At 48.0% G+C, this 115,343-nt stretch carries 111 protein-coding genes and 1 pseudogene (2 of these 112 only partly in view); 89 read left to right on the forward strand and 23 right to left on the reverse strand.

Annotated elements, in window-relative coordinates; all coding sequences use genetic code 11:
- Both glnD and map read right to left on the reverse strand, forming a co-directional pair.
- Positions 1 to 2,252, reverse strand: partial view of a bifunctional uridylyltransferase/uridylyl-removing protein GlnD gene (gene glnD / locus HGP28_RS09635; protein WP_168836246.1) — the 5' portion only. It extends 382 nt beyond the left edge of the window; only the first 2,252 of its 2,634 coding nucleotides appear in the window; it begins with the start codon at positions 2,250 to 2,252; its stop codon lies off the left edge, out of view.
- A gap of 133 nt (positions 2,253 to 2,385) precedes the next feature.
- Entirely contained in the window at positions 2,386 to 3,264 is an 879-nt protein-coding gene (gene map, locus HGP28_RS09640) for a type I methionyl aminopeptidase (protein WP_168836247.1), read from the reverse strand.
- Between the two features lie 261 nt (positions 3,265 to 3,525).
- Here map and agaR point away from each other — a divergent pair, with 261 nt between their 5' ends.
- The 22 genes from agaR to HGP28_RS09750 all read left to right on the forward strand — a co-directional run bounded on the left by agaR (position 3,526) and on the right by HGP28_RS09750 (position 28,240).
- Complete coding sequence (gene agaR / locus HGP28_RS09645) at positions 3,526 to 4,299, forward strand: transcriptional repressor AgaR (RefSeq protein WP_168836248.1); 774 nt, start codon at positions 3,526 to 3,528, stop codon at positions 4,297 to 4,299.
- Positions 4,300 to 4,624: 325 nt separating this feature from the next.
- Positions 4,625 to 5,353 carry a 30S ribosomal protein S2 gene (gene rpsB, locus HGP28_RS09650; protein WP_168836249.1) on the forward strand — a complete coding sequence of 243 codons (729 nt, stop codon included), beginning with the start codon at positions 4,625 to 4,627 and terminating at the stop codon, positions 5,351 to 5,353.
- Positions 5,354 to 5,481: 128 nt separating this feature from the next.
- Positions 5,482 to 6,324: a translation elongation factor Ts gene (tsf, locus tag HGP28_RS09655; protein ID WP_168836250.1), complete on the forward strand. Its 843-nt coding sequence runs from the start codon at positions 5,482 to 5,484 to the stop codon at positions 6,322 to 6,324.
- Between the two features lie 307 nt (positions 6,325 to 6,631).
- Positions 6,632 to 7,360 carry a UMP kinase gene (pyrH, locus tag HGP28_RS09660; RefSeq protein ID WP_168836251.1) on the forward strand — a complete coding sequence of 243 codons (729 nt, stop codon included), beginning with the start codon at positions 6,632 to 6,634 and terminating at the stop codon, positions 7,358 to 7,360.
- Positions 7,361 to 7,590: 230 nt separating this feature from the next.
- Positions 7,591 to 8,148 (forward strand): ribosome recycling factor, encoded by a 558-nt coding sequence (gene frr / locus HGP28_RS09665; protein WP_168836252.1) that lies wholly within the window; start codon positions 7,591 to 7,593, stop codon positions 8,146 to 8,148.
- 96 nt (positions 8,149 to 8,244) lie between these two features.
- Positions 8,245 to 9,003, forward strand: a complete 759-nt coding sequence (gene uppS / locus HGP28_RS09670; RefSeq protein ID WP_168836253.1) for an undecaprenyl pyrophosphate synthase — start codon at positions 8,245 to 8,247, stop codon at positions 9,001 to 9,003.
- Between the two features lie 12 nt (positions 9,004 to 9,015).
- Complete coding sequence (locus tag HGP28_RS09675) at positions 9,016 to 9,858, forward strand: phosphatidate cytidylyltransferase (protein ID WP_168836254.1); 843 nt, start codon at positions 9,016 to 9,018, stop codon at positions 9,856 to 9,858.
- Positions 9,859 to 9,906: 48 nt separating this feature from the next.
- Positions 9,907 to 11,100 (forward strand): 1-deoxy-D-xylulose-5-phosphate reductoisomerase, encoded by a 1,194-nt coding sequence (gene ispC / locus HGP28_RS09680; RefSeq protein ID WP_168836255.1) that lies wholly within the window; start codon positions 9,907 to 9,909, stop codon positions 11,098 to 11,100.
- A gap of 21 nt (positions 11,101 to 11,121) precedes the next feature.
- A complete protein-coding gene (gene rseP / locus HGP28_RS09685) occupies positions 11,122 to 12,480 on the forward strand; it encodes a sigma E protease regulator RseP (protein WP_168836256.1) in 1,359 nt (452 codons plus the stop codon).
- A gap of 44 nt (positions 12,481 to 12,524) precedes the next feature.
- The gene (gene bamA, locus HGP28_RS09690) at positions 12,525 to 14,951 is read left to right on the forward strand and encodes an outer membrane protein assembly factor BamA (RefSeq protein ID WP_168836257.1); all 2,427 of its coding nucleotides are present in this window, start codon (positions 12,525 to 12,527) and stop codon (positions 14,949 to 14,951) included.
- 15 nt (positions 14,952 to 14,966) lie between these two features.
- A complete protein-coding gene (locus tag HGP28_RS09695) occupies positions 14,967 to 15,476 on the forward strand; it encodes an OmpH family outer membrane protein (protein ID WP_168836258.1) in 510 nt (169 codons plus the stop codon).
- A gap of 9 nt (positions 15,477 to 15,485) precedes the next feature.
- Positions 15,486 to 16,514, forward strand: a complete 1,029-nt coding sequence (gene lpxD, locus HGP28_RS09700; RefSeq protein WP_439333848.1) for a UDP-3-O-(3-hydroxymyristoyl)glucosamine N-acyltransferase — start codon at positions 15,486 to 15,488, stop codon at positions 16,512 to 16,514.
- A 239-nt stretch (positions 16,515 to 16,753) separates the two neighbouring features.
- On the forward strand, positions 16,754 to 17,206 hold the full coding sequence (gene fabZ, locus HGP28_RS09705; RefSeq protein WP_168836260.1) for a 3-hydroxyacyl-ACP dehydratase FabZ: 453 nt from the start codon (positions 16,754 to 16,756) through the stop codon (positions 17,204 to 17,206).
- Between the two features lies 1 nt (position 17,207).
- Positions 17,208 to 17,996: an acyl-ACP--UDP-N-acetylglucosamine O-acyltransferase gene (gene lpxA, locus HGP28_RS09710; protein ID WP_168836261.1), complete on the forward strand. Its 789-nt coding sequence runs from the start codon at positions 17,208 to 17,210 to the stop codon at positions 17,994 to 17,996.
- A 93-nt stretch (positions 17,997 to 18,089) separates the two neighbouring features.
- Positions 18,090 to 19,232: a lipid-A-disaccharide synthase gene (gene lpxB, locus HGP28_RS09715; protein WP_168836262.1), complete on the forward strand. Its 1,143-nt coding sequence runs from the start codon at positions 18,090 to 18,092 to the stop codon at positions 19,230 to 19,232.
- 10 nt (positions 19,233 to 19,242) lie between these two features.
- Entirely contained in the window at positions 19,243 to 19,866 is a 624-nt protein-coding gene (rnhB, locus tag HGP28_RS09720) for a ribonuclease HII (protein ID WP_168836263.1), read from the forward strand.
- Positions 19,867 to 19,944: 78 nt separating this feature from the next.
- Positions 19,945 to 23,424, forward strand: coding sequence for a DNA polymerase III subunit alpha (gene dnaE / locus HGP28_RS09725; protein WP_168836264.1), 3,480 nt, complete (start codon positions 19,945 to 19,947; stop codon positions 23,422 to 23,424).
- A gap of 224 nt (positions 23,425 to 23,648) precedes the next feature.
- Positions 23,649 to 24,608, forward strand: a complete 960-nt coding sequence (gene accA, locus HGP28_RS09730) for an acetyl-CoA carboxylase carboxyl transferase subunit alpha (RefSeq protein ID WP_168836265.1) — start codon at positions 23,649 to 23,651, stop codon at positions 24,606 to 24,608.
- Between the two features lie 475 nt (positions 24,609 to 25,083).
- Positions 25,084 to 26,472 carry a tRNA lysidine(34) synthetase TilS gene (gene tilS, locus HGP28_RS09735; protein ID WP_168836266.1) on the forward strand — a complete coding sequence of 463 codons (1,389 nt, stop codon included), beginning with the start codon at positions 25,084 to 25,086 and terminating at the stop codon, positions 26,470 to 26,472.
- Positions 26,473 to 26,558: 86 nt separating this feature from the next.
- Positions 26,559 to 26,855, forward strand: coding sequence for a c-type cytochrome (locus HGP28_RS09740; RefSeq protein WP_211091954.1), 297 nt, complete (start codon positions 26,559 to 26,561; stop codon positions 26,853 to 26,855).
- Positions 26,856 to 26,932: 77 nt separating this feature from the next.
- On the forward strand, positions 26,933 to 27,271 hold the full coding sequence (gene glnB, locus HGP28_RS09745; protein WP_168836267.1) for a nitrogen regulatory protein P-II: 339 nt from the start codon (positions 26,933 to 26,935) through the stop codon (positions 27,269 to 27,271).
- Positions 27,272 to 27,370: 99 nt separating this feature from the next.
- On the forward strand, positions 27,371 to 28,240 hold the full coding sequence (locus tag HGP28_RS09750) for an endonuclease/exonuclease/phosphatase family protein (protein ID WP_168836268.1): 870 nt from the start codon (positions 27,371 to 27,373) through the stop codon (positions 28,238 to 28,240).
- On the opposite strand, the gene HGP28_RS09755 is transcribed toward HGP28_RS09750, so the two are convergent.
- The 3 genes from HGP28_RS09755 to gloB all read right to left on the reverse strand — a co-directional run bounded on the left by HGP28_RS09755 (position 28,227) and on the right by gloB (position 31,325).
- Positions 28,227 to 28,913: a YIP1 family protein gene (locus HGP28_RS09755; protein ID WP_168836269.1), complete on the reverse strand. Its 687-nt coding sequence runs from the start codon at positions 28,911 to 28,913 to the stop codon at positions 28,227 to 28,229. The genes HGP28_RS09750 and HGP28_RS09755 overlap by 14 nt on opposite strands.
- Positions 28,910 to 30,496: a lytic transglycosylase gene (locus HGP28_RS09760; protein ID WP_168836270.1), complete on the reverse strand. Its 1,587-nt coding sequence runs from the start codon at positions 30,494 to 30,496 to the stop codon at positions 28,910 to 28,912. Before HGP28_RS09760 ends, HGP28_RS09755 begins: the two co-directional genes overlap by 4 nt.
- 70 nt (positions 30,497 to 30,566) lie before the next feature.
- Positions 30,567 to 31,325 carry a hydroxyacylglutathione hydrolase gene (gene gloB / locus HGP28_RS09765; protein WP_168836271.1) on the reverse strand — a complete coding sequence of 253 codons (759 nt, stop codon included), beginning with the start codon at positions 31,323 to 31,325 and terminating at the stop codon, positions 30,567 to 30,569.
- A gap of 35 nt (positions 31,326 to 31,360) precedes the next feature.
- On the opposite strand from gloB, the gene HGP28_RS09770 reads away from it, so the two are divergent.
- The gene (locus tag HGP28_RS09770) at positions 31,361 to 32,101 is read left to right on the forward strand and encodes a class I SAM-dependent methyltransferase (RefSeq protein ID WP_168836272.1); all 741 of its coding nucleotides are present in this window, start codon (positions 31,361 to 31,363) and stop codon (positions 32,099 to 32,101) included.
- On the opposite strand, the gene rnhA is transcribed toward HGP28_RS09770, so the two are convergent.
- A complete protein-coding gene (gene rnhA, locus HGP28_RS09775) occupies positions 32,098 to 32,559 on the reverse strand; it encodes a ribonuclease HI (protein WP_168836273.1) in 462 nt (153 codons plus the stop codon). The two genes, HGP28_RS09770 and rnhA, sit on opposite strands and share 4 nt — an antisense overlap.
- 86 nt (positions 32,560 to 32,645) lie before the next feature.
- Between rnhA and dnaQ the strand changes: the two genes are divergently transcribed.
- Together dnaQ and HGP28_RS09785 are read left to right on the forward strand one after the other, a co-directional pair.
- Positions 32,646 to 33,380 carry a DNA polymerase III subunit epsilon gene (dnaQ, locus tag HGP28_RS09780; RefSeq protein ID WP_168836274.1) on the forward strand — a complete coding sequence of 245 codons (735 nt, stop codon included), beginning with the start codon at positions 32,646 to 32,648 and terminating at the stop codon, positions 33,378 to 33,380.
- Between the two features lie 17 nt (positions 33,381 to 33,397).
- Positions 33,398 to 34,696 (forward strand): TIGR03503 family protein, encoded by a 1,299-nt coding sequence (locus HGP28_RS09785; protein WP_168836275.1) that lies wholly within the window; start codon positions 33,398 to 33,400, stop codon positions 34,694 to 34,696.
- A 228-nt stretch (positions 34,697 to 34,924) separates the two neighbouring features.
- Here the strand turns inward: HGP28_RS09785 and fadE are convergent, their stop codons facing one another.
- Positions 34,925 to 37,378 carry an acyl-CoA dehydrogenase FadE gene (gene fadE, locus HGP28_RS09790; protein ID WP_168836276.1) on the reverse strand — a complete coding sequence of 818 codons (2,454 nt, stop codon included), beginning with the start codon at positions 37,376 to 37,378 and terminating at the stop codon, positions 34,925 to 34,927.
- A gap of 345 nt (positions 37,379 to 37,723) precedes the next feature.
- Here fadE and lpcA point away from each other — a divergent pair, with 345 nt between their 5' ends.
- Positions 37,724 to 38,305 (forward strand): D-sedoheptulose 7-phosphate isomerase, encoded by a 582-nt coding sequence (gene lpcA, locus HGP28_RS09795; RefSeq protein WP_168836277.1) that lies wholly within the window; start codon positions 37,724 to 37,726, stop codon positions 38,303 to 38,305.
- A 143-nt stretch (positions 38,306 to 38,448) separates the two neighbouring features.
- Positions 38,449 to 39,288, forward strand: coding sequence for a class II glutamine amidotransferase (locus HGP28_RS09800; RefSeq protein ID WP_168836278.1), 840 nt, complete (start codon positions 38,449 to 38,451; stop codon positions 39,286 to 39,288).
- Positions 39,289 to 39,304: 16 nt separating this feature from the next.
- Here the strand turns inward: HGP28_RS09800 and purN are convergent, their stop codons facing one another.
- Together purN and purM are read right to left on the reverse strand one after the other, a co-directional pair.
- A complete protein-coding gene (gene purN, locus HGP28_RS09805) occupies positions 39,305 to 39,952 on the reverse strand; it encodes a phosphoribosylglycinamide formyltransferase (RefSeq protein ID WP_168836382.1) in 648 nt (215 codons plus the stop codon).
- A 162-nt stretch (positions 39,953 to 40,114) separates the two neighbouring features.
- Positions 40,115 to 41,155, reverse strand: a complete 1,041-nt coding sequence (gene purM / locus HGP28_RS09810) for a phosphoribosylformylglycinamidine cyclo-ligase (RefSeq protein WP_168836279.1) — start codon at positions 41,153 to 41,155, stop codon at positions 40,115 to 40,117.
- A 320-nt stretch (positions 41,156 to 41,475) separates the two neighbouring features.
- Here purM and upp point away from each other — a divergent pair, with 320 nt between their 5' ends.
- Complete coding sequence (gene upp, locus HGP28_RS09815; protein ID WP_168836383.1) at positions 41,476 to 42,102, forward strand: uracil phosphoribosyltransferase; 627 nt, start codon at positions 41,476 to 41,478, stop codon at positions 42,100 to 42,102.
- 135 nt (positions 42,103 to 42,237) lie between these two features.
- Here the strand turns inward: upp and HGP28_RS09820 are convergent, their stop codons facing one another.
- Positions 42,238 to 43,509 carry a uracil-xanthine permease family protein gene (locus HGP28_RS09820; protein WP_168836280.1) on the reverse strand — a complete coding sequence of 424 codons (1,272 nt, stop codon included), beginning with the start codon at positions 43,507 to 43,509 and terminating at the stop codon, positions 42,238 to 42,240.
- A 238-nt stretch (positions 43,510 to 43,747) separates the two neighbouring features.
- On the opposite strand from HGP28_RS09820, the gene HGP28_RS09825 reads away from it, so the two are divergent.
- Entirely contained in the window at positions 43,748 to 44,899 is a 1,152-nt protein-coding gene (locus HGP28_RS09825) for a DUF2066 domain-containing protein (protein ID WP_168836281.1), read from the forward strand.
- A 307-nt stretch (positions 44,900 to 45,206) separates the two neighbouring features.
- Here the strand turns inward: HGP28_RS09825 and HGP28_RS09830 are convergent, their stop codons facing one another.
- From HGP28_RS09830 to bepA, 4 genes are all read right to left on the reverse strand, one after another.
- Positions 45,207 to 45,647 (reverse strand): DUF2069 domain-containing protein, encoded by a 441-nt coding sequence (locus tag HGP28_RS09830; RefSeq protein WP_168836282.1) that lies wholly within the window; start codon positions 45,645 to 45,647, stop codon positions 45,207 to 45,209.
- Between the two features lie 16 nt (positions 45,648 to 45,663).
- A complete protein-coding gene (gene wrbA / locus HGP28_RS09835; RefSeq protein ID WP_168836283.1) occupies positions 45,664 to 46,251 on the reverse strand; it encodes an NAD(P)H:quinone oxidoreductase in 588 nt (195 codons plus the stop codon).
- Complete coding sequence (gene arsC, locus HGP28_RS09840) at positions 46,248 to 46,613, reverse strand: arsenate reductase (glutaredoxin) (RefSeq protein WP_168836284.1); 366 nt, start codon at positions 46,611 to 46,613, stop codon at positions 46,248 to 46,250. Before arsC ends, wrbA begins: the two co-directional genes overlap by 4 nt.
- 76 nt (positions 46,614 to 46,689) lie before the next feature.
- On the reverse strand, positions 46,690 to 48,144 hold the full coding sequence (gene bepA, locus HGP28_RS09845; protein ID WP_168836285.1) for a beta-barrel assembly-enhancing protease: 1,455 nt from the start codon (positions 48,142 to 48,144) through the stop codon (positions 46,690 to 46,692).
- Positions 48,145 to 48,384: 240 nt separating this feature from the next.
- Here bepA and HGP28_RS09850 point away from each other — a divergent pair, with 240 nt between their 5' ends.
- A complete protein-coding gene (locus HGP28_RS09850) occupies positions 48,385 to 48,672 on the forward strand; it encodes a sulfurtransferase TusA family protein (protein WP_168836286.1) in 288 nt (95 codons plus the stop codon).
- A gap of 62 nt (positions 48,673 to 48,734) precedes the next feature.
- Positions 48,735 to 49,814, forward strand: coding sequence for an AI-2E family transporter (locus HGP28_RS09855; protein ID WP_168836287.1), 1,080 nt, complete (start codon positions 48,735 to 48,737; stop codon positions 49,812 to 49,814).
- Between the two features lie 119 nt (positions 49,815 to 49,933).
- On the opposite strand, the gene HGP28_RS09860 is transcribed toward HGP28_RS09855, so the two are convergent.
- Entirely contained in the window at positions 49,934 to 50,365 is a 432-nt protein-coding gene (locus HGP28_RS09860; RefSeq protein ID WP_168836288.1) for a GNAT family N-acetyltransferase, read from the reverse strand.
- A gap of 485 nt (positions 50,366 to 50,850) precedes the next feature.
- Between HGP28_RS09860 and HGP28_RS09865 the strand changes: the two genes are divergently transcribed.
- The 3 genes from HGP28_RS09865 to HGP28_RS09875 all read left to right on the forward strand — a co-directional run bounded on the left by HGP28_RS09865 (position 50,851) and on the right by HGP28_RS09875 (position 54,635).
- Positions 50,851 to 51,216, forward strand: a complete 366-nt coding sequence (locus tag HGP28_RS09865) for a hypothetical protein (RefSeq protein ID WP_168836289.1) — start codon at positions 50,851 to 50,853, stop codon at positions 51,214 to 51,216.
- 117 nt (positions 51,217 to 51,333) lie between these two features.
- Positions 51,334 to 51,876, forward strand: a complete 543-nt coding sequence (locus HGP28_RS09870) for a hypothetical protein (RefSeq protein WP_168836290.1) — start codon at positions 51,334 to 51,336, stop codon at positions 51,874 to 51,876.
- A 356-nt stretch (positions 51,877 to 52,232) separates the two neighbouring features.
- The gene (locus tag HGP28_RS09875) at positions 52,233 to 54,635 is read left to right on the forward strand and encodes a hypothetical protein (protein ID WP_168836291.1); all 2,403 of its coding nucleotides are present in this window, start codon (positions 52,233 to 52,235) and stop codon (positions 54,633 to 54,635) included.
- Between the two features lie 79 nt (positions 54,636 to 54,714).
- Here HGP28_RS09875 and HGP28_RS09880 read toward each other — a convergent pair.
- The 3 genes and pseudogenes from HGP28_RS09880 to HGP28_RS09890 form a co-directional block, all read right to left on the reverse strand.
- Positions 54,715 to 54,861, reverse strand: a pseudogene (locus HGP28_RS09880) (IS110 family transposase); the annotation flags it as partial.
- 191 nt (positions 54,862 to 55,052) lie between these two features.
- Positions 55,053 to 55,517, reverse strand: a complete 465-nt coding sequence (gene bcp, locus HGP28_RS09885) for a thioredoxin-dependent thiol peroxidase (RefSeq protein WP_168836292.1) — start codon at positions 55,515 to 55,517, stop codon at positions 55,053 to 55,055.
- A 14-nt stretch (positions 55,518 to 55,531) separates the two neighbouring features.
- Complete coding sequence (locus tag HGP28_RS09890) at positions 55,532 to 56,074, reverse strand: glycine cleavage system transcriptional repressor (protein ID WP_168836293.1); 543 nt, start codon at positions 56,072 to 56,074, stop codon at positions 55,532 to 55,534.
- A gap of 441 nt (positions 56,075 to 56,515) precedes the next feature.
- Between HGP28_RS09890 and dapA the strand changes: the two genes are divergently transcribed.
- From dapA to HGP28_RS09925, 7 genes are all read left to right on the forward strand, one after another.
- Positions 56,516 to 57,394: a 4-hydroxy-tetrahydrodipicolinate synthase gene (dapA, locus tag HGP28_RS09895; RefSeq protein WP_168836294.1), complete on the forward strand. Its 879-nt coding sequence runs from the start codon at positions 56,516 to 56,518 to the stop codon at positions 57,392 to 57,394.
- 127 nt (positions 57,395 to 57,521) lie between these two features.
- On the forward strand, positions 57,522 to 58,538 hold the full coding sequence (gene bamC / locus HGP28_RS09900; RefSeq protein ID WP_168836295.1) for an NlpB/DapX family lipoprotein: 1,017 nt from the start codon (positions 57,522 to 57,524) through the stop codon (positions 58,536 to 58,538).
- A gap of 297 nt (positions 58,539 to 58,835) precedes the next feature.
- The gene (locus HGP28_RS09905) at positions 58,836 to 60,734 is read left to right on the forward strand and encodes a TonB-dependent receptor plug domain-containing protein (protein WP_168836296.1); all 1,899 of its coding nucleotides are present in this window, start codon (positions 58,836 to 58,838) and stop codon (positions 60,732 to 60,734) included.
- A 108-nt stretch (positions 60,735 to 60,842) separates the two neighbouring features.
- A complete protein-coding gene (locus tag HGP28_RS09910; RefSeq protein ID WP_211091947.1) occupies positions 60,843 to 61,814 on the forward strand; it encodes an ABC transporter permease in 972 nt (323 codons plus the stop codon).
- Between the two features lie 3 nt (positions 61,815 to 61,817).
- Positions 61,818 to 62,834 (forward strand): iron chelate uptake ABC transporter family permease subunit, encoded by a 1,017-nt coding sequence (locus HGP28_RS09915; protein ID WP_168836297.1) that lies wholly within the window; start codon positions 61,818 to 61,820, stop codon positions 62,832 to 62,834.
- Positions 62,834 to 63,589: an iron ABC transporter ATP-binding protein gene (locus HGP28_RS09920; protein WP_211091948.1), complete on the forward strand. Its 756-nt coding sequence runs from the start codon at positions 62,834 to 62,836 to the stop codon at positions 63,587 to 63,589. The genes HGP28_RS09915 and HGP28_RS09920 overlap by 1 nt, the downstream gene beginning before the upstream one ends.
- A 19-nt stretch (positions 63,590 to 63,608) precedes the next feature.
- A complete protein-coding gene (locus HGP28_RS09925) occupies positions 63,609 to 64,547 on the forward strand; it encodes an ABC transporter substrate-binding protein (protein ID WP_168836298.1) in 939 nt (312 codons plus the stop codon).
- A gap of 61 nt (positions 64,548 to 64,608) precedes the next feature.
- Here the strand turns inward: HGP28_RS09925 and HGP28_RS09930 are convergent, their stop codons facing one another.
- From HGP28_RS09930 to HGP28_RS09945, 4 genes are read right to left on the reverse strand one after another with little or no spacing between them, the layout of a single operon-like run.
- Entirely contained in the window at positions 64,609 to 64,812 is a 204-nt protein-coding gene (locus HGP28_RS09930; protein ID WP_168836299.1) for a DUF2897 family protein, read from the reverse strand.
- A complete protein-coding gene (locus HGP28_RS09935; protein WP_168836300.1) occupies positions 64,809 to 65,537 on the reverse strand; it encodes a M15 family metallopeptidase in 729 nt (242 codons plus the stop codon). Before HGP28_RS09935 ends, HGP28_RS09930 begins: the two co-directional genes overlap by 4 nt.
- Before the next feature lie 60 nt (positions 65,538 to 65,597).
- Complete coding sequence (gene dapE, locus HGP28_RS09940; protein ID WP_168836301.1) at positions 65,598 to 66,737, reverse strand: succinyl-diaminopimelate desuccinylase; 1,140 nt, start codon at positions 66,735 to 66,737, stop codon at positions 65,598 to 65,600.
- 13 nt (positions 66,738 to 66,750) lie between these two features.
- On the reverse strand, positions 66,751 to 67,095 hold the full coding sequence (locus tag HGP28_RS09945; protein ID WP_168836302.1) for an ArsC family reductase: 345 nt from the start codon (positions 67,093 to 67,095) through the stop codon (positions 66,751 to 66,753).
- Between the two features lie 232 nt (positions 67,096 to 67,327).
- Here HGP28_RS09945 and HGP28_RS09950 point away from each other — a divergent pair, with 232 nt between their 5' ends.
- Positions 67,328 to 67,615: a winged helix-turn-helix domain-containing protein gene (locus tag HGP28_RS09950; RefSeq protein ID WP_168836303.1), complete on the forward strand. Its 288-nt coding sequence runs from the start codon at positions 67,328 to 67,330 to the stop codon at positions 67,613 to 67,615.
- Positions 67,616 to 67,666: 51 nt separating this feature from the next.
- On the opposite strand, the gene HGP28_RS09955 is transcribed toward HGP28_RS09950, so the two are convergent.
- A complete protein-coding gene (locus tag HGP28_RS09955; RefSeq protein ID WP_168836304.1) occupies positions 67,667 to 68,011 on the reverse strand; it encodes a DUF2956 domain-containing protein in 345 nt (114 codons plus the stop codon).
- A 473-nt stretch (positions 68,012 to 68,484) separates the two neighbouring features.
- Between HGP28_RS09955 and HGP28_RS09960 the strand changes: the two genes are divergently transcribed.
- The 47 genes from HGP28_RS09960 to HGP28_RS10190 all read left to right on the forward strand — a co-directional run.
- On the forward strand, positions 68,485 to 68,961 hold the full coding sequence (locus HGP28_RS09960) for a DUF2919 family protein (protein WP_168836305.1): 477 nt from the start codon (positions 68,485 to 68,487) through the stop codon (positions 68,959 to 68,961).
- A gap of 59 nt (positions 68,962 to 69,020) precedes the next feature.
- Positions 69,021 to 69,929, forward strand: a complete 909-nt coding sequence (locus HGP28_RS09965; protein WP_168836306.1) for a Dyp-type peroxidase — start codon at positions 69,021 to 69,023, stop codon at positions 69,927 to 69,929.
- Positions 69,930 to 70,110: 181 nt separating this feature from the next.
- Positions 70,111 to 71,256 carry a flagellin gene (locus tag HGP28_RS09970; RefSeq protein WP_168836307.1) on the forward strand — a complete coding sequence of 382 codons (1,146 nt, stop codon included), beginning with the start codon at positions 70,111 to 70,113 and terminating at the stop codon, positions 71,254 to 71,256.
- A 240-nt stretch (positions 71,257 to 71,496) separates the two neighbouring features.
- Positions 71,497 to 72,639 (forward strand): flagellin, encoded by a 1,143-nt coding sequence (locus tag HGP28_RS09975; protein ID WP_168836308.1) that lies wholly within the window; start codon positions 71,497 to 71,499, stop codon positions 72,637 to 72,639.
- 252 nt (positions 72,640 to 72,891) lie between these two features.
- Positions 72,892 to 74,022 (forward strand): flagellin, encoded by a 1,131-nt coding sequence (locus tag HGP28_RS09980; RefSeq protein WP_168836309.1) that lies wholly within the window; start codon positions 72,892 to 72,894, stop codon positions 74,020 to 74,022.
- 89 nt (positions 74,023 to 74,111) lie between these two features.
- Entirely contained in the window at positions 74,112 to 74,546 is a 435-nt protein-coding gene (gene flaG, locus HGP28_RS09985; protein ID WP_168836310.1) for a flagellar protein FlaG, read from the forward strand.
- An 18-nt stretch (positions 74,547 to 74,564) separates the two neighbouring features.
- The gene (gene fliD, locus HGP28_RS09990) at positions 74,565 to 76,637 is read left to right on the forward strand and encodes a flagellar filament capping protein FliD (protein WP_168836311.1); all 2,073 of its coding nucleotides are present in this window, start codon (positions 74,565 to 74,567) and stop codon (positions 76,635 to 76,637) included.
- A 3-nt stretch (positions 76,638 to 76,640) separates the two neighbouring features.
- On the forward strand, positions 76,641 to 76,961 hold the full coding sequence (locus tag HGP28_RS09995) for a flagellar protein FliT (protein WP_168836312.1): 321 nt from the start codon (positions 76,641 to 76,643) through the stop codon (positions 76,959 to 76,961).
- 12 nt (positions 76,962 to 76,973) lie between these two features.
- Entirely contained in the window at positions 76,974 to 77,384 is a 411-nt protein-coding gene (gene fliS, locus HGP28_RS10000; RefSeq protein ID WP_168836313.1) for a flagellar export chaperone FliS, read from the forward strand.
- Between the two features lie 298 nt (positions 77,385 to 77,682).
- Complete coding sequence (locus tag HGP28_RS10005; RefSeq protein WP_168836314.1) at positions 77,683 to 79,149, forward strand: sigma-54 dependent transcriptional regulator; 1,467 nt, start codon at positions 77,683 to 77,685, stop codon at positions 79,147 to 79,149.
- A gap of 154 nt (positions 79,150 to 79,303) precedes the next feature.
- A complete protein-coding gene (locus tag HGP28_RS10010; RefSeq protein ID WP_168836315.1) occupies positions 79,304 to 80,362 on the forward strand; it encodes a sensor histidine kinase in 1,059 nt (352 codons plus the stop codon).
- On the forward strand, positions 80,363 to 81,865 hold the full coding sequence (locus HGP28_RS10015; RefSeq protein ID WP_168836316.1) for a sigma-54-dependent transcriptional regulator: 1,503 nt from the start codon (positions 80,363 to 80,365) through the stop codon (positions 81,863 to 81,865). It abuts the gene before it with no gap.
- Between the two features lie 104 nt (positions 81,866 to 81,969).
- Positions 81,970 to 82,281, forward strand: a complete 312-nt coding sequence (gene fliE, locus HGP28_RS10020; protein ID WP_168836317.1) for a flagellar hook-basal body complex protein FliE — start codon at positions 81,970 to 81,972, stop codon at positions 82,279 to 82,281.
- A gap of 120 nt (positions 82,282 to 82,401) precedes the next feature.
- A complete protein-coding gene (fliF, locus tag HGP28_RS10025) occupies positions 82,402 to 84,147 on the forward strand; it encodes a flagellar basal-body MS-ring/collar protein FliF (protein ID WP_168836318.1) in 1,746 nt (581 codons plus the stop codon).
- Positions 84,140 to 85,192 carry a flagellar motor switch protein FliG gene (gene fliG, locus HGP28_RS10030; RefSeq protein WP_168836319.1) on the forward strand — a complete coding sequence of 351 codons (1,053 nt, stop codon included), beginning with the start codon at positions 84,140 to 84,142 and terminating at the stop codon, positions 85,190 to 85,192. Before fliF ends, fliG begins: the two co-directional genes overlap by 8 nt.
- A gap of 56 nt (positions 85,193 to 85,248) precedes the next feature.
- On the forward strand, positions 85,249 to 86,052 hold the full coding sequence (gene fliH, locus HGP28_RS10035; protein ID WP_168836320.1) for a flagellar assembly protein FliH: 804 nt from the start codon (positions 85,249 to 85,251) through the stop codon (positions 86,050 to 86,052).
- Between the two features lie 24 nt (positions 86,053 to 86,076).
- On the forward strand, positions 86,077 to 87,396 hold the full coding sequence (fliI, locus tag HGP28_RS10040) for a flagellar protein export ATPase FliI (protein WP_168836321.1): 1,320 nt from the start codon (positions 86,077 to 86,079) through the stop codon (positions 87,394 to 87,396).
- Between the two features lie 86 nt (positions 87,397 to 87,482).
- Entirely contained in the window at positions 87,483 to 87,920 is a 438-nt protein-coding gene (gene fliJ, locus HGP28_RS10045) for a flagellar export protein FliJ (RefSeq protein WP_168836322.1), read from the forward strand.
- Between the two features lie 156 nt (positions 87,921 to 88,076).
- Positions 88,077 to 89,903, forward strand: a complete 1,827-nt coding sequence (locus tag HGP28_RS10050; protein WP_168836323.1) for a flagellar hook-length control protein FliK — start codon at positions 88,077 to 88,079, stop codon at positions 89,901 to 89,903.
- Between the two features lie 49 nt (positions 89,904 to 89,952).
- Complete coding sequence (fliL, locus tag HGP28_RS10055; protein ID WP_168836324.1) at positions 89,953 to 90,456, forward strand: flagellar basal body-associated protein FliL; 504 nt, start codon at positions 89,953 to 89,955, stop codon at positions 90,454 to 90,456.
- Positions 90,457 to 90,467: 11 nt separating this feature from the next.
- Positions 90,468 to 91,514, forward strand: coding sequence for a flagellar motor switch protein FliM (gene fliM, locus HGP28_RS10060; RefSeq protein ID WP_168836325.1), 1,047 nt, complete (start codon positions 90,468 to 90,470; stop codon positions 91,512 to 91,514).
- A 19-nt stretch (positions 91,515 to 91,533) separates the two neighbouring features.
- The gene (gene fliN, locus HGP28_RS10065; RefSeq protein ID WP_168836326.1) at positions 91,534 to 91,947 is read left to right on the forward strand and encodes a flagellar motor switch protein FliN; all 414 of its coding nucleotides are present in this window, start codon (positions 91,534 to 91,536) and stop codon (positions 91,945 to 91,947) included.
- Positions 91,947 to 92,387: a flagellar biosynthetic protein FliO gene (fliO, locus tag HGP28_RS10070; protein ID WP_439333849.1), complete on the forward strand. Its 441-nt coding sequence runs from the start codon at positions 91,947 to 91,949 to the stop codon at positions 92,385 to 92,387. The genes fliN and fliO overlap by 1 nt, the downstream gene beginning before the upstream one ends.
- A gap of 54 nt (positions 92,388 to 92,441) precedes the next feature.
- Positions 92,442 to 93,260 carry a flagellar type III secretion system pore protein FliP gene (gene fliP, locus HGP28_RS10075; protein WP_168836387.1) on the forward strand — a complete coding sequence of 273 codons (819 nt, stop codon included), beginning with the start codon at positions 92,442 to 92,444 and terminating at the stop codon, positions 93,258 to 93,260.
- 12 nt (positions 93,261 to 93,272) lie between these two features.
- A complete protein-coding gene (gene fliQ, locus HGP28_RS10080; protein ID WP_168836327.1) occupies positions 93,273 to 93,542 on the forward strand; it encodes a flagellar biosynthesis protein FliQ in 270 nt (89 codons plus the stop codon).
- A gap of 1 nt (position 93,543) precedes the next feature.
- A complete protein-coding gene (gene fliR / locus HGP28_RS10085) occupies positions 93,544 to 94,326 on the forward strand; it encodes a flagellar biosynthetic protein FliR (RefSeq protein ID WP_168836328.1) in 783 nt (260 codons plus the stop codon).
- Positions 94,327 to 94,348: 22 nt separating this feature from the next.
- The gene (gene flhB / locus HGP28_RS10090; protein WP_168836329.1) at positions 94,349 to 95,479 is read left to right on the forward strand and encodes a flagellar biosynthesis protein FlhB; all 1,131 of its coding nucleotides are present in this window, start codon (positions 94,349 to 94,351) and stop codon (positions 95,477 to 95,479) included.
- A 217-nt stretch (positions 95,480 to 95,696) separates the two neighbouring features.
- Positions 95,697 to 97,793 (forward strand): flagellar biosynthesis protein FlhA, encoded by a 2,097-nt coding sequence (flhA, locus tag HGP28_RS10095; RefSeq protein WP_168836330.1) that lies wholly within the window; start codon positions 95,697 to 95,699, stop codon positions 97,791 to 97,793.
- Positions 97,794 to 97,816: 23 nt separating this feature from the next.
- Complete coding sequence (gene flhF, locus HGP28_RS10100; protein WP_168836331.1) at positions 97,817 to 99,313, forward strand: flagellar biosynthesis GTPase FlhF; 1,497 nt, start codon at positions 97,817 to 97,819, stop codon at positions 99,311 to 99,313.
- A 13-nt stretch (positions 99,314 to 99,326) separates the two neighbouring features.
- Positions 99,327 to 100,214 (forward strand): MinD/ParA family protein, encoded by an 888-nt coding sequence (locus tag HGP28_RS10105; RefSeq protein ID WP_168836332.1) that lies wholly within the window; start codon positions 99,327 to 99,329, stop codon positions 100,212 to 100,214.
- Positions 100,207 to 100,941 carry an RNA polymerase sigma factor FliA gene (locus HGP28_RS10110; RefSeq protein WP_168836333.1) on the forward strand — a complete coding sequence of 245 codons (735 nt, stop codon included), beginning with the start codon at positions 100,207 to 100,209 and terminating at the stop codon, positions 100,939 to 100,941. Before HGP28_RS10105 ends, HGP28_RS10110 begins: the two co-directional genes overlap by 8 nt.
- A 44-nt stretch (positions 100,942 to 100,985) precedes the next feature.
- Positions 100,986 to 101,354 carry a chemotaxis response regulator CheY gene (cheY, locus tag HGP28_RS10115; protein ID WP_168836388.1) on the forward strand — a complete coding sequence of 123 codons (369 nt, stop codon included), beginning with the start codon at positions 100,986 to 100,988 and terminating at the stop codon, positions 101,352 to 101,354.
- 122 nt (positions 101,355 to 101,476) lie between these two features.
- On the forward strand, positions 101,477 to 102,208 hold the full coding sequence (locus HGP28_RS10120; RefSeq protein ID WP_168836334.1) for a protein phosphatase CheZ: 732 nt from the start codon (positions 101,477 to 101,479) through the stop codon (positions 102,206 to 102,208).
- Between the two features lie 9 nt (positions 102,209 to 102,217).
- Complete coding sequence (locus tag HGP28_RS10125) at positions 102,218 to 104,485, forward strand: chemotaxis protein CheA (protein WP_168836335.1); 2,268 nt, start codon at positions 102,218 to 102,220, stop codon at positions 104,483 to 104,485.
- Between the two features lie 29 nt (positions 104,486 to 104,514).
- A complete protein-coding gene (locus tag HGP28_RS10130) occupies positions 104,515 to 105,675 on the forward strand; it encodes a protein-glutamate methylesterase/protein-glutamine glutaminase (RefSeq protein ID WP_168836336.1) in 1,161 nt (386 codons plus the stop codon).
- 8 nt (positions 105,676 to 105,683) lie between these two features.
- Positions 105,684 to 106,463, forward strand: a complete 780-nt coding sequence (locus tag HGP28_RS10135) for a ParA family protein (protein WP_168836337.1) — start codon at positions 105,684 to 105,686, stop codon at positions 106,461 to 106,463.
- Positions 106,453 to 107,571, forward strand: coding sequence for a chemotaxis protein CheW (locus tag HGP28_RS10140; protein ID WP_168836338.1), 1,119 nt, complete (start codon positions 106,453 to 106,455; stop codon positions 107,569 to 107,571). The genes HGP28_RS10135 and HGP28_RS10140 overlap by 11 nt, the downstream gene beginning before the upstream one ends.
- A 35-nt stretch (positions 107,572 to 107,606) precedes the next feature.
- Positions 107,607 to 108,101 carry a chemotaxis protein CheW gene (locus HGP28_RS10145; RefSeq protein ID WP_168836339.1) on the forward strand — a complete coding sequence of 165 codons (495 nt, stop codon included), beginning with the start codon at positions 107,607 to 107,609 and terminating at the stop codon, positions 108,099 to 108,101.
- Positions 108,101 to 108,664, forward strand: coding sequence for a DUF2802 domain-containing protein (locus tag HGP28_RS10150; protein ID WP_168836340.1), 564 nt, complete (start codon positions 108,101 to 108,103; stop codon positions 108,662 to 108,664). The genes HGP28_RS10145 and HGP28_RS10150 overlap by 1 nt, the downstream gene beginning before the upstream one ends.
- 945 nt (positions 108,665 to 109,609) lie before the next feature.
- A complete protein-coding gene (gene ccmA / locus HGP28_RS10155) occupies positions 109,610 to 110,227 on the forward strand; it encodes a cytochrome c biogenesis heme-transporting ATPase CcmA (protein WP_168836341.1) in 618 nt (205 codons plus the stop codon).
- Positions 110,228 to 110,229: 2 nt separating this feature from the next.
- On the forward strand, positions 110,230 to 110,898 hold the full coding sequence (gene ccmB / locus HGP28_RS10160; RefSeq protein WP_168836342.1) for a heme exporter protein CcmB: 669 nt from the start codon (positions 110,230 to 110,232) through the stop codon (positions 110,896 to 110,898).
- 45 nt (positions 110,899 to 110,943) lie between these two features.
- Entirely contained in the window at positions 110,944 to 111,687 is a 744-nt protein-coding gene (locus HGP28_RS10165) for a heme ABC transporter permease (protein WP_168836343.1), read from the forward strand.
- 10 nt (positions 111,688 to 111,697) lie between these two features.
- Positions 111,698 to 111,904, forward strand: a complete 207-nt coding sequence (gene ccmD / locus HGP28_RS10170) for a heme exporter protein CcmD (protein ID WP_168836344.1) — start codon at positions 111,698 to 111,700, stop codon at positions 111,902 to 111,904.
- Positions 111,901 to 112,386, forward strand: coding sequence for a cytochrome c maturation protein CcmE (ccmE, locus tag HGP28_RS10175; RefSeq protein WP_168836345.1), 486 nt, complete (start codon positions 111,901 to 111,903; stop codon positions 112,384 to 112,386). Before ccmD ends, ccmE begins: the two co-directional genes overlap by 4 nt.
- Positions 112,383 to 114,350 carry a heme lyase CcmF/NrfE family subunit gene (locus HGP28_RS10180; protein ID WP_168836346.1) on the forward strand — a complete coding sequence of 656 codons (1,968 nt, stop codon included), beginning with the start codon at positions 112,383 to 112,385 and terminating at the stop codon, positions 114,348 to 114,350. Before ccmE ends, HGP28_RS10180 begins: the two co-directional genes overlap by 4 nt.
- Entirely contained in the window at positions 114,347 to 114,901 is a 555-nt protein-coding gene (locus tag HGP28_RS10185) for a DsbE family thiol:disulfide interchange protein (protein WP_168836347.1), read from the forward strand. Before HGP28_RS10180 ends, HGP28_RS10185 begins: the two co-directional genes overlap by 4 nt.
- Positions 114,898 to 115,343, forward strand: partial view of a cytochrome c-type biogenesis protein gene (locus tag HGP28_RS10190; protein WP_168836348.1) — the 5' portion only. The gene runs 37 nt beyond the window's last position; the window shows 446 of its 483 coding nt (coding positions 1-446); it begins with the start codon at positions 114,898 to 114,900; its stop codon lies off the right edge, out of view. Before HGP28_RS10185 ends, HGP28_RS10190 begins: the two co-directional genes overlap by 4 nt.

A 115,343-nucleotide genomic window follows, 5' to 3' on the forward strand; every position in this document is an offset into this window, starting at 1 on the left:
TGGCGTTCGGCTTCTATCACATGCCCTTGATGGTCAAGCACCATGAAGGTATCGAGCGCATAGCCGTCTTTACTCGTCATGATCTGCGCGTCGTGAACGTTAAAGTTGCGACGGTCTAACTCGGCGACCACGGTAGCAAAAAGGGCAGGTTGGTCTTTACAGTAGACAAACACTTCAGTGCCACCTCGAGTGGCATTTTTGCTCATTAGCACCAAAGGGGCTTGAGTGTCTGTTTGGCGCAAAATATGCTCACTGTGCCACGCAATCTGCTTGTGAGAGTGACGCAAAAAGTAGTTCGCTTTAAAACGTTGCCAAAGCTGCTCAATAGCGCGCGCACTGAAACCTTCTTTGCGCAGTAATGCTGAGGCCATCTGTTGGTTATGCCGTATTCGGTCACGCACATCGACCGGGTTTTCTAAGCCGCGGCGCAGAGCGCGTTGTGTCGAGTAGTAAAGTTCGGCCAGTAAAGTGCGTTTCCAACTGTTCCAAAGATCCGGATTGGTGGCACAAATGTCAGCGACCGTGAGACACACCAAGTATTCTAAATACTCCTCGTCGCGCACTTGTTTGGCAAATTCCGCTATCACATCGGGATCATAAATGTCACGGCGCTGCGCAGTCACCGACATTAGTAAATGGTTGCGAACCAGCCAAGAGACAAGATTGGCTTCAGGTTTAGAAAGGCCGTGCTCTAAACAGAACGTTAGGGCTTCTTCTGCGCCAATCACAGAGTGATCGCCTCCGCGTCCTTTGCCAATGTCGTGAAAAATGGCGGCTAAAATCAGTAGCTCTTTTTTCTGTAATCTTGGATACACTTCGCAGCAGATCGGGTGTTTATCGTGATTTTTTGCGTAACTGAAGGTGTTGATGTGTTTGAGCAGTCGCACGCTGTGTTCATCCACGGTATAAACGTGGAAAAGATCAAATTGCATTTGCCCGACGATTTGGCTCCATTGTGGCAAATAGGCGGCGAGCACACCAAGTTTGTGCATGAGGCTAAAGGCTTTATGCAATGCATTAGGGTGACGGCACAGGGCCATAAATTTTTCGCGCGCCGCAGGGATCGTATGCAAAAAGCGATTGAGTCGACGCCTTGCTGTGCGCAGCTGACGCAAAGTTGGAGGGCTTACGCCTTCAATGGTTGAGTCGTTGGCGATATGCAAAAACATATCAAGAATGGTTTCGGGACGCGCTTGGAACAGAGCGGGTTTACGCGCTTCAATCAATGCCCCCCGTCGCTGAAAATCCGCATCGAGAATTTGCGCAGGCTCGCTGGCGCCGCCTTGTAATATTGCTTGATCAAACAGTTTGAGCAGCATTTTATTGAGTTCTGCTACGCGGCGCAGCGTACGATAAAACTCTTTCATCATCATCTCTACGCCACGGTTACCTTCGCCGACATAGCCAAGGTGTTCCGCCACTTGAGCTTGATGGGCAAAGGTGAGGCGATTGTCGTAACGCTTTAGCTCAATGTGCAGCGCAAAGCGAACTCGCCAGAGGAAATCTTGGCACTCCACCAGTTCGCGATATTCGGCGTCAGTTAAAAAGCCAAATCGGCTCATTTCAAGTAAGGTGGTTGCGCCAAAATGTCTGCGCGCCACCCAGCTGAGGGTGTGAATATCACGCAAGCCGCCGGGCGTCGATTTAATGTCGGGCTCTAGGTTATACGTGGTGTCGTGATAACGAGCGTGGCGCGCTTTCTGCTCTTCTATTTTGGCTTTATAGAAGGTTTCGCTCGGCCAAAATGACTCTGACAAGACAACGTTTTTCAGCGCATCAAAGGCCTCTTCACTGCCGGCAAGTAAGCGAGCTTCTTGCAAATTGGTCGCGACGGTAAGGTCGCTTCGACCAATGTCGGCACATTCGTCCACAGTGCGTACTGCGTGGCCCACTTCAAGACGCAAATCCCACAACAGCGTAATAAACTCACTGATTTTGGCTTCCCATTCACTGCCGAGTTTTTGCTGCGATAAGATCAAAATATCGATGTCTGAGAGCGGATGAAGTTCACCGCGACCGTACCCTCCGACGGCGACTAAGGCCAGATCCGCTTGCGCCGCAAAACCAAAGTGCTGCCACAAACGCGTCAACATTCTGTCCATATACTGCGAGCGCTGGTGGACTAAGTCTGTTACAGAGTCATGGGCGAAAAACGCCGCTTTCTGTTGCTGCGTGAAATGCTCAAGTTGCTGCTTGAGCGAGGCTAATTGAAGTTGCTCGTGAGTGAGTTCAAGAGGGCACTGAAACGTCATAAAGGTCATCCGTGCTTTGGAATACCCAGAGTCATCGTGACTATGATTAACGGCTCAATACGACTTATGACCATCGATGACTGGGCTGAGTATTCGAGATAAAAAATGTCCCCGCAAAGCGAGGACAGCGTGATCACAGGTTGTTCATAAGACGAGGGATGGTATCGTCACTGCGCAGTGTTAGCACCTCACAGCCTGTTTTGGTGACTAAAATGGTGTGTTCCCATTGCGCGGAGTTTTTGCCGTCACCGGTGTAAACGGTCCAATCATCTTGCGCATCGACTGTACAGCCAAATTTACCCGCATTGATCATCGGCTCAATGGTAAAACACATCCCTTCTTTGAGGACGCGGCGGTCTGCGTTGCGGTAATGCACCACCTGAGGCTCTTCATGAAACTCATCACCAATGCCGTGACCACAGAAATCGCGCACAATAGAGAACTTATTACGCGGATTGTTCTTATTGTTTTCTTTAATGTACTTCTCAATCGCAGTCCCGATATCGCCAACGGTTGATCCCGGCTTGACGGTACGCATACCAATGTAAAGCGCCTCTTGAGCCACCATGCATAGACGTTTGTTCGCCGGCGATACATCACCCACTAAGAACATTTTTGACGTATCGCCATGGTAACCTGCTGGACGTTCGTTGAGATCGGCGTCGGCATCGTTTGGCACAATCACGGTGATATCAATATTGATGATATCGCCATTTTTCAGCACCGCCGGTTTCATTTGACCATTGGCCCCAGGTGCGTCTTGCTCTGCAGGAATGCCGTGACAAACAATGTGGTTGATTGAAGTGCAAATCGATTTAGGAAAACCGTGATAATTCAGTGGCGCAGAATAAGCTCCACGCTCAAGCGCATAATCGTGACAAATTTGGTTGAGCGTTTCTGTGGTGACACCTTCTTGAATATGCGGCTCGATCATTTCTAAGATGTCGGCGGCCAATTGGCCAGCAAGACGCATACGTTCGATTTCTTCAGCAGTTTTTATCTTGATAGACATTCGCTTTCTCTACACTGTTCGCGGCACGGGAATGTGCTAATCGCTGCATTTTAACAGGAAGTGACTCGAACCCCAAACTCTATTCCTTGAAGTCAAGAGGCTTATAACGAATAAAAAATGCTCATAATCAAGTCAAATCATCACTGATAAATTATTGTTTTTAATAGATAAGGAATGTGGAAAAATACACATCCAAATATTCCGTACTATTTCTGGTATGGACTCAGAGGCAGTTGAGCGCAAGTTTCGATAGGAGACAAAATGAAAACAGCAGTTGAAAGACGCATGGAAATCGTCGAAGTCGTCAACCAAGATGGCAAGGCCCGAGTTGAAGACTTAGCTTCTCGATTTAACGTCTCCGCTGTCACTATTCGAAGTGATTTAACCTTTTTGGAAAACAACGGTTATATCGTACGTTCGCATGGGGCAGCGATTCCTAATACGGGGCTTATCGCGGAACTTTCGGTACAAGAGAAACGACGCCATAACGCCAGCTTAAAAACCATGTTAGGACAAGCTGCCGCTAAGCTCATTGAGAATGGTGATACGGCAATTCTAGACTCAGGTACCACAACGTTAGAGATAGCGCATCATCTTAATGCGGTCGAAAACGTGGTGATCATGACCAATGGTCTGGACGTTGCTATGGAGTTATCTAGTAAGCCGGGTGTTGAAGTGTTAACCACCGGTGGAGTACTTCGTAAAAGCGCAATGTCATTCTCTGGCTCTCAAGCTGAAAATGGTTTGAAAAGCCACCGATTTGATAAAGTCTTTTTGGGTGTAGATGGTTTTGATTTGCGCTCAGGGATCACAACTTATAACGAAAGTGAAGCCTCACTGAACCGTTTAATGTGTGATATCTCAGAGCAGATTATCGCGGTTGTCGATTCAAGTAAATTTGGCAAACGCAGCTGCCATATGATTCGTGATTTTGGCGACATCAACACTCTGGTGACCGATTCAGGCATTCCTGACGACTACCTGCAAGGGTTACGCGGCATGGGTGTGGAAGTGATCATCGTTGAAAAAAAATAGGAAGATTTATACCAACCTAACCGTTTAAATCGTCAATCGCCTTGAATAAAACGTTCGGACGGGCATCATCTGTGCGAGTGAAGTGAGGTTGGCTTTTTACAAGATTTTTCTGGTCACAAGGTAGTGAAATATGGTATAAAGCGCGCCGGAATTGGCATTGTTCTCTTCTTCCTGCGCGGCAGAAAGGCGAAGCAGTGACGGTTTCATCACACTTTAATTTAAATCACACACATTCCGACACATGTTCCGGGGTGCTCGTTTGTTAAGTCAGACAGAGTCGGATTCATGGGGGATGTGGAGGCCTAACCCCATAGAGGATTTTAAAATGGCAACTGTATCAATGCGCGATATGCTGAAAGCGGGTGTTCACTTCGGTCACCAAACTCGTTACTGGAACCCAAAAATGAAGCCATTCATCTTTGGCGCTCGTAACCGCGTTCACATCATTAACCTAGAAAAAACTGTACCTATGTTCAACGAAGCTCTAGCTGAGCTACACAAAGTTGGCGAGAAAAAAGGTAAAGTTCTTTTCGTAGGTACTAAGCGCGCTGCATCTGAAGCTGTTAAAGAAGCTGCAATCGCAAGCAACCAGTACTATGTAAACAACCGCTGGTTGGGCGGCATGCTAACGAACTACAAAACTGTTCGTCAGTCTATCAAGCGTCTAAAAGAACTTGAAGTTCAGTCTCAAGACGGTACTTTCGAGAAAATCACTAAGAAAGAAGCTCTAATGCTTACTCGCGAAATGGAGAAGCTTGAGAAGTCTCTTGGTGGTATCAAAGATATGGGCGGTCTACCAGACGCTCTATTCGTAATCGACGCTGATCACGAGCACATCGCAATCAAAGAAGCGAACAACCTAGGTATTCCAGTATACGCTGTGGTAGATACTAACTCTAACCCAGACGGCGTTGACTACATCATCCCAGGTAACGACGATGCGATCCGCGCGGTACAACTGTACCTAAACGCGGCAGCTGCTGCAGTAACTGAAGGCCGTAACAAAGACGTTGCTGAAGTTGCTGAGAAAGACGGCTTCGTAGAAGCTGAATAATCGCGGCTCTGCAGACTTGGTCTATGTGAAACCAATTTGTCGCATAAACTAAGTTATAGTTAGCATCAGGGGCCGATAACGTAGGCCCCTGATTTTTACCTTATCCAGAATCAACTGAGGAATAGAGAATGGCTGTTACTGCTGCTCTAGTTAAAGAACTGCGCGAACGTACTGGCGCAGGCATGATGGAATGTAAGAAAGCGCTAGTTGAAACCAACGGCGACATCGAACTAGCAATCGAAAACATGCGCAAATCAGGCGCTGCAAAAGCTGCTAAAAAAGCGGGTAACGTTGCAGCTGAAGGCGCAATCATCATCAAAGAAGAAAACGGCGTTGCTGTTCTTCTTGAAGTTAACTGCCAAACTGACTTCGTTGCTAAAGATGGTAACTTCACTGCATTCGCAGAAAAAGTAGCTGCAGAAGCACTAGCGACTAAAGCAACTGTTGAAGAGCTAGTTGCTAAGTTTGAAGAAGAGCGCGTAGCGCTTGTGGCTAAAATCGGCGAAAACATCAACATCCGTCGCGTACAGTACGTTGAAGGTACTGCTATCGCTTCTTACCGTCACGGCGAGAAAATCGGTGTAGTTGTTGCTGGTGAAGGCGACGCAGAAACTCTAAAACACATCGCGATGCACGTTGCGGCATCTCGTCCTGAGTACGTTAACCCAGAAGACGTACCAGCAGACGTAGTAGCTAAAGAGCGTGAAGTTCAAGTTGAAATCGCGATGAACGAAGGCAAGCCTAAAGAAATCGCTGAGAAGATGGTTGAAGGTCGCATGAAGAAATTCACTGGCGAAGTTTCACTAACTGGTCAGCCTTTCGTTATGGAACCTAAGAAAACTGTTGCTGAGATCCTAAAAGAGCGCGGCGCATCAGTATCGACTTTCGTTCGCCTAGAAGTTGGCGAAGGCATTGAGAAGGCTGCAGGCCTAAGCTTTGCTGAAGAAGTTGCACTTGCTCAAAAAGGTTAATTTTTAGCACTGTGCGCTGAATATTTAGACCGTAGCCTAGGCTGCGGTCTTTTTACGATAACGCCTGTTAAGGTTAATCGTGATAAATAGCGTCTATACCCGTCGCACTTGACGCTGCAGCGTTGCTGGCTGGCTCTCACAAAGCTCATCACATAGTTTATCTATGTTGATGAAGTGTTCAGAGACTTTGTTCGCTTGCCGCCTATCCGCATCTTCAATTGGTATGGGTATAATGGCATAATCTGCTAAGCGTTTAGTTGCTATTTATGACTGTTAATCAACAACTCTTTACTGGAAGGTAAACTCCATGACTACGAATCCAAAACCAGCGTATCAACGTATTCTGCTCAAATTGAGTGGTGAGGCTCTACAAGGCTCTGAAGGTTTCGGCATTGATCCCACGGTATTGGATCGTATGGCGCAAGAAGTGAAAGAGTTGGTGGAATTGGGCGTGCAAGTTGGCGTTGTGATTGGTGGTGGCAACTTGTTCCGCGGTGCGGGTCTTGCGGAAGCGGGCATGAACCGTGTTGTTGGCGACCACATGGGTATGCTGGCGACCGTAATGAACGGTTTAGCGATGCGTGATGCACTGCATCGTGCTTATGTAAACGCGCGCGTGATGTCAGCCATTCCACTGAACGGTGTGTGTGATGACTACAACTGGGCGGATGCGATTCGTGAATTGCGCCAAGGCCGCGTCGTCATTTTCTCTGCAGGCACAGGTAACCCATTCTTTACCACCGATTCAGCGGCGTGTTTGCGTGGTATCGAAATTGAAGCTGACGTGGTTCTCAAAGCCACAAAAGTCGACGGCGTATTTAGCGCAGACCCTGTAGCCAACCCTGACGCGGAGCTGTATGATAAGCTCACTTACGCTGAGATTCTTGATAAAGAGCTAAAAGTGATGGACTTGGCCGCATTTACGCTAGCGCGCGATCATAAAATGCCAATTCGTGTGTTCAACATGAATAAGCCAGGCGCGCTACGCCGTGTTGTGATGGGCGAAGCGGAAGGCACGCTTATTACAACAGCTTAAGCGAAATATACCCAAACAACTTGAAGATGCAGGTAGGCGACCAGCGAACAAAGCCTTTGAGCACTTCGTGAACATAGATAAACTATGTGATGAGGTTTGTGAGTGCCCGTCAACACCGCTGCAACTTCAAGTAGGACGGGTATAAATGGCGCAGTGTATCGCGCCATTTCAGACAGCGGATTCGATTTTGCTTTCTTTTGAGAAAGCTCGACACTAGTTAAGGTGATACTGTGATTAACGAAATTAAAAAAGACGCTCAAGAGCGTATGGATAAAAGCGTTGAAGCGCTAAAAAACACGCTATCTAAAGTTCGCACCGGTCGTGCGCACCCAAGTTTGCTTTCGGGTATCTCGGTAGAATACTACGGCGCGCCAACGCCATTGAATCAAGTGGCTAACGTTGTTGCTGAAGACGCACGTACTCTGGCTATCACAGTATTTGACCGTGAGCTAACTCAGAAAGTAGAGAAAGCGATCATGATGTCAGATTTGGGTCTAAACCCAATGTCAGCAGGTACTATCATTCGCGTTCCACTGCCGCCATTGACAGAAGAGCGTCGTAAAGATCTTGTGAAGATTGTACGTGGTGAAGCAGAAGGCGCGCGTGTTGCAGTACGTAATATTCGTCGTGATGCGAACAGCGATCTGAAAGGTCTACTAAAAGACAAAGAAATTTCAGAAGACGAAGATCGTAAAGCGCAAGACGAAGTACAAAAGTTGACCGATGCGGCGGTTAAAAAAGTCGATGAAGTGCTTGCTGCGAAAGAAAAAGAGTTGATGGAAGTGTAAAACTTCAGCAAACCTCACTATCTCAAAACGCTGTACTGTCGGTACAGCGTTATTCTGTGATACTCTATCCAACTGATAGAAGTCTACCAAATCCTTATGCATAACTCCCAACTCTTTTCTGATTCTCTTCCTAAGCACATCGCAATCATTATGGACGGCAATGGTCGCTGGGCAAAAGCGCAAGGCAAACCGCGAGTTTTTGGTCACAAAGCGGGTGTTAAAGCGGTACGAAAAACCATCACCACCGCCGCGCGACTTCATATTCAAGCCATTACCTTATTTGCATTTAGTAGCGAGAATTGGCGTCGACCTGAGGAAGAGGTTGGCTTATTAATGGAGTTATTTGTGACCGTGTTAGCACGGGAAATCAAAAAACTGCATAAAAATAATCTACGTTTGCGCGTTATTGGCGATACTTCGCGTTTTAATGACAAGCTGCAGCAAAAAATCGCGGAAGCCGAGGCTCTCACTGCCGACAATACGGGCATGGTTATCAATATTGCCGCTAATTACGGCGGACGTTGGGACATTGCGCAAGCTGCTCGTCAATTGGCTAGCGCGGTAGCGGCAAACGAAATCACACCAGAGCAGATTGATGAGCAGGCGTTGGCCCCCTATCTAACGATGGCCGATTTGCCCGATGTTGATTTGCTGATCCGCACCAGTGGCGAATGCCGCATTAGTAATTTTATGCTTTGGCAACTTGCTTATGCCGAAATGTATTTTACGTCAGTATGTTGGCCTGACTTTAACGAGGATAGCCTTATCGAAGCCATTACTTGGTTTATTGATCGAGAGCGACGTTTTGGTTGCACTGGAGAACAAATCAAAGCCTTGATGAATGCGGAACAATAAGGACGAATAAGTTTGAAACAACGAATTATTACGGCGTTGCTGTTGGCACCACTTGTGGTGTGGGGAATATTTCAATTACCATTTTTCTTCTTTTTGGCCGCAGTAACGGGTGTAACTCTGCTCGGCTTTTGGGAATGGACGAAGTTTACCGGAGGCAATTCACGCCTTCTTGCGCTCATACCATCGCTGTTTTTAGTCGGATTAAGCTTTGCTTTTATGCCGGTATTGCCACAGACCCTCAGTGAGGCGCAAGGCCCGGTTCAATGGATGTTATTGGTGGGTGTTGTTTGGTGGGTTGTGGCGAGTCTCATGGCAATAACCTACCCCCACTCCAGTCAATTTTGGTCGGAACGTCCTCTTTTTAGCTATCTTTTTGGCGCTCTGACACTGATCCCTTTTCTTTGGAGCGTGGCACTGCTGCGTTCAATTCATCTTGATGTTGACCCTTACTATGGCGCTAAATTGGTGTTGTTTGTCAGCTGCTTAGTCTGGGCGGCGGACAGTGGTGCCTATTTTGCCGGCAAATCGCTGGGTAAGCATAAAATGGCGCCTCAAGTCAGTCCGAATAAAACCATAGAAGGCCTTGTTGGTGGTGTGATTGCTGCGTTGGTTGTCGGATGGTGGCTAAGCGGTCTGTTCAATATTGAATTCAATGGCACAGTGCATATGCTTGTAGTGTCTTTCTTTACCGTGGTTATTTCGGTACTGGGCGATCTTGTTGAAAGCATGTTCAAACGTGTTGCTTGCGTCAAAGACAGTGGCCGAATTATTCCAGGTCACGGTGGCGTATTGGACCGTATCGACAGTTTGACGGCTGCGTTTCCAGTATTCGCATTTCTCTATTTAGTATTCTAATTTTTAGGGGCTGATGAACAGCCCCAATGTCGTTGTTGGTCACACGTTATGCAAAAGCTTACGATCCTTGGCGCTACCGGTTCGATTGGTGCCAGTACCCTGAAAGTAGTGGCTCAAAACCCCGAACAATTTTCGGTAGTGGCGTTGGCAGCAGACTCAAATGTGGTCGCTATGACGCAGCTTTGTCAGAAATGGCAACCGCAGTATGCCGTCATGGCTAATCCCGATGCCGCAATGAAGCTGGCACAAGCGCTTCATCATATTGCGCCCAAAACACGCGTTTTGGGGGGAGTAGAAGCGCTATGCGATATCGCCGCGTTGAGTGAGGTGGATACGGTTATGGCGGCGATTGTCGGTTCGGCGGGATTATTGCCCACCATGTCGGCAGTGCAGGCGGGTAAAAGGGTGCTTCTTGCGAACAAAGAAGCGCTGGTTATGTCTGGGCAACTTTTCATTGATGCCGTGGCACGATATGGTGCGACGCTGTTGCCGGTAGATAGCGAACACAATGCGATTTTCCAATGTTTGCCGCCTGCCGCACAAACGCAATTGGGGCGTTGTGATCTCAACGCTGCGGGCATTGAAAGTGTGCTTTTGACTGGATCAGGCGGGCCTTTTCGCTACAGTGACATTGCGACATTGAGTCAGGTCACGCCAGCGCAAGCCATCGCTCATCCAAACTGGTCCATGGGACCGAAAATTTCAGTCGATTCCGCCACTATGATGAATAAGGGACTGGAGTACATCGAGGCTAAGTGGCTGTTTAATGCCGCGCGCGAGCAGCTGAAAGTGATTATTCATCCGCAATCGGTGATTCACTCGATGGTTCAATACCGAGACGGTTCGGTGCTTGCCCAGATGGGCGAGCCTGACATGGCAACACCAATTGCTTATGCGATGGCGTATCCGCAACGTATTTCAGCAGGTGTGAAGCCACTGGATTTTACTCAAGTGAGTGAATTGACGTTTATGCAGCCAGATTTTGCGCGCTATCCTTGCCTCGAACTGGCGATTGACGCTTGTTATGTTGGTCAACATGCGACGACAGCGCTGAATGCCAGTAATGAAGTGGCGGTCGCGGCATTTTTGGCGGGCAAGCTTAAATTTACTGAGATTGCGGCAATTAACGAACGAGTGCTAAATCAGGTTTGTCAAACGCACCATGCGGCGCAGATGAACTCGATTGATGCGTTGCTTGAACTTGACAGCTACGCACGCGCACTTGCCGCGACTGGCTTGTAATCTCAACAACAAAGGTGACGTATGTCGGTCTTTATTTGGAACTTGTTATCTTTCTTGGTTGCCTTGGGTATTTTGGTAACTGTGCATGAATTCGGCCACTTTTGGGTTGCAAGACGCTGTGGTGTTAAGGTCGAAACCTTTTCCATCGGCTTTGGTAAGTCGATTTGGAGTCGCAAAGGACAAGATGGCACCCAATACACGGTCGCGATGATCCCACTGGGCGGCTACGTCAAAATGTTGGACAGCCGTGTTGAAGAAATCGCCGAAACGGATAAACAGTTTGCGTTTGATCACAAACCCTTATGGAAACGCACTGCGATTGTTGCCGCTGGCCCTATATTCAACTTCTTATTTGCCATCTTTGCTTATTGGTTGGTTTTTCTGATAGGTGTTCCGGCGGTAAAACCCGTGATTGGTGAGGTGACCCCTCATTCTATCGTGGCCCAAGCGGGTATTGAGCCAGGAATGGAACTAAATACCATTTCAGGTATCAAAACACCGGATTGGGAATCGGTTAATATGGGGCTTATTTCCCATATTGGTGATGACGAATTACCGCTGAGTGTCACGGTTGCTGATGAGTTAGGCGCACCACGCGAGATTGTACTCGACATTTCTAGCTGGTCATTTAATCCTGAAACGGAATCGGCGATGCAGTCGCTGGGATTTTTGCCTTATCGACCGGCTGTCACTACCACGTTGGCGATGGTGTCAGAAGGTGGGGCGGGCGAACGCAGTGGTTTGCAAGTGGGTGATACACTTCTTGAACTGAACGAGAAGCCAGTGACTCAGTGGCAACAAGTCGTGGAGACCATACGTGATAATGCAGAACAAGCGATCTCGGTAACGGTCTTGCGCGAGGGTGAGCGCTTATCGTTGACTCTCCGCCCAGATAGCCGCAAAGTAGCCGACGATCAGCAAATCGGCTTTGCTGGCGTCGCGCCACAAACGGAGGCTTGGCCAGAAGAATATCGTTTTGATATGCAATATGGTCCGATAGCCGCCGTCGGTAAAGCGGTAGAAAAAACAGGACAAGTGATCGACTTAACTCTCAGCATGTTGAAAAAATTGCTGGTGGGAGATGTGGGCCTTAATAATTTAAGCGGTCCAATTTCGATTGCCAAAGGTGCAGGAACGACCGCCGATTATGGCTTGGTATACTTCCTTGGCTTTTTGGCGCTGATCAGCGTAAATCTCGGCATTATCAACTTGGTGCCACTGCCAATGCTCGACGGTGGACACCTGCTGTTTTTTGCCATTGAAGCGGTGATCCGCAGACCGGTACCAGAAAAAGTGCAGGAAATGGGCTACCGAATTGGTGGAATGATCATTTTCTCTTTGATGGCGCTCGCTTTATTTAACGATTTTTCTCGTCTGTGATGATGACAGGCGAATTGCAGTAGCAAGGAACAATTAGAACCATTATGGCGATCAAGCAAACCCTGTTAGCGACGTTATTAGTGACCAGTGTATCGGCTAACAGCGCGCAAGACTTTGTTGTGAAAGATATTCAGATTGAAGGCCTACAGCGCGTTGCGTTGGGTGCTGCGCTCTTGAATATGCCAATCCGTGTCGGTGACACGGTTAATCAAAAAGACGTTGCCGATATCATTCGCGCGCTTTACGCCTCGGGTAACTACGAAGACGTGAATGTGGCGCGTGATGGCGATGTGCTGGTCATTTCGGTCAAAGAGCGTCCGACGATTGCCAGTATTTCGTTTTCTGGCAACAGCGCGATTAAAGATGAGCAGCTTCAACAAAGCTTAGATGCTGCTGGCATTCGTGAAGGGGAAGCGCTCGATCGCACCACCTTGAGCTCGAATGAGCAAGCACTGGAAGACTTTTACTATAGCGTTGGTAAATACAATGCCAATGTGAAAGCGGTTGTCACCCCATTGCCGCGTAACCGTGCCGATCTCAAATTTGTGTTTACCGAAGGTGTGTCGGCCAAAATTGAACAGATTAACTTCATTGGCAACCAAGTGTTCACCGATGATGAGCTACTGTCACGCTTTAACCTTAACGTCGACTCACCTTGGTGGAATTTTCTGGCTGATGACAAATATCAAAAGCAAGTGCTTGCCGGCGATATTGAAGCGCTTCGCTCCTATTACCTTGACCGCGGCTATTTGAAGTTTGATATTGAATCGAGCCAAGTGGCGATCTCACCTGACAAGAAAGGCGTTTACATTACCCTTGAGCTCAATGAAGGGTTGCCTTATACCGTTAGTGACGTGGTGTTCCGTGGCGATTTGATTGATAAACAGGACGAGTTTGAAGCACTGGTTCCATTTGAAGCCGATGAAACTTACAACGGCACACGTGTGACCGGCATGGAAGAGGGCATTAAACGCCTACTGGGTGAGTCCGGCTATGCGTACCCTCAAGTGCGTACGATTCCAGAGTTTGATGACGAAACTCAACAAGTAGTACTGAACGTGCAAGTTGAGCCTGGAAATCGCATCTATGTGCGTGATATTCGCTTTACCGGCAACAACACGACCAAGGATGAAGTGCTGCGCCGCGAAATGCGCCAAATGGAAAGCAGCTGGCTAAATGCAAAAGCGTTAGAGACCAGTAAGTCGCGTTTGGACCGACTGGGCTTTTTTGAAACCGTCGACGTGCAAACCGTGCGGGTTCCCGGTACGGATGACCAAGTGGATGTGGTTTATACCGTAAAAGAAGCTAACTCAGGCAACATTAACTTTGGTGTTGGCTACGGCTCAGAGTCGGGTGTCAGTTTCCAAGTGGGCTTGCAGCAAGATAACTTCATGGGGTCGGGCAATCGTGTTGGCATCAGTGCCACGATGAACGATTACCAGAAAAACGTCAGCTTGGAGTATCGCGATCCCTACTGGAACCTCGATGGTGTCAGTCTGGGCGGTAAGATTTTCTATGACGAATTTGAAGCCTCTGAGGCCGGTATTGTTGACTATACCAACGAAAGTTATGGCGTCAGTTTGACCTGGGGCTTCCCATTTGATGAACTCAATCGTTTTGAATTTGGCGTTGGCTACACTCATAACAAGATTGGTAACTTGTCGCCATATCAACAAGTTGAGAAATTCCTCGAAGCCCAAGCGAAAAACATCGACAGTAACGGTGCGCTGAATGTCGATGACTTTGATTTCTCACTGAACTGGATTCGCAACAACCTGAACCGGGGTTATTTCCCAACTGCGGGTAACTACCAAAGTGCGTTTTTCAAAGCGACGGTACCGGGTTCAGACGTTCAGTATTTCAAACTGCAATACGACTTACGTCAGTATTTCCCACTGACAAAAAGCCATGACTTTTCTTTACTGTTTCGCGGCCGTTTAGGCTACGGCAACGGTTATGGAAAAACCGACGGCAGAGACAATTTGTACCCCTTCTATGAAAACTACTACGCTGGTGGCTTTACCACGCTGCGTGGGTTTGGGTCAAACTCCGTCGGTCCTAAAGCGGTCTATCGTGAAACCAATACGGAGACTTGCCCAGGATTTAATGGCTGTGACATCGCGACCGACGACGCTGTGGGTGGTAACGCGATCGCATTAGGCAGTCTTGAGCTGATTTTCCCAACTCCGTTTGCATCAGACGAAGCACGCAGCCAAGTGCGTACCAGTGTGTTTGTCGATGTGGCGAGCCTTTGGGATACGGAATTTGATTATCGCCAAGGTGGCGCCTCTTACGGCGAAAAATATTACTATGATTATGCCGATCCGAGTAACTACCGCGCCTCTTATGGCTTGGCCTTACAATGGGTATCGCCAATGGGACCTTTGGTCTTCTCACTAGCGAAACCGATTAAGAAATATGACGGTGATGACGAAGAGTTTTTCACCTTTACCATCGGAAGAACCTTCTAATTTGAGGATATTATTGTGAAAAACTTTGTGAAAGCAGCAAGTCTAGGTTTTATTGTGTTGAGCGCGTCATTGGCGACGACAGCTGCAGAAGCGGCGCAAAAAATTGGTTACGTAAACAGTGCCCAGATTTTCCAAGCATTACCTCAACGTGAGATTGCACTGCAAAAGATGCAAGCGGAATTTAAAGACCGCGAGCAAGAGCTAAAAGCGATTGAAGCTAAGGCCAAAACCATGATTGAGAAACTGCAACGCGACGGTCAGTTGATGAGCAGTGAAGAGCAAGACAAACTGAAAATTGAAATTGGTCAACTTGACAGCCAGTTCAAGATCAAAGCGCAATCTTTGACTCAAGATAGCAAAAAGCGTGAAGCAGAAGAGACGCAAAAATTGTTTGAAACCATTCAAACTGCAGTGAATAAAATTGCTAAAGATGAAGGCTACGATATGATTTTGGATGCGCGTTCACTTTCTTACGCGAAACCAGAATACGATCTTTCTGAAAAAGTGATCAAAGCACTTAAGTAAGGCATGACAATGACATTAACTCTTGCTGAGCTCGCGCAAATCACCGGCGGTGAACTGTTTGGTGATGCTTCAATTACGGTATCGCGTGTGGTACCCATGGATAAGGCACGCAGTGGCGATATTACCTTTTTGTCGAACCCCAAATACGCAAAATTGTTGCCGGAATGCCAAGCGGCGGTCATTTTAGTTAAAGCGGCGCAAAAAGATCTCTGTCACACCAACACGATTGTGGTTGATGATCCTTACGTGGCCTTTGCCCGCACTGTGCAGGCGCTGGATACCACGCCTGCTCCTGCAACTGATATCGCCCCTTCGGCGGTCATCGCCGCAGACGCTGTTATTGGTCGCAATGTGGCGATAGGCGCGAACGCGGTGATTGAATCCGGCGCGGTGCTTGAAGATGGAGTTATTGTTGGCGCTGGCTGTTTTATTGGTCAGCGCGCCAAATTGGGTCGCGGCACTAAACTTTGGGCCAATGTCTCGATTTATCATGAAGTGGTACTCGGTGAGTCGTGTCTGGTGCAGTCTGGCGCGGTGATTGGTTCGGATGGTTTTGGCTATGCCAATGAAAAAGGGGAGTGGATTAAGATCCCTCAACTTGGCACCGTACGTATTGGCAACCGTGTTGAAATTGGCGCTTGCACAACCATCGACCGTGGTGCACTTGATGATACCGTGATTGAAGATAATGTGATCATCGATAATCAGCTGCAAATCGCGCACAACGTGCAGATCGGATATGGTACCGCGATGGCCGGTGGTACTATCGTGGCAGGAAGCACTCACATTGGTAAATATTGCCAAATTGGTGGTGCATCTGTGCTGAATGGCCATATTACCATTGCCGACGGCGTGATAGTCACAGGCATGGCGATGGTCATGCGCAGTATCGAAGAAAAAGGGATCTATTCGTCTGGAATTCCGTTGCAAACCAATAAAGAGTGGCGTAAAACCGCTGCGCGAGTTCATCGCATCGAAGAGATGAACAAACGCCTTAAAGCATTGGAAAACAGTGAATTAGCAGCGAAAGAAGACTGAGATCCAATAATGATAAAGGCAGTGAGCTTTGAGGAAACTCATTCTTGTATGCGCCTTTTTAAGAGACTCGCTGCGGCGAGTTTCTTTCCTTTATTATTTTAGAATTTGACTCATACCCCTCATAGGTTGAAAGTTGTCAAATTCAGTGTATTCGTGCTTAAGCTGTGGGTCACGCTACAGCTTTAAGCCTTAACAGTTAATCGCTTTCCGCTGGAACGCTTTAGTATAGGAATATCGCTTTGACCACTGAAAACAAAACGATGAATATCACGGAGATCCAATCGCTCCTTCCTCATCGCTACCCCTTCTTAATGATCGATCGTGTTATTGATTTTCAAGAAGAAAAATACCTTCATGCGATCAAGAACGTGACGGTCAATGAGCCACAATTTACCGGGCATTTTCCTCAACTTCCTGTGTTTCCAGGGGTGTTAATTCTGGAAGCTATGGCACAAGCGACAGGCTTGTTGGCGTTCAAATCATTTGGTGCACCAGCAGAGAATGAGCTTTACTACTTTGCCAGTGTTGATGGCGCCAAATTCCGTAAGCCAGTATTGCCCGGCGATCAATTGATCATTGAAGTGGAATTTATTAAAGAACGTCGCGGAATTGCGGCATTTAACGGTGTAGCCAAGGTCGATGGTGACGTGGTATGTTCCGCGGAACTGAAATGTGCCCGTAGAGAGTTTTAATATGATCGATCAAACCGCTCAAATCCATCCAACAGCGGTGGTTGAAGCTGGCGCTGTGATTGGTGCTAACGTAAAGATCGGCCCATTTTGCTATGTGGATGGTAAAGTGGAAATCGGCGAAGGCACTGAGCTGATGTCTCACGTTGTCGTCAAAGGCCCAACCAAAATCGGCAAAGAGAACCGAATTTTTCAGTTCGCTTCTATTGGCGAAGAGTGTCAAGATCTAAAATACGCGGGCGAAGACACTCAGCTGATTATTGGCGATCGTAATACCATTCGTGAAAGTGTTACTATGCATCGTGGCACGGTACAAGATAAAGGTATCACTCAAGTTGGTAGCGATAACCTGTTTATGATCAACGCGCACGTCGCTCACGATTGTGTGATTGGTGATCGCTGTATCTTTGCCAATAACGCCACGTTAGCCGGTCATGTCACTGTGGGTAATCAAGCCATTATTGGTGGTATGTCGGCCATTCATCAGTTCTGTCAGATTGGCGATCACTGTATGCTAGGTGGCGGCTCAATCGTGGTACAAGACGTGCCGCCTTATGTGATGGCGCAAGGCAACCATTGTGAGCCTTTTGGTATCAATGTCGAAGGGTTAAAGCGTCGTGGCTTTGAGAAAAAAGCGATTCATGCCATTCGCCGCGCATACAAATCACTTTATCGCAGCGGTTTAACCTTAGAGCAAGCAAAAGAGGCCATTGCCGCAGAAGCGCAAGAATTCCCAGAGGTGGCGCTGTTTTTGAGTTTCCTTGAGCGTTCAAAGCGTGGCATTATTCGCTGATATTGACGCTATTGCTTTTTGAGCTGCAACACAGGTAACAAATAAAAGATCGCAAACGCCGCGGTCTTTTTTATTTTGGTAGAGGAAAAGATCATGCAATCCAAACCGCTGCGCATTGGTATCGTTGCCGGAGAGCTGTCCGGCGATACTTTAGGCGAAGGACTGATGAAAGCAATTCGTCGTCAATACCCCGACGCTCAATTTGTCGGCATTGGTGGCCCCAAAATGCAAGCGCTTGGCTGCGAATCTTTGTTTGATATGGAAGAGCTTGCGGTAATGGGCCTAGTGGAAGTGTTAGGCCGATTGCCACGTCTGCTCAAAGTCAAAGCGGAGCTGGTGCGCCATTTTGTGGCGAATCCGCCCGATGTATTTGTTGGCATCGATGCGCCCGATTTCAATTTACGACTGGAACGTGATTTAAAAGACAAAGGGATAAAAACGGTTCATTATGTGAGCCCATCGGTTTGGGCATGGCGGCAAAAACGCATTTTTGGCATCGCGAAAGCGACCAATCTCGTGCTCGCTTTTTTACCTTTTGAAAAAGCCTTCTACGATAAGTATAACGTGCCTTGTGAGTTCATCGGCCACACATTGGCGGATGCGATTCCACTTGAAACACCAAAACAGCCTGCGCGAGAATTGTTGGGTTTGGCGCTTGATAAACGCTGGCTGGCTGTGTTGCCAGGCAGTCGTGGCAGCGAGCTGAATATGCTCTGTGAGCCGTTTATTAAAACCTGTCAGCAACTGCACCAAGCCGATCCTAACCTCGGTTTTGTTGTCGCTTTGGTCAACCCCAAGCGCCGCGCTCAATTTGAAGCCGCTTGGCAGCAGTTTGCGCCAGAGCTAGAGTTTGTTCTGGTCGATGACACGGCGCGCAACGTAATCAGCGCGGCTGATGTGGTGATGCTTGCGTCAGGCACGGTCGCGCTTGAGTGCATGCTTATCAATCGACCTATGGTGGTGGGCTACAAGGTGAATGCGCTCACCGCTTGGTTAGCCAAGCGATTGCTGAAAACTCAGTATGTGTCGCTGCCTAATATTCTTGCCGATAAAGCCTTGGTGAAAGAGTATCTTCAAGATGATTGCACTGTCACCAATTTAGCGACAGAGGTGACGCGCTTACTCAATGGCGATAATCAAGCGTTATTAAATCAATTTGAACAGATGCATCAATGGATTCGCAAAGATGCGGATAATCAAGCGGCGCAGGCCGTTTTGACCTTGATTCATCGTTAGAGAACAGTTTATGGCAGCAAAACAAAACCTTGACCTTGGTCCGTTTGAAATACCGCAAGGCTACCAATGGGTAGCTGGCGTAGATGAGGTAGGACGTGGTCCTTTGGTGGGCGATGTGGTTACCGCTGCGGTCATTCTTGACCCGAACAACCCGATTGAAGGGCTTAACGATTCAAAAAAACTCAGCGAAAAAAAGCGCCTTGCGCTGTTTCCTGAAATTCAACAAAAAGCACTGGCGTGGTCGGTTGGCCGCTGCTCGCCGGAAGAAATCGACGAGTTAAATATTTTGCAGGCGACCATGGTGGCGATGCAGCGCGCAGTGGCGGGCTTATCGATTCAACCCGATTTAGTGTTGGTGGATGGTAATCGCACCCCAACGCTTGCGATGGACGCGCTTGCTGTGGTGAAAGGGGATCTGCGCGTGGCACAAATCAGCGCCGCTTCGATTATCGCCAAAGTGGTGCGCGACGCAGAAATGGATGAGTTGGATGCACAATACCCTCAATTTGGCTTTGCCAAGCACAAGGGTTACCCGACTAAAGCCCATTTTGAGGCGATTGCCGAGCATGGCGTCATTGCCGAGCACCGCAAAAGTTTTAAGCCTGTTAAGCGCGCCTTGGGTATCGAGGAGTAATCTCGTAGAATACGGTGGCTTGTTGTATTTAACTCAGGTTTGTTTTCATCAGTAAAGGTTTTCAGTTTTCGAATGTCGATGTCCGATCCTAAATTCATTCACCTTCGCGTTCACAGTGACTTTTCCATGGTCGACGGCTTGAATAAAGTCCCACCATTGGTGAAGAAAGTGGCGGAGCTTGGCATGCCAGCTATGGCGCTGACAGATTTTACCAACCTATGTGGTTTGGTGAAGTTTTATGGCACAGCCCACGATTGCGGTGTGAAGCCAATCATTGGCGCCGACTTTCGCATGCAATCGCCCGAATTTGGCGATGAGCTGACCTCTTTAACCATTTTGGCCGCTGATAATCAAGGGTATAAAAACCTTACTTTACTGATTTCAAAAGCGTATTTGCGTGGTCATGTTCAGCATCAACCTGTGATTGATAAAGCCTGGCTGGTGGAGTTTTCCGCCGGTTTGATTATTCTTTCTGGGGCCAAAAATGGCGAAATTGGCCGCGCTTTACTGAAGGGCAATAAGCAACTGGTAGAGAGCTGCGTCGCGTTTTACCAGCAGCATTTTAGTGACCGTTTTTATTTAGAATTGATCCGCACAGGCCGTGCCGATGAAGAGACCTATCTGCACTTTGCGCTTGAGTTGGCAGAAACGCATGATTTGCCTGTGGTTGCCACCAATGAAGTGGTCTTTTTAGCCTCAGATCTGTTTGACGCTCATGAAATTCGCGTTGCGATTCATGATGGTTACACCCTGGAAGATCCTCGTCGTCCAAAACATTACAGCCCGCAACAGTATCTGCGCAGCGAAGAAGAGATGTGCGCGCTTTTTGCCGACATTCCAGAAGCACTACAAAATAGCGTCGAGATTGCGAAACGATGCAATGTCACTGTGCGTTTAGGCGAGTATTTCTTGCCAGCTTTTCCAACCGAAGGCATGAAAGAAACCGAGTTTTTGGTAATGAAATCCAAAGAGGGTTTGGAAGAGCGTCTCGAGTTTTTGTTCCCCGATCCCGCTGTTCGCGCAGAGCGACGTCCAGAATACGACGAACGTTTGGATGTCGAGCTTGAAGTGATCAACAATATGGGATTTCCTGGTTACTTTTTGATTGTTATGGAGTTTATCCAGTGGTCAAAAGATAACGACATTCCCGTAGGCCCAGGACGTGGTTCAGGCGCCGGTTCCTTAGTTGCGTACGCACTCAAAATCACTGACTTAGATCCGTTGGAATACGACCTGCTGTTTGAACGTTTTTTGAACCCTGAGCGGGTTTCGATGCCCGATTTTGACGTCGATTTCTGTATGGATAAACGCGACAGGGTGATTGACCACGTGGCGGAAATGTACGGTCGTGATGCGGTATCTCAGATCATCACCTTTGGAACCATGGCGGCTAAAGCGGTTATTCGTGATGTTGGCCGTGTGCTTGGTCACCCGTTTGGTTTTGTTGACCGCATTTCAAAATTGGTGCCGCCTGATCCGGGCATGACGTTAGAAAAAGCCTTTAAAGCCGAGCCCGCACTACCAGAGCTGTATGAAGCGGATGAAGAAGTTAAAGAGCTCATCGACATGTGTCGATTGCTCGAAGGCTGTACGCGAAACGCGGGCAAACACGCCGGTGGTGTGGTGATTTCTCCCACTACGATTACAGACTTTGCGCCGATTTATGCCGACTCTGAAGGCCATTTCCCTGTTACCCAGTTTGATAAAAACGATGTCGAAACGGCAGGCTTGGTTAAATTTGACTTTCTTGGCTTGCGCACGCTCACCATCATTGATTGGGCGCTAGGGCTGATTAACCCACGCCTTGAACGCGAAGGTAAAGCGCCAGTGCGGATTGAGTCGATTCCACTGGATGATGCTCAATCGTTCCGCGTGTTGCAAAATTCAGAAACTACCGCGGTTTTCCAGCTTGAATCTCGTGGTATGAAAGAGCTGATCAAACGACTTCAGCCAGACTGCTTTGAAGACATCATTGCATTGGTAGCACTGTTTCGCCCCGGGCCGCTACAATCGGGCATGGTGGATAACTTTATCGACCGTAAGCATGGCCGCGAAGAGATTTCTTATCCGGATGCGACGTGGCAGCATGAGTCGTTAAAGGAAATTCTAGATCCCACTTACGGCATCATTCTTTACCAAGAGCAGGTCATGCAGATCGCTCAGGTGCTGTCTGGGTATACCCTTGGCGGCGCAGATATGTTGCGCCGTGCGATGGGTAAGAAAAAACCAGAAGAGATGGCCAAACAGCGCGCCACGTTTGAAGACGGTGCGGTGAAAAATGGCGTTGATGGCGAATTGGCGATGAAAATCTTTGACTTGGTGGAAAAATTCGCCGGTTATGGTTTTAACAAATCGCACTCAGCCGCTTATGCGCTGGTCTCTTACCAGACATTGTGGCTCAAAACGCACTTCCCTGCGGAGTTTATGGCGGCGGTGATGACCGCCGATATGGACAACACTGAAAAAGTGGTCGGCTTGGTTGATGAATGTTTTCGCATGAAACTGACCGTGTTGCCACCGGATATCAATGCGGGTCTGTACCGATTTAATGTTGATGATACGGGTGCGATTGTCTACGGTATTGGCGCGATAAAAGGGGTGGGTGAAGGCCCGATTGAAGCCATTTTAGCCGCGCGAGAGAAAGGCGGTTACTTTAAAGACTTGTTTGATTTTTGCGCGCGAATCGATTTGAAAAAAGTCAATAAGCGCGTCATCGAAAAGCTGATTTATGCAGGTGCCTTAGACCGACTGGGGCCACACCGCGCAGCATTAATGGCATCTCTAGATGATGCGGTAAAAGCGGCCAGCCAACATCATCAAGCGGAAGCGTTTGGTCAGACAGACATGTTTGGAGTATTGACCGAAGAGGCGCATGAGGTTGAGCACAAATACATTCAAGTGCCGCCTTGGCCTGAAAAAGTATGGCTTGAAGGTGAGCGAGAAACGCTGGGGCTGTATCTGACGGGCCATCCGATAAACGCTTATTTAAAAGAGCTGCGTCAGTACACCAGTTGCCGATTAAAAGACGCCACGCCCACTCGGCGCGATCAATCCATTACCTTGGCAGGTTTGGTGATTGCGGCTAAGGTGATGACAACCAAGCGTGGCACCCGTATCGGTTTGATGACACTCGACGATCGCAGTGGTCGTATAGAAGTGATGCTGTTCTCAGATGCGCTTGATAGATATGCAGAACTGCTTGAAAAAGATAAAATTGTGGTGGTTTCGGGACAGGTCAGCTTTGATGACTTTAACGGTGGGCTTAAAATGAATGCTCGCGAAGTTATGGACTTAGGTCTTGCGCGTGAGAAATTTGCGCGAGGACTGTCTGTCTCCATTGCTCAAACCCAAGTTGATGATCAATTCTTTGACCGTTTTAGCCGTATTTTAGAACCGCACAAAGCGGGCACAGTACCGGTCCATGTCTATTACCGACGCTCTGATGCACAAGCGCGTTTGACGCTGGGAACGGAGTGGCGAGTAACGCCTAGTGACAACTTGATTGATGATTTGAAACAGTTGCTCGGTAATGAGCACGTGGAACTCGAATTTAACTAATTTTTGCCCACTGGCCGTTTGGTGGTGAGTGGGGCACAATAATGATACCGTCGATATTCTCGCCTCATCATGTGACAATGAGGCAAACATACGCGAAAAGCGTTAATCTTGTTCTCTTGGCAGCAACGACTTTTAGCAGCAACTGAAAGTAGCGTGTGCCGCAAATGAATGGCCTGAGCCAAGGCGAGAATATCACGAACCAGATGACTCAAAAGGATCCTTAGATGAGCTTAAACTTTCTTGAATTTGAAAAGCCAATTGCTGAGTTGGAAGCCAAGATTGAAGCGTTACGTGATGTGTCGCGTCACGGTGGTGATTCAGCCATTGACTTGGATAAAGAAATTGAACAGCTTGAGAAAAAAAGCCTTGAGCTGAAAAAGAAAATCTTTAATGACCTCGGTGCCTGGGAAACCGCGCAACTGGCTCGCCATCCTTTACGTCCATACACCTTGGATTACATTGAGCACATCTTTACTGAGTTTGACTTGCTTGCGGGCGATCGGGCGTTTGCCGACGATAAAGCGATTGTTGGTGGCATTGCTCGCCTTGATGGTCGTCCTGTCATGGTCATTGGTCATCAAAAAGGTCGTGAGACCAAAGAGAAGGTCCGTCGTAACTTCGGCATGCCCAAACCAGAAGGTTACCGTAAAGCGCTGCGTCTCATGAAGACCGCGGAGCGTTTTAACATGCCTATCATCACCTTTATCGACACCGCTGGCGCCTACCCAGGTGTTGATGCCGAAGAGCGCGGTCAGTCTGAAGCGATTGCGACCAACCTTAAAGTGATGTCGGGGCTCAAAGTGCCCGTGATTTGTAACGTGGTTGGTGAGGGTGGCTCTGGTGGCGCGCTCGCCATTGGTGTCGGTGACTATGTCAACATGCTGCAATATTCCACCTACTCGGTGATTTCACCTGAAGGTTGTGCGTCGATTTTGTGGCGTGATTCCGATAAAGCACCACAAGCGGCAGAGGCGATGGGTCTCACCGCGCCACGCTTGAAAGAGTTAGAGTTGATTGATGAAATTGTTGAGGAGCCGCTTGGTGGTGCCCATCGCGATCATCAAACCATGGCTGCGAACCTCAAAGCGGTTCTGTTGCGCCAATTGGCCGATCTTGAGCCTCTTGAGAGTGATGTATTGCGCGAACGCCGTTATCAGCGTCTGATGAATTACGGTTACTGCTAAGAGATACGCTACCCAAACAACTTGGCGATGCAGGTAGGCGCCAAGCGAGCAGAGCCTCTGAACCATAGATTAGCTATGTGATGAGGTTTGTGAGTGCCAGTCAACAACGCTGTAGCGTCAAGTAGGCAGGGTATACTACTGTATACCCAAGTGACCTCAAGATGCGGGATTCAGAGCCGGCTCACTGAGCTGAGAGCAAGGCAAACAACGCAGCGAAATAGCGAGTCTATTTTCAAGTTGTTTAACGCCGCTATCGGTTCAGTGATTGGCTCCCAAAGGGCGAGCTGCCTTGGCTCATCAGCTTTGTTGACGATTTTCGATTGAGAGCCACTCAATCTTCAAATCCTCGCCTTACTGACAAACCAAGTCATTCTCGCTGAACCACGCATCTTGAGGTTACTTGGGTATAAAGGGTTGAGTTAATTTATGATGCTCAACCCTTTTTTATTTGTCTGTGCTTTTTTACGGTGCTTTTATGACTGCCACTCCGCGCTTTTCTATTGAGCTTGACGCTCTGTACCGCAGGTTTTGTCAGGATCTTGAACAGGCTCTGCCAAGTGGTCAATGGGTTGTTGCATTGAGTGGTGGCCTCGACTCTCAGCTATTACTTTATTTTTCAAACCGCTATTGCAAAGCACACAACAAATCGCTGATTGCTGTTCATGTGCATCATGGACTCAGCGACAATGCGGATGCTTGGGCGCAAGCGTGCGCTCAGCGTTGTCAAACACTGGGCGTGGAGTGTGTGATTGAGCGCGTGAGTTTGTCAGGCTCTGGTGGCATTGAGCAGCAAGCGCGACGCGCGCGTTATCTCGCATTGGAAAAACACATTCAACGCGGTGATACACTGCTAACCGGGCAACATGGTGATGACCAACTCGAAACGGTGTTACTGGCGCTTAAACGTGGCAGTGGCCCACGAGGGTTAGCGGCGATGGGGCAATTCACGGCGTTTGGTCAAGGGCATCTCTTGCGCCCGCTACTGAAGTTTACGCGAGCGGAGCTTGAGTTTGCTGCAAATGAGCTGAATTTGGCGTGGGTGGAGGATGAAAGCAACGATGACATTCGCTTTGAGCGTAACTATTTACGTCATGAGGTGATCCCACCGCTGCGGCAACGTTGGCCGAACATCGCCCAAGCGGTCACACGCAGCGCAGAGCTTTGTGCAGAGCAAGAGCAACTGCTTATGACGCTGATGCGTCCACGGCTTGATGCGATAATGAGCCGAGATAACGCGCTTTCGATTGCGCAGTTACAGCAAGAATCGATGGCTGCGCGCCACTACTTATTGCGTTTATGGCTTGATGAGAATGGTGTGTTAATGCCCACTTACGCTCAGTTACAAGCCATGTGGCAAGATGTTGCGATGGCGCAAGAGGATGCAAACCCCGTATTCCAGCTCGGCAGTGGTCAAATTCGGCGCTTTTCAGGTCATTTGTACTTTGTTACCCAGACTCAATCACTGGCCTTTTGGCATCAGCCGTTGACGCTGGGGCAGACTACTATTTTGCCAGATGGTGTTGGCTCACTCACATTGGGCGGTGATCTTCTTGACGCGATCCCGACTTTGCAAGCGTGTGATTGGTCTGCGTCATTGCGTTTACCTCAGCAAGGTGAATCGTGGCAGATTGTGTTTGAACCTCAAGGCCGAATGGCCCATCCAGAGGGGCGTGTAGGTTCACGCAAACTGAAAAAACTGTTTCAGGAGTATCATGTTCCGAGTTGGCTGCGTCGCCGAATTCCGATCGTGCTGTGCAATGAAAAGGTGGTTGCTGTCGCAGGTTTGTTTGTCGATCGCGATTTTTCTGGCTCAGATTGTGCGCTCATTTGGCGCAAGTCATCCAAATTCGTGCCAGACTCGTAGGTATACTCGAATATGGGTATAAAACAAAGATAACGAGCACCACGTCGCAAGGAGAAGCAATGAAGCATTTAATGAAACCCGCCATCATGACCCTCGCCTTTACTATAAGCACGTTTTCAGTGTCTGCATTCGCAGCAGGCGATGCCGCCGCAGGTCAGGCAAAATCAGGTGTCTGCGCTGCCTGTCATGGTTCGGATGGTATCGCGACCATTCCTGGCTATCCAAACTTGAAAGGGCAGAACGAGCAGTATTTGGTTTCGGCCATGAAAGCGTATAAAAACCAAGAGCGGAAAAGTCAGCTCGCAGCGATCATGCAGCCGCAGGCTATGATGCTAAGCGATCAGGATATTGAAAATTTAGCGGCTTATTACGCAGGCCTTTAAGCCACGTTCAATCGGGCATAGAGATTGAGAGTGACTTGGGTATAATGTAGCGACAAATGACCGTTTAAGGGATGAACATGAAAAAAATTGAAGCGATTATCAAACCATTTAAGCTTGATGATGTTCGTGAAGCACTTGCAGAAGTGGGTATCACTGGCATGACAGTATCAGAGGTCAAAGGATTTGGCCGTCAAAAGGGTCACACCGAACTGTATCGTGGCGCTGAATATATGGTCGATTTTTTGCCTAAAGTGAAGCTGGAAATTGTCGTGACAGAAGAAGTGGTCGATAAGTGTGTTGATACCATTATCGAGACGGCGCAAACCGGCAAAATTGGCGATGGTAAAATTTTCGTCACGTCAGTTGAGCGAGTGATCCGCATTCGTACTGGCGAAGAAGACGAAGACGCGATTTGATGCTAGGCTGATATACCCAAACAACTTCAAGTGGGGCGGGTATAAGCTGCATTCTATTAATTTAATCTGTCGGGAGCGTTTGCTCCCCTTTTTTATCGTATGAAAAAGAAACTTATTGTCATTCTATTCGGGATTGTTGCGTTAGCACTGGGATCATTTTCGACGATTTTTTCCGTCTCCGATACGCCAGAGCTCACCACCATATCACCGCAACTGACTCCGACCCAAACGCAGCAAGAACTGCGCTGTTTTGATTCAAGCGGCGTGCAACCTATCGATAATCAAGGCGTTTTGAGCGTTTTGGTATGGAACATCTACAAACAAAACCGAGCAAATTGGCAAAAAGAACTTGAAGAGTTGAGTGCACAAGCTCAGCTTCTGTTGCTGCAAGAGGCGCGATTAGATGCCACTCTCAAGCAGTGGATAGAAAGCAACGGCTGGAATGGTAATCAAGTGAATGCGTTTAAAGCGTTTGATGAGGCCTCTGGCGTGTTGAATCTTGCCAAAGTATTGCCCACTCGTGCTTGCGGATATGTCGAAAAAGAGCCTTGGTTACAACTGCCGAAATCGGGCATCTATGCCACGTACCCGCTCTCCAATGGTCAAACTCTTGCAACAGTCAATTTGCATGCAGTCAATTTTACCTTAGGGGTGGCGGAATATCAGAATCAGCTCGATACGCTCGCCCAAGCGGTCGCAGCGCACCAAGGTCCATTAATAATTGCTGGGGATTTTAACAGTTGGAGTGAGACAAGAATGGCGACGATGCGCGCGGCGCTGCAGAGTCTTGGCGTACAAGAAGTCATGTTTTCACCAGACCTGCGCACTGAGTTTGTCACAGGATTGCCGCTTGATCATCTGTTTTATCGAGGGTTGATTTTGCAATCGGCTCAAGTCACTGAGACAGATGCATCGGATCACAACCCTCTTTCTGCTCGATTTTTGCTACCAAGCCTTAGTGAGCAATAAGAATCACTAGCGCCCAGATAATGAAGTAACTGAGCCAAGGTAGGCTGGCGATAACCAATGCCTGACCTCGTTCAAGCGGCGTCCATGTCAAAACGGCCGCATAACCTAACACAATGTACCAAGGTAGCAATAGGGGAAAGGCGCTGGCCCAACCCGACCAAGGGTGGCTCAGAGGCAACTTTAACAGGCCGTTGAGGCTGTTAAGATCCGCCGCGTAGCTAACCACCGCATTTTGATTTAGCGTAAGGCTTGCGTAACTGGCAAAATCCCCAAGTACCGCAGGAAACAGCATCACGCTGGCAGCGGCAAACCATTTCCAAAAACCGTGTGCTTGGCTAGCTCGTGTTGCCAACATAAACCAGAGGGCAAGCATGAGTAGTGTCATGACGCGTGCCGTGATGTCGTTAATAATTTCAACCACCATCAACGTTTCAGGCGTAAGCAATGCGGCTTGCTCTGAGTTTAATTGCGCTGCGTCACTGAGTAAAATACCACTTAACCAGTCAAAGTTAACGCTGGAAAAATAAGCCCCCCAAAAAAGAAACGGGCTTATCATCAATAAAATGAACGGTTGCCAACCCCAACTTCCATGTTGGTGTAGCGCGATAAAGCTGGCACTGGGCGCTCGAAAGATATCGAGCACCAGGACGAGAGGGTTACGCGAAGCCGTCATACACTGACCTTAGTCACATCGACGTACAGTTTAAGCTGCTGCCCAGGTTTCAGGTACTTCTGATTGTGTAGTGAGTTCCACTGCACAATATCGTTTCCTTTTACTTTAAATTTCGAGGCAATGTGGCTGATGGTGTCACCACTGCGCACTTTGTAGAACACGGTGCGGATCACCGCGCCGTCTGTGCTCTTCTTCCAAATCACCAGCTTTTGGCCAATGCGCAAGGTATCTTTTGGTCCCATCCCATTCCATTTAGCGAGAGATTGGTGCGACACTTTGTTGGCTTTGGCTATGCTCCAAAGGCTATCGCCCGACTTCACCACATGGCTCAGTTTGATTTCGCCTCGTGCTTGAGTTTGTGTCTTTTCGAGGCGATTGTTCGCCGTGAGAGCATAATCACTGTCACTTTGAACTGAATTTGGGATCAGCAGATATTTGCCTGCTTGAATCGTGTTATTACTCAATCCATTGGCTTTGCGGATCAATTCGCTGGTGGTATTAAAGCGTTTAGCAAGCAAACTAATCGCGTCGCCTGATTTCACTTTATAACGTACTAGCTTGACCCCTTTACCCCGATTAGCCTCAAGCTCTGTCATGAACCGCGCTTGGCTCTCCACTGGAATAAGCAATTGATGCGGCCCTTCGGGAGCGGTTGACCATTGGTTATACGCTGGGTTGTACCCTTGTAGCGTTTTAGTCTCAATGCCGGCGTATTGAGCGGCAATGGCAAGATCAAGCTGCTCTTTAGGATCGACAGAAACTAAGACGGGCTCGTTGGCAATCAAAGGAATATCAATGCCGTATTTCTTTTGATTTTTTACGATATCCGCCAGTGCGAGTAATTTAGGCACGTAGCTGCTGGTCTCTTTTGGCAAATCCAAAGAGAAGAAATCGATCGCTTTACCCGCTTTGCGGTTTTTACGAATGGCACTGGAAACTCGCCCACCACCGCTGTTGTATGCCGCAATAGCGTGATGCCAGTTGCCATCGAACCGCTCGTTAAGATCGGTCAGAAAATCCAACGCAGCATCCGTTGCGGCAAGCACGTCACGACGGCCGTCATACCAGTAGCTTTGGTCAAGACCGTACATTTTTCCGGTCGCAGAGACAAATTGCCATAGACCCGATGCACTGCCGTGAGAGTAGGCAAAGGGATCAAAAGAGCTTTCGACAATTGGCAACAGTGCCAATTCCAGCGGCAGTCCACGCGCTTCAATGCGCTCGGTGATTAAGTAAAGAAACGGTTTTGCACGTTCCGATACCGTTTTTAAATGACCGGGATGTTTTAAGTACCAAGTGCGGTAGTAATCAACTTTTTTATGCTTCGGAATCGACATCTCCAATTGCATTGCAATGCGTTGCCATACATCATCTTGCTCTTGTGGCGTGATAACTTTTGGCACAGGAATGGGTTGCTCTGCAACTTTGCTTGGTTCCGGTTTGCTTGGTTTAACAACCTCGGAAACCGTCGATTTTTCAGGGGGTTGATTTGTTTCAGGTGTGGTGTCGGTACTGCTTGGAGGCTGGTTGAGTTGGCATCCAGCGAGCATAAACGCCAACACCCAGCTGTACTTTAAACGCATGGGGTCCGCCTATATAACTCTAGGCTGCCGATAATATGGCCTGACTAACTTTGACACAACCCCATGATGGTTAAAATTCGTTTTTCCACTCACGTAAAGCTGTAAAAATCGAGAGTGGATCGCTATTTACAGTGCGTTGATTTGTTGATTGGATGACTTCTGGCTGGTCGAGACGCAAAAACGGGTTAATGAGCTTTTCTTGACGCAAAGTTGACGGCAAACTGGGCAAATTTAGCCCACGTAAACGATTAACATCGTCGCGATACTGCTGTAAGTGACCATTATTGGGCTCGACGGCAAGGGCAAAAGCTAAGTTGCTTAAGGTGTATTCGTGTGCGCAGTAGACTTCGGTTTCTTGAGGTAAACGCGCGAGTTTGGCCAGTGAGTCGTACATTTGCTGATAGGTGCCTTCAAACACGCGACCGCATCCGGCAGAAAACAGCGTATCACCACAAAATAATTTGCCATCGCCAACATAGGCAACATGTCCGAGTGTGTGGCCGGGCAGTCCAATCACCAAAAATGTCTCATCAAACAGTGAGATTTGGTCGCCATCTTCAATAGGGTGGGTGAGTGTTGGGATCGGTTCTGCTTTGGGACCGACCACATCGACATCTGGATAGGCGCGCACTAAATCGGGAACACCACCAATGTGATCGTTATGGTGGTGCGTGATGAAAATCGCCTCTAAAGTTAATTCATGCTGTTGAATATACTCTAAGACCGGTTTGGCATCCCCAGGGTCAACGACCGCACAGCGGCCATCATGGTTTTCAATAAGCCAGATGTAATTATCATTAAATGCGGGTATGCTTTTGATCTGTAACACGATTAATACTCCAGTTACCTAAGATTAGGTGGTGAATGAAGCCAGCACTCAGTAGTAAGAACATACAACATCCGCAAGCATGGGTCGAGATGCATAATGGGCCTTGGATGCAGGATTCGATTCAAACGCGGCTTGACGAATGGTGCCCACGTTTATTTGGCTATCATATGCTTAAGCTTGGCGGCTTGAGCTGTGAGTTGACCAGCTGTTGTTGCAACATTCAACACCAGGTGAATGTTGATTTTGGCCATCCGTTTGCAAGCGTCATTGCTGATCGCTATGAATTGCCTTTTGTTGAAAAAAGCTTTGATGCGGTTGTTCTGGCGCATCAGCTTGAATATTGTAGCGATCCTCACCGGCTATTGCGTGAAGTGGACCGAGTGATGATGGACGATGGCCACTTGATCCTGACAGGCTTTAACCCACTCAGCTTAATTGGCCTTAGTAGCATCATGCCTTGGCGTAAACACGCATTGCCATGGAGTGGGAGAATGTTTACACCAAACCGAATCAAAGATTGGTTAGGCGTGCTCAATTATCAAGTGATTCATTGCGATCAGTACGCTCTTTTTCCTTATCAGCGCTATCACACCATGTGGACTTGGCTAGAAAACAGTGTCGGTGGCTGGGCCTCAGGCGCGGGCAGTTTCTATTTTATGGTGGCACGGAAGCGTACCTACCCGCTAAAACCCATCAAGCCTCACTGGCGATTTAAACGCCGCTTTTCGCCCGTTGGTGTGATGAACCGTGAAGGTTGCCGCCGCACGATGCGTTAAGGTTGATAACCCGTATCGTCTTCTGTTGGGTGCTCAGCGGCAGAGCGAGCCAGCTCGTCGCACATTTCATTTTCGCGGTGCCCTGCATGACCTTTAACCCAGCGCCAGTCAATTTGATGGCGTTGGCTCTCTTTATCAAGCGCTTGCCATAAGTCAGCATTTTTGACAGGTTTTTTGTCTGCGGTTTTCCAGCCCCGTTTTTTCCAGTTGTGGATCCACTGGGTGATCCCTTGTCGTACATATTGACTGTCAGTAGTGAGCGTCACATGACACGATTCTTTTAGCGTTTGCAGAGCGACAACCGCCGCCATCATCTCCATGCGATTATTGGTGGTGAGGCGATACCCTTTGGCTAATGTCTTTTCAGTCTGCTTATAGCGCAGTACGACGCCATAGCCGCCCGGCCCCGGATTCCCAAGGCATGAGCCATCAGTGAAAATTTCAACGTGTTTTGTCATGTCGTTTGCTGTGTGTTTTTTGGTATGATGGAGGGAACTCGTATTGAGTCGCCTCAAAACTTTGGAATAGTCTGACACATAAATTTATGAATACCAGCAACAATTCAGAATACAGCCGCATTGTCGTGCTCGATACCGAAACCACAGGTATGAACCGAGAAGGGGGCCCGCATTATCAAGGCCACCGCATTATTGAAATCGGGGCGGTTGAAATCATCAATCGTAAGCTGACGGGACGACATTTTCACGTCTACCTCAAACCTGATCGCTCGATTCAAGACGAAGCGGTGGAAGTGCATGGTATTACCGATGAATTTTTGGTCGATAAGCCCATTTACGCAGAGGTACATCAAGAGTTTTTAGACTTCATTCGAGGGGCTGAGCTGGTGGCTCATAACGCGCCGTTTGACGTCGGTTTTATGGACCACGAATTTGCGATGCTTGACGCCAATATTGGTAAAACCGATGACTTTTGTCATGTCACCGATACCTTGGCAATGGCGAAAAAAATCTTTCCGGGCAAGCGTAATAACCTTGATGTGTTGTGTGAGCGCTATGGTATTGATAACTCACATCGTACACTCCATGGCGCTTTGCTCGATGCGGAGATCTTAGCCGACGTATACCTACTGATGACGGGTGGGCAAACGTCACTTGAATTTAGTGGTGATCGCCAAGCGGGTGGGGCTGAGGGCATTCGCCGCGTCACACAATCGCGCAAAGCACTTAAAGTGTTGCTTGCATCGGCCGATGAAGAAGCAGCACACCAAAAGCGTCTTGAAATGATGAAAGCGCCGCTTTGGTTTGGAGACGTTCATTAAAGAGGCGGCATAGGCGAATGACAACAGCCAAATATATCAATACAAAAACACAAATAGGGCGCGTTTTGGCTGTTCTGCTGTGTGTCATCGGAGTGTTTTTGAGTGCGAGTCATGTTGCGTGGGCGCAAGTGGCTTCCAGCGTCTCGTTGCTCGATAACCGCTTTCGCGTCGATCCCAGTATCGAACAGATCACTTTTGTCATTTATCGAGAAGAAGCCTCTTCTCCTGTGGTATTGGTTCGTCCCGATGGGGAAAAATATTACGCTTGGAAAGCATCTGATGGTGTGCGTTGGCATCAAGAATCGGCGGTTGATATTATTTCAATTGATGATCCTATGCCCGGCCCATGGCAAGCGATTGGCAAAGTGACGCCAAAAAATAATGTTAAACTCATTTCTCATCTGGCTCTAACCACAGATACGTTACCGCTGCGCTTGTACCAAAGTGAGCAACTAAAATTTAATGCCCGCTTGACTTCTAACGGCGAGCCTTTGGTATTGCGTGATTTTCTCGACCGCGTCACGCTTAAAATTACCCTCACCAAATTTGTTGAGAACGAATCGAGTTTGGTAAAAGAAGCGCGCCCCATTCCGTTGGTGCTGGGTGAGTTTCGCGATGACGGTCAAGATCTCGATGAGAAAGCCGGTGACGGGGTCTTTACCGTGCGTTTATCGCTAGATGTTGCGCCGGGGAAATATCGCGCTCAGGTTGTCTCGGGTAACGGCGTCTTTTTGCGCGCGCAAGAGCAAGAAGTTTTAGTCTATCCTGCGCCCATCACGACAACCTTTATTCAAGCGCGCACGGCTGAGCAAGAGCACAAAGTGATTGTATCTGGAGAGCCAGCAATGGTCGCACCAGGGTCTTTGTTGGTGGATGTGGTGCATCAAGGGCCTGAAACTCACCGCTATCAAGGGCAAGGTCAGGCCGAAGCGGAACGGCAAAAGGTGCAAGTGAGCCTGCCCAATAACACCGATAATGGCCAATATGCATGGTCTGGTCAGGTGTTTGCCACTGAAGCCTCTTCAGGGCGACCATTAATGTTTCCCATCTCAGAGCAAACTTACAGTGTGGTAGAAGAGGTGGATTTAGCCAAAGCGCAGCAAGAACGGTTGGCACAAATCGCGCTGGAACAAGAGCGACGCCTTCAACAGGCGACACTTGAGGCGCGAGAAGATAAGCGAACACGCAGTCTCATCGTGATCCTGCTTGGAAATTTTGCGGTGATCTTGCTGTGCGCAGCGCTGTGGTTATGCTGGCGCAAGTGGCAAGCGCGTAAAGCAGCACAACCAGAAATGCAGTTGACACTCAAAAAATAGTCTTATACCTGTCCTACTTGAAGTTGCAGCGGTGTTGACGGGCACTCACAAACCTCATCACATAGTTTATCTATGTTCACGAAGTGCTCAGAGGCTTTGCTCGCTGGTCGCCCACCTGCATCTTCAAGTTGTTTGGGTATAGAGCCGAGACGCAAGCGCGGCGATTATCAAGTTGAATATCGCCACACTCGTGTCGGTTAACCTGCTGAACCCAGCATCGCTTTCGCGTTACTCAGCGGTTTGTAGCTGGTTTGGTATGGTATTGACTGGTCGCGCCGCCAGCTCTTGTGGTTCAAAATCATCGACATTGATGGTGGCCAACCGATGAACTTCTGCTTCATGCAAGATAGCCGCCTCTTCTTGGGTCAAAATACCCGCTTCAATGCCTTCATCCGCTACCTTGTCTAAATGAATGAAGGCGCGTCGGCGTCCTTGGATCTTGCAGACTTTGTCAAACAGAGGCTCGGCTTGCAAAATCACGCTCAATGCCAGTTCTATTTTTCCTGCATTATTGAATTCAGTCGGTTGCCAGTACTGTTCACGGCCAAGACGGTTACGTGTGGCGCTTGGAGTTTGCAAAATTTGCGCAACTTGACTGTCAAGCTTATCACTTGGGGTTTGGCGCACACGACCCCATGGCAGAATTAGGCGGCGAAGCGCCCAAGCAACCGCACGATTAGGGAAGTTATTGAGCAACTCATCAAGCGCCAGTTCAATTTGAAGTAGCGCGTCTTGCAAGCCCCAATCCAGCAGTGGTAAATCTTCGGCCGGCCGACCATCGTCTTCAAAACGTTTGAGCGTTGCAGAAGCAAGGTAGAGCTGACTTAGCACATCGCCTAAGCGAGCAGAAATGCGTTCTTTGCGTTTTAATGCGCCGCCCATGACGGCCATCGCCACATCGGAAAGCAGTGCTAAATTGGCACTGTAGCGATTGAGCTGCTGGTAATAACGCTGCGTGGTATCGGACGTTGGACTGAATGAGCCGCGCCCATCGGTTAGGCTGAGCCAAAATGAGCGAATAACATTACTGGCCGCAAAGTGGATGTGCCCGGCAAGAGCTTGGTCAAATTGGCTAATCGCGTCTTCGCTCGTGCTATGCGCAGCGTGCATCTCGCGCAATACATAAGGATGGCAGCGAATCGCACCTTGACCAAAGATGATCATCGAGCGAGTCAGAATATTCGCCCCTTCAACTGTGATGGCAATCGGCGCGCCTTGATAACCACGGCCAAGGAAATTGCTCGGACCAAGGCAAATGCCTTTACCGCCCACCACGTCCATTGCATCAATGATCCCGCGCTGGCCTCTATGAGTGCAGTGATATTTTACGATTGCGGAAATTACCGAGGGTTTTTCACCCAGATCAATCGCAGTTACTGTTAACTGTGTTGCTGCGTCCATCACATAGGCATTGCCGCCGATACGCGCCAGCGGCGCTTCAACGCCCTCCATCTGGCCAATTGGCTGCTTAAATTGACGACGAATTCGAGCGTAAGCGCCTGTCGATAGCGCGGCGGTTTTTAGCCCGCCAGTGGTGTTTGAAGGCAGAGTGATCCCACGACCAACCGAAAGGCATTCAACGAGCATACGCCAGCCTTGTCCGGCCATTTTTGCTCCGCCGATAATAAAATCGAGCGGCACGAAGAGCTCTGATGCTTGGGTCGGGCCATTTTGGAATGGCACATTAAGGGGGAAGTGGCGGCGACCAATTTTGACCCCCTCTAAATGAGTTGGGATCAGCGCGCATGTCATGCCAAGTTCTTCAGTATCGCCCAATAGCCCATCCGGGTCGCGCAGTTTAAACGCCAACCCAAGAACGGTCGCCACAGGAGCAAGGGTAATGTAGCGTTTATTCCACGTCAGCTTCATACCAATGATCTCTGTTCCTTGCCATTGCCCGCGACATACCACGCCAAAATCGGGAATGGCACCAGCATCAGAGCCCGCCTCTGGGCTGGTGAGCGCAAAGCAAGGAATTTCGTCGCCTTTGGCCAGTCGTGGTAGGTAATATTGCTTTTGTTCGTCAGTGCCATAGTGCTGCAGTAGCTCACCAGGGCCTAGGGAGTTGGGCACACCCACCGTAGATGACAGCACGCTTGATACACCCGTGAGTTTTTGCAGTACCAGAGATTGCGCATAGGCGGAAAATCCCAAGCCGCCGTAACGCTTGTCGATGATCATGGCAAAAAAGCCGTGCTGTTTGAGGTAGCGCCAGACTTCCTCAGGCAAATCGGCCAACTCATGAGTGACTTGATAGTCGTTCACCATGGCGCACACTTCATTCACAGGTCCATCAAGAAATGCGCGTTCTTCTTGGCTCAGCTGCGGTGCTTTTATGTTATGCAATCGTTGCCAGTTGGGCTTGCCGCCAAATAGCTCGGCTTCCCACCACACCGTGCCAGCCTCAAGAGCGGTCTTTTCGGTTTCTGACATGGCTGGGAGTACGCGGCGAAATGCGTTAAGAGCGCGACCTGAGATGACATGTTGTCGAATGGCGGGAATGGCGGAGAGCGCGACGACGGCGATAAAGAGTGACCAACTGATTAAGCCAACGGCGCCTATCACGCTGAGCGCAATCATAGCGATGCTTAACACCCCTAGTGTTATGCGTAAAGAGGCGCGGTGATATAGGGTGATAGCCCAGAGCACTATCATTGTGAGAGCTGACAGTAGCGTTGTCATAATCAATGTCCTTCTTGTTATACCCGCCGGCTTAAAATCAGCAACGCCAAGTTGTTTGGGTATTTGCATTAATGGTAAGAGGTCAAACCAGTTAATGTAACTGTAAATCATTTATTAATGAAATGTAAAATTGAAATTAACATTTGAGAGGTTCACCCTTCTGCCGCTATCAAATTTGAGATGTTGCGGGCAGTTTTGGCTGACTAACCGAGAATGGGTGTGAGCTGGATGCGGCTTTTCTTGCCTTGATGTATCGACACTAATTTGGCTTTGCAGGTAGAATCAAAATCATATGACTGGGGGAGAACAATCGTTTGTGGTTGTTCAATAACAAAGAGAACCGATATGTACCAAGATCTAATTCGAAGTGAGTTAAACGAAGCCGCGCAAGTGCTAAATGCCTTTTTAAGCGATGAGCACAATCTGCAGCAAATTGAGTTTGCCGCGAAAATGATCGCCGATTCGTTTAAAGCGGGCGGTAAAGTGCTTTCTTGTGGTAATGGTGGCTCACACTGTGATGCGATGCATTTTGCTGAAGAGCTCACCGGACGTTATCGTGAAAATCGTCCCGGTTTTGCTGGCATCGCCATTTCCGATCCGAGTCATCTTTCATGCGTCAGTAATGATTTTGGTTATGAATATGTATTTTCACGCTACGTTGAAGCGGTGGGCCGTGAAGGGGATGTTCTGTTTGGTTTATCTACATCGGGTAATTCTGGCAACATTCTTAAAGCGATTGAAGCGGCTAAAGCGAAAGGAATGCGTACCATCGCATTAACCGGTAAAGATGGCGGTCAAATGGCAGGGTTGGCCGATATCGAGATTCGCGTTCCGCATTTTGGTTATGCGGATCGTATTCAAGAGGTTCATATCAAAATCATCCACATCATCATTCAGTTGATCGAAAAAGAGATGGCAGACGCATAACGCGAGCGAGTTCTCAGCGTCCTAGGTGGCGCTGTTTTGATTAAACCACCACAACCGTGGGACAGGTATAACGGGCATATTGCCTTGTCGCAGTTGGCTTTAAGGTTGCGATCACATCATTCTATTTGCATGGAGGCGGTAACATGTGTGAATTACTTGGTATGAGCGCAAACGTACCTACCGATATTTGTTTTAGCTTCACCGGGTTAATGCAGCGCGGAGGCCGAACAGGACCTCATCGCGATGGTTGGGGGATCACCTTTTACGAGGGTAAAGGGTGTCGCAGCTTTAAAGATCCAAACCCAAGCTTTGATTCTAAAATCGCTCAATTAGTGCAAAATTATCCGATTAAAAGCTGCGCTGTTATAAGCCACATTCGTCAAGCGAATCGGGGTGGGGTCAGTTTGGAAAATACGCACCCTTTTACTCGAGAGTTATGGGGACGCTATTGGACTTTTGCTCACAATGGGCAATTAACCGACTTTCAGAACCTGGCGTGCGGCCGATTTGAGCCCGTTGGACAAACGGACAGTGAGCGTGCGTTTTGCTGGTTACTCAATCAGCTTGAGCTGCAATTTGATGCGCGTCCCGACAACGCAATCTTGTTTGAGTTTATTGCTTCTTGTTGTGACTCTCTCAAAGAGATGGGGGTGTTTAATATGCTGCTTAGCGATGGTGAATATCTTTTGACCTATTGCACCAATCATCTGTATTGGCTCACTCGAAAAGCGCCGTTTGGCCACGCCACATTGCTCGATGAAGATGTGGAAGTGAATTTTCAAGAGCAAACCTCGCCCAATGACGTGGTGTCAGTGATTGCCACTCAACCACTGACCGCCAATGAAGCTTGGCAAAGAATGAAGCCTGGTGAGTACAACCTGTTCTACTTTGGCCAACGTCAGCTGACCAATGTTGACCGTCTTAGCGCGGTTGATTTTGCAGAGGCCAAGCCTCGCGATCAATCTCCAACTCAGCCTTTATAAACCGACTCAAATCGGATTATAAGTCTAACTCGTCGGCCGCATAGCCTTGTGGCCCGAGACACTGGCCATCAAGATAAGCGCGATTATCCTGCATCGATAACCTATCGCTGACCAGCCATTTAACCACCAAGGGATAAATGAAATGCTCTTGGTGCTGCACTCGAGCGATGAGCGCCGCTTCGTCATCGCCATCAAAAATCGGCACGCGAGCTTGCAAAATCACCGGACCGCCATCAAGCTCCTCGGTGACGAAATGAACGGTCGCGCCATGCTCACGATCACCCGCTTCAAGCGCTCGCTGGTGTGTATGAATACCGGGGTAGCGTGGTAACAGCGAGGGATGGATATTTACCAGACGCCCTGCATAGCGCTGAACAAACTCAGGACTCAAAATTCGCATATAGCCTGCGAGCACCACAATATCGGGTTGATACTCGTCGATAGCATGCATTAGAGCTTGGTCGAAGTTCTCGCGAGTCTCATAAGCTTTGGGGTCGATAAAGTGCGCCGGTATGGCCGCCTCTTTGGCGCGCGTTAGGCCATACGCATTTGCTTTGTTTGAGAATACGGCGCAGATTTTAGAGAGTGAAGGGGAGTGGCATGCGTCTATAATGGCTTGCAAATTGGAGCCACTGCCGGAAATGAGCACCACAATATTTTTCATCGCTTTTTCATCCATGATTTGAGCGTATATACCCAAGTCATTCTCACTGAACCATGCATCTTGAGGTTACTTGGGTCTTGGGTATAGCTTTATGCCGAACAATATGAAATGAGGACCGAAGTCCTCATTTTTGTCACTGTTAGTGTTGCATCACTATAACGCTTAGCGGATTTCAACCTGCTCTTCGCCTTCATTGGCGGCGGCGATTTCACCAATCACCCATGCAGTTTCGCCTTCGGCTTGCAGCAGAGCAACAGCGCTGTCGGCTTGATCTTTTGGCAGAGCAACAATAAGACCGACACCACAGTTAAAGGTGCGGTACATTTCGCGAGTCGCGACATTGCCTTGCTCTTGTAGCCACTGGAAAATAACTGGCCATTCCCAACTCTTCCCATCTACGACAGCTTTGGTGCCTTGTGGCAGTACGCGAGGAATGTTTTCCCAAAAACCGCCGCCAGTGATGTGAGAAATCGCATGGATATCATGCTCAGCAATCATCTTAAGCGCAGATTTGATGTAAATTTTGGTCGGTTCAAGGAGATGTTCGCCAATGGTGCGTCCAGCCAACTCTTGGTTTTTGTCTGCGCCTGAAACTTCAAGGATTTTGCGAACCAGTGAATAGCCATTAGAGTGCGGGCCACTTGAACCTACGGCAATCAGAGCATCACCTACGGCGACTTGGCTGCCGTCAATGATGTTCTCTTTTTCGACCACGCCAACACAAAAGCCAGCAACGTCGTAGTCATCGCCTTCGTACATGCCCGGCATTTCAGCCGTTTCACCACCAATCAGTGAACAGCCTGCTTGCAAACAGCCTTCAGCGATACCCGTGACAACTTCCGCTGCGGTATCGACATCCAACTTACCCGTTGCGTAGTAATCTAAGAAAAACAGCGGCTCGGCGCCTTGAACAATCAAATCGTTAACACACATCGCGACCAAGTCGATACCAATGGTGTCGTGTTTATTCATATCCAATGCCAAACGTAGCTTAGTGCCAACGCCGTCCGTGCCAGAAACCAGCACAGGGTGGCGGTATTTTGTTGGGATCTCACACAATGCGCCAAAGCCACCGATTCCGCCCATTACTTCTGGGCGACGTGTCCGTTTTACTGCGCCTTTGATACGTTCAACCAATGCGTTACCCGCATCAATATCAACACCTGCGTCTTTGTAGCTGAGAGAAGAGTTGTTACCGCTCACGAAGAAGTCCTCAATCTTTGGGTTGGATAGGAAACGGCGCTATTCTAACAAGGCTTTAATCGTTTGGGCAAACGTTTGCGTCGAGTTTTTTTATCCTAATCCCCACAGCGCAAGCGGTTACTTGCGGTGGATTTCGTGTATAATCGGGCAGTTTATATATTTCTACCCGCGCCACCTAAACCTGCAACACGAAGTGGCGTGAGTACAGTCTTTTATTCGAATCGATCTACTGAGTGACGATAAACCCAATGTGCCGACTTGCGCACCAAAGGTCAATGGCAGCGGTAGAATCGATAGGAAACAACGAGCCGGAGATGAAAATGAAAGTTGTTGAAGTCAAACACCCGCTGGTCAAACACAAATTAGGTCTGATGCGTGAGGGTGAAATCAGCACTAAGCGTTTTCGTGAGTTAGCCACTGAAGTTGGCAGCCTACTTACTTATGAAGCAACCGCTGATTTTGAAACTGAAAAAGTGACAATCAATGGCTGGAATGGTCCGGTTGAAGTCGACCAAATTAAAGGCAAGAAAGTCACCGTAGTGCCAATTTTGCGTGCGGGTCTTGGTATGATGGATGGCGTTCTTGAGCATATGCCAAGTGCACGTATCAGCGTGGTAGGTATCTACCGTGATGAAGAAACGCTAGAGCCAGTACCTTACTTCAATAAACTGGCATCAAACATGGAAGAGCGTATTGCGCTGGTGGTTGATCCAATGCTAGCAACCGGTGGCTCTATGATTGCGACCATTGATTTGCTTAAAGAAAAAGGCTGTAAGTCGATTAAAGTATTGGTTTTGGTTGCCGCGCCTGAAGGTATTGATGCCCTTGAAAAAGCGCACCCAGATGTTGAACTTTACACTGCGTCTATCGATGAAAAATTGAATGACAAAGGTTATATCGTTCCCGGTCTTGGCGACGCAGGCGATAAGATTTTCGGTACGAAATAATCGCAGCATCATCGTTGGGAATAAAAAAGGCTTGGTCAATTGACCAAGCCTTTTTTATTCCCGTTCCACCTGACATTGTCGCGCTTTTTGTGACCAATTTGGCGCAGCGCAGCTTCAAGTGGAACATTTAATGAATTAACGCGTTGCTGGCGTCTCTTCAATTTCATCGACTTCCATTTGAGCGTTATCAACCACGTGATTTTCGCCCATATTATTTGGCAAAATTAAGTTAAGCAAAATCGCCACGATACCGCACAAGCTTACGCCTTGCAGGCTAAATTCACCGATGCCAAAGGCCATGCCGCCAATACCAAAGACCAAAGTGACAGCCACAATCACGAGATTACGTGCATTGTGCAAATCGACATGATTTTTGATCAGCGTGTTGAGACCGACGGTCGCAATCGAACCAAAGAGCAAAATCATAATGCCGCCCATAACTGGCAGTGGAATGGTAAGCAATACTGCGCCAAGTTTACCAACCAGCGCTAAAACGATGGCGGTAATCGCGCCCCAAGTCATGATTTTGGGGTCGAACGCTTTGGTTAGCATAACTGCGCCAGTCACTTCGCTATAGGTGGTATTCGGTGGCGCGCCCACAAACGCTGCCGCCATAGTGGCAATTCCGTCGCCCGCAATGGTGCGATGCAGACCTGGTTTCTTAAGGTAGTTTTTGCCCGTGACGTTTGAGATTGCCAGCATGTCACCGACGTGTTCTACAGCAGGTGCAATGGCAACTGGGATCATGAACAAAATCGCATTGATATTAAATTCAGGCATGGTGAAGTTGGGGAGTGCAATCCAAGCTGCGTTATGCACAGGGGTAAAGTCAACCACGCCGAAAAAGAGGCTTAAAATGTAGCCGGTCACAATACCACCGCAGATAGGGAGCAGTTTTAGCATGCCTTTAGCAAACACACTTATCGCAATAGTCACAAGTAATGATGCGGCAGAGATCCAAAGTGCGATATCGGCATCGACAATTTGAACTGCGCCATCGCCAGTGCGACCCAATGCCATGTGCACCGCGGTAGGCGCTAGGCCAAGACCAATCACCATGATAACTGGGCCCACGACGACAGGTGGCAGTAGACGGTGAATGAAATCAACGCCGCGCACCTTGATAATGGCGCCCAAAATCACATACACCAGACCTGCGGCCATAAGGCCACCCATGGTAGAGGCAACGCCCCATGTCTGTACGCCATACATAATGGGGGCAATAAAGGCGAAAGAAGACGCCAAGAAAATCGGCACACTACGGCGTGTGACCAGTTGGAACAACAAGGTACCCACACCTGCGCCAAATAGCGCTACGTTCGGGTCAAGGCCCGTCAGTAGTGGTACAAGCACCAAAGCACCGAAAGCGACAAATAGCATTTGTACGCCTTGTAATGCGTGTTTCATACAAACTCCCTAGTAAAATCAAAGCAAAATCGCCGGATATTATCACTTTACCGAAAACGTTTGCTTGGATTGGATCAAAAAACCAGCATAATGATAGATGTCACTATTAGCGCTTGACGTGGTTTTTTGGCCGTTACTTTCGGATAAAACTGGCGTCATTGCTTGCTCGGTATGGGATAGTTGCTTATCATCGATGGTCTCTATACATCTCGTCCCGAGCAGGTCGATTAGGAAAAGTATGCGTTATCTCGCTCTATTTATTCTGAGCTGTTTAGCTTGGACCAGCAGTGCTATGACTCACGTTGACCTTTATGGGGTGAGCGTTGTGATTGATCGTGAACAAGAAGATGGTGATGCGTTGGCGCGTCGTCAGGCGCTTGAACAGGTGATTGTTCGAACCACCGGTGATAAGAGTGCAAGCCAAAACCCAGTGATTGCTAAAGCATTGGCAGGCAGCGCGCGTTATGTGTCGCAATTAAGTTATACCCAACTTGATGATGGGGCGACCCAGGTCAATTTTCGCTTTAATCAGGAGCAAATCAGCGCGCTATTAACCCAAGCTCAGTTGCCATTTTGGGCACCAGAGCGTCGCAACGTTCTAGTATGGCTGGTGGAAGAAAACCAATTTGAGCGTCAAATAGTGTGGGAACATACCGCATCTGAATTTGCCGCGAGCCTGCGTCAAGAAGCGGCAAAACGCGGCGTACCAGTGACATTCCCGATTGGGGATTTTGATGATGTTACTGGCGTTCAAATTGCCGATCTTTGGGGCGGGTTTGTTACGCCATTAAGCGCGGCAAGCCAACGTTATCCGGTTGAAGCCGTGCTGTTGGTTCGTTTGCAAGGCGATACCTTGCGCTGGACGCTGTATGATGCGGCGCCGGCGGCGATGACTGCGACAATGGAGACGCCTTTAACAGGGGTAGCAAGTGGTATTGACGCGCCGTTATCTGTCATTGATGCGTTAGCAAACCAATTTGCTCAAAAAGACGCGGTGGTTGTTTCAAGTGAGTCGACCGAGTCGGTGGACGTGACGTTCCTAAATGTGCGTAACGCGTTAGACTTCTTCACGTTGGAAAAATCGTTAAGTGCGCTGAATTCCGTTGCCGCGCTCGATATTTTGCAAATACAAGGTGATCATTTGACGGTTCGCGTGCATTTGCTAGCGCAGCGCGCCGCGTTTGAACAGCAGATGTCGCAACTGCCTCGTTTGCAACGGTTTATTGACGAGTTTGCCGCGCCTCAAGCCAGCGTAAGTGGCCCAACCCCAGCGCTAGACTCGATTGCGACGGCAGACGATAACCTTGTCACGCCAGTTGCGTTAGAAACCATTGCGGTACCCACCACGGCCAACGCAGGCCCGTTGGTGTTTGAGTGGTTAGCGCCATAATATTCAAAGACCCAAATGTCGGCTGATATTTGGGTCTATTTTTAGGGTCTGTTGACTTTTCGAGGTTAAATTTTGTTCGCGCAAAAATCGTTTTAGGCGAGACAAGGCGTTTGCAGCTTAGTCATTCTAAGCAAAGACGTCTTAACAAAGCATAAAACGATTTTAGCCGAACCCTTCGGGCAGCCGTTGTGCTTCATTTCTACTGCGTTATCGGCTTTTCATGTAGGTTGACTACACATTAAAGCCTCTGTCTTGTAGACATTTCCCACAAACGGCTGCAAAAATCAGCACGAAAGGTCAACAGACCCTAAATACCGCTTTTATCTTCTGTCGCAAATCGTTGCGCTTCTTCTTTTTCTACCTGAGACAAACGCGGTAGTTTTAGACTCAGCTCTCTACCACGCAGCCGCGCGTAAAAAATGTTGGCGACAAAACTGAGCGAGGTTAGCAATAACTCGCAAACCGCCAGTAAACGTTCTCCCTCATCGAGCACCACAAGCGTCAGTCCGTGCAAAAAATAGATCATTAAAATGAAGTTGGCCCAAGCATGAGTGTAGGGCTTTCCTTTTACGATGCCGTGCAGTGGAATAAGCAGGGGCGCAACCCATAGGAGCGTCATTACCGTGCTATTGAGATGGGGATGAGGCGAAAGCCAGCTTTGCCAAACCACCACCCAAAGCATCAGGCCGATATGGCCAATAAGCGCCGCAATGCGTGCTGGAAAGCTGGAATAAGGGGGCGTTGTCATGAAGCCGTCTCCTATATCAGGGCGTCAACGCTAGCTTTTGATTTGATGCAATCGTTGCCAGTCGCGCGCCTAAGGCTTTTGCTAACTCAGCTTCATCATGGCTGAGTGATAATGGCGCAGAGCTTGCGCCGGCAATGGAGCTTGCTCCGTAAGGGGTTCCGCCCGTTTGGGTGCGATGCAGCGCCGGTTCGCTGTAGGGAATACCAAGCAGCAGCATGCCGTGGTGCAGCAGAGGCAGCATCATACTCAGTAGCGCACTTTCTTGCCCGCCATGGAGCGAACTTGACGCGGTAAAAACACAGGCCGGCTTGTCGATGAGCGCGCCTTGAATCCACAACGCAGAGGTTTGATCCCAAAAGTGTTTCAGTGGCGCGGCCATATTGCCAAACCAAACTGGGCTTCCCATCGCCAGCCCATCGCACTGAGCCAGATCTTGCAAGCTTGCTACAGGATCGGCACTTTCTTCGCTATCTAGTGGCGCAACACTGCGCAGCATGGCCTCACACCCAGCCACGCTGGCTACGCCACGAGCAATGTGGCGCGCCAATTGTCGCGTGGTGCCATGGCGCGAGTGATAAAGCACGAGTATGGTAATTGGCTTCATGCGCCAAGGATCTCAAGCACGGACTCAGGTGGGCGGCCAATGCGAGCTTGGTCATTGACCACAACCACTGGGCGCTCAAACAGTTTCGGGTTGTCAGCCATGGCTTGAAAAAGTTGATCATCGCTTAACGCGGCATCATCAAGATTGTTCGCGCGATAATCTGCCTCTTTGGTACGCATCATTTGACGAACAGAGTCAAAGCCGAGTTGGCGATAGAGGGTTTCCAGCGCTGTCACAGACAATGGCGTTTCGAGATATTTAATGATGTGAGGCGTGATGCCTTGCGCTTCGATAAGTGCGAGAGTTTCTCGGCTTTTTGAACAGCGTGGGTTGTGGTAAATCACCACTTCAGTAGCGGGCATATTAGAGCATCCTTACAAAAAATCAATGCTACATTTGCCGCATGGCAAATGTAGCAAAATTTAATCTAACGTTGCGCTATTGTAATGCCAAAAAGCGTTCTCGCTCAACGAGCAATTGATCAATTCGCGCGTCGTAGCGCGCTTGTTGCAAGCTGCCTAACTCTGCCAGTTGGCTGGCTTGAGTGTAAAAGTGAATCGCTTTATCCCAATTGGCCTGCAGTGCCAAGATTTCGCCGCGCGAGGCCAGTTCCTCCGCCTCTTTGCCCAAATCTGCATTGGCTTTGGCGAGCAAAAACCAGCCATTGGTGTCTTGTGGGTGAGCGTGAGTGAAACGCTGCAATTGCGAGATAGCCTGTTCGAACTGCCCCGACTCAAGCAACACATTGGCGTGATTGATGACCAAAACAGGGTTCTCTGGTGAACGAGTCAGCGCTTGGCTTAACAGTGTTTGCGCTTTTTTGAGGCTGTTCATGCCAAGGTAGAGATCGCTCAGTGCATCGAGATAAAACAGATTATTCGGATCGTTTTGATGCAGCGTTTCAAGTAGCGCTTGCGCTTCATCAAATTGACGGTTGTCGAGCTTAATTAAGGCCGTGCCATAATCTGCCGCTGGGTGCATTGCCTCAGGTGTACGCTTGCGCTGGCGCGCCATCCAATCTAATGCATCTTCGGCTTTGGCGCCGCTGTAGCGTGCGACCACACGAGCGCGCGCTAGATGATAATCTAATGATTCAGAAACGTTTTGTACCGGATAGCTTTGGGCACGAATGCGGCTATCGGTAATTCGATCTTCCGGTAATGGGTGGGTCAGCAGCATTGGCGGCGGCTTGGTTGCGTAGCGATATTGGTCAGATAATCGACCAAAGAATCGCGGCATGGCCTGCACGTCAAAACCGGCTTTTGCAAGGGTATTGAGACCAAGGCGATCCGCCTCTTTCTCATTACTGCGAGTATAGTTTATCTGCGCTTGCATATTACCTGCAGTGCCTGCGCTAATCACCGCAAGCCCTGCTTGCGGTGAGGCCAGCGCGAGTAACAGGCCGCCAGCAAGCGCGGCAAGCGATGCCGGAGAGCGCCGCGCTGCCTCTTCCATGCTGCGCGCAAGGTGTCGCTGGGTGACGTGGGCGATTTCGTGCGCCATCACCGACGCCAATTCACTTTCATCTTTGGCGTGAAGAAACAGTCCGGAATGAATCGCAACGTGGCCACCAAAAAAGGCAAACGCATTGATGTTTCGGTCGCGGATCATAAAGAAACGAAAATTGGTCTTAACGTCGTCGGCGTTGGCGACAAGACGATGGCCAAGGGTGCTGAGGTAATTGTTGAGCACAGGATCATCAATCACGGGTTGGCTGCGACGAATGATGCGCATGTAAGCATCGCCATATTGGCGTTCTTGATCTATGGTCAGGGTCGCACCCGCAACGGTTCCCATATCGGGAAGATCCAATGCATTCGCCATGCTTGGCGTGGGAACTGCCAAACTGGCGGCAATGGCAAGGCAGATCACAGAACGGGTACGCTTTAGCATAGCGAGTATGGACTCCAATCGGTATCGCTTAAGACAATGTGTATGACAGAATAAATACGAAATGGTTTCATTTGCTCGCAAAACACGTGAGCCGTTGAAACTCGTATCGCAGAACAACTCGAATCACTGTTCTATACCCAAACAACTTGGAGTTGCAGGTAGGCGGCAAGCGAACAAGGCTGCAACTTCAAGTAGAAAGGGTATACAATATCGAGAAATAAACCGAATACAAGTCTTTGAATGGAACTTCAGCACCTTGACTTGCGCGGCGAACGCTGTCCGATGGCGTTACTGCGAGCAAAACGCTTTGCCGCAGAGTTCAGCTCACCGCAGCCATGGACGCTTTCTGTGAGTGATGCCGCCTCGATGCAAGATATTCAGCGTTATTTTTTACACTGTGGCTGGCAGATCCAGTGCCAAACCCAAGCAACAGATTATTTATTGATGCTATACCCAAGTGACTTCAAGATGCCGGATTCAGAGCCAGCTCACTGGGCTAAGAGCAAGGCAAACAACGCAGCGAAATAGCCAGTCTATTTTCAAGTTGTTTGGGTATAGCCAACTCATAACCCTAAAGGAAGACATTTACCATGCTTGATATGGTCAGTCGCTGGTACCAACGACGCTTTTCAGATCCACATGCAGTGAGCCTCATTGCGATTTTGATCGTCGGTTTTATTACGATTTACTTTTTTGGTCATTTAATTGCCCCTTTGCTGGTGGCGATTGTGCTGGCTTATTTACTCGAATGGCCCGTCACTCAGTTACGCCGAATCGGTATTCCACGCACGCTTGGGGTCATACTGGTGATTTTGCTGTTCAGCGGTGTGATGCTATTGGCACTGTTTGGGCTTATCCCAACTATTTGGATGCAGGTGGGTAACCTTATTAGCGACATTCCTGCGATGTACGATGGGTTGCAAAAATTGATTATTGAACTGCCCAAAAATTATCCTGAGTTGGCGAATTTGCAGATCGTTGAGTCGTTAGTGACCAATGTGAAAAATAAGGCGCTGGGACTGGGCGAAACCGTGCTAAAAGGCTCTTTGGCCTCACTGGTGAGCATTGCCACGTTAGGGGTTTATCTGATTTTGGTGCCGCTTTTGGTGTTTTTCTTACTTAAAGACAAAGAAGAGATGCTGCGCATTGCCAGTGGCGTGATGCCGCGCAACCGCCGCTTAGCCACCAAAGTGTGGGTGGAAATGAATGAGCAAATTTCTAACTACATTCGCGGTAAAGTCTCAGAAATATTGATTGTTGGTGGCGTCAGCTACGTTACCTTTGCGCTGCTGGATTTACGCTATTCTGCGCTGTTAGCGGTGCTGGTGGGGCTGTCGGTTCTTATTCCATACATTGGCGCGGCAGCGGTGACCGTTCCTGTGGCGATGGTGGGCCTATTCCAGTGGGGACTGACCAGTGATTTTTACTGGCTGTTGGTGGCCTACGGCATTATTCAGGCGCTTGATGGCAATGTGTTGGTGCCGGTGCTGTTTTCTGAAGCAGTGAATTTGCACCCTGTTGCTATCATTGTCGCGGTGCTGGTGTTTGGCGGCTTATGGGGTTTTTGGGGCGTGTTTTTTGCCATACCGCTTGCGACCTTAGTAAAGGCGGTATGGAATGCGTTGCCAGCGCAAGAGGAAGAGAGTTTCAGCGCGGGTGGGGTGGATTAAAGGCGATGGTTTTGGTTTTATCGTGAATTCACTATGTAATTTTTTACTATATACGGAAACGCCCAAAGTTATTAGCTTTGGGCGTTTCTTCTAGCAAGCAGGTTACGACAAACCGAGCTTTAAAGTGACATATGCAGAATTGGAAAGGGTTTTCCCATATCATCAAGTGGTGAGCGAGAAACAATTTTAAAACCCATATGCTCGTAGAAACCTACTGCCTGTGGATTTTGTTCGTTTACATCGACTTTGGTTGCGCCTAACTGCTCCAGTGCGTATTGCAGTAGCGCCTTACCAATACCTTGCCCTCGCGCCTCATTTAAGATGAACAGCATTTCAATCTTTGAGTCATGGATCCCCACGAAACCTAAAATTGAACCACTTTCATTTTTCACACACCTTAAAGTGACAGCGGGAAAAGCCTGCTCAATGATAATTGGTTTAAAAAACTCAATATCTTCTTCTGTTATGAAGTCATGAGTAGCTCGGACTGAATTTTCCCAAACATCAAGCAGTTCTGCATAATTTTCAGGAAGCACATTTTCTACAATCATGGTGTTTTTTCTCAAATTGACTGAAATTCATGTGCAGCCGCGAACCAGCATTTTACTGGCGAGTTACCAATCTGTCCTGAATTTTTTACCTCGTTTTGTCAATTGCTTGTGACACCACGACCTTAATATGACTGTGTATGCACAGGCATAAGTGAGTTTTGGTCAAAATTCGAACGAGATTTGGGATAACCGTGCTAAATAATGCACGGTTATCTCAGGTCATTTTTCTTATCTACATGAATCTAAATGTAAATTTTTGTGGGTATGAGATAACCGAGCGCAGCGTTAAGCGCAATGCTCACTTTTGCCAGAAGAAAATGCTCAAAATTGCGCACTTGATGCTATTCAACTGATTGATTAAAAAGCGATTTCGGGAGTATATTAGGAGGAGAAGTGAAGCAAGCACTCTGCGTGATAAACAGAATGCTGTTTAATACACTGTTATATGCCTTTTGAGTTTGGTGTCACATTTAAAGGAGAATTACATGAATGACAAACTTAAAGCACACAGAGTGATTGGTATAAGACATGCCTTAAGTGTACTAAAGGAAGATGGCCTTATAAGTAAAGGGATAAATTATCCAAAAGATGCCAGCGATGAAATGATTCAGTTGCTCATAAATACTGCTTTAGAGTTTTATGAGTTAGGCGCCAAACAAGGCGCTGAGAAAACTATAGATCACTTTATAAGTGAAAAGTTTACGACTCAAAAAAGAAATGGGCAAAGATCAATCACAGCAAATGTATCCTCTGTAAATTGGCAACATACATTTCCAGTTAAAGCGGGAATAACTGAAGATAAAATTATTAAAAAAGTTCGTATTCCTATTTCAGATTTAGGCTTTGAGTAATCGGCATATAACAAACGCATCAACACGGACGGTTAAAGCTTGGCTCCGCTCGTGCCTCGCGAATTTTAGCCAACCTTTTCCCGCCGCTTATGCGGGCGTTAGGCATTTGGAGGCAAATTGAAGATCGGTGACTTAAATATACAAGACATCAATCCAATTCCGGAAATTGAAACCGGAGACGAGAAAGAGGTTTATGCTTTCTATGGCTTAGCTGCTTTTCACGCTCAATGTGCAGAAAAGGCTTTGGTGAATTTCGTTATGGCATATCGCCTCTTAGATAATAAAGTTCTGGATCAGGAGCAATGGCTTGAGCTATATGCAGGGATTAACTCCAAGACGTTTGGTCGCTTGCTCGGACAAATAAAAACTCGAGTTGAGCTATCAGACCATCTGCTTGCACATCTCGACCATACTTTAACAAAAAGAAACTGGTTAGCTCATGACTTTTACTATGACCGCGCCAATCACTTTTTGGATTTAGACGGTCGTATAGCAATGATCAAAGAGCTACAAGAACTTATCGAACTATTCCAAGTTTCTGATCGCGCTATTGAACAACTTAGTTTAAAGGTGTGGTCGTACTTCGGCGTAACGGAAGAGTGGATAGAGAAAGAAATGGCTATTCAACACGAAGAGTATCTTAGTGGAAAAAATGCCTAACACAGATGAGCCTTCTCCCTGTCAATAGGGAATACGAACCCTTTGTCTGGTTGCAAGTATCAGAGATCTAAGTCGTTTTTTGTGAATGTCGGGGCATTGGTTCTCGAGAGTTTGCTGTAGAATTTGAACGTCGTGCATTGTTAGGGTTCCCTATTAAATCCATTTAATCAGGTGTACTTTCGTTGCAGAAAAGGGCGAAATTCATTAGATCAGAATGAGCGATGCGCGTCTACTCATTGTTTTATATAGAAATTATGAGGGGATTCTTAAGAATGCGGCGTTATGTGTCAGCGCAATAATCATTACCTTAATTCATCATTGATTAAGAGTTTAGACAAGTATAAAAGAGAGTTTATATGTACGTATCTACAAAATTGAATTTCAAATTGGATGAAATCATTAAATCATTTGAGGTGGCTTTAAGAAGTTATTTAGGTGCATATTTAGAGCCAAAATTCTCTTCTGAATTGGAATTTAAGCAATATTTAGAACAGTTAAAATCCAAACAGAGTTCTAGTAGTATTGTATTGTCTACTCGTTTTGAATCAATAATAAAGAGTTTTATCTCTGATCATGAAAATATCTACTCCTTGTTTCAAAGCACTTCAAATCAGTCCGAAGTTGAAGGTTATGATGTTCCATATGTTTCCCAGTTAATAAATTTAATAGTTCTATTTTTTAAAGAATTAGAAGAGCTAAGAAGTGTTACTGATAACTACACAACGATCGAAGAGTTTTTATATAAATGTTCTCTATATCACAGGGTAAGAAATGATTTATCGCATCCAGGCTCCAAAAAAATATTAAAAATAGAAGCCTCGGAAGTATTAAAATTAATAACTAAATTTTTAAAATCTTTAGAAAGTAAACATTTCTGGTATGTATCTAAGAGTGATTTGGAAACTCAAATTGAAGCGTATTATAAAGAAGAGAAAAATAAATTGCTGAAGTTTGACAACCTGAAAAATATAAATGTTCCGCATCAAAAAACCCTTTGTAGAGAAAGTGAACTCAAAACTTTGCATGAACACCTAATAGGTGAGAATGAATATTCAAGAGTTTCGGGTTCAACAGTTATTTATGGGTATGGGGGAGTGGGTAAGACTGCATTAGTAATAGATTTTATTTATGAGATATTACAAAAAATGCAGGAAGAAAAATTTAATAGCTTATACGAGTTTATATTCTTTTTTAGTAGTAAAGAGGAAGTGCTTACGACAGAGAAAACAACGGGTGAGTTTTATATAGATAAAATACATGTTGACATCCATTCTTTCGAAGAAATTTTTAATCAAATTCTCAGTCTACTAAGTTTTACTGATTTGACTCAATTACAAAAATGTAACCTAAAAGGTTTAATTGTTATTGATAATATTGAAAATCTAAAGGAGGAAGATAAAGATAATATTTTTTCTTTCATGAAACAAATACCTCGAAATATCCAATTTATTGTTACATCAAGAAATGAGGAAAGAACTGAAGAGAAAATTCACTTAAGTGAGTTTAAAGATTTCAGTAAAGGTAAAGATTTTATTAATAGTTATATCGAATCAAATGATTTAAATCTACAAATCATAGATGAAGATATTAAGTTACTTTTAGATGCGACTAAAGGTAATACACTATTGCTTGTACAGTCACTTCGTAGCCTTCATGATAAATCAACAACGATCCAAGAAATATCAAGCGATTTAAATAATTATGAATCAAGTAGTTTTGATAAAGTGGCTAGTTTTATGTATAAAAATACATTTGATAGCGCTATAAAATACCTTGAGTCTAAAGGATTAACACCAAACAACGTCATACTTTTAGCCACTTTATATAAAGAAAAAATTGATCTATATGCATTAAGCCAATTAACGAATATAGGGTTAAATGATGTTAGATTTATGGCTAATTATTTAACATCAAAATTGATTTTTAATAAAACACATGATTTTTACTCTGTAAATGAATTCGCTTCTCGTTTTATTTTTATTAGTTTAATGCCTAATAAAAGAGAAAAAATAAAGCTTGAAGAGAATATATTTAACTATAAAAAAGAGTTGGATATAAAGCTATCGGCACTTAATGAACAGATGAAATCAAATATTAAAATTAATAGAATTATTTCTGATTGGAAACCAAATAATTATGTGGATAAAATTGTTATTGCTCAAGTTTTTCAAATGTTTAATGAATTTACAGGCGCAATTTATAAGAAGGATTCAATAACATTAACTAAACTTTTCTCAGAATATGAAAAGCATGAATATATAACGAAGCATCCATATGTTAGGTTCCAAAAAGCTCGGATATTGAATAAATTGTTAATGAAAAGGTTTTATGGAGATAAAACTAAAGAGGAACGGATTTTAGAAATTAAAAGGTGCTACGAAGATACACTTGAATCAATAAATACATCTTATTCGTATATAAAGCATACAGAGTCACACATAGCAGTGTTGATGTTTTTTGGTTTTTTCTTAAAGCGAGATCTGCATGATAACCCCAAAGCTATCAGGTATCTAGAAGATGCAATGGAGCTTCAGACTAATAAATTAGATAAAAAGTATTATCTAGTTCCTAACGAATTAACGTATTTATACGCAAAAATGTATAAAGAAACTAATGATTCCTATTATTTGGATGAATATAATTATGTTTATGATCGTATAATTAATTCTAATGTTGAAAGTATAGATTCTAGTTTATTTAACGTAAGTAAATTTAAATTACAGCAATCCCAATTAAAGGCTTCTGATCTAGACCGGTAATTGTAGCTAAGAACCTATACAAAAAGATAAAAATTTATGAATTAACAAGACACATAACAAGAGGCTATGGCGTCAATAGTTAATTTTTGACGCTATCTTTATTCCACATTGCGCCGTCTCTTAGCATTGAATTGAGTGTCACAACCATCTTTCTCATGCAGGCAACTATCGCTACCTTTTTAGTTTTTCCTGCCGCAAGTAATTGTTCATAAGTAGCCTTAAATACAAAACGCCTTTCTGGATACTCTTTGGCAAGACAAAGAGTATCTGGCCTGCTTTCTCAAGGTAAAAGAAATCGAAGAACTAAAAAGCAGGACATACCAACTCAGTACCAAAAGGTTTTTAAGCCCCCAAAAAACAGAAGGAGGCCGTTGGCTTATCAACCTCCCAATCAAACATACAATAACGGAACTAGGATTATTTACCGTTCAAATAATCCAAAACCACCTCATGGTGATCCTTCGTCTTAAACTTATTAAACACATGCTCAAGCTTGCCAGACTCATCAATTAAAAAGCTGGTTCTTACCACACCCATGTTCTCGCGGCCCATGAACTTCTTGAGCTGCCACACGCCGTACTTTTCACACACCTCATGATCTTCATCGGCAAGCAAAGTAAAGTTGAGCGCTTGCTTGGTAATAAAGTTAGTCAGTTTTTTCGGCGTGTCTGGGCTAATACCCAAAACAACCACATTATGAGCATCGAGTTCTGCTTTGGTGTCACGCAACCCTTGAGCCTGAACCGTACAACCCGGGGTAGACGCGCGAGGGTAGAAGTAAAGCAAAACTTTTTTACCGCGCAGCGCTGAGAGCGTTACCGGGGTGTTGTCTTGGTCATTTAACGTAAAATCAGGTGCGGTTTGTCCAGCGTCAATCGCCATAGTCACGTCCTTCCTTATTGGCTGTTTTTAATAAAGTTGAGTGATCCTTCCACATTCAGGGTGAGGCATAAGTCGTTAAATTCTTCTTGTAATTGCATCAAGTTGCATTCTGGTGACACTGAGGCGGTCAATGCAATATGGAATTGGTCGCGCTCACGGGCAATCTTCAATTTATCAATCGTTTGAGCGCTAAGAGAGTCGATACCAATTTGCCGATGAGCAAAAAATTGAGTGAATTGCTCGGTTAAGCCGACACGGTCTTCTGACTCAATATAAACTTCAATAGTGTAACTATTGATATTTTCTTGGTGCGGTGAGGTTCGCTTGCTCATAGTGACTAAGTCTTGTTGCTGACCAAGTAATGGCAATGTGGTTTCAACGCGGGTAATGCTGTTGGTTGTGCCTGAGAGCAGCATTAACAGCGTAAACTCGTTGCCAAAAATCGCGATGCGGCTATCAATAATATTGCAGCCTGCTTGAGTCACAAGTTGGACGACTTGGTTACAAATGCCCGGCCTATCGGTTCCGATGGCCGTGACAACCAAATGTTGCATCATAGGTTTGCTCTGCAGTTTCGAGGCGAATAAGGCGCGATAGTACCACAGTTGTGATGCAAAAATGTGCTAGGTCGCGGTATTTTATACCCAAACAACTTGGAGTTGCAGGTAGGCGGCGAACGAACAAAGCCTCTGAGCACTTCGTGAACATAGATAAACTATGTGATGAGGTTTGTGAGAGCCAGCCAACAACGCTGCAACTTCAAGTAGGACGGGTATATTGGTATGTTTTGAGTCAGTTGCCGATATCTTTGCGCTCTGACCATCACTATTTGAGCCCTTTGCTTAACGCCAGAATGCAAGATTGTGCCACTTGATCAGAACTCGGTATCAAAGATGTGCGCTTGCTCGTGTTGCAATCGAGGCAGAGCGCGTTTCTTCGCTTGAGTTTTTTCACTGCCTTACAGTACCATGCAGCAATGACCATTTAAGGAGAATCACATGTTTTCAGGAAGTATTGTTGCCCTGATTACGCCATTTAAAGCTGACGGGGAAGTCGATTTTGATGGCTTACAGCAGTTGGTTGAACACCATATTGCAGCAGGAACGGATGCCATTGTTGCCGTAGGCACCACAGGTGAGTCGGCAACGTTAACCATAGAAGAGCACGTTAAAGTCGTGACCAAAACCGTTGAGTTTGCCAATAAACGCGTTCCTGTGATTGCAGGAATGGGCGCCAATGCCACTCACGAAGCGGTAATGTTTAGCCGTTTGCTGAATGAGTCGGGCATCCAAGGTTGCTTGAGCGTGACTCCTTATTACAACAAACCGACTCAAGAAGGTTTGTATCAGCATTACAAAGCGATTGCTGAAGTGAGCGCAGTGCCTATCATTCTTTATAATGTACCGGGGCGTACTGCCGTTGATCTGAAGCCAGAAACGGTAGGGCGTTTGTCGAAACTCGACAATATCATCGGCCTTAAAGATGCCACTGGCGATCTAACCCGTGTTGCGCAGCATCGTGACTTGTGTGGTCAAGACTTTTTGCTGTTTAGTGGCGATGACGCCACGGGCCTTGAGTTTGTCAAACTCGGCGGTGACGGCGTTATTTCTGTGACCAATAATGTGGCGGCAAAAGAGATGGCGACCCTGTTCCGATTGGCAAAAGAAGGTCAGTACGATGAAGCGGCGCTTATCAACGAACGCTTGATGGGACTGCACAAAAATCTGTTTATCGAATCGAGCCCGATCCCAGTGAAATGGGCGGCGCAACAATTAGGTCTGATTGAAGAGGGTTGTCTGCGTTTGCCATTGACGACGCTTTCAGAAGAGGCTCAACCTGTGGTTCGCGACGCTTTGCAACAAGCGGGAATTATTTAACCATTTGTCGGTCTGATAACCGTACCCGCTCTGTTTGCGCGAACGCACCACACATGCGGGTATGGCAATATTACCTTGTCTCTCAGCCAAGAGACACATCGACCGCTTCGGTTAACTAGGAGTAATAATGAAGTTTTCTCACCAGTTGGCGCTTAGCTCGCTTGCTGTTTTAGTGTTAAGCGGCTGCGCCGGCAATGAAAGCCAGCGACGCCAAGCGCGTGATGATTTTACCTATTTGAACACGCCAGCGTTAGAAACTTGGCAGGTGCCGCAAGGTGCTCAGCCACAGTTCTATCCAGATTACCAAATTCCGCAAGGCGCGTTTGCTGGTGGCGTTGGACCAGAAGTGGATATTCGTCCGCCGCAGCAAGTGCTCGCGTTGGTGCCTGGCGCGCGTTATGAACGCGTTAATGGTGATGTTGTGATTTGGCTGAGCGATCAAAATCGCGTTGATGCGTTATGGCAAGACTTACAAGCGGTGATGGATCAAACCAATGTTCCCTATACCGAAGTGGCGAACAACACGATTGAAACCGATTGGATGACAGTCAGTGACGAAAGCGAAGACAACGCGGCGTCAGCGCGTTATGCGATGAAACAGATTGAGAGCGGCTCAAACCAAGGTTTGGTTATCAGTTTGCTTGAGTGGCGTGATGCTGACGGCAACAGCGTGCCGCCATCGTTTACTGAAAAAGAGCGTCAATCGGTCTTTTTGACCAATCTGCTGACCTCGCGTTACGACGAAAATAAGCGGGTGGAAGCGCAGCGTTTGGCGCAAGAGCGCATTAAACACATTCCAATTTACATGAGCACCGACCGAACTGGTTTGCCAGTGATTGTGGCTCGCGCGCCGTACGACATTGTGTGGGAGCGTCTACCTAAGGTTCTGCCTGAATTTGGTTTGGTCGTGGAAGAGCGCAACCAATCTCAAGGCACGATTGTGGTGAATTACACTCCGCCAGATGATGAATATTGGCAATCGCTTGGCACCGAGCCGCTCGATTTCACGCGCAAAGCGCATACGTTGCAACTTGGGGATCTGGGTAACCGAACCTCAATTAGCGTGGTCGATGCCGATGGAAAACTGGTCAAGCCAGAGCTGCTGACTCGGCTGGAAAATATTCTGCGCAAACAATTGCAATAGTCTTTGTTTCGCCCATGCGTAATCGCGATCCCCGACCTAGGTTGGGGATTTTTTTGTTTGGGTATGTGTATTAAATGGTGATGATTTTCAGTGATAAAAATCTCATTATCGTGTCAATAAAGAATTCTGTTTGTAACGTTTATCTAAATGAGAGATATTTGCATTTGCATTACGAATCTCGATTGTAATGTTATTGCATTTCTTTGCGCAAAAAACCTCAGTGGACTTGGGAAAAGTCGATTGAGGTTTTTTTGAGCGCAAACACATGTCGTTGTCTCAATAAATTGGATATATGTGATGAACCGTCATTTTCTGGCCCTTTCTGTTGGCGCAGCGCTTGCTGCGACTGTTGCCCCTGCGCTTGCTCAATCTTCAGGTGATGTAGAGCACATCGTTGTGACTGGCACACGTACCGAAAACTTGATCCAAAATGTGCCTAACACCACTCAAAGCTTTAGCGCAGAAGAGATCAAAGAAATGGGCGCCACCAGTGTGCGCGACATTCTAAGCCGTGCCAATAACGTGCAAATTAACGCGCAAAAAGGCGGTGTGAATATTCGTGGTTTGGGCTTTGACTATACCGTGGTCTTAGTCAATGGCCGTAAGCCGGGCGGTTTAGAAAACATCAAAGATTTCCAAAGCATGATCACCTCAACGCTGAACGTGAATAACATTGAGCGCATTGAAGTTTTGCGTGGTCAAGCTGGCGCAATGTATGGCGCTAACGCGTTGGGTGGCGTTATCAATATCATCACCAAACAGAGTGAATTGCCGTCAACGGTCTTTTCGGTCACAACCGGAAATTCGACCACAAAGGTGAGCATGGCGCATGACTTTGGTACTGTCGGCAACTGGAATGGTAGCGTTAATGCCAGCTATGCCAAAGTCGATGGTATCGAAGAAGAGAGTTTCAGCGACACTTACGATGTGTTTACCAATGGTGATGGCTATCTTGGTAATATCAACGGCACCGTAGGTTACCAACTTAATGACAACAATCATATCCGTGCTGAACTTGGTTACATTGTTGATCGCAACAAAGAGTACCAAGACAACACTGTGAGCCGTGATACCAACCGTTCACTCATTTCTGGCGCGTTGATTTTGGATGGTTTCACGGAAGCTCATTCATACTCGACGGGCCTTGCTTATAACCGTACCGAAAACGCCAAAACCATGAACAGCGCGTTTGATTTCGATGACGTGTTTCAAGATGTGATCCTTGATGGGCAAAACGCTTGGTCAATCAACGAAACTCACACTCTGTTGATGGGCGGCGAATACGCGATTGAATCGGCCCACACGCTATTGCCAGGTTCTGGTAACGGAGACACGGCGGTTCGTGGCGATGAGTTGGACAAAACTCTCGACCGTTACGCGCTGTATCTGCAAGATGAAATGCGTTTTCTTAACGACCGCGTGTTTGTCATCCCATCGGTTCGTTATGATCACCATGAAACCTTTGGCGGCAAAGCGACCTATCAAGTGGGCGCCACTTGGGAAGTGGTCAGCGATCACCGTTTGAAAGTCAACGTGGGTAATGGTTACAAAGCGCCAACCTTGATGCAGCTTTACGGTGTCGAGGCAACGGGTATCGGCAGTTTTTGGGGTAACCCTGATCTGAAGCCAGAAGAGTCAGACAACTATGAGCTGCGCTATGAGTACCGTGGTGACCGTTTGAATTATGCAATTGGCGGCTATTTCAACGATATTACCAACTACATTCATCGCGAATGTATCGACGATCCATGCCCATCAAAAGGCGCCAACTACTTGCGTGTTAACCTAGGCCAAGTGGAAATTAAAGGAATTGAAGCCGAGCTTAGCTACCAATTGACAGACGCATTGTTGGTGACGGCAAGCTATAACGGTGTGGATGGTGAAAACATTGATGATAATGGCAAGCGCACTCAGCTTTCTTATACCGCAAAACACATCTACGGCTTGGATTTGGGTTATCTGAACTACGAGCACGATCTTAGCATTAATGTGTGGGGCAATTTGAACCAAGATTTCAATACAGGTAAAGCGGTATTTGATTACTACAACTTTAGCGCTTCGGCACAAAAACACATTAACGACACTTACTCGGTCAGCTTTGGGGCGTACAACTTCCTACAAAGTGAGCGCGACAGTGTGAATGACTCTGCGCTTGACCCTATGGAGTGGCGCGTTACGGTTGACATGAAAATTTAACCTTAATGTTCAACCTGTTATTGTCACTGGCTTCGGCCGACTGACGTGAAATAGACCAAGCCTCAATGCCATTTATGGCCTTGAGGCTTGTGCAATTGAGTAACCTTCGTGTTTCATTACTATAAATACACTGCATTGATGGCACTGGCGATAGTCGTGCTGGGTTTCGCTTCGCTGTTTATTGGCGCTATGGACGTTTCATTGGCTGCGATATTGAATGGCGATCTTGAACAGCTCAATGTTCTGCTGGTCTCCCGCTTGCCTCGCCTATTGGCGATTTTGTGCACTGGCGTTGGTATGAGTGTCGCCGGCTTGTTAATGCAAAATCTTTGCATGAATAAGTTTGTCTCGCCGAGCACCAGCTCAACCATCGCGTTTGCCCAGCTTGGCGTTTTATTGGCATTGATCTGGTTTAATGACGCGTCATTGCTAGAAAAAACCGCCATATCGTTTGTCACCTCCATCATCGGCACTTGGGTGTTTATTTACTTTACCCAAAAAATTCAGTTCAAAGACATCATCATGGTGCCGCTTATTGGCATCATGTTGGGTAACGTGATTGGTGGTATTACGACTCACTTTGCTTATGTGTACGATGTGATGCAGTCATTGCAAGGGGCGCTTGTGGGTGATTTTTCACTGATCATCAAAGGGCGCTATGAAGTGGTATTCCTCGTGGTGCCTTTGCTTGTGGTTTCGTACTGGTTTGCCAATCATTTCAATATTGTCGGCCTTGGTGAGAGTTTTGCCAAAAATCTCGGTGTGAATTACAACCTAGTGCTGTTTGGCGGCTTGTCGATAGCGGCGCTGCTGACGGCGAGCATTGTTGTCACCGTAGGAGCCATTGCGTATTTAGGTTTGATTGTACCCAACATCGTCGCGATGTTTCGAGGCGACAACATTCGTGGCTGCTTGCTTGATGTGTCACTGTTTGGCGCGTTATTTGTCCTGATCTGCGACATGTTTGGCCGTTTGGTCATTTTCCCTTATGAACTTCCTGTGACGCTAATCGCTGGTGTGATTGGTAGTGTTGCTTTCTTAATGCTGATGTTTAAGCGCCTCAGCCCGGCGCGGAGCTAACCCATGACCCAATTGGTTGAATCGCAGCGCGCAAGTGCCGCGTTACGCAATCCCTCTTCGCGTAATAACGCGTCTTTGCGTAATAAGATCCTGTCGATGGCAGTGCTGAGTCTGGTTTTGGCAGCGACTTATTTGCTGATTTTTGTTGATATGCGCTTTGTCGAGTTTGCCATGATGATCCGCACGCCAAAACTGGCTGCAATCATTATTGCCGCGTTCTGCATTGGTGTTGCGACTATGGTGTTTCAGTCGATCATCAATAATCGCATTGTCACGCCTTGTCTGCTCGGAATGAATGCGCTCTATATTCTGATCCACACAGCAGTGGCGTTTGTGTTTGGCGCAACCAGTGATTTTTCAGCAGATAAGCACATCGCTTTTTGTATCGATGTGGTGTTGATGTCCGTGTTATCCACCCTGATTTACGGATACTTGTTTAACAAGACCAACTACAACATTTTGTTTGTGCTGCTGAGTGGCACCGTGATGGCGACCCTATTTGGCAGTATTTCAGATACCCTGCTGCGCACCATGGATCCCAATGAATACGATGTGCTGCTCAATAGTTTGATTGCCGGTTTTAATAACGTGAACAGCGATATTATTGCGCTGGCGTGTACCCTGATTGTGCTGGTGGCGTTTTGGCTGCGCAAAGAAGTGATGCTGCTGGATGTGATAACGCTCGGCAAGCACCAAGCGATAAACCTTGGCGTGCCATACGACAAAGTGGTGGTGAAGCTGCTTTTGGGCGTCACGATTTTTATCACTATCGCGACGGCGTTGGTGGGACCTATCTCGTTTTTAGGCTTGATTATCGCAAACGTCGCTCGTGAATTTTTACCCACCTACCGTCACCGTTATCTGCTTGCAGGCTCGTTTCTTGCGGGCGTGATTGTGCTACTTGCAGGGCAGTTATTGATTGAGCATGTGTTTGAGTTCGGCTCGGTTATTTCGGTGTTCATTAACGTCTTTGGTGGCGCATATTTCCTTTATTTAATTGTCAAAGGGCAACAGCTGTAATGATTAAAGTCAGCAATATTTCGAAATCTTACGGCGATAAACCGGTCGTAAAGCAGGTCAGCTTTGAACTGCCAAAGGGAAAATTAATCTCGTTCATCGGGCCAAATGGCGCGGGGAAATCAACGGTGCTGCACATGATTGCGCGGTTGATCCCACGCGACAGCGGTACGATTGAGGTCGATGGTCTTGATATTGGTCAGTGGAAAGACAAAGAGCTTGCCAAGCGTTTGTCGATTTTAACGCAGCACAACAACGTGACAATGAAATTGACGGTACGCGAATTGGTCAGTTTTGGTCGCTTTCCTCATTCAGGGAACAAGCTGACGCAAGAAGATCATCTGCTCGTTGAGCAAGCGATTGATTACATGGAGCTGCGCGAGTTTAGCGACCGTCACATCGATGCACTATCGGGCGGGCAGCGCCAACGCGCTTATATCGCTATGATTCTGGCGCAAGACACCGACTACATCATTCTCGATGAACCAACCAACAACCTTGATATTTATCATTCGTCGCAGATGATGAAGCTGCTACGGCGCATGTGCGATGAACTTGGAAAAACCATTGTGGTTGTGTTGCACGACATTAATTTTGCGTCGTGTTACTCCGATTACATTGCCGCATTTAAAAACGGCGAGCTGTATCGATTTGATACCGCTCAAGCTTTGATGGCACCGGAGCATTTGAAAGCTCTGTATAACGTTGAGTTTGAAATTCAGCAAACTCGCGGAAAATCCATCGCAATTTATTACTAACTCTGATTGAGAAACCAATATGATGAACCCTATGCTGCGCCTTGTTAGCGCGTTTGCACTCTGCTTTAGCGTCGTGACTGGTGCCACGGCAAAAGAGACCATCACGGTCACCGTGGTTGACGATAAAAAACAGCCGATCGCGTTGGAAGTGCCTTATATGCCAACTCGCATCGCGGCGCTTAACTTTACCACGGTCGACATTTTGGACCAGTTGGGCTTAGGCGATCGTATTGTCGGTATGACCAAAAGCTCTGCAGTTCCAGCGCATCTTAAAAAATACGCCGATAATCCCAATATCGTTAATCTTGGCAGTATGAAAGAGATTGATATGGAAGCGCTGATGTCGCTTCAGCCTGACGTGATTTTTTCCAGTGACCGCACTGTGCGCCAGTACAAGCTGTTCTCTATGATTGCGCCAACGGTGGCAAGCTTTGTTGAGTACCAAAATGGTTTTTTCCAAGGCTTTGCGGCTAACGCTAAATTGCATGGCGAGATTTTTGGTCAACAAGCGCACGTGCAAGCGCAGCTTGATGGTTTTACCGCGCGCATTAATGCGATGAAGTCAAAAGCGCAGAGCCAAAGCGCGATGTTAGGGCTGTTTACCGGTGGCTCGTTAAAAGTGCTGGGTGACAAAGGCCGTATGTCGCTTATCACCAATGACATCGGTTTTAACAATCTTGCTGATGGCGTGAATGTTAACCACGGTAACAACGCCTCTTACGAGCTGTTTGTGAAGCTCAATCCAGACTACGTCTTTATTTTGGATAAAGATGTCGCGGTAGGCCGAAACAGTAATTCGGCAAAAGAGTTACTTGATAACGAACTCTTCAAACAAACTCGCGCTCATCAAACTCAGCGCATGGTATTTTTGGAGCCGGGCGACACTTGGTATGTGGCCGATGGTGGGTTTAAAGCGCTTGATATGATGCTTGGCAACATTGAAGCGGTGATGAATTAACTATACCCATATATGGGTGTTTGATGAATAATGACGTGGTGCAATGTTTGCGCTCACGTCATTATTTTTTTGGCTGGCTTGAGGTTGTTTTTGACGGCGCGTCACCATGGCGTTGACGATCAAGTTGATTCAGCTTATCAAGATCGCTCTCTTTGGGCGGTAGAATGTGGCTGTGGGCGGTGTATTTCAGTAGCGCAATGTTACCGATGACCACGCTCACGACAATCACAATAATGATCCAAGGGTTGGTCAAAAATTCAATCATGCTTCCTCCACCAAACAGATGTTGGCAATATATTGAGTATAGAGCTTAGGCAGAGCGGCTAACACTCGATCCACGCCTAAAAAAGGGTTGGCTTGCCACTGCGTTGCCAGTATTTCCGGTGTCAGTTGGGCTAAGCAGTCCGTGGCCACAGCATAATGACTCAAATGCCAAGGCTCAAATGCGACGCCACCTTGATATTGGGCATAGGGGAAGAAAAAACCGTATTGCCCAGCATGCGCTTTGAGCCAGCGATAAAACGGCGCTTGATGGCCGGTTAGATACTCCCACGGTTCCAGTTGCAGCGGCACGTTCTCAGGTAGCGCATTGACAGCGTACAGATCAAAATCACAGCCCCAATGATGGCGACTGGCCCCAGGTAGCGCCGACCAGCGTAAGATAGCATCAACTCTCTCGCGTTCATTGAGTGACAGTGCATCAATCGCTTGCCCATTTTCATCATTGATGGTTCTCTCGCCGCTAAATTTGCCGTTCCAAATCATTGTCTGCCGCGCGTAATCACGAAAACCGCTGGCAATATCAAGGGTGAATCCCGCAAGGCGCGCCGCGTCAATCAAGCTTGTAAGCGCGTCGCACACCTGATGATGAATCATCACTTGGCGCTCATGTGCGGAATGTGGATGAATGGTGAACGGCGTGAGGTGGCCCGTATCCAGTCCAGTGAGCTGGTTTGGTGTGAGAGGCGTAATGGGTATTTGCGTTGACATGAACACACCTTTTAACAGTCGATAAAAGAAACGCTCGCGTCAGCGAGCGTTGCCAAATGATCATTGTGGCACAAGTAAGTGCTCTAACACGTTTTGATACATCAAGGTGAGTTTTTCCAGATCATCAATACGAACGCATTCATTTACCTTGTGAATCGTGGCATTCACTGGCCCCAGCTCAACCACTTGACCGCCCATGCGCGCGATAAAGCGACCATCGGAGGTGCCGCCTGTAGTGAGTAGTTCGGGCTGCGTGTTGTTTACCTTCGCCACGGCTGCAACAACCGCATCGAGCAACGCGCCAGTATCGGTGAGGAACGGGTCACCGTTGAACGTCCAATCAAGCTCATAGTCGAGATCGTAACGGTCAAGGGTGGTCACCACACGATCAATGATGGCTTGATTGTTTAGCTCAGTGCTAAAGCGCAAGTTAAACTGAACGTTGAGTTCACCCGGAATCACATTAGACGCGCCCGTGCCTGCATGAATATTGGGGATCTGAAAGCTGGTTGGTGGAAAATAAGCGTTGCCTTCATCCCACTGAGTGGTTGCCAGCTCATTCAATGCTAAAAAGCTCTGATGCACTGGGTTGCGCGCCAAATGCGGATAAGCCACATGGCCTTGAATGCCTTTGACCGTCAGATCGCCGGTGATGGAACCTCGGCGTCCGTTTTTCACGACATCGCCGACGACTTCAGTACTGGAAGGCTCGCCGACAATGCACATGTCAATCAGCTCATCGCGCGCCATTAGGGCCTCGACCACACGCACCGTGCCATTAATAAACGGCCCTTCTTCGTCAGAGGTGATCAAAAAGCCTATCGAACCTTGATGGTTAGGATGCTGTGCAATAAATTGCTCTACCGCAACGATCATCGCGGCAAGAGAGCCTTTCATGTCCGCGGCGCCGCGGCCATAGAGGTAGCCGTCTTGCACTGTCGGGTCAAAGGGCGGAGTGTGCCAATCCGCAAGATTACCAGCAGGAACAACGTCCGTGTGGCCGGCAAAGGCAAACAGCGGCGCTTGCGTGCCGCGGCGTGCCCAGAAATTGGTTGTGTCTTCAAACACCATGATCTCAACGTCAAAGCCGAGTGCTTTTAATCGCTCGATCATTACCGTCTGACAACCTGCATCTTCAGGGGTCACAGACTCACGGCTAATGAGATCTTTGGCGAGAGCTAAAACAGGTGTATCGGTCATCCTTGATATCCTTTTAAAACAAAGTGGCGTATTGCGCCGGGGTAAATCCGAGTTGAAGGTGGCCATCGGTTTCCAGTATCGGGCGTTTGATCATTGCTGGATTAGCAACCAGTAAATCTACCGCAGTATTCTGGTTTAGGCTGGCCTTTTGCTCATCGGTTAAGCCGCGATAGGTCGTGCCGCGCTTATTAAGCACCTTTTCCCATCCAAGCTCGTGACAAAAACGCTCAACCAAAGCGGCATCAATGCCTTGTTTGCGGTAGTCATGAAATGAAAATTCGACCTCAGCCTGTTGTAACCATTTTTTGGCTTTTTTGACTGTGTCGCAATTGGCAATGCCGTACATAACAGTGGTCATAGTCCCGTCCCTTGTTCGAATTTGTTGCAAACTTGCATCCTATCAAGAAGCGTCAGGCGAAACAAAGTTTGTCCGTTGTTCAAGAGGTAAAACGGCGAAAAAGGGCATGAGATTTGGTTGTGGTCAGAAAATTATCAAAATTGTGCGAGTGAATCCGCTTGGCTTTGATCCGCCTCAACACGCACGCGCGTGAAACGGAAATAATGAATTTGCATAAATTTTGGAGGTATCAATGGAATTGAGTCCTGTTTTCGCAAGGCGGTTGTATCTGGCTTTGCTGGTCGAGAGTCTGGAAAGACCCAATGTTCCTAAACTGATTGAAAAAACCGGCTGGCCGCGCCGTACGATTCAAGATGTACTCAAAGCGCTGCCGGGTATTGGTATTGAGCTGATGTTTGTTCAAGATGGGCGTCGGCATAATGACGGATATTATCAACTCTCCGATTGGGGCCCGTTTGACAGTCAATGGGTGCTTGAGCGAGAGCGCGATATTGCGACGAGTTTGGGCTTTGAAGCGTGACCTTGTCATGCTTGAGTCCGTTGATTAAAAATACGCCCGTTGGGCGTATTTTTATACCAGCGTGATATAACCCATAAATCCTAGCCAGCTGATAAGTAACAAAGCCCAAGGTAGGCTAGCATTGGCGTGTTTCGCCGGGCTTGCTTGCGTCAAAGTCGAGGGCGACTCTGTGGTGATGTCATCAGCGTGCCGCTGTTTCTCTTTGAGTAATTTCTTCTTACTACGGCTTGCTTGACGTTGGCGCTCTTTTTGCTGCTTTTTGTATTGCGCGATGCCTTTTTCGATGCCTTGTGCAATCAGCTTGGTTTGCTCTTTGGTTTGTCCGGGAGTTTGCGTCGCTCGAGCAATTTTCATTGCTTCTTGCTGCGTCTCTACCGAAGGGGCGGCAGGTTTCATCGTATTCTCTTCCTTTTTGGCAGATCATCATTGTAACGTGCTTACTGGCTCGAGGGAATTGATGAGCGTGCACGATGAGGCTTGCAGCCATCACATCTTTTGCCACAAAATACCGCTAGCCTTGCGACGTCCATCTAGTAATGTATACCCAAGTGACTTCAAGATGCTGGATTCAGAGCCGGCTCACTGAGCTGAGAGCAAGGCAAACAACGCAGCGAAATAGCGAGCCTATTTTCAAGTTGTTTAACGCAGCTCTCGGTTCAGTGATTGGCTCCCAAAGGGCGAGCTGCCTTGGCTCATCAGCTTTGTTGACGATTTTCGATTGAGAACCACTCAATCTTCAAATCCTCGCCTCACTGACAAACCAAGTCATTCTCGCTGAACCATGCATCTTGAGGTTACTTGGGTATAAAAAGGGGCTGACGCTGACAAATGTCACCACAAGAGTGGTGGATGAAAATAATGAGAATTTTGTGCGATACCATTTTGATAATTATGATGAAAACGGTTTTTTAAAACCGCCACTCTGGCTATGGCTGGGTTGGATTTTTCTGGCCCGCTCATGGGTTGTGTTTGCGCTGGCAAGCGTGAGTCGTGAGTCTGACAGTGATATTTTGCCGTTTCTTTTTCCCAATGACGAGGTGTTGTATTTTAGTCTGTCACTGGGCACGCCAAGCCTTATATTAATGTGGCTTATTAGTTTACGCACACCTGAGCGCCTTTGGGTGAACCGACTGACGCGTCTGGGTTGGCCAGTGACTTTCTGTTCTACGCTGATTCAGCTAGGACAGACCTTTCATCAAGTGGTGCTTACTCACGGTACCTTCCATTGGGTGAATGGCATCACTTTGGTAGCGTTATTTTGGCTTGCGCTTTACTTGCTCAACGCTCGCTGGGCAAAAGAGTGCTTCTGGCTACCTACATTTCATACAGATGTTAAGCGAAAGTGATTTTTATCAATAATTTGACGAGAAAATCTCTCTAAACTGTGGCAAAAAAGGAGAATGTGATGTCTTTGTCTCAATCCGCGATTTTGCCAGAAGCAGGGGCGTTTGCCCTGTTTGCGCAATTTAATATCAAAAGTGAACCGGCGCATGTACTCGCGCAATTGCAAGCGCTGCCCGCTCTTGTCACTGAGCTTAATGGCACTCAGCCCAACGCTAACCTGACACTTTCAGTGGCTTTTGGTCCACGTATGTGGCAGCAATTTGAGCAAACTATGCCTGCCGAACTCACCGTGTTCCCTGAACTTGGGGAAGGGGATATTTCAGCGCCGAGTGTTGAAGCTGATATTTTGATCCACTGTCATTCAGAGCGCCATGACCTGCATTTTTATCTGCTGCGTAAATGGATGGAGCAGGTGGTTGAGCACGTTGAGCTGGTGGATGAAACGTACAGTTATCGCTACCTTGACGCGCGTGATATGACCGATTTTATCGACGGCACCGAAAACCCGAAAGCAGAGGCGCGTGCCGAAGTGGCATTGGTCGCCGATGGTGAGCATGCTGGTGGCAGTTATGTCATGGTGCAACGTTTTGAGCATAATTTGCCAGCGTGGAATCGCTTAAACATCGCCGCGCAAGAGAAGGTGATCGGTCGCACCAAGCCAGACTCGGTTGAGCTTGATGATGTGCCTGCCGCTTCTCATGTCGGTCGGGTTGATATCAAAGAAGAGGGCAAAGGGCTGAAAATCGTGCGTCATAGTTTGCCATACGGCAGTGTGACTGGCGCGCATGGCTTATTGTTTATCGCCTATTGCCATACGGTCCATAACTTTACCGCCATGCTTGAGAGCATGTATGGCGTAACCGATGGCAAAACGGATCAACTGCTGCGCTTTACCAAGGCAGTCACAGGCGCTTATTTCTTTGCGCCATCGGCTGCGATGCTGCAATCGTTACGTCTACGCAATGCCTGATTGTTGATGGACGCGTGTCTTGCTTGTTGAATAGAAAAAAGAAGCTTCGGCTTCTTTTTTTTCTTTTGTCTCCCTCATTGTCAGCCCCGCGGACTCACTCACCACATTATTCCCCTTTAGTTATCTCAAGAATTCGCTCCCCCTGCCGAAAACTAAATAACTAACTTTGAGGAGCATAGCAGTGGTGATGAGTGTCAACACAAATGTCTCTGCGCTTATGGCGCAGCGGCAACTGTCGAATGCGACTCAGCAGTTGAACCAGTCGCTTGAGCGCCTTGCCTCGGGCAAGCGGATTAATAGCGCGAAAGATGATGCTGCCGGGTTACAAATTTCGAATCGATTAACCGCGCAAATCCGCGGTATTGATGTGGGTGTTCGTAATGCTAACGATGGCATATCCATCATGCAAACGGCCGAAGGCGCGATGCAAGAGAGTACGCAACTCTTGCAGCGAATGCGTGATTTGTCATTGCAATCGGCCAATGGCGCGAACAGTCAAGCAGAGCGTCAAGCGCTTGATGAAGAGTTTGGCGCGCTCAATGACGAACTCAATCGGATTGCCGAGGCAACCTCGTTTGCTGGGCGCAAGCTGCTTAATGGCACGTTTGGCCGTAGTGCGTTTCAAATAGGGCCCAGTGGTGGCGAAGCGGTACAAATTGAGCTCAATTCAATGCGCAGTGACGATAGTCGCATGGGCGGTGTGAGCGTCACGGCGGCTGCGATGGCCAGTAAAAATTGGCACGTTACTTCGCCACGCAACACACTGACAATTGAATACACCAATAAGCAAGGCCATCTCGACGCGCTGACCATTGAGGCAAAGGCGGGCGACGATATTGAAGAGCTTGCGACGTATATCAATGGTCAAACGGATGATTTTTCGGCCTCGGTTAATGAGCATGGTCAGTTGCAGCTGTATCTCGGCCAAGACGATTTACATGGCGCAACGTTACCGCGTTTTTCTGGCGCGCTTGCCGATGAACTCGGTTTATCGCAAGGCAAAGTGACTCAGCATACGGTTAATAGCGTCAGCATCGGTTCGGTCGGGCAGGCGCAAAATGCCGTCGCGGTACTTGATACTGCGCTTGCTTATGTCGATAGCGAGCGCGCCATGTTGGGGGCCTATCAAAACCGCTTTGCTCATGCGGTAAATAACCTAGATAACGTTCAGCAAAATCTGGCCGCATCAAACAGTCGAATTTTAGATACAGATTATGCCAAAGAGACGACGCAACTCGTCAAACAGCAGATTTTACAACAAGTCAGCACCACGATTTTGGCGCAAGCGAAACAATCCCCCAACCTCGTGTTGTCGTTATTGGGCTAGGCAAAAGAGAAGCTGTATCGACAGTCTTAACCAAGACTTGAGTGAAAATGTTCAACTTTTTTATGCTTTTTTCTGTTTCATCACGATTTGTTTGGCAAGTGAACTTTTTTTAAAGAAAACGCATTTTTTCACTAAAGAATTTCAAGACTGCGCCGTTAATAAAAGTAACTTTGAGAGAACTACTTGGTTTTCCGAGACGTCGGAAACCGCTAAACCGGAAAATCAATTGGAGAAGACATCATGGCAGTAAGTGTAAACACCAACGTATCGGCAATGACCGCACAACGTTACCTAAACAGCGCAAACAGTGCACAAAGTACGTCAATGGAGCGTTTGGCTTCTGGCTTTAAAATCAACAGCGCAAAAGACGATGCTGCGGGTTTGCAAATTTCTAACCGCTTGAATGTCCAAAGCCGTGGTCTTGATGTGGCAGTGCGCAACGCAAACGACGGGATCTCAATTGCACAAACTGCTGAAGGTGCAATGAATGAGACAACCAACATTCTTCAACGTATGCGTGATTTGTCGCTACAATCGGCAAACGGCTCAAACTCACAAGCAGAGCGCGTTGCGATTCAAGAAGAAGTGACAGCGCTAAATGATGAGCTTAACCGAATCGCAGAAACCACATCGTTTGGTGGTAACCGTCTACTAAACGGTACATACGGTACGAAATCATTCCAAATCGGCTCAGATAACGGTGAAGCGGTGATGCTAAACCTACGCGACATGCGTTCTGACAATGAAATGATGGGCGGCACCAGCTACAAAGTGAGCGGTGAAGGTAAAACCAAAGATTGGAATGTAAGCGCAGACGCGAACGCGTTCAACATGACACTAAAAGATGTTAATGGTAAAGAGCACGCTATCAACATTAACGCAAAAGCGGGTGATGATATCGAAGAGCTCGCAACATACATCAACGGTCAAACTGACATGGTGAAAGCGTCGGTTAGCGCTGAAGGTAAACTGCAAATCTTTGCAGGCACCAACAAAGTGAATGGCGATGTTGAATTTAGCGGTTCTTTGGCTGGTGAGCTTGGCATGAGTGATGCGAGCAAAGAAAAAGTGACGGTTGATACCATTGATGTAACATCAGTATCAGGTTCACAAGAGTCGGTTGCCATTATTGATGCTGCGCTAAAATACGTCGATAGCCACCGCGCGGAGCTGGGTGCATTCCAAAACCGTTTTGACCACGCTATCAACAACCTAGATAACATCAACGAGAACGTGAATGCATCAGCAAGCCGTATTAAAGATACTGACTTTGCTCGTGAAACCACGCAACTCACCAAAACACAAATTCTTTCGCAAGCGTCAAGCTCGATTCTGGCTCAAGCGAAACAGGCGCCAAACTCAGCGCTTAGCTTGTTGGGTTAATCATCGCCCTGACACTCATTGGCTCATGGTGAGAGATGAGCAAAAAACCGGCTTCGGCCGGTTTTTTTTGTTACCAAAAATTGTGAAGTTTGCCACGTTGTTACGCTAAAAGAACCAAGAAATAAAAAAATTCCCCGTTTTCTCCTAAAGGTTACATCTTAGTCGCCGTTAAAGAGACTGAGAGAAATAAGATGCATTGAAGTGAGGTGAGAGACACCGAGATGCATACTACTAAGCCTAAGGAGATCGATTATGGCGATTAACGTCAACACGAATGTGTCTGCGATGACTGCTCAGCGCTATTTAAATCAAGCGTCTGAAGGTCAGCAAAAATCCATGGAACGTTTGTCATCTGGTTATAAAATCAACAGCGCTCGAGATGACGCTGCAGGTTTGCAGATTTCAAACCGGTTAAGCTCGCAAAGTCGCGGCCTTGATATGGCGGTTAAAAATGCCAATGACGGGATCTCGATTGCTCAAACAGCAGAAGGAGCGATGACCGAAACCACCAACATCCTTCAACGGATGCGCGACTTGTCGTTGCAATCGGCGAACGGTTCAAACTCACGCAGTGAACGCGTGGCGATTCAAGAAGAAGTGTCAGCGTTAAATGACGAGCTTAACCGTATTGCAGAAACAACCTCATTTGGTGGTAATCGTCTGTTAAACGGTACCTATGGTGCACAATCGTTTCAGATTGGTTCAGATTCTGGCGAGTCTGTACTGCTTAAAATGGGCAATCTGCGTTCCGATACTAAAGCGATGGGCGGCATGAGCTACCAAGCGGGCGAATCGATGAAAGCAGGTTGGACTGTGGGCAAAGAGTCTGAATTCACCATGAATTACGTTAACCGTGATGGTGAAGAGCAAGCGGTGACCATTAACGCCAAACGTGGTGATGATCTTGAAGAGGTTGCGACCTACATCAATGGCCAAAGTGGCGATGTTAAAGCCTCGGTGGGAGAAGATGGCCGTCTGCAAGTGTTTGCTAGCAGCCAAGCGGTAAAAGGCAAAATCGAATTCAGTGGCGATTTGGCGAACACGCTCAATATGGGTGAAGGCCGTGCAAAAACCGTCAATGATGTGGATGTTACCAGTGTCGCAGGTTCACAAGAAGCCGTATCCATCATTGATAGCGCGTTGAAAGAAGTGGACAGCCAACGTGCGTCTTTGGGGGCATTCCAAAACCGCTTTAGCCATGCGATTTCAAACCTAGACAACATTAATGAAAACGTGAACGCCTCGCTAGGACGTATCAAAGATACCGATTATGCGCGTGAAACAACACAAATGACCAAGTCTCAAATTCTGCAGCAGGCAAGTACCTCTATCTTGGCACAAGCCAAGCAGTCGCCTTCCGCCGCATTGAGTCTGCTAGGTTAGACATCGGTTGCGTTGGCGTCGGCATTGCTTGTATGAATTTATTCGCATTGGTTGATGGCTTGACGCCATAAGTTGGAAGGGAGAGTGCTATGGAAATACCGTCCTACACATCGAACATCCAGCCTTACACAGTAGAAGGTGGCACAAATGTTGCTGGCAATATTAATGGCCGCAACAGTGGCAATGTGCCCAACGTCGTCAGCTCTCGAGATAACGCGCCAATTCAGGCCGTTCGAGAGCAGGCTCTCTCGGTTGAGGCTGCGCTTGAAAAAGCGCAGGCGAAACAAGAATTCAATCGAGAAGAGCGACAAAAAATGGTTGAGCAGATGAATGAATTCATCTCTTCAATAAACAAAGGACTTTCGTTTCGTGTGGATGAAGAGTCCGGACGGGATGTGGTGACGATCTATGAAGCCCAGACGGGCGATGTGATCCGCCAAATTCCGGATGAAGAGATGTTGACGATTCTTCGACGTTTAGCTGCTCAGTCTGCCAGTTCGGGACTGTTAGTGGATAAGGTGTAATTCGTATAAGGTGATGCAATGAGTATGGGTCCTGTAGGACTGTCAGGTGGCATGGACATTAATGCCATGGTCAGCAAGATAGTCGATGCTGAACGTCTGCCACAGCAGCAGCGCATTGATAATGCGCGAGCAAAAGTGGAGACGAGTATCAGTGCCTATGGCCGACTCAAAGAATCCCTCGATACGATGAAAACATTGATGACCAATTTTCGTGACCAAAAAGCGTTTGCGGTGCGAAAAGTGGACACCAGTGATGACACTGTTGTTTCTGCAACAGCCACGACCGACGCGATTGCTGGTAAGTATGCCATCGATGTGTTGCAGCTTGCTCAAAGTCATAAAGTGGCCTCTGAAGTTCTCGATAAAGAGGCAAAATTTGGCCCAGGCAAGCTGCAAATTTCTCTAGGTGACTCTCAATTTAATGTTTATGTTGATGGTCATTCAAAGTTGACCGACGTTGTCCGTGCAGTTAACGGTTCTACCAATAACCCGGGTGTGCGAGCATCAATCATTAATGATGTGGATGGCCCGCGTATGGTACTCGCCTCGAATTTGTCGGGTGAAGCGAACCAGATGAAAGTCACGGTCGATGCCGAAAATCCTCAAGATCCGCTCAAAAAACTCGCCTATCAAACTCTTGAAGATCGAGTGAAAGCACTCGAGACGGCGCGAAGCAAAGCGCAAGCGATTATTTTGGCCAATGCGCCAGAAAATCAAAGCCAAGATGTGGCCGATGAGAAGGCCATCTCACCTAAGAATACCGATAGCGCTCCCGAAAAGGGGGAAGCTAGCCCAGATCAGAACGCCGCTCCCATCAATGATGCCAGGGCCCAATCGGCAAGCAATGCCCCTGTTTCTTCGTTTGGCGCGGCAGCGGCTGAAGCTGGTTATCAAGCGATAGCCGAGCGTCAAGCTCAAGCGGGTTTAATGCCTGATGAGCGTATTGGCGGCTGGTCTGACACCGCGTCTGGCACCTTGTTAGATTCTTATTACGAGCCAGAGCTGGAGCTTGATGAAGCCGCATTAGCTAAGGCGCCTGATGTTCCCGGATGGACCAATACCGCCTCGGGGACGTTAACCGATTCTTACGAAACGGCTCGTGAAGCCAGAGCGCGCTTTGAGGCTGAGCAGGCGCAAATTGAGCGCGACTTAGCGGCAGAAAAAGCCATGCTTGAAGCTCAAGTTGCAAAAGAAAAAGCGGCGCTGCAATCGCGTGTCGAAAGCGGCGAGTTAACGCCAGAGCAGGCCAAAGCCATCGAGCGCCAAGACTTAGCGCCGCAAGAGCGTCAGCGTCTAGAAACCATTGATGCAGCGCAAGCAGCACTGGTGAGCGCCGAGCAAGGTTTTGATACCTACGCTGGAATGCAAGAAGTGCAAAAAGGGCAAGACTCTATTGTCGTGCTAGATGGTATTGCGCGTTTAGCCAGTAATAATAATGTGATTGAAAATGCCGTCGACGGCATCGACTTGACCATCAAAGGAAAGACTCCTGTTGGCAAAGCACCGGTGGAAATTGGTGTTGAGTTCGACCGGCCTAGTGTGCGCAGTGATATTGAGAATTTTGTTCAAGCGTACAATCAGTTTTACCAGACAGCCAAAGCGCTCAGCTCTTTTGATCCCACCACCGGGCAAAAAGGCCCTTTAGCGGGCGATAGTACGGTGCGTAATGCCGACTCTCGCCTTAAAGCGGTATTCTCGAGCCGAATTGAAAACGCACCCGATGATCTCAAAACCCTAACGGAATTTGGCATCACCACCACGCGCACCGGCATGCTTGAAATTAATTACGAGATGCTCGATCGCCAATTGAATAAAAACTTCAATCAGTTAGAGAAATTTTTCGCAGGGCGAGAGGGTTTTGCACGTAAAATCGAAGATGCGATACAAGGTCTAACCGGCGTTGGTGGCTCAATTCGCACGCGAGAAACCAGCTTAACCGAAGAAAATTACCGACTCAGCGATGACCAGTTTACCCTAGACCGACGTATGGCCGGATTAGAGCAGCGCACTCACGCTCGATTTTCTGCAATGCAAGACGCGACGGGAAAAATGCAAGGTCAGTTGGGTGCATTAATGAATGCGTTGGGGTAACCGATGAGTTCTGACAATTTCGCCCAACTGATTGCTGCATTGAGTGAGCTTGATCAGCTTATTGAGCAAGAGTTGAAAAAATCGACCACAAATACTGAAGATATTGTTGGTTTGGTCGATAGCAGAGAAGAGATAGTTATCTCATTGCTTAATCAGCTGACGATACAGCCCGAACTAAAGCAGCAGCCAGAATGGCAAAGTGTGGTGCAAAGAACGCAAACATTATTGGTTCAAATGCAGCAAGAGACCGCCGTCGCGGGACGCGCATTGCAACAGTATCGTCAAGGTCAGCGCTCGATTCAGCACTACAAAAGATTTACATAAAAGAGGAATATTATGCGCGGTTCTTTACAGGCATACAAAAAAGTCTCGGTGGACAGTCAGCTCAGTGCTGCGTCACCACACAAAGTGATTCAGATGCTGATGGCTGGCGCCGTTGAGCGTTTGATTCAGGGTAAAGCCGCGATGATGGCGGGTAATATTCCAGTAAAAGGCGAGCGCCTAGGCAAGGCGTTAGACATTATCATTGGCCTTCGCAGCTGCCTGTCGATGGCCGACGGTGGTGATATAGCTCGAAACCTCGATCAATTGTATGAGTTTATGATAACCCAAATATCGAATGCGAATCACAAAAATGATCCTCAGGGTATTGATGACGTTATCGAGATTATTCGTGAAATTAAGTCTGCTTGGGATCAAATTCCGGCAGAATATCACAATTTGACCGCTGCAGAGGTCGGAATTTAACCAGAGTAGCGTCAAATTCCCGTGCATTAAGTATCTAATTGCTCGGTTGCCTTATTTATTTATTTAAATAGAATAGAAGTCATTAGGTCACTAGTGGCTTTTTTTCATTTTTTTGTTGTCGAATAATAACAAGAATGTGGTGTGGGTCAGAAAATTGTCGTTATGCGACAACATGTGATCTTTTCCCCAAATTGCAGATTGACGATTCACTTTAGCCAAAGAACTGGTTTGGCTAATTATTAATCTGATATTTTTTCGTCATAAACCAAAAAATAATAGTAAGGCAATCACTCTCGATATGCATGGTTTGACAAAATTGCTGGTCATCGATGATGACGCTCAAAGCCGCTTAACATTAAGCAATATTCTCGAGTTTGTCGGGGAGCATTGTGACGCCTTCTCATCGAGTCAATTGCCTCAACTTGACTGGTCACTTTCGTGGACCGGCTGCATTTTAGGCTCAATTCATCGCGATGATGATCGCGCCGCGGTTATTGCACAATTACAGCAACACCATCACATTCCTTTGCTCATATTGGGCAATGTTGATCATCGTGTCGAAAATTTGACGAGTTACGTTGGTGATCTCGAACTGCCCTTGAATTACCCGCAGTTGAGCGAAGCGTTACGCCACTGCAAGGAGTTTTTAGGGCGCAAAGGGGTGAACGTGATTGCATCGACACGCAAAAACACCTTGTTTCGCAGTTTGGTCGGACAAAGTCCAGGCATCCAAGAGGTGCGACACCTGATTGAACAAGTGTCGCATGCCGATGCTAATGTTCTTATTTTAGGAGAGTCTGGCACGGGTAAAGAGGTGGTTGCACGCAATATCCACTACCACTCAAGCTACAGTAAAGGCCCATTTGTGCCAATAAACTGTGGCGCAATTCCACCCGACTTACTGGAAAGTGAGCTTTTTGGTCATGAAAAAGGCGCGTTTACCGGTGCATTAACTGCGCGTAAAGGGCGTTTTGAGCTGGCCAATGGTGGCACCATCTTCCTTGATGAAATTGGTGATATGCCGATGCCGATGCAGGTCAAATTACTTCGCGTCTTACAAGAGCGCAGTTTTGAGCGCGTTGGTGGCAATAGCACCATTAAGGTGAATGTGCGTGTCGTGGCAGCAACGCACCGTAATTTGGAGCAGATGATTGCCGATGACACCTTTCGCGAAGATCTTTACTACCGCCTGAACGTGTTTCCAATCGAGATGCCAGCCCTACGCGAACGTAAAGCGGATATTCCTCTATTGCTGCAAGAGCTGATGGCGCGAATGGAAGCGGAAGGGGGCAAACCCGTCTGTTTTACCCCTCGTGCGGTGAATTCACTGATGGAGCATCATTGGCCTGGTAATGTGCGCGAATTAGCCAACCTGATTGAGCGTATGGTGATTCTATACCCAAACAGTTTGGTCGATGTGAATCATTTACCGACGAAGTATCGTTACAGCGATATTCCAGAGTTTCAGCCCGAAATGAACTGTTTTGGAAATGTAGAAGAGCAAGAGCGCGATGTGCTTGCCAATATTTTTTCCGAAGATTTTTGTTTTGAAGAACAAAATGAATTTGATGACCATTTTGATGCGCCACAAGCTCTGCCTTCAACCGGGGTCAACCTCAAAGAGATGGTGGCCGAGCTTGAAGTGAATCTGATTAATCAAGCGCTTGAGGCCCAGGCAGGCATCGTGGCACGCGCCGCGGATATGCTCGGTATGCGCCGCACGACGCTGGTGGAAAAAATGCGCAAATACAATTTGCAGCGCTGAGCGGTTACACACGCGCTATACCAGCAGGTTAAGCCGTGATTGAATGGCGGCTTAACGTCAAAAATTTGTCTTCAGACCAGCAAAATAGCGATGGCACGTGCTTTGCGTAGTGCATTGTATTGATTGACCGCCAGAAGAGCCTTCGAGCCATTTTATGAACTCAGTGACCAATTTATCGCACCTTGATTCTGTTGAACATCAAGTTGAGCGATATAAGCAAGTGTTAGAGGTGATGCCGGCTGGGGTCATCTTGCTTGATACGCAGGGGGTGGTGCGTGAAGCCAACCCTGAAGCGTATCGTATTTTGCAAGTGCCGTTAGTGGATGAAAAATGGGTCACGGTGATCCAAACCGCGTTCGATCCACGAGAAGATGACGGCCATGAAATTTCACTACGAAATGGTCGGCGTGTTCGCTTGGCGATTTCAGCCTCAGCAACCGGTCAACTGATCTTAATTACGGATTTAACCGAAACTCGCTTACTGCAATCTCGAGTCAGTGATTTGCAGCGTTTATCATCTTTAGGCCGTATGGTCGCCTCGCTTGCCCACCAAGTGCGCACACCGCTGTCGAGTGCCATGCTTTACGCCTCAAACTTAAGTGCGCCCAATTTGCCCAGCGCGACTCGAGATCGCTTTCAAACAAAATTAATGGATCGGCTGCATGACTTAGAAAAGCAGGTCAATGATATGTTGCTGTTTGCCAAAGGTGGCGACAATAAGGTGTTAAATCGATTCTCCATTCAAATGTTGGTGGATGAATTTTACCCTATGGTGGAAACCGCACTTCGCAGTAATGCCATTGATTATCATCAAGAAGTTGAGCAAGCGCACGTCACAATGCTTGGAAACGTCAATGCCATTGCCTCAGCACTAAGTAATCTGGTATTGAATGCAGTACAAATAGCGGGAAAAGAAGCGCAAATCGATATCTATTTTCGCGCGGTAAACGGTGAGTTGCGAGTCTCAGTGCAAGATAGTGGGCCGGGCGTGCCTCACGAGTTGCAACAAAAAATCATGGAGCCATTTTTTACCACGCGATCTCAGGGCACAGGGCTTGGATTGGCAGTCGTACAGATGGTGTGTCGCGCTCATGGTGGTCGATTGGAATTATTGTCCGAGCCCGGTGATGGTGCCTGCTTCACGGTTTGTCTTCCCTTAGAAACCTCGTCCTCGGTGAGCGCCGAGTCGCAACCGAATCAACAGGAGTGCTAAATGGCACAAAGCAAAGTATTGATCGTCGAAGACGATGCGGGGTTACGCGAGGCTCTGGTTGATACGCTCGCGCTGGCAGGTTACGCGTGGCTTGAAGCCGATTGCGCCGAAGAGGCGCTGCTTAAACTCAAAGCGGAGCCGGTTGATATTGTTGTCACCGATGTGCAAATGGCTGGAATGGGCGGCTTGGCGCTATTGCGCAGCATTAAACAGCATTGGCCTAATTTGCCGGTGTTGCTGATGACCGCTTATGCCAACATTGAAGATGCTGTGTCTGCAATGAAAGATGGCGCTATTGATTATATGGCGAAACCTTTTGCACCAGAAGTGCTCTTGAACATGGTGAGCCGTTATGCGCCGGTCAAATCAGAGGACAACGGCGACGCCGTGGTTGCCGATGAAAAGAGTTTAAGGCTACTGGCACTGGCCGATAAGGTGGCTCGTACAGATGCGAATGTGATGGTGCTTGGGCCGAGCGGTTCTGGCAAAGAGGTAATGTCACGTTACATTCATAATGCCTCGTTGCGTAAAGATGGCCCTTTTGTCGCGATTAACTGCGCAGCCATTCCAGATAATATGCTGGAAGCGACGCTTTTTGGTTATGAGAAAGGCGCCTTTACCGGGGCGGTACAAGCGTGCCCGGGTAAATTTGAGCAAGCACAAGGCGGCACTATTTTGCTTGATGAAATCAGCGAAATGGATTTAAACCTTCAAGCAAAATTGCTGCGAGTACTGCAAGAGCGCGAAGTGGAACGCTTGGGCAGTCGCAAAAGTATTAAGTTGGATGTGCGTGTCTTAGCCACCAGTAACCGCGACCTTAAACAGTACGTTGAAACGGGAAATTTTCGTGAAGATTTATATTATCGCCTTAACGTTTTTCCATTGATGTGGCCCGCTTTGTGCGATAGGCCGGGCGACATTGAGCCGCTTGCACATCATTTGGCGGAACGCCACTGTAGCAAAATGGGCCTGATAACCCCACAGTTCTCGCTTTCTGCGTTAAATAAGCTTCGCGCTTATCGTTGGCCTGGTAATGTCCGTGAACTTGATAACGTCATTCAACGGGCGCTGATCCTCAGTAACAATAGCGCCATTGATGGTGAGCATATTCTGCTCGAGGGCGTTGATTGGCATGATGCCAGCTCGCTTCAGCAAGTGGTGGAATTTCCTCAAACGGCAGCTCCGAATATCAAGCCGCAAGCGCTTCCTGAGGTATCGCATCCAACGGCCCATCGCACTGCGATGGCAGAGCCAGCAAGTTGGGCTCCAGCGAGCAATGAGGCATCGGCACCGGCTGGCGTAAATGAGATGTTGCGCTCGGCTTCTTTAGGCGAAGGGCTTGGTGGCGAGCTGCGAGATCAAGAGTATGCGATCATTTTAGAGACCTTGATTGAGTGCCAAGGACGCCGCAAAGAGATGGCAGACAAGTTGGGCATCAGCCCTCGGACTTTGCGCTATAAGTTGGCAAAAATGCGCGATGCAGGAATTGATATTCCTAACTAAGTTCGCTCGCACGACAACATCGTGACACTGGCATGCGCTTTGCAGCGTCAAAATAGTGTGATGATACGAAATCAACCAGTCAATAATTTGGCTTTGAGGATGTTATGAGAATTGATGGATTTAGCGGTGAAATGCGCACCATGATGCTTGAAGCCAGCAATACCGCCACTGCGCCATCGGGCGCAAAAGTGGGCGCTGATTTTAATGACATGCTAACGCAGGCGTTAAATAACGTGAATGGGCTGCAAAAAACCTCGGGAGATCTGCAAACCCGTTTTGATCGCGGTGATGCTGATGTGTCATTATCGGATGTGATGATTGCGCGCAATAAATCAAGTGTAGCCTTTGAAGCAACGGTGCAAATTCGAAATAAATTGGTTGATGCATACAAAGAATTAATGAACATGCCGGTGTAATAAGCTCATAGCCATACCTCAGCAATTTCAAATGAAGTGGGTATTATCGCGCATTACGGATTAAAGGCATCGCGTGGCTATTGGCATGTTAAACAGTATCAGAGTAGTTAGGTAAACGAAGTGGCAGAGCAAAACAGTTCGACACAATTAGCATTAAGTGATGGCAGCAGTGATGGCGCGTTAATTGCGTCTAGTGCTGAGCGTCTCGATAGCCAGAATCCTGATTTGGATGAGCGCAGTTCGTCGAAATTTGATTTTGCGGTTGGCGATCTCGATTTAATGCGTCAAGTGGTTTTAGTGCTGTCGATTTCGATTTGCGTTGCGCTTATTGTCATGCTGTTTTTTTGGATGAAAGAGCCGGAACTGCGTCCGCTGGGAGCGTATGAAACCGAAGAGTTGATCCCGGTGCTTGACCATCTCGATCAACAAAAAATCTTCTACAAACTTGAAGGGAACACCATTTTAGTTGAGGCGGCCGAATACAACTCGCTCAAACTCGATATGGTGCGCGCAGGGTTAAATAATCAAACTGCGGCAGGTGATGACATTTTGCTTCAGGACATGGGTTTTGGTGTTTCGCAGCGTTTAGAGCAAGAACGATTAAAACTCAGCCGCGAGCGTCAACTGGCGCAAGCCATTGAAGAGATGAAGCAAGTTAGAAAAGCGCGCGTTCTGCTAGCGCTGCCTAAGCAAAGTGTTTTTGTCAGACATAATCAAGAGGCGTCGGCGTCGGTATTCTTAACCCTAGCGACAGGTGCAAATCTCAAACAGCCCGAAATTGACTCGATTGTCGATATGGTCGCCAGCGCTGTGCCCGGAATGAAAACCGCCCGCATTACTGTGACTGACCAACACGGTCGACTGCTTAATTCTGGTTCGCAAGATGCGGTTTCAGCGGCGCATCGTAAAGAGCAAGAGCTCGAGCGCAATCAAGAACAATCATTACGTGAGAAAATTGACTCGGTTTTGATCCCAATTCTTGGTTTGGGCAATTACACCGCCCAAGTCGATATTGAAATGGATTTTAGCGCAGTAGAGCAGACGCGCAAAGTATTTGACCCCAATACACCTGCCACTCGAAGCGAATACGCGCTTGAAGATTACAACAACGGTAATACGGTTGCTGGCGTGCCAGGCGCACTTAGTAATCAGCCGCCAGCCGACGCTTCCATTCCGCAAGATGTGGCGCAGATGAAGGATGGCGCAGTCATGGGACAAGGTTCGGTACGCAAAGAATCAACGCGTAATTTCGAACTTGATACCACCATCAGCCATGAACGCAAACAGACTGGCGTGGTCAGTCGGCAGACGGTTGCTGTGGCAATTAAAGATCGCGTCAATGTAAACCCACAAACCGGTGAAGTGACCCACACGCCACGCACAGAAGCGGAAATCAATGCGATTCGCCAAGTGTTGATTGGCGCGGTCGGGTTTAGCGAGCTTCGCGGCGACCTGCTTAATGTGCTCAGCATGCCATTTGCCACACCAGAGCTTGAGCAAATTGCCGATGTGCCGCTGTGGGAGCATCCAAACTTCAACGATTGGGTACGTTGGTTTGCCAGCGCGCTCGTGATCATTGTGGTGGTGTTTGTTTTGATCCGCCCAGCGATGAAGAAACTGCTCAATCCAGCGGCTGAAGATGACGATAGTCTCTATGGCCCGGATGGTTTGCCAATCGGGCTTGATGGCGAAACCAGTTTAATTGGTGGCGACATCGACAGCGGCGAATTGTTTGAATTTGGCTCGACCATAGATTTGCCAAATCTGCACAAAGATGAGGACGTACTTAAAGCGGTGCGAGCCTTGGTAGCTAACGAGCCTGAATTGGCGGCTCAAGTGGTGAAAAATTGGATGACCAATGCCTAACGAATTAGTAAATCGAGACGACCCGACGGCGCAATTGCCAGCCATTGATATCGAGTCTATTCCTGGCGAAGAGCGCGCCGCTATCTTGCTGCTGAGCCTGAATGAAGAAGACGCGGCAGGGATCATTCGTCACCTTGAGCCGAAACAGGTACAACGTGTTGGTAGCGCAATGGCGCGCGCCAAAGATTTGAGTCAAGACAAGGTTTCGGTGGTGCACCGCTCCTTTTTGGAAGATATTCAGAAATACACCAACATTGGCATGGGCAGTGAAGACTTCATGCGTAACGCGCTGATCGCCGCGCTCGGTGAAGACAAAGCCAATAATTTGGTTGATCAAATCCTGCTAGGGACGGGCTCAAAAGGCCTCGATTCATTGAAGTGGATGGACCCACGTCAAGTGGCGAGCATTATTGTCAATGAACACCCACAGATCCAGACCATTGTATTGTCTTATCTTGAGGCGGAACAATCGGCGGAAATTTTGTCGCAATTCCCCGAACGAGTGCGGCTTGATTTGATGATGCGAATTGCCAACCTAGAAGAAGTGCAACCTTCCGCACTGGCTGAACTGAATGAGATCATGGAGAAACAGTTTGCCGGTCAAGCTGGCGCGCAAGCGGCCAAGATTGGTGGCCTGAAAGCGGCCGCCGAGATCATGAACTTCCTCGACAACAATGTCGAAGGTTTGTTGATGGAGCAAATTCGCGATCAAGACGAAGACATGGCCACTCAGATTCAAGATTTGATGTTTGTTTTCGAAAACTTAATGGAAGTCGACGACCAAGGCATTCAAAAATTGCTGCGTGACGTCCCACAAGATGTGCTGCAAAAAGCACTTAAAGGGGCCGACGATACGCTTCGCGATAAGATTTTCCGTAACATGTCGAAACGTGCGGCAGAGATGATGCGTGAAGATATCGAAGCCATGCCGCCGGTGCGCGTTGCTGATGTGGAAGCGGCGCAAAAAGATGTGTTGGCGGTCGCACGCAAGTTGTCTGAGCGTGGTGAGATCATGCTCACTGGCGGTGCAGATGAGTTCCTCTGATCCCTTTCGGCCTCAAGTATCAAGACTATCACTCAGATAAGTTAAAGTAGCGTGTTATGACGATTGAACGTAAACGGGGATTTATTCGCCCAGATGAAGACGGCGCTCACGCAGAACCAACGCGATGGGGTTTGCCCGATTACGGTTCTGTGCAGCCACAGGCGAAGGAAACTGCGTTTAACTACGATCCCGGCTGGGTTCCAAGCTTGCCTGAAGTGGAAGAAGAAGCGCCGCTCACCCTGACTGAAGAGCAGATCGAAATCATCAAACAGGGAGCGTATCAAGAAGGGCTGCTGCTTGGCCAAGAAGCGGGCTTCACTCAAGGTTATGAAAAAGGCAAAGCGGAAGGGTTAGAGGCAGGCCATGGCGAAGGTCGTGACAACGGCTATCAAGAAGGATTAGCAGCTGGGCAAAGTGAGGTGGCCGAGCACGTTAATCATTTCATCGCATTGGCCGACAAATTTGCCGCGCCGCTGCAACTGATGGACAACGAAGTTGAGCGACAGCTTGTTGATATGGTGCTGAGTTTAGTACGTGAAGTGGTACAAGTTGAAGCGAAAACCAATCCGCAAATGTTGCTGGATGGTGTAAAGCAGTGCGTCGAAAGTCTTCCTATTACCGGTCACTCAATCACATTACAGCTTCACCCACAAGATGTTGAGATCGTTCGCGACGCATACGGTGAGGAAGCGCTCACTCAGCGTGATTGGACTCTAATGGCAGAACCTGCGTTAAATCGAGGTGATATCGACATTAGTGCCAGTGAATCGCAAGTGCATTATCGTATCGATGAACGAGTTAAACAGGTGATTAACCGCTTTTGTGATGCTAATCGACACCAAAGTGACATTGCAAATTAAGGCTGGGAATCCTGAGGTTAAGTGATGCAAACCCTTGCTGAACGTTTAAAACATTATAAAACCCAAGGTATTGGAGCCAAACCCGTTGCCTCTGGTAAGTTAGTTCGTGTGGTTGGTTTAACTCTTGAAGCCACTGGCTGTCGTGCGCCCATTGGTAGTTTGTGCTTGGTTGAGACGACGCTGGGTGACATCGAAGCGGAAGTCGTGGGCTTTGCCGGCGACAGTCTCTATTTGATGCCAAGCGAACAAATCTCCGGCATTTTGCCTGGGGCGAAAGTTACCCCATTGACGCGCGAATCTGGTCTGCCTGTGAGTATGGAGCTGTTGGGCCGCGTTATTGACGGGGTCGGCAATCCGCTGGACGGTCTCGGGCCAATATACAGTACCGAGCGCGCTTCATTTAACGGACAATCGATCAACCCACTTTCGCGAAAACCGATTTCAGAGCCACTGGATGTAGGTCTTAAGGCGGTCAACGGGCTGTTAACCGTAGGTAAAGGTCAGCGGATTGGCCTGTTTGCCGGCTCTGGTGTCGGTAAATCGGTGACGCTTGGCATGATGACGCGCGGCACCACAGCGCAAGTGGTGGTGGTTGGCCTGATTGGTGAGCGGGGCCGTGAGGTTAAAGAGTTTATTGAGGAAATTTTGGGTGAAGAGGGGCGCGCGCGCGCTGTGGTGGTAGCAGCACCTGCCGATGCGTCGCCTTTGATGCGTTTGAAAGGGTGCCAAACCGCTCTGACCATTGCTGAATATTTTCGCGATCAAGGGCTTGATGTACTTCTGCTGATGGACTCATTAACGCGATTTGCACAAGCGCAACGTGAAATTGCCCTATCAGTTGGTGAGCCACCGGCGACCAAAGGCTATCCACCATCGGTCTTTGCCAAATTGCCAGCCTTAGTTGAGCGGGCCGGAAATGGTAGCCCCGAGCAAGGCTCGATCACGGCCTTTTTTACTGTGCTTACCGAAGGGGACGATTTGCAAGACCCTATCGCCGACGCCGCGCGTGCGATTCTAGACGGTCATATCGTCTTATCTCGAGAAATGGCTGATGCCGGGCATTATCCTGCGATTGATGTTGAAAAGTCGGTGAGCCGTGTGATGCCGCAAATCACCACCGATGAGCACTTATTGATGTCAAAAGCCGTACGGCAAGTATTATCGATTTGTCGTAAGAACCAAGATCTGGTGGCGATTGGTGCCTATAAACCGGGGACAGATTCTGCGATCGACAGCGCGTTTACGCTCAAACCGCGACTTGATGATTATCTACAGCAGAGCATGAAAGAGAGTGTGCCGTACGCTATGTGTGTCAATATGCTGCGAAGCGTTTTAGGTGGCTAATATTTTCGTTTCAATCAACACTTCAGCGCCAAGTAACGCGGTGATAATGCTCGATGAAATGGTCGTCTTTGCTTGGGAGGCGTTAAATGGACAGTGCGTTTGATTTTTTATTAGAGCAAGCCACAGAGCGTGAGAATAATGCCGTATTGGCACTAAACAAAGCGCAATCGGAACTGGAGAGTTATTACCAGCAGGTGGCGCAGATTGAGCGCTACCGCCTTGATTACTGCGCTCAATTGGTTGAGCGTGGTCAAGCCGGATTAACCGCCAGTCAATATGGCCATTTGAATCGATTTTTAACTCAGCTTGATGAAACACTCACCAAACAAAAACAGGCTGAAGGTCATTTTAAGCAGCAGGTTCAGCATTGCGAAGAACATTGGCTTGAAATGCGTAAGCAGCGTAAATCTTACCAATGGATGTTGGATAAAAAGCAGCAGCAGCGTCAACAGCTCGAAGCGAAACGCGAACAAAAAATGATGGATGAATTTGCCACACTGCTCGCCAGCCGCCGTTCTAATTAATCCCATTGTCTCGAACTGCCCACTAAGCCTATCGTTGGCGTAAAAATTGCATCATCTTGCGTGAGTGCCATCACCCCAATATGGCATCTTGGTTATTGCGTTGATTGGCGCGTACCCGCAACCAAGCTAAGTTTGATTTACCAAGAGAAACGGTTAATGAGTCAACTGTCTAGCGCCGCTCTGCTCGCAGCGGCAAAACACACGCCGTCGCCCGCTGTTCGTGCAGGCCACTCGACATCGCCTGAAAAAATCGACGATGGTGAGTTTGCTCGTGAATTTGAAGTGCAGTCTAATTCGGCGCAAGCGCCCAAAGGTGCGCATCATTCCAAGGCGCTTGTGACCGATTCAGATCCCAGCGAAATCCGTAGCAGTGATAGCGATATTGAAAGTAACAGCGATATTGACAGTCATAGCGATAGTCGCAACGACAAGGCGATAATTGAGATCTCAGGTGAGGTGTCAGGCACAGATAAGCCATTGGTGATGGCATCTGAGCTGCTTGCTGATATGGTGCCTGAGGCTGAAGGTCACAATGAGTTACTCAATAACGTATCAACCGATGCGAAATTAACAGAAGGTGGCGACATTTCGCCTACAAACACCGCTGAATTAGCCGCTTTGACACAAGCTGACACGCTGGATAAGAGCAGCCTACCTCAGCAAGCGCTGGTGGACGCAGCAGTCGATGAAAACGCTCAAGTTGCCGCGTCGGTAGCCAATTCAATGGACGAAGGCGCGCAATGGTTAGCGCGTCTCATCGAGGCTGATAACGCGCTGCGGGCAGATTCTCAACCAGCGGTCTCATCGGTACAAGTCGAGATAGGCAAAACTTTGCCGCAAGATACCAAGGCAGTCGTAGCGTCTGATGAGCAAACGCACGCTTTGGAAACAAATAATGCTCAAGCGGCGTTAGACATTCTGGATCAGATTGAGGGTAAACTGGCCCAAGGCATCGTGCTTACTGCTGAGGAGCGCCATGTTTTAGCCGCCCTTCGCGTTCAATTAGTCACGCCGCCACACTCAAGTCGTGAGCGCCTGACAGACGAAACGGGTGCAAACATTTTGACTGTTGATGATGCTACGAAACCTCAAATTAAAGCCGCGATTGATTGGCGTGCCTCGTCAGCGGCTCAATCCAATTCATCGCCTCAAGCGACGCAATGGCTATCGGAGAGCGCCTCGCAAGTTTTGTCTAACGCCTCGGCCCACTCTGCGCCATCAGCCATTGCAGCGGCAGTGTCTAAGGCAAGTGACGGCACTGATCTTGTGGGGGGCACTCACTCCCTCGCAGGGCAAGCTCATGCACAAAGTGCCGCAATCGCCGAGCACGCCTTGTTAGAGCAGGCCAATAGTGACGCTTTTGCTCGAGATAACCTTGCAGCGCTCTTTGGCTCGCGAGCAAAAGGCAGCGCTTCAGCAATCCTGCCGACATCGAATGATGCCGCAACCGAATCATTAGCGGGCGCAGCCGCATTAACCCAAGCCTCGCCAGCTCAAACTGTGGCGGCAGGACCGCGCGCTGAATTGGCTGCAACCAGCATGACGATGAGCTTGTCGCGTGAAGCGGCGGCTGAGCAAGTGGCAGAAAAAATTCAATTGATGCTGTCGAAAAATCTCAAGAATATTGATATTCGTCTTGACCCACCAGAGTTGGGGCGAATGCAAATTCGTTTAAACATCGCAAGCGATAACGCGACCGTGCACTTTAACGTCGCCAATGCTGCGGCGCGCGATCTAATAGAGCAGAGCATGCCACGCCTTAGAGAAATGTTAGCGCAGCAAGGCGTTCAATTGGGTGAGTCATCGGTAGAGCAGCAAAGCCAGGGGCAGCATGATGGGCGATTTGCGCGTCAATCTCACACTGAATCGACGCGCTTAACGTCATCTCAATCTGAGTTATCGTCTGATGATTTGTCAGATAACACGAACGCAATGACATTAAATGTGGCACAGGCGGATGAAGGGATCAGCTTTTACGCATAAAATACCCAAAAAAATCAATAAGTATAGTTTGCTTTGAGTAGGAGAGTTTATGGCTGAGCAGCCAGAGGGTGTAGTAGACGCGCCCAAGAGTAAGAAGACGCTGATTATTATCATCATTATCGCAGTGCTCGTGCTTTTGAGCGCGGCTGGAGCGGGCTATGTGTTGCTCAGTGATGATTCACCCCGTGATGTTACGGGTGAATACCAAGACACCGCTTCTGCTGCGGTATCTAACCCGGTGATGTACGTCAATATTGCGCAGCCATTTGTGTTCAATGTCATGGGTGATAAACGCGATAGAATGGTGCAAATCAAAGTGCAGCTTATGGTTCGCGGGGGGGAAAATGAAAAGCTGGCGCAATACCATTCACCCTTAATTGAAAGCACGCTACTTTCCACATTTGCATCAGCAACGGTTGAGCAATTACGCAGCGCGACAGGGCGGACAGAGTTGCGCGATAAAGCAAGCGGTGATATTAAGGCGTCATTAACCAAAACCGTCGGCGAGCCAGTCATTGAAAAAGTACTGTTCACCGACTTTGTTATTCAGTAAGTAGGTAGCCTGTGACCGATTTATTAAGTCAAGACGAGATTGATGCGTTATTGCATGGCGTCGACGATGTCGATGACATCGATGATGACTTAGACACGGATACTGGAGCCGCAGTCAGTTTTGACTTCTCCTCGCAAGATCGTATCGTGCGTGGGCGCATGCCGACGCTTGAACTCATTAATGAACGTTTTGCACGTCATATGCGGATCAGTTTGTTTAACATGCTGCGTAAAACCGCCGAAGTATCAATAAACGGCGTGCAAATGATGAAGTTCGGTGAATACCAAAATACCCTTTATGTGCCCACCAGTCTTAACATGGTGCGATTTCGTCCGCTAAAAGGCACGGCGCTGATCACAATGGAAGCGCGTTTGGTGTTTATTTTAGTGGAAAACTTTTTTGGTGGTGATGGCCGCTTCCACGCCAAAATCGAGGGGCGTGAGTTTACGCCAACAGAGCGGCGCATCATTCAGCTGCTGCTCAAAACCGTTTTCGAAGATTATAAAGATGCTTGGTCGCCAGTGATGGGAGTTGAGTTTGAATATCTCGACTCTGAGGTGAACCCGAGCATGGCAAACATTGTCAGCCCTACAGAAGTGATTGTGGTCAGCTCTTTTCATATTGAAGTCGATGGTGGCGGTGGCGATTTTCATGTGGTGATGCCCTATTCGATGGTTGAACCGATCCGCGAGTTACTGGATGCGGGTGTGCAATCGGACAAGATGGAAACCGATGTTCGCTGGAGCTCTGCGCTACGCGAAGAGATCATGGATTGTCCGGTCAATTTCCGCGTCAATTTACTCGAACGTGATATCTCACTGCGCGATTTAATGGAGCTTCGCCCCGGCGATGTGATCCCGATAGAGATGCCCGAACATGCGGTCATGTTTATTGAAGATTTGCCAACCTACCGAGTTAAAATGGGCCGGGCAAACGATAAGCTGGCGGTGCAAATCTCACAAGAAATAGAACGACCTCAAGTGGTGAAGACCGATTTGGCGTTTTTAGGTAAAGATTTACTGGCTGAGCTTGATGGCGATGACGACAGTGAAGAATAGACAATAAAGGTAGTGAATAATGGAACCGAGTGACGATCAAAAACTGGCCGATGAATGGGCCGCTGCGCTTGGCGAAGATCCGATGGCGCCATCGATTGATGTGGATGAGGTACTGGCTGCGCCGCTTGAGGAGCTCAAAGACAGTAACAGCAGCCCTATCAGTGATGATGAGCGTCGTAAGCTGGATACCATCTTAGATATTCCAGTGACCATTTCAATGGAAGTGGGCCGTTCAAAAATCAGTATTCGTAATTTATTGCAACTTAACCAAGGCTCTGTGGTTGAACTTGACCGATTGGCTGGCGAGTCACTCGATGTCATGGTCAACGGCACACTTATCGCCCATGGTGAGGTGGTCGTGGTGAACGATAAATTTGGTATTCGTTTGACTGACGTTATCAGCCAAACGGAACGTATCAAGAAGTTACGTTAATGAAACTGGAATTAAACCGCCGCGTCGTCACGCTTGGCATGACGTTATGGCGCTGCACTTTGATGCTGGCACTGTTGTGGTTCAGCCGCAAAAGCTTCGCCGCGACCCCTTCTGCGCCAGATTTGGACTTGGCCACGACGTTTGGTTCATTGGTGCTGGTTATCGCCTTTATTGTCCTTTTAGCCTGGTTGGTGAAACGCATGCAGGGGCAAACAATGGGCCGCACTCAAGGGTTAAAAATCGTCTCGCAATTGGCGGTGGGCACAAAAGAACGCATCGCGATTGTTGAGGTAGGCGAGGCGCAATATTTGGTTGGCATAACGGCTCACACTATTCAGCTACTGTCTAAACTCGATTCGCCGATTGCTGAAAGCGAGGTCACCGTGGCGCCTTTTGCTAAACAGCTCAGTGAGCTGATGAAGCGTAAGGACGGTGAATAAATGGGTGCTCCACTCGCGGCACAATTGCCGTGGTTAGGCCGTTGGGTCATTCACATGAGCACGGCGGTGCTCTTAGTGTTACTCAGTTTTGCTGCACTGGCCGAGCCTGCGCTGCCTGAGGCACTCGCGCAAGGCGATAGCGTGACGGTCAGTGCCATGGAAAGCGATAATCAACGCATTACCTCGATGGAAGTTGGAAGCGGCATTCCCGCTTTTACCATGACCACCAACGCCGATGGCAGTGAAGATTATTCCGTGACGCTGCAAATATTGGCGCTGATGACCATGTTGGGTTTTTTGCCCGCCATGGTTATTTTGATGACGTCGTTTACTCGTATTGTGGTCGTGATGTCGATATTGCGCCAGGCGATGGGGCTACAACAGACGCCTTCCAACCAAGTGATCATCGGTATTTCACTCTTTTTAACGTTTTTTGTCATGTCACCGGTGCTCAATCAAATTAACGAGCAGGCAATCCAACCTTATTTAAACGAGCAATTGACCGCGCGTCAGGCGTTTGATGCGGCGGAAATTCCAATGCGCACCTTTATGCTCAAACAGACACGCATCAAAGATTTAGAAACCTTTGTTGCCATGTCGGGTCAAGAGGTCGATAGCCCAGAAGCGGTGTCTATGGCGGTACTGATCCCTGCGTTTATTACCTCTGAGCTCAAGACAGCGTTCCAAATTGGTTTTATGCTGTTTTTGCCATTTTTGATCATTGATTTAGTGGTCGCCTCTGTCCTTATGGCGATGGGTATGATGATGCTTTCACCTATGATTGTTTCATTGCCCTTTAAGCTGATGTTGTTTGTATTGGTCGATGGGTGGAACCTGATTCTTTCAACCCTTGCAGCCAGCTTTGCGGTATAGCGAGGTGCCCTAATGACGCCAGAGTTATTTGTCGAATTATTCCGTGATGCGTTGTGGATGGTGCTCATCATGGTGTGCGCCATCATCATTCCCAGTTTATTGATTGGTTTGGTTGTGGCGATTTTTCAAGCGGCCACATCCATCAATGAACAGACCTTAAGTTTTTTACCGCGTTTGGTGGTGACATTACTGGCGCTGATGGCATTTGGTCATTGGGGAACCCAGATGTTGATGGAATATTTTTACGCTTTAATTGAGCGCATGCCGCAGGTGCTTTACTAGCATGGAATACCCAACCAGCGTCGTATTGGACTGGCTGGCCAACTATTTTTGGCCTTATGTCCGCATTTCGGCGATGTTGATGGTAATGACAGTCACGGGCGCTCGCTTTGTGTCACCACGAATACGGCTCTATTTAGGTTTGGCAATCACCTTTGCGGTGATGCCAGCGCTGCCTGCGGTCCCTAACGATTTGGCCATAATGTCGTTTGAAGGCTTTGTGACTACGGTAGAGCAGTTGGCGATTGGCGTTGCAATGGGGATGGTGACTCAGTTTGTGATCCAAACGTTTGTGCTGTTGGGTCAAATACTCGGCATGCAATCAAGCTTAGGTTTCGCCTCTATGGTGGACCCGGCGAATGGTCAAAATACGCCTTTGCTTGGTCAGCTTTTTATGTTTTTGGCTACGCTGTTTTTTTTAGGCAGCGATGGTCACCTTCAAATGCTTCAGCTTGTGGTGATGAGTTTTAAAACCTTACCCATTGGCCAAGGGGCGTTAACGGCGGTCGATTTTTATCAGTTGAGTGGCTGGCTTGGCATCATGTTTAAAACGGCATTGAGTATGTCGTTGTCAGGCATTATTGCGCTTCTGACAATCAATTTGTCATTTGGGGTAATGACTCGGGCGGCGCCGCAATTGAATATTTTCTCATTGGGTTTTGCGTTTGCGCTTTTGGTTGGCTTACTGCTGTGTTGGTATATTCTGGCGGGGCTTTATAACCATTACCAACTGTTTTGGCCTGAGGCGCAAAGCCAAGTGTGTCAATTGATCCGTATCGACTGTTAACTGAGTAATTAAGGAGTGAGTCGTGGCAGAGTCTGACGGTCAAGAACGCACCGAAGAGGCCACCCCCCGAAGGCGTGAACAGGCGCGCGAAAAAGGGCAGGTGGCTCGCTCAAAAGAGTTAGCGTCGGCGTCGGTGCTGATTGTCGGTGCATTAGCGTTGATGTGGTTTGGCGAGTCGCTTGGCGCTGCGCTGTATCAAGTGATGGCGCGTCTCTTTGACCTAACGCGTGATGAGATTTTTGATGTGGGTAAGCTTATCGACATCGCTCGAGGCGCGGTGGTTGCTCTGTTGCTTCCTCTTTTGATGATTTTGCTGACCTTGTTCATTGCCGCTTTGATCGGCGCGGCGGGGGTGGGCGGCGTGAGTTTTTCTTGGCAAGCCGCAATGCCAAAACCAAACAAAATGAACCCGTTGAGCGGCCTAAAACGTATGGTCGGCATGCAAAGTTGGGTTGAGCTGATTAAGTCGATTTTAAAAGTGACTTTGGTCTCGGGAGTCGCTTGGTATTTGATATACAGCTCTCAAGGGGATCTGGTGCAGCTCAGCCTTGATGTTTACCCACAAAATATTTTTCATGCGCTTGAGGTGTTGCTCGATTTCATTTTGCTCATTAGTTGCTCACTCCTGATTGTGGTGGCAATTGATATTCCTTTTCAAATTTGGCAACACGCCGACCAACTCAAAATGACCAAGCAAGAGGTCAAAGACGAATACAAAGATACCGAAGGCAAACCTGAGGTAAAAGGGCGCATACGAATGCTGCAACGAGAAGCGGCGCAGCGGCGTATGATGGCAGAAGTGCCCTCTGCAGACGTTATCGTTACAAACCCGGAGCACTATTCGGTGGCGCTACGCTATAAGCAAGGTAGTGACCGAGCGCCGGTTGTCGTCGCCAAAGGGACTGACCATATGGCGATGAAAATTCGAGAAGTGGGACGCGAACACGCCATTGATATTGTGCCTGCGCCCCCTTTGGCGCGCGCGCTTTACTTTACCACTGAGCTTGAGCAGCAAATTCCAGATGGTCTGTTTAAGGCAGTTGCCCAAATTTTGGCCTACGTATTCCAGCTTAAACAGTACCGCAAACGCGGTGGACATCGACCGAAATTGCAAGATTACGATTTGCCTATTCCACCCGATCTACGCCACTAGTGGAGTGGCATCACGTCTGGCGATGATAAATGCGTAATAGTGCTAGCACATAGGTGACTTAATTTGGCAAAATCACTCTTATGTTACACATAGTTTGTCTATGTTCACGAACTGCTCAGAGGCTTTGTTCGTTTGCTGCCTACCTGTAACTCCAAGTTGTTTGGGTATATTTGGGTCACTAGCCAAAATTTGTTGAATACGAAGAACCGCGATCACCATGAAATTTTCTCTGCCTTTTGCCAATAAACTGCCCAAGCTGTCGCCTCGTGAACTTCCGGCGATTGGCGCACCTGTAATGGTGCTTGCCACCTTGGCCATGGTGGTCTTACCGATACCCGCACTGCTCCTTGACCTGTTCTTTACCTTTAACATTGCGATTGCCATGGTGGTGTTGCTTGTTACTGTGTATACAAGAAGGCCGCTCGATTTCGCTGCGTTTCCAACGGTTTTGTTAATTGCGACCTTGCTGCGCTTGGCACTTAATGTGGCCTCGACACGTGTGGTTTTACTGCACGGACATGAAGGCGGTAATGCGGCCGGTAACGTCATTGAAGCGTTTGGTAGTGTGGTGATTGGCGGCAACTATGCGGTTGGTCTAGTGGTATTCCTCATTTTGATGATCATCAACTTCATGGTTGTTACTAAGGGTGCAGGACGAATTTCAGAAGTGAGTGCCCGCTTTACGTTGGATGCGTTGCCGGGGAAGCAGATGGCGATTGACGCTGACCTCAATGCGGGCCTTATTGACCAAGAACAAGCACGAACTCGCCGGTTTGAAGTGACCAAAGAGGCGGATTTTTATGGCTCGATGGACGGTGCGTCAAAATTTGTTAAAGGTGATGCGATTGCCGGTATTTTGATCCTTTTTATCAATATTATTGGTGGTCTGAGTATTGGTCTGGCTCAATATGGACTCGGCTTTGGCGAGGCGATGGAAATCTATACGCTGCTGACCATTGGTGATGGTCTGGTCGCTCAAATTCCGTCGCTATTACTTTCTATCGCGGCAGCCATGATGGTCACTCGTCAAAATACCGATGAAGACATGGGTGAGCAGTTGGTGTTTCAGATGTTCGGCAATCCGAAAGCGCTGACCATTACCGCCGGCATTTTGGCCGTGATGGGGATTGTACCCGGCATGCCACACTTTGCTTTTCTGTCACTGGCGTTAGTTGCCGGTGGCGCCTCTTATTACCTAATTCAAAAAGAGAAAAAACGCGCGGCCGAGCCTCAGCTTCCTGCCAACGTTGAGCCAGGGCAGGTCAGCGCGCCGCGCGAGTTGTCGTGGGATGATGTTCAGCCTGTTGATGTGATTGGGCTTGAAGTCGGCTATCGCTTAATTCCACTTGTCGATAGGGATCAAGGTGGTGAGTTGCTCGAACGCGTCAAAGGGGTACGCAAAAAGCTGTCGCAAGATTTTGGTTTTTTGATCCCACCAGTGCACATTCGCGACAACCTTGAACTGCCGCCCAACAGTTATCGCATTACCTTAATGGGCGTCGCGGTTGGCGAAGCGGACATTCGCCCTGATCAAGAGCTTGCCATTAATCCGGGGCAAGTTTATGGGCTCATCGATGGCGAACCGACGATTGATCCGGCTTTTGGCTTGGAAGCGGTCTGGATTCGCCCAGATCAGCAAGAGCATGCGCAAGCGCTCGGGTATACCGTCGTCGATTCACCCACAGTACTGGCAACGCATTTGAGTCAGCAATTGACCAATAATGCCTCGCAGCTGCTGGGTCATGAAGAAGTGGAAAACTTACTGGAGATGTTGGCACGCAGTACGCCGAAGCTAGTCGAAAATTTTGTTCCCGATCAATTGCCTTTAGGTACTGTGGTCAAAGTGCTGCAAAATCTACTTAACGAAGCGATTCCGATCCGCGACATTCGTACTATCGTTCAAACTTTGGCGGAATATTCGGCCAAGAGTCAAGAAGCCGACATTCTTACCGCCGCTTCGCGAATTGCACTTAAACGACTTATTGTTCAGGAAATCAATGGGATAGATCCTGAGCTTCCAGTGATTACTCTCATTCCTGAGCTGGAACAAATTTTGCATCAGACCATGCAGGCGTCCGGTGGCGAATCGGCCGGAATTGAGCCAGGGCTGGCTGAGCGATTGCAAATGTCGCTAAGCCAAGCCACTCAAGAACAAGAGCTGAAAGGTGAGCCCGCGGTACTGCTGACCTCTGGCGTACTGCGCTCAACATTGGCCAAATTTGTCAAAAATACGATTCCGAACCTTCGCGTGCTTTCCTATCAGGAAATTCCTGACGAGAAGCAGATACGAATTGTTCAAGCCGTAGGTAATTAGAATTCTGACATGGACAGACCGCGTTGAAAATTAAACGATTTTTTGCCAAAGATATGAGAACAGCGCTGCTGCAGGTCAAAGAAGATCTCGGAGCCGATGCGGTGATCATGTCAAACAAAAAGGTGGCTGGTGGTGTTGAGATTGTCGCGGCAATTGATGGCGACAATCGCGTCAGTTCATCTTTTGCCAGTAGCGAGCGTCGCGCAGCGCCAACACCACCAACGCGCTCATCTCACACCGCATCTTTGCCTGCGTCATCAGCCAATGGCGCAAGACGTAATCTTGAAAACGACCGTGTCAGCCTGAACTCCAGTGCAGAGAAGGGCCGCTCAATGACTCAGCGTTTTGCCAACATGCTTAAGCAGTATGGTGGTCAGCCTGATCCTCAAGATGACGATCTGTCACAGCAAGACTCGCTCAGCGCGCTGCTTGCTCGCCAGCAAAAACATGCCTCATCAGCACCAGCGGTTGGCGGCGGGGAGTCGGCACTGTCGCGTTTGATTCGCGAAGATTTAAACCAAGAGCGACCACAGCCGCGTCTTGACCCCACTCGTTATGAACGCAAACGTCCCTATCAATCCAGTCGTGATGAAGAGTTACCGAGTGAACTGGAAACGATGCGCGAAGAGATGGTGTCAATTCGACGCTTGCTCGAGCATCAGGTCTCTGGGCTCATGTGGCAAGAGGTTGAGCGTCGAGAGCCACTGCGCGCAATGCTGATTAAACGTCTTGAGCGAATGGGCGTTTCCTCGGAATTGGCCGACCAGATGGCTTGTTACATTCCGGAAGAGACTGAGCCAGCTCGTGCCTGGAAAGCGCTGCTTGCGTTAGTTGCCGATCAAATCGCGGTGACCAAACAAGATATATTAAAACGTGGTGGTGTCGTGGCATTACTTGGGCCAACCGGTGTTGGCAAAACCACCACCGTGGCCAAACTGGCGGCGCGAGCGGCAATGGAATACGGCGCTGATAACGTGGCCTTGGTGACCACGGATACCTACCGTATTGGCGCTCATGAGCAGTTGTCGATTTACGGCCGTATCATGGGTTGTCCCGTGAAAGTGGCTAAAGATTCTAAAGAGTTGGCCGATGTTATTTATCAGCTTCGAAATCGCCACTTAGTCTTGGTCGACACGGCAGGTATGGGACAGCGCGATGTGCGTCTATCAGAACAGCTCGACACACTGATGCAAGACAGCGGCAATGTGATTCACAGCTATCTGGTGTTACCAGCAACAGCCCAGCGCCGAGTGCTGCAAGAGACCATTGAGCACTTTCGCCACATTCCGTTATCGGGCTGTATTATGACTAAATTGGATGAATCGCTGAGTCTCGGCGAATTTATCAGTGTTGTGGTGCAAAATGCGCTTCCGGTGGCCTACATTGCTAATGGTCAGCGAGTGCCGGAGGATATTGTTATTGCTCAGCCTAAGTACATGATCGCAAAGGCGAATGAATTACTTGAGAAGTCAACAGAGAATGAACCCCACTACTGGAACAGTGACCACGATGGATTCTAGGCGGCCGACAACTATGATTGAGAACACGATTTACGATCAAGCCAGCGGCCTACGCCGTTTAACGCAACCTTCGATGACTAAAGTGATCGCGGTGACTGGTGGCAAAGGCGGTGTGGGCAAATCCAACGTGACGCTGGGAATGGCGATGGTGATGGCACGCCAAGGCAAAAAAGTCATGGTACTGGATGCCGATTTGGGCCTTGCCAATGTTGATGTCATGCTTGGTATTCGCTCCAAGCGCAACCTGGGCCATGTCTTGGCTGGGGAATGCGAATTGCGCGATGCGATAGTCGAAGGGCCGTATGGGATCAAAATTATTCCAGCGACCTCAGGTACGCAAAGTATGACCGAGCTCAGCCATGCCCAACATGCCGGTCTTATTCGAGCATTTGGCACGCTTGAAGAAGAGATGGAAGTGCTGTTAATTGATACGGCTGCCGGAATTTCTGACATGGTGGTTAGCTTTTCGCGCGCCGCGCAAGATGTGGTCGTGGTCGTATGTGATGAACCTACATCGATAACGGACGCTTATGCTTTGATTAAGTTATTGAGTAAAGAGCATCAAGTGCAGCGCTTCAAAGTGGTGGCGAACATGGTTAGAAGCTACCGTGAAGGACGAGAATTATTTGCAAAATTGACCTTGGTCACAGAGCGATTCTTGAATGTGAGCCTTGAACTCGTGGCATGTATCCCATTGGATGATAAAGTAAGACAAGCAGTAAAAAGGCAAAAAATTGTGGTTGATGCGTTTCCGCGCTCGCCTGCAGCACTAGCCATCAGCTCATTAGCAAATAAAGCGTTAACTTGGCCGATTCCGAAAACGCCAAGTGGCCATTTAGAATTTTTTGTTGAACGACTACTGAATCGAAACGCATTTTCAGAGGGCTCGCTTGGTGAATAAAGCGCTCACTTATGACCAACACGCCAAGATAAACAGTCAACAGTTGTTTATTGAGCGTTACTCGGTGTTGGTCAAACGGATTGCGCATCATTTACTTGGACGCTTACCTCCGAGTGTTCAGGTGGAAGATCTGATCCAGTCGGGTATGATAGGTCTTATTGAGGCGCAGCAAAATTACGATGCGTCAAAAGGGGCCAGTTTTGAAACTTACGCAGGCATTCGCATTCGTGGCGCAATGTTGGACGACATTCGCCGTGGCGACTGGGTGCCGCGTTCAGTGCATAAAAGTAATCGTGATATTAATCAAGCGATTGCTGAACTAGAAGGGGTGTTAAATCGCGATCCTTCCGATGCGGAAGTGGCAAAACACATGGGACTTTCTTTAGATCAATATCATCATGCGCTAACCGATATAAACTGTTCGCGATTAGTTGGTATTGATGATTTGGGAGTGTCCGATGATGTCATTGGCCCTTGTGATGAAAGCGATGACCATAACCCATTTAAGGGAGTGGCCGATCACGCTTTTCGCCAGTCGCTTATCGACGCAATTAAACAGTTGCCAGAGCGGGAAGCCCTTGTCCTTTCGCTCTATTACGATGAAGAACTTAACTTAAAAGAAATTGGCGAAATTTTGACGGTGAGTGAATCTCGCGTCAGTCAGATATTGAGTCAATCCATGCAACGTTTACGCACCAAACTCAGTGCTTGGACACAACATGACTAAACACACTGATTTTGATTTCAGTGGAGGCAATTTTGAATAAAAACATGAAGATCCTTATTGTTGACGATTTTTCAACAATGCGCCGTATTGTAAAGAACCTTCTACGCGATCTTGGTTTTAATAATACCCAAGAAGCAGACGACGGTCTCACTGCTTTACCTATGCTCAAAAAAGGTGACTTCGATTTTGTTGTAACGGATTGGAACATGCCGGGAATGCAAGGTATCGATTTGCTGCGTAACATTCGTGCTGATGATCAGCTTAAACACTTGCCTGTTTTGATGATCACAGCAGAAGCGAAACGTGAGCAAATTATTGAAGCTGCCCAAGCTGGAGTGAACGGTTATATTGTGAAACCTTTTACCGCGGCGACATTAAAAGAAAAGCTTGAGAAAATTTTTGAACGTCTCTAATGAGAGTTTTGTTCAATAATTTGTAAATGCGCCACGCATTGAGTGAGATGAGCATCATCACATCAAAGCGCGCTGCCACCACAACGTCGTGGCAGCAAAAATAAAGAAAAGGTCTAGGAAGGATGATCACATTAGAGCAAGCGAAGCGACTGGTTCAATTGCTGGAACAAGGCGAGCAAGCACAGGCAAATGAGCTGTGTTTGAGCCTAGTTCAGGGTGAGCATCACCCGATGCTGCAAGAGATTGGCGCATTAACTCGCGATCTTCATGACTCACTGAGAAATTTCAATTTTGATCAACGTATCACGCAAATAGCACAGGATGAAATTCCGGATGCACGTGATCGGCTTAACTATGTGATTAAAAGAACCGAAGTTGCTGCCAATAAGACCATGGACGCTGTCGAAACTTGTCTGCCGATTGCAGACAACCTTCAAGCTGGATTGCAACAAGTTCGCCCCACATGGAATGCCTTGATGGGTGGTCGAATTGAGCTGAGTGAATTTAAAGCGCTGTGCCATCGAATAGAGCTGCTGCTATCTCAAGTTGAAGGAGACAGTAGCGAGCTGCGTGGTCAATTAACGGAAATTCTTATGGCGCAAGATTTCCAGGATTTGACCGGCCAAATTATTCGTCGTGTGATCACCTTAGTTAACGAGGTGGAAGATCGTCTGGTAGAGATACTTACGGTATTTTCAAGCCAGAGTAATGCAATAACAGAAGAAAATAAAACTACCCCTGAGGCGGTGCGTCGAGAAGGCGTTGAAGGCCCCATTATCAATGCCGATCAGCGAGAAGATGCTGTCTCCTCGCAAGATGAAGTCGATGATTTGTTGTCCAGTCTTGGATTTTAAAGGTAATGTATGAGCTACGAATTAGACGAAGATATCCTGCAGGATTTTTTGATTGAAGCGGGCGAGATTTTAGAGCGTCTTTCAACTCAATTGGTTGAACTTGAAAATAACCCTGAAGATAAAGATCTGCTGAACGCCATTTTTCGTGGCTTTCATACGGTAAAAGGTGGCGCGGGCTTTTTGTCACTGAGTGAATTGGTTGACACCTGTCACGGGGCAGAGAACGTGTTTGATGTGCTGCGCAATGGCCAGCGTTCGGTCACGTCAAGTTTGATGGATACGATGCTTCGAGCACTTGATACCGTTAATACACAGTTTCAAGCGGTGCAAGATCGCGAGCAACCTGAAGCGGCCGAACAAAGCTTATTAGATGAGCTGCACCGTTTGTGTAAGCCAGAGTCTCAAGATGACGCTGCCGCGCCATCCAATGAATCATCTCATTCCGTTACGCCTTCCAGTGCTGAGCCTACAGTCGAGCCTGTTGCTGCGACCCCTGCGGCGGAAGCAGCCCCAACGCCATCTAATGAATCGCTCAACGCATCGTCGGTTGACGAAATCACCCAAGACGAATTTGAGCGCTTACTTGACGAGCTTCATGGCAAGGGCGCTTCTCCGAGCGCTAAAGCCACCCATTCCACACCAGTTGAAGACTCGCCAAAGAGCGCTGCGGTGAGTGATAGTGGTGACATTACCGACGATGAATTTGAGCGTCTGCTGGATGAATTGCATGGCGCGGGTAAAAGCCCCAGCTCACATAAATCTGAGGTTCCTGCCGCGGTGGTTGCAACCCCACCAACCCCATCAACGTCATCTACGTCAGCCGGTCAGGGTGACGCAGATCTCATGACGGATGACGAGTTTGAGCGTCTGTTGGATGAGCTTCATGGTACGGGTAAAGGCCCTTCAGCTGATGAGCTTGAGGCGGCGACGCGACCTGCGCAACCGAAACCTGCGGCGGTAACACCACCAGTGACGCCATCTATCGAGCCTTCAGTCGAGGCGGTAAAACCGACAGTGATGGCCGCAGCACCTACTGAAGCTAAGCCTTTGGTCAAGGCTGAGGAAGCGAATAAAGCCCCAGCGGTGAAAAAACCACAAGCAGAAGCGACTGTGCGCGTCGATACCTCGACGCTTGATACCATTATGAATATGGTCGGTGAGTTGGTACTGGTGCGTAACCGCTTAGTCAGCCTAGGCCTCAACAGTAACGATGAAGAGATGTCTAAAGCGGTATCGAATCTTGACGTTGTGACAGCGGATTTGCAAGGTGCGGTGATGAAAACGCGCATGCAACCGATTAAGAAAGTGTTTGGTCGTTTTCCTCGCGTGGTGCGCGATCTTGCGCGCAATCTTCAAAAAGACATCGTGCTGGAGATGCGTGGTGAAGAGACGGATCTGGATAAAAACCTAGTAGAGGCCCTTGCCGATCCATTGATTCACTTAGTGCGTAACTCGGTTGATCACGGCATTGAGATGCCGGATGTTCGAGAGAAAGTGGGGAAATCGCGTACGGGTAATGTGATTCTTTCTGCATCGCAAGAGGGTGATCATATCGAACTTGCCATCATTGACGATGGCGGTGGTATGGACCCCAACAAGTTGCGCGCAATAGCCGTTAAACGTGGCATGATGGACGAAGACGCAGCAGCGCGCCTCACGGACAAAGAGTGCTTTAACCTGATTTTTGCTCCGGGCTTCTCGAGCAAAGAAAAAATTTCGGACATCTCAGGCCGCGGCGTCGGTATGGATGTCGTAAAAACCGCGATTTCCACGTTAAATGGCTCAATTGATATTGACTCTGAACTTGGCAAAGGCACCAAAATCACCATTAAAGTGCCATTGACCTTGGCGATTTTACCGACGTTAATGGTCGGCGTTGCGGGCCACCCATTTGCGCTACCACTTGCGTCTGTTAATGAAATTTTCCATCTTGATTTGGGACGTACCAACGTTGTCGATGGTCAGTTAACCATTATTGTTCGAGATAAATCGATCCCGCTGTTTTATTTGCAAAATTGGCTTGCACCGCGAAGTGGCAATATTGAAGAGCGTAAAGGGCATGGCCATGTTGTGATTGTTCAACTTGGTAGTCAACGCGTCGGATTTGTCGTCGATACTCTGATTGGCCAAGAAGAGGTGGTGATCAAGCCACTGGATAATCTGTTGCAAGGTACGCCGGGCATGGCAGGTGCAACCATTACCAGTGATGGTCATATTGCATTGATCTTAGATGTGCCAGATTTACTTAAGCAGTATGCGTCGGCGTCACGTCTGTAACAGCGCTCATCAGGATATTAAGGATAAAAATGGCGATCAAAGTTTTAGTAGTTGATGATTCGAGTTTTTTTCGTCGCCGAGTGAGCGAGATCATCAATGCAGAATCGCGCCTTGAAGTGATTGATGTGGCAGTCAATGGCCGTGAAGCGGTCACTAAAGCCAAAATGTTAAAGCCGGACGTCATTACGATGGACATTGAGATGCCAGTGTTGGATGGGATCTCGGCTGTACGCGAAATTATGGCGTCAATACCGACGCCGATTTTGATGTTCTCGTCGCTGACGCACGATGGCGCAAAAGCGACGCTAGATGCTCTAGATGCTGGCGCATTGGATTTTCTACCCAAGAAATTTGAAGATATTGCGCGCAATCGTGAAGAAGCGGTGCAGCTATTGCAGCAACGAGTGCTTGAGATTGCGCGTAAAAAGGCGTTTATGCGTCGGCCATTGACTCAGACCAGCAGTCATTTGAGTAGTTCGACCACAGCGCCTCTAAACCGCGTTGCCGCCCCAGTAGCCTTTGAGCGTAATAGCGCGAGCCTCGCAGAACGACCGCAAAAAACGGTGAACACACGCCATGTGGTCGCGCCACGCAGTTTTCGTTCAAGTGGTAAAACGTATCAGTTAACCGCCATTGGTACATCTACTGGCGGTCCAGTGGCACTGCAAAAAATTCTGACCGCGTTGCCAGCGCGTTATCCGCACCCCATAGTTTTGGTGCAGCATATGCCGGCCACGTTTACTGCGGCCTTTGCCAGTCGACTCAATTCACTGTGTAAAATTGAAGTCCGTGAGGCTCAAGATGGTGACGTGCTCAGACCTGGCGTGGCCTTTTTGGCTCCTGGCGGTAAGCAGATGATGCTCGAAGGTCGACCAGGCTCGGCGCGGTTACGTATTCTCGATGGCGGGGATCGCATGAATTACAAACCGTGCGTTGACGTCACGTTTGGCTCTGCAGCCAAAGTATACGGTGATAAAGTGTTATCGATGATTTTGACCGGAATGGGCGCAGATGGCCGTGAAGGTGCGCGCATGCTGAAAAATGCCGGTGCCACCATTTGGGCGCAAGATGAAGAGAGCTGCGTGGTGTACGGTATGCCCCAAGCAGTGGCGAAAGCTGGGATCTCAAGTGAAGATTTACCGCTCGAGCGTATCGCCGAACGGATTTTAGTTGAAGTAGGTTTAGCGTAAGGGTTGCTATGATCGTTTGGAGTGTCGCGAATCAAAAAGGGGGCGTGGGTAAAACCACCACAACAGTGACCCTTGCTGGACTACTGAGTTTGAGGGGCCATCGAGTGCTGATGGTGGATACTGATCCGCACGGCTCTCTTACAACCTATCTCGGCTTTGACCCCGACAGTACTGAGCGCAGTTTGTTTGACTTGTTTCAGTTAAAGCAGTTTGATCACGCCTCTGTCAAACCGCTTGTCATGCCAACAAATGTTTCCGGCATCGATATTATTCGTGCGCATATGTCACTGGCGACGTTGGATCGTGTCATGGGCAACCGCAGTGGCATGGGGTTAATTTTGAAGCGAGCTCTGCTCGCTCTTGCACAAGATTATGATTACGTGCTGATCGATTGTCCGCCGATTTTGGGGGTGATGATGGTCAATGCGTTAGCGGCCAGTGACCGTATTTTAATTCCAGTGCAAACCGAATTTTTGGCCATGAAAGGGCTAGAGCGCATGGTGCGAACACTTGCCATTATGCAAAAATCGCGGCAAGCACCGTTTAAGGTCACCATAGTTCCGACCATGTACGATAAGCGCACCAATGCGTCATTACAAACCTTGACTCAGTTAAAAAAAGATTACCCAACGAATGTTTGGGCCTCTGCCGTGCCAATTGATACTAAGTTTCGCGATGCCAGCTTAAAGCGTTTACCCGCGTCACACTTTGCGGCAAGCAGCCGTGGTGTTTTTGCTTATAAGCAGTTGTTGGTGCATTTAGAGAGGTTGGCTATCGATGAAAAATGATGGGCCAACGCTGTCAAGTGAGCAGGCATTAGACGATTATTTCAGTGCGTTGCTGCTGGATGATGCTGCAATTGCTGATGAAGGCGTAGATGAGTTAAGTGCTGCGCATATGGATGTCGCGAATGTCTATGAGCAGGATTTCATTGCATCTCAGTCACAGAATGACGCTTATGAGCAGGCCGAGTCTTATGCGATGCCAATGGCTGAGCTACAGTGGCAGCCTACGACCTCTTCTTTGACTTCGTCGCCTGCGTTGCAAGAGCTTCAAGCACCGAATCTAGAGGATGTGGAGCGGCTTTTAAGTCAATTGGAATCAACCAATGCTGAAGTCGATTTCGACATCGACCATATTCTCGCATCAAACACACAAGAGTTGAGCGCAAGCCAAGCCTCGGTGGAGGAGGTTGTTGAAACCAAACTCACCAGCGTTGTGCTAGATGACGATGAAATTCAAACTTGGGATATTGAAAACTCAGAGACTGAATATCTTGACGTGATTGGCATCGATTCGTCCGCGACTTTAGACGCGCCCTGTGCGATTGCACAAGAGCTGGATGCGATAGCCGAAGCGCCAAGGGTTGATGATGCAGCCTTGACGAGCGCTTTACTTGAAACCGACACAGGCCAAGAGCTGCCACAAACATGGCAATTTTCTCAGCGTGATAGCGACTTTCAAGTGCTCTATTTTGAGGTCAACGGCGTGACATTTGCGGTGCCGTTGGATGAGTTGGGTGGCATACATCGACTGGCGACTTTAAATCACTTGCTGGGACGTCCCGACTGGTATTTGGGATTGCAGACATCACGAGAGCAGCAATTGGATGTGGTCGATACGGCTAAGTGGGCGATGCCAGAGCGACTCGATGATGAAACTTACCGCGAAGATTATCAATATATTGTCATGCTAGGTGTGAGCACTTGGGGTTTGGCATCGAGCCAACTACTGGGAACCGAGTGGCTTAGTTCGGATTCCGTGCGCTGGCGCGAACAAGCAGGCAAACGCCCTTGGCTCGCTGGCATGGTGAAAGAAAAAATGTGTGCGTTAATCCACGTTGACGCAATGATTAATATGTTAAGTGCCGGACTTGACGTAAAATCGCTGAAGTAAAGAACAGTGCTAAGCGATAGCAGTGAGGAATGTTTATGTCTCAATTGAATGAAATCGAAGTAAAAAAAGATCAAATGAACGATGAAGTTCTGCAGTGGGTAACGTTTCAACTTGAAGAAGAAACCTACGGCATCAACGTAATGCAAGTGCGTGAAGTTTTGCGTTACACCGAGATAGCACCTGTCCCTGGTGCGCCAGATTATGTGCTTGGCATCATCAACCTTCGTGGTAACGTGGTCACTGTGATTGACACGCGTGCGCGATTTGGTTTGGTTGAAGGCGAAGTCACGGACAATACGCGCATCATCGTCATTGAGTCTGAACGTCAAGTGATTGGTATTTTAGTTGATAGTGTTGCTGAGGTGGTTTATCTGCGCACATCGGAAATTGATACCACACCGTCTGTCGGAACTGACGAAAGCTCGAAATTTATTCAAGGCGTTAGCAACCGTGACGGCAAGCTTTTGATCTTGGTAGATTTGAATAAGTTGCTTTCTGAAGACGAATGGGATGAGATGGCGCATCTGTAATGTTTGCTTTGCCCTCGTTTGAGTCATTGTGGCCGCTGATTGCGGCAGGCATGTTGATTCTCTTTGTTTTAGTGTTAGTGGTATTGCGCCGCTCGGTTGTTGTCACAGCAAGGCTAGAAGCTCAGCGCCAGAAACTTCGTCATAGTGAAAAAGAGCTGCAAAAAGCCAGCAAACAGTTGGTTGAAATGCGTTCTGTGGTGATAGGTCTTGGGCAACGGTTGACTGAGCAGCTCGAAACCATTCAATTGCTTGAAGAGCGAGTCATTGAGTTGGAAAACGCGGATACCGATGGCCGACTCTATTCTCGCGCCACTAAAATGGTACAACTGGGCGCTGACATCAATGAGCTTATTGAAGAGTGCGAGCTGCCCAAAGCCGAGGCGGAATTAATGTTGTCGCTGCAAAAGAAATTGGCAGGAAAAGAAGCGATTCCACCATTGCAACGTGGTTTACACACATCGGCTGCAAATCGCTCGTCATCTGGTTCACGCCATAACAGTGGTCAGCAGCGTGGTTTAGACCCCTCGTTAGTTTCGTCTCGCTCGACGTCAAGAATGCGTTAATTTGCTATCAATAAAAAAGAAGCTACGGCTTCTTTTTTATTTTCTATCTCAGACCTGCCTAACACAATGTAGCTCAATGCTTCGTTTACTAATGTGCTTCGTTTACGAATATGCTTAGACAACAAAATGTGGCTTGCTCAGAGTGATGCTAATCTCGCATCTAGGTTATGCGCGACTTGAATGGAACCTAGGATACGTTAACGTACTCTTTAGCGTATACTGCGATCACAAAATGCGGCTTATTTGACGCGCGTCATGGTGAATTTGCCGCTTGCTGGCACAATATTAACGTGCTACGAGAGCGAATTTGGTGCGAGCATAGCGAGAGGTCTCGATTTACGATTGAATGTTGAGTGAATGTAAAAATACAGGCATAACGATTCAGCGGAAACAAATTCTCACTAATCTTAAAGTTACGTATTATTGATCTGGTCTATTCACTCGTAAGAGCTGTGGTAAAATGATCGCCTTGAGTTGGATATATACCCAAGTGACTTCAAGATGCTGGATTCAGAGCCGGCTCACTGAGCTGAGAGCAAGGCAAACAACGCAGCGAAATAGCGAGCCTATTTTCAAGTTGTTTAACGCAGCTCTCGGTTCAGTGATTGGCTCCCAAAGGGCGAGCTGCATTGGTTCATCAGCTTTGTTGACGATTTTCGATTGAGAGCCACTCAATCTTCAAATCCTCGCCTCACTGACAAACCAAGTCATTCTCGCTGAACCATACATCTTGAGGTTACTTGGGTATACCTGTCCTACTTGAAGTTGCAGCGTTGTTGACAGCCACTCACAAACCTCATCACATAGCTTATCTATGCTCAGAGGCTTTGTTCGTTGGTCGCCTACCTGCCTCTTCAAGTTGTCTAGGTAGAGTCCTAACTTCCAATATTTATATTCGTTCTACTTGAGCTAGCTAACTCAATAGAGCAGAGGCTGAATGACACTATGCTTTCTGTTGTCGATTTAACTGCAATTCGTGATGATCGAGTGCTTTTTGAACGGCTGTCTTTTTTGATCTCACCGGGTGAAATCGTTCAAATTGAAGGTCGCAACGGTACGGGGAAAACGACGTTACTGCGTATTCTGACGGGGCTAGGTCATCGCGATGATGGTGAAGTGCGTTGGTGTGATGAGCCGATAGAGGCATGCCGTGATGATTTTCATCACTCCTTACTTTATTTGGGACACCATACTGGCGTGAAGCGAGAGCTCACTGCGTTAGAAAACCTTTCCTTTTTTCAATCGCTCAATGGGGGCGAGTCCGCAGAGGGCGCATTATTTCAAGCGCTCGCTCAGGTGGGGTTGGCTGGACGTGAAGATGTGCCGGCAGGGCAGTTGTCAGCTGGCCAGCAGCGACGAGTGGCCCTAGCTCGCTTGTGGCTAAGTGATCATAAGTTATGGATTTTGGATGAGCCTTTGACGGCGATTGATAAACAAGGCGTTAAAGTGCTTGAGCGCCTATTTGTACGTCACGCCGAGGATGGCGGCATCGTCGTCTTGACGACGCACCAAGATATGTTTGCCGATCATGCGGCATTAAGAAAAATTAAGTTGGGTGATTAGCAATGCTAAATGCAATGGCTACTATTGTTCGGCGTGAATTGCTGATTGCCTTTCGTCGCCAAGCTGATGTGCTGAATCCGCTGTGGTTTTTTATTATCGTCATTACGCTATTCCCGCTTAGCATTGGGCCAGAGCCTAAATTGCTTGCGCGTATTGCGCCTGGCATTGTCTGGGTTGCGGCACTGCTTGCCGCACTGCTCTCATTGGAGCGACTGTTTCGCGATGATTTTCAAGATGGTGCGTTAGAGCAAATGATGCTTACGCCATTGCCAGTACAACTGGTTGTTATCGCCAAAGTGATGGCTCACTGGTTGTTGACAGGCTTGCCACTGTTGATTATCAGCCCGCTTTTGGGCGTGTTATTGTCGCTCAATTTTGATACTTGGCTTGCGGTTGTGGTGACCTTGCTTGTCGGCACACCAACCTTGAGTTTTATTGGCGCCATTGGCGTTGCGCTGACGGTGGGGTTGCAAAAAGGGGGCGTACTTCTTAGTTTGCTCATTTTGCCGCTCTACATCCCTATCTTAATTTTTGCGACATCGGCAATTGATGCTGCAGCCCTAGGTATGGCGTATAACGGACAAGTGGCTATTTTAGGCGCCATGTTGGCAGGGTCAGTGACCTTGACCCCATTTGCCATCGCGGCGGCACTGCGCGTTAGCGTGCATTAAAACGAATTTTTCTATACCCAAACCCATTGAGAGTGAGTAATTGTTATGTGGAAATGGCTCCACCCTTTAGCCAAGCCTGAAACTGCTTATCGACTGTGTGGCAAACTGCTGCCTTGGTTTGCAATTTTGGCACTATTAAGTTTGTCGGTCGGAACCGTCTGGGGTTTGGCTTTTGCCCCTTCAGATTATCAGCAAGGCGATAGTTTTCGCATCATTTACATTCATGTTCCTTCTGCGATTTGGTCAATGGGCGTCTATATGTCAATGGCTATCGCGGCCTTTATTGGTCTGGTTTGGCAGGTCCGTTTAGCGGAGCTGTCGGCTTTGGCCATGGCACCCATTGGCGCGGTGTACACGTTTATTGCGCTTGTCACTGGTGCCGTTTGGGGTAAGCCGATGTGGGGTGCTTGGTGGGTTTGGGATGCGCGCCTAACGTCAGAGCTCATTCTGCTGTTCTTATATTTGGGTGTCATCGCGCTTTATCATGCGTTTGATGAGCAAAAAACGGCGGCAAAAGCGGCGGGTATTTTAGCCGTGGTAGGCGTGGTTAATTTGCCTATTATCCATTTCTCAGTTGAGTGGTGGAATACGTTGCACCAAGGTGCCACGATAACCAAATTTGATAAGCCATCGATTTCCAGTGATATGTTGTGGCCGCTGCTACTGAATATTCTTGGTTTCGCGCTGTTTTTTGCCGCATTGACTATGGTGCGCCTGCGCAACGAAATTATCAGCAAAGAAAGCCATCGCCCATGGGTTTCTGAGTTGGTGTTGAAACAATCACGATAAGGTAACGATTATGCATTTTGACACCTTTAACGATTTTCTAGCAATGGGCGGTTATGGCCCATATGTTTGGAGCGCATTTGCGATTACCTATGGCGCAATGCTCATCCTGTGGGTGAGTAGTGTGCGTCGCAGTCGACAACTCCTCAACGAAGTGAAAGCAAAAATCGCACGACAAGCGCGTATTGATGCGGCGAAAAAAATGGAGAACACGTTATGAACCCGAGACGTAAAAAACGCTTAGGGATTGTGCTGGCAATTTTTGTTGGCGTTGGTGCGATGGTCGGATTGATGATCTACGCACTGAATCAAAACATGGACTTGTTCTATACACCAACGGAACTGGTGAATGGTAAACCTGACGGCACTAAGCCTGAAGTGGGGCAACGTTTACGCATTGGTGGTATGGTCGTGAAAGACTCGATTCGCCGCGATCAAGAGTCACTCAAAGTGAGCTTTGATTTGGCAGACGTCGGCCCGAAAGTGACCGTGGTTTACGAGGGCATTTTGCCCGATCTTTTCCGTGAAGGTCAGGGGATTGTTGCTCAAGGTGTGTTGACCAACGCAAACACCGTCGAGGCGTTTGAAGTGCTTGCAAAGCATGATGAAGAGTACATGCCGCCTGAAATCGCAGAGGCAATGGAAAAGACGCATGCACCGCTTCAATACAGCGACCAACAGAAACAAGGTAGCAACCAATGATTGCAGAAATTGGACACTTTGCGCTGGTTTTATCGCTTGCCATGGCAGTGCTGCTTAGCATTTTGCCAATGTGGGGAGCGGCCAATAATAGTGCGATGTTAATGAATACCGCGCGACCATTGTCTTGGGGCATGTTTGGCTTCTTGTTGCTCTCTTTTGCCCTGTTGTCGTGGGGTTTTTACAGTAATGATTTCACGATTCAGTATGTCGCGAGTAACTCAAACTCGCTGCTTCCTTGGTATTACCGCTTAACTGCTGTTTGGGGTGCCCATGAAGGCTCGCTACTGCTTTGGGTGTTAATTCAAGCAGGTTGGACCGTTGCAGTGGCTAAGTTTAGCCGAGGCATGCCGCAAGAGTCTGTCGCGCGTGTGCTTGCTGTGATGGGGCTTATTACCGTCGGGTTTTTGCTGTTTATTATTCTGACCTCAAACCCATTCTTGCGCACTTTGCCGTACTTTCCGGTCGATGGCCGCGATCTTAACCCACTGTTGCAAGACCCTGGCCTGATCATTCATCCACCAATGCTCTACATGGGCTACGTTGGATTCTCGGTCGCCTTTGCGTTTGCGATTGCATCTTTGATAAGCGGTAGACTGGACACCGCATGGGCGCGTTGGTCTCGCCCATGGACAACCGCTGCGTGGTTATTTCTGACCTTTGGTATCGCATTGGGCTCGTGGTGGGCTTATTACGAACTAGGCTGGGGCGGTTGGTGGTTCTGGGATCCCGTCGAAAATGCGTCATTTATGCCATGGCTTGCTGGTACGGCCTTGATGCACTCTTTGGCGGTAACCGAAAAACGCGGCACATTTAAAGCGTGGACTGTACTGTTGGCGATTTCGGCGTTTTCACTGAGCTTATTAGGCACCTTCCTTGTTCGTTCTGGTATTTTGGTTTCGGTACATGCTTTTGCGTCCGATCCTGCTCGCGGTATGTTCATTCTTGGCTTCTTAGTCTTTGTGATTGGCGGTTCGCTACTGCTCTTTGCTCTCAAAGGGGCAACGGTGCGCGCGCGTGGCAATTTCGACTTGATCTCGCGTGAAAACGCACTGCTTATCAATAATATTCTATTGATTGCTGCGCTGTTTGTGGTGCTTGTTGGTACCTTATTGCCATTAGTGCATAAACAGATCGGTCTGGGTTCGGTATCGATTGGCGCGCCGTTCTTTGACATGCTTTTTGCCTGGTTGATGATGCCATTTGCCTTCTTCTTGGGGATTGGTCCTTTGGTGCGTTGGAAGCGCGATCAGCTGTCAACGTTAGCCAAACCCATGCTCATTTCAGGCGTGTTGTCGATTGCATTAGCAGGCGTCTCAATGTGGGCATTTGCTGACTTCTTTACCATGATGGGCTTTATCGGTTGGCTGATGGCTTACTGGATCATTACGATGCATGGTTTTGAGCTGTATCAACGTGCCACACATCGCCATCCATTTATGGTCGGCGTGCGCAAGCTGCCACGCAGCCACTGGGCAATGATTTGTGGTCACATTGGTTTGGCGGTAAGCGTTATCGGTATCACTATGGTTCAGCTTTACAGCATTGAGCGAGATGTTCGTTTGGCACCGGGTGATAACTTTGTGATTGAAGGCTATAACTTCCACTTTGCTGGTGGTCGTGACGTCGCTGGTCCGAACTATGAAAGCTTTATTGCTGACTTTGAAATTAGCCACAGTGGACGTTATATCAACACGTTGCACGCCGAAAAACGCTTTTACAACACCGCAAAATCGATGATGACCGAAGCGGCAATTGATCGTGGCGTCACGCGTGATTTGTATATCGCCATTGGTGAGCGTATGGCGGATAACCATTCGTGGGCGGTACGGATCTACTACAAACCGTTTGTGCGTTGGATTTGGGCAGGTTCACTGATCATGGTGCTGGGTGGTTTGCTGGCCATCAGTGATAAACGCTACCGTTTTCGCAAAACATCAAAGCCTCAGCTTGAGGAGGACGCATGAATAAAAAAGTACTCTTTATTCCATTAATCGCGTTTTTGCTCCTAGCGGCCGTGTTTGCCTTTCAGTTAAGTCGTAACCAGCAAGGGGATGACCCGACTAAGTTAGAATCGGTCTTGATTGGTAAACCGGTACCGCAATTTCGCTTAGAAGATTTAGCCGAGCCGGGCAAGTTGTATGACCAAGCGGTGTTTCAAGGTGAGCCCTTGCTGCTAAATGTTTGGGCAACCTGGTGTCCGACCTGTTATGCCGAGCACACTTACTTGAATGAGTTGGCGGCAAGTGGCGTTAAGATTATTGGCCTGAATTACAAAGATGATCGTAACAAAGCGATTGGATGGCTCAATGAGCTGGGCAATCCTTATCTTATCAGCTTGTTTGATGGCAACGGCATGTTAGGGCTGGATTTGGGGGTTTATGGCGCGCCAGAGACCTTCTTGATTGATGCCAATGGGGTGATTCGTTACCGTCATGTGGGTGATGTTAACGCCACCAATTGGCAACAAACACTTCAGCCGTTGTATCAGCAAATGCAACAAGAGGCGACGCAATGAAACGATTTCTATTAGCCATCGCAGCGTCGTTGCTGGTGTCACTATCAGCGTATGCCACGATTGAGGTTTACGAGTTTGACACTCAGCAGCAAGAGCAGCAATTTAAAGAGTTAGGCAATACGTTGCGCTGCCCTAAGTGTCAAAATAACACCATCGCAGATTCTAATGCGGCATTAGCCCAGGATTTGCGACAAAAGGTGTATGAAATGACCAAAGATGGGCAATCGAAAGATGAGATTGTCGATTATATGATCGCGCGTTACGGTAACTTCGTGACGTACAATCCACCATTGACGCTTGCCACCTCTGTGCTTTGGTTCGGTCCGTTAGTGGTTATCATGATTGGTTTTGTTTTGATTGTGGCGCGCAGTCGTCGCAACAAAACAGTGGCGACACAACAAGAGACTTGGGATGAAGGCAAAGAAGCACAACTTAATGCTTT

This window comes from Vibrio agarilyticus (genome assembly GCF_012641465.1).
In the GTDB taxonomy this organism is placed as follows: domain Bacteria; phylum Pseudomonadota; class Gammaproteobacteria; order Enterobacterales; family Vibrionaceae; genus Vibrio; species Vibrio agarilyticus.

Excerpts from the sequence above, each read along its gene's own strand:
- fliP (WP_168836387.1), top strand. The coding sequence starts at position 92,442 with ATGAGCACGGCGGTGCTCTTAGTGTTACTCAGTTTTGCTGCACTGGCC.
- HGP28_RS09935 (WP_168836300.1), bottom strand. The coding sequence starts at position 65,537 with ATGTCAACGCAAATACCCATTACGCCTCTCACACCAAACCAGCTCACT.
- HGP28_RS09955 (WP_168836304.1), bottom strand. The coding sequence starts at position 68,011 with ATGAAACCTGCCGCCCCTTCGGTAGAGACGCAGCAAGAAGCAATGAAA.
- HGP28_RS09755 (WP_168836269.1), bottom strand. The coding sequence starts at position 28,913 with ATGACGGCTTCGCGTAACCCTCTCGTCCTGGTGCTCGATATCTTTCGA.
- wrbA (WP_168836283.1), bottom strand. The coding sequence starts at position 46,251 with ATGAAGCCAATTACCATACTCGTGCTTTATCACTCGCGCCATGGCACC.
- fliJ (WP_168836322.1), top strand. The coding sequence starts at position 87,483 with ATGGACAGTGCGTTTGATTTTTTATTAGAGCAAGCCACAGAGCGTGAG.
- agaR (WP_168836248.1), top strand. The coding sequence starts at position 3,526 with ATGAAAACAGCAGTTGAAAGACGCATGGAAATCGTCGAAGTCGTCAAC.
- HGP28_RS09865 (WP_168836289.1), top strand. The coding sequence starts at position 50,851 with ATGAATGACAAACTTAAAGCACACAGAGTGATTGGTATAAGACATGCC.
- HGP28_RS10145 (WP_168836339.1), top strand. The coding sequence starts at position 107,607 with ATGTCTCAATTGAATGAAATCGAAGTAAAAAAAGATCAAATGAACGAT.
- HGP28_RS10130 (WP_168836336.1), top strand. The coding sequence starts at position 104,515 with ATGGCGATCAAAGTTTTAGTAGTTGATGATTCGAGTTTTTTTCGTCGC.
- HGP28_RS09825 (WP_168836281.1), top strand. The coding sequence starts at position 43,748 with ATGCGTTATCTCGCTCTATTTATTCTGAGCTGTTTAGCTTGGACCAGC.
- rnhB (WP_168836263.1), top strand. The coding sequence starts at position 19,243 with ATGGCAGCAAAACAAAACCTTGACCTTGGTCCGTTTGAAATACCGCAA.
- HGP28_RS10135 (WP_168836337.1), top strand. The coding sequence starts at position 105,684 with ATGATCGTTTGGAGTGTCGCGAATCAAAAAGGGGGCGTGGGTAAAACC.
- bepA (WP_168836285.1), bottom strand. The coding sequence starts at position 48,144 with ATGCTAAAGCGTACCCGTTCTGTGATCTGCCTTGCCATTGCCGCCAGT.
- HGP28_RS10105 (WP_168836332.1), top strand. The coding sequence starts at position 99,327 with ATGATTGAGAACACGATTTACGATCAAGCCAGCGGCCTACGCCGTTTA.
- HGP28_RS09965 (WP_168836306.1), top strand. The coding sequence starts at position 69,021 with ATGTCTTTGTCTCAATCCGCGATTTTGCCAGAAGCAGGGGCGTTTGCC.
- fliE (WP_168836317.1), top strand. The coding sequence starts at position 81,970 with ATGAGAATTGATGGATTTAGCGGTGAAATGCGCACCATGATGCTTGAA.
- fliH (WP_168836320.1), top strand. The coding sequence starts at position 85,249 with ATGACGATTGAACGTAAACGGGGATTTATTCGCCCAGATGAAGACGGC.
- HGP28_RS09750 (WP_168836268.1), top strand. The coding sequence starts at position 27,371 with ATGAAAAAGAAACTTATTGTCATTCTATTCGGGATTGTTGCGTTAGCA.
- cheY (WP_168836388.1), top strand. The coding sequence starts at position 100,986 with ATGAAGATCCTTATTGTTGACGATTTTTCAACAATGCGCCGTATTGTA.
- flhA (WP_168836330.1), top strand. The coding sequence starts at position 95,697 with ATGAAATTTTCTCTGCCTTTTGCCAATAAACTGCCCAAGCTGTCGCCT.
- HGP28_RS09980 (WP_168836309.1), top strand. The coding sequence starts at position 72,892 with ATGGCGATTAACGTCAACACGAATGTGTCTGCGATGACTGCTCAGCGC.
- bamA (WP_168836257.1), top strand. The coding sequence starts at position 12,525 with ATGGCGATCAAGCAAACCCTGTTAGCGACGTTATTAGTGACCAGTGTA.
- ispC (WP_168836255.1), top strand. The coding sequence starts at position 9,907 with ATGCAAAAGCTTACGATCCTTGGCGCTACCGGTTCGATTGGTGCCAGT.
- purN (WP_168836382.1), bottom strand. The coding sequence starts at position 39,952 with ATGAAAAATATTGTGGTGCTCATTTCCGGCAGTGGCTCCAATTTGCAA.
- HGP28_RS10120 (WP_168836334.1), top strand. The coding sequence starts at position 101,477 with ATGATCACATTAGAGCAAGCGAAGCGACTGGTTCAATTGCTGGAACAA.
- dapA (WP_168836294.1), top strand. The coding sequence starts at position 56,516 with ATGTTTTCAGGAAGTATTGTTGCCCTGATTACGCCATTTAAAGCTGAC.
- rseP (WP_168836256.1), top strand. The coding sequence starts at position 11,122 with ATGTCGGTCTTTATTTGGAACTTGTTATCTTTCTTGGTTGCCTTGGGT.
- tilS (WP_168836266.1), top strand. The coding sequence starts at position 25,084 with ATGACTGCCACTCCGCGCTTTTCTATTGAGCTTGACGCTCTGTACCGC.
- accA (WP_168836265.1), top strand. The coding sequence starts at position 23,649 with ATGAGCTTAAACTTTCTTGAATTTGAAAAGCCAATTGCTGAGTTGGAA.
- HGP28_RS09770 (WP_168836272.1), top strand. The coding sequence starts at position 31,361 with ATGAAGCCAGCACTCAGTAGTAAGAACATACAACATCCGCAAGCATGG.
- HGP28_RS09740 (WP_211091954.1), top strand. The coding sequence starts at position 26,559 with ATGACCCTCGCCTTTACTATAAGCACGTTTTCAGTGTCTGCATTCGCA.
- HGP28_RS10015 (WP_168836316.1), top strand. The coding sequence starts at position 80,363 with ATGGCACAAAGCAAAGTATTGATCGTCGAAGACGATGCGGGGTTACGC.
- dnaE (WP_168836264.1), top strand. The coding sequence starts at position 19,945 with ATGTCCGATCCTAAATTCATTCACCTTCGCGTTCACAGTGACTTTTCC.
- fadE (WP_168836276.1), bottom strand. The coding sequence starts at position 37,378 with ATGACAACGCTACTGTCAGCTCTCACAATGATAGTGCTCTGGGCTATC.
- HGP28_RS09800 (WP_168836278.1), top strand. The coding sequence starts at position 38,449 with ATGTGTGAATTACTTGGTATGAGCGCAAACGTACCTACCGATATTTGT.
- HGP28_RS10050 (WP_168836323.1), top strand. The coding sequence starts at position 88,077 with ATGAGTCAACTGTCTAGCGCCGCTCTGCTCGCAGCGGCAAAACACACG.
- HGP28_RS09860 (WP_168836288.1), bottom strand. The coding sequence starts at position 50,365 with ATGATTGTAGAAAATGTGCTTCCTGAAAATTATGCAGAACTGCTTGAT.
- HGP28_RS10005 (WP_168836314.1), top strand. The coding sequence starts at position 77,683 with ATGCATGGTTTGACAAAATTGCTGGTCATCGATGATGACGCTCAAAGC.
- dnaQ (WP_168836274.1), top strand. The coding sequence starts at position 32,646 with ATGAATACCAGCAACAATTCAGAATACAGCCGCATTGTCGTGCTCGAT.
- HGP28_RS09855 (WP_168836287.1), top strand. The coding sequence starts at position 48,735 with ATGCTTGATATGGTCAGTCGCTGGTACCAACGACGCTTTTCAGATCCA.
- HGP28_RS09930 (WP_168836299.1), bottom strand. The coding sequence starts at position 64,812 with ATGATTGAATTTTTGACCAACCCTTGGATCATTATTGTGATTGTCGTG.
- fliN (WP_168836326.1), top strand. The coding sequence starts at position 91,534 with ATGGAACCGAGTGACGATCAAAAACTGGCCGATGAATGGGCCGCTGCG.
- HGP28_RS09785 (WP_168836275.1), top strand. The coding sequence starts at position 33,398 with ATGACAACAGCCAAATATATCAATACAAAAACACAAATAGGGCGCGTT.
- HGP28_RS09830 (WP_168836282.1), bottom strand. The coding sequence starts at position 45,647 with ATGACAACGCCCCCTTATTCCAGCTTTCCAGCACGCATTGCGGCGCTT.
- HGP28_RS09925 (WP_168836298.1), top strand. The coding sequence starts at position 63,609 with ATGATGAACCCTATGCTGCGCCTTGTTAGCGCGTTTGCACTCTGCTTT.
- HGP28_RS09850 (WP_168836286.1), top strand. The coding sequence starts at position 48,385 with ATGGAACTTCAGCACCTTGACTTGCGCGGCGAACGCTGTCCGATGGCG.
- fliG (WP_168836319.1), top strand. The coding sequence starts at position 84,140 with ATGCCTAACGAATTAGTAAATCGAGACGACCCGACGGCGCAATTGCCA.
- fliD (WP_168836311.1), top strand. The coding sequence starts at position 74,565 with ATGAGTATGGGTCCTGTAGGACTGTCAGGTGGCATGGACATTAATGCC.
- bcp (WP_168836292.1), bottom strand. The coding sequence starts at position 55,517 with ATGGCGATTGACGCTGGACAAACCGCACCTGATTTTACGTTAAATGAC.
- upp (WP_168836383.1), top strand. The coding sequence starts at position 41,476 with ATGAAAGTTGTTGAAGTCAAACACCCGCTGGTCAAACACAAATTAGGT.
- HGP28_RS10125 (WP_168836335.1), top strand. The coding sequence starts at position 102,218 with ATGAGCTACGAATTAGACGAAGATATCCTGCAGGATTTTTTGATTGAA.
- ccmD (WP_168836344.1), top strand. The coding sequence starts at position 111,698 with ATGCATTTTGACACCTTTAACGATTTTCTAGCAATGGGCGGTTATGGC.
- HGP28_RS09915 (WP_168836297.1), top strand. The coding sequence starts at position 61,818 with ATGACCCAATTGGTTGAATCGCAGCGCGCAAGTGCCGCGTTACGCAAT.
- rpsB (WP_168836249.1), top strand. The coding sequence starts at position 4,625 with ATGGCAACTGTATCAATGCGCGATATGCTGAAAGCGGGTGTTCACTTC.
- HGP28_RS10180 (WP_168836346.1), top strand. The coding sequence starts at position 112,383 with ATGATTGCAGAAATTGGACACTTTGCGCTGGTTTTATCGCTTGCCATG.
- HGP28_RS09875 (WP_168836291.1), top strand. The coding sequence starts at position 52,233 with ATGTACGTATCTACAAAATTGAATTTCAAATTGGATGAAATCATTAAA.
- HGP28_RS10010 (WP_168836315.1), top strand. The coding sequence starts at position 79,304 with ATGAACTCAGTGACCAATTTATCGCACCTTGATTCTGTTGAACATCAA.
- lpxD (WP_439333848.1), top strand. The coding sequence starts at position 15,486 with ATGACATTAACTCTTGCTGAGCTCGCGCAAATCACCGGCGGTGAACTG.
- fliL (WP_168836324.1), top strand. The coding sequence starts at position 89,953 with ATGGCTGAGCAGCCAGAGGGTGTAGTAGACGCGCCCAAGAGTAAGAAG.
- lpcA (WP_168836277.1), top strand. The coding sequence starts at position 37,724 with ATGTACCAAGATCTAATTCGAAGTGAGTTAAACGAAGCCGCGCAAGTG.
- uppS (WP_168836253.1), top strand. The coding sequence starts at position 8,245 with ATGCATAACTCCCAACTCTTTTCTGATTCTCTTCCTAAGCACATCGCA.
- HGP28_RS10150 (WP_168836340.1), top strand. The coding sequence starts at position 108,101 with ATGTTTGCTTTGCCCTCGTTTGAGTCATTGTGGCCGCTGATTGCGGCA.
- fliQ (WP_168836327.1), top strand. The coding sequence starts at position 93,273 with ATGACGCCAGAGTTATTTGTCGAATTATTCCGTGATGCGTTGTGGATG.
- pyrH (WP_168836251.1), top strand. The coding sequence starts at position 6,632 with ATGACTACGAATCCAAAACCAGCGTATCAACGTATTCTGCTCAAATTG.
- HGP28_RS09920 (WP_211091948.1), top strand. The coding sequence starts at position 62,834 with ATGATTAAAGTCAGCAATATTTCGAAATCTTACGGCGATAAACCGGTC.
- ccmE (WP_168836345.1), top strand. The coding sequence starts at position 111,901 with ATGAACCCGAGACGTAAAAAACGCTTAGGGATTGTGCTGGCAATTTTT.
- fliO (WP_439333849.1), top strand. The coding sequence starts at position 91,947 with ATGAAACTGGAATTAAACCGCCGCGTCGTCACGCTTGGCATGACGTTA.
- rnhA (WP_168836273.1), bottom strand. The coding sequence starts at position 32,559 with ATGACAAAACACGTTGAAATTTTCACTGATGGCTCATGCCTTGGGAAT.
- lpxA (WP_168836261.1), top strand. The coding sequence starts at position 17,208 with ATGATCGATCAAACCGCTCAAATCCATCCAACAGCGGTGGTTGAAGCT.
- fliS (WP_168836313.1), top strand. The coding sequence starts at position 76,974 with ATGCGCGGTTCTTTACAGGCATACAAAAAAGTCTCGGTGGACAGTCAG.
- fliR (WP_168836328.1), top strand. The coding sequence starts at position 93,544 with ATGGAATACCCAACCAGCGTCGTATTGGACTGGCTGGCCAACTATTTT.
- HGP28_RS09975 (WP_168836308.1), top strand. The coding sequence starts at position 71,497 with ATGGCAGTAAGTGTAAACACCAACGTATCGGCAATGACCGCACAACGT.
- ccmB (WP_168836342.1), top strand. The coding sequence starts at position 110,230 with ATGCTAAATGCAATGGCTACTATTGTTCGGCGTGAATTGCTGATTGCC.
- HGP28_RS09950 (WP_168836303.1), top strand. The coding sequence starts at position 67,328 with ATGGAATTGAGTCCTGTTTTCGCAAGGCGGTTGTATCTGGCTTTGCTG.
- HGP28_RS09820 (WP_168836280.1), bottom strand. The coding sequence starts at position 43,509 with ATGAAACACGCATTACAAGGCGTACAAATGCTATTTGTCGCTTTCGGT.
- fliI (WP_168836321.1), top strand. The coding sequence starts at position 86,077 with ATGCAAACCCTTGCTGAACGTTTAAAACATTATAAAACCCAAGGTATT.
- HGP28_RS09890 (WP_168836293.1), bottom strand. The coding sequence starts at position 56,074 with ATGATGCAACATTTGGTTGTCACGGCCATCGGAACCGATAGGCCGGGC.
- bamC (WP_168836295.1), top strand. The coding sequence starts at position 57,522 with ATGAAGTTTTCTCACCAGTTGGCGCTTAGCTCGCTTGCTGTTTTAGTG.
- HGP28_RS09760 (WP_168836270.1), bottom strand. The coding sequence starts at position 30,496 with ATGCGTTTAAAGTACAGCTGGGTGTTGGCGTTTATGCTCGCTGGATGC.
- flaG (WP_168836310.1), top strand. The coding sequence starts at position 74,112 with ATGGAAATACCGTCCTACACATCGAACATCCAGCCTTACACAGTAGAA.
- lpxB (WP_168836262.1), top strand. The coding sequence starts at position 18,090 with ATGCAATCCAAACCGCTGCGCATTGGTATCGTTGCCGGAGAGCTGTCC.
- HGP28_RS09945 (WP_168836302.1), bottom strand. The coding sequence starts at position 67,095 with ATGACCACTGTTATGTACGGCATTGCCAATTGCGACACAGTCAAAAAA.
- HGP28_RS09905 (WP_168836296.1), top strand. The coding sequence starts at position 58,836 with ATGAACCGTCATTTTCTGGCCCTTTCTGTTGGCGCAGCGCTTGCTGCG.
- arsC (WP_168836284.1), bottom strand. The coding sequence starts at position 46,613 with ATGCCCGCTACTGAAGTGGTGATTTACCACAACCCACGCTGTTCAAAA.
- ccmA (WP_168836341.1), top strand. The coding sequence starts at position 109,610 with ATGCTTTCTGTTGTCGATTTAACTGCAATTCGTGATGATCGAGTGCTT.
- map (WP_168836247.1), bottom strand. The coding sequence starts at position 3,264 with ATGTCTATCAAGATAAAAACTGCTGAAGAAATCGAACGTATGCGTCTT.
- HGP28_RS09995 (WP_168836312.1), top strand. The coding sequence starts at position 76,641 with ATGAGTTCTGACAATTTCGCCCAACTGATTGCTGCATTGAGTGAGCTT.
- HGP28_RS10185 (WP_168836347.1), top strand. The coding sequence starts at position 114,347 with ATGAATAAAAAAGTACTCTTTATTCCATTAATCGCGTTTTTGCTCCTA.
- HGP28_RS10140 (WP_168836338.1), top strand. The coding sequence starts at position 106,453 with ATGAAAAATGATGGGCCAACGCTGTCAAGTGAGCAGGCATTAGACGAT.
- HGP28_RS10165 (WP_168836343.1), top strand. The coding sequence starts at position 110,944 with ATGTGGAAATGGCTCCACCCTTTAGCCAAGCCTGAAACTGCTTATCGA.
- glnB (WP_168836267.1), top strand. The coding sequence starts at position 26,933 with ATGAAAAAAATTGAAGCGATTATCAAACCATTTAAGCTTGATGATGTT.
- tsf (WP_168836250.1), top strand. The coding sequence starts at position 5,482 with ATGGCTGTTACTGCTGCTCTAGTTAAAGAACTGCGCGAACGTACTGGC.
- dapE (WP_168836301.1), bottom strand. The coding sequence starts at position 66,737 with ATGACCGATACACCTGTTTTAGCTCTCGCCAAAGATCTCATTAGCCGT.